Below are 115,343 nucleotides of genomic sequence, written 5' to 3' on the forward strand. Positions count from 1 at the left end.
GTTGGCCCCCCACGGCCGGGGGGTGGGTGGGGGGTGGTGGGGGGGGGGGGGTGGGGGGGGCGCGGGGGGGGGCCGCCCCGGGGGTGGGGGGGGGGGGGCCCCCCCCGGGGGGCCCCCCCCGGCGGGGGGGGGGCCCCGCCTCTCGGGTTACGTGCGGGGTCAGCCGCCGGCGAAGGTCACCTCGGTGCCGCACTTGGCCTTCTGGTTCAGGCAGGACTTCACCAGGGGTCCGATGTGGGCCGGGTCCCAGGCGTTCATGAAGTCACCGTGCATGGAGGACGGCTTGCCGGAGGAGAGGCTCAGGCCGTTGCCACCCAGCGACTGGTAGTTGACCATGAAGGACAGGTTCGGCACCGCCACCGGGTACTTGCCGGTGCAGACGCCGTTGACCGGGTCGCCCATGTGCGACTTGTGGTCGGGTGAGTCGATGTTCTTGCCGTCCCAGCAGTCCTTGAAGACGAGCTGGAAGATGAGGTTGCCGCCGGAGGCGCAGACCGGCCAGTTGCCGTCGGCGCTGCGGCCGGTCTCGGCGCTGCCGGCGCACCAGAACTGGTTGCTACCGGCGTTCTTCGGCGTGTCGACCTGCTTCTTGGCGTCGCCCTCGACCATCCGCAGGCCCGGCGGGAAGGGCTTGACGGTCGACGGGTCCTTCACCCGTGAGCCGTAGTAGACCCGGAAACTCTTCATCGGTACGGGCTTGCCGTCCTTGCGCAGCTCCGGGGTCCAGTAGGCGCTCAGGTCACCGGGGGCGTTGCAGGTGGTCGTCGAGGAGAGCAGCTTGTCGGTCGTGGTGAACGCGTCGATCTTCGGGCCGAAGAAGGTGTGCATGTGCGACGCGCCCGGCAGGCCGGGGACGACGATCGGGTCATCCGGCGCCGAGTTGGCCAGCTCGCAGTCCGTGTGGAACTCGGGAACGCGGGTCGTTCCCGGCGTCACCGGCTTCGGCGTGATCGCGTTGAAGGCAGCCAGTTCCCGGTCCCACCTGGCCTGGTCGACCGGTACCCAGCCAGCCGCGGGCGCGGTGCCCGGCGTGGTGGGCGTGGCGCCCGGGGTGGTCGGGGTGGTGCCCGGGGTGGTCGGCGTCGCCGGGCTGGCGCTCGGCGTGGTCGACGCGCTCGGCGTCGTACCCGTCGCGGAGCCGAACGTGAACCAGTTCAGGTTCACGAAGTCCGACCGGGAGCTGCTCTTCATGACGGCGAAGACGGTCTGCGGGCCGGACGGCACGCTGGCCGCCGTGGCGGTCACCGTCGTCCACTTCTGCCAGCCGCCGGTGTGGGCGATCGGGAAGCTGGCCAGCAGGGCGCCGGTCTGCGTACCGAGGCGCAGCTCGACGGCGCCGCCGTCGGTGTTGTTCGCCGCCACCCGGGCCTTCAGCTCGGCGCCGGTGATCGAGACGCCGTCGTACCGCAGCCAGTCTCCGTTGCCGAGCCAGCCGACGTTCCGGCCGCCGTCGGCGTCGCCGGTGCTCTCGGTCTGCGCGCCGGACTGGGCCGCGAAGGCCTCAGCCTGGATCCGGCCCGACACGGCGACCTCTTCGGCCTGGGCGCCGGCGATGTAGATGCCACTGCCCACCAGGGCGGCGGCGACCCCCGAGGCGAGCGTGATGCGAGCGATGCGGCGGCGCTTGCGCGCCCGGTCCGGCGGTGCGACGTGCGCGGGGGGAGGAGTCCGCATTACCAGTGATTTCCTTCGAGTCGACGATAACGCTCTGTCGGATGAAGTATGTGCACGTCGGAGGCGCGCGGCAATCTGCGGAAAAAGAATTAAGGAGGGCCGTGGAGAACTGTCCTGGTGGCCGTCGAGCCGGCTCCGGATAACAATTTTTTGCCCTCGTACCCTTAAGTTTCTATTAATCCTGATGGCATGTCTTCCCGGACCGGCTTCTCCGGCTCGCGCGTCAGCCGGGGCCGCGCACCGTCCCGACTGAACCCGACCCGACGGCCCGGAGAACGGCTCGGCGTACACCGGCGGCGAGGCCGCCAAAATATCGTGGGTGGGGCTGTCGATCGGGACCGGCTCTGTTCGTAGCCATGGTGAGAGCCCGGCATCGAGACGGGCACCCACCCGCTGGAGGGCATGATGACCACCACCGCGAACACCACCCGCGCCGCCACGTCGACGCGCGGCGCGCTGATCTGGGCCGGTGCCGTCGCCACGGTCGCCGCGAGCGCGGCCACCATGGTCGTCGCCGCCGCCGGCCGCGCGGCGGGAGTCAGCCTCGACGTGAGCGGCGCTCCGATCCCGGTCGCCGGGTTCGGGATGCTGACGGCCGTCTTCTCCCTGGTCGGCGTGGTCCTGGCCGTGCTGCTGTCCCGGTTCGCGCGACGCCCGCGGCACGTGTTCGTCCGTACGACGGTGGCGCTGACGGTCCTGTCCCTGGTGCCGGACGTGATCGCCGACGCCGACACGACCACCAAGGCGCTGCTGATGCTCACCCACCTGGTCGCTGCCGCGATCGTGATCCCCGTCGTCGCGCGCCGCCTGGCCGCCTGAGCCGTCACCACCCCATCCCGCTGTCGAGCTACCGGAAGGATCGTCATGAAGCAGTATCTGCTGTCCGTGCACGCCGTCGAGGGCGCGCCCGCCATGTCCGACGAGGAGACCGAGGTCATGTTCGCCGAGACCGGCCGCATCAACGACGAGATGCGGGCGGCGGGCGTCTGGGTCTTCGGCGGCGGGCTCGTGTCTCCGGAGAGTGCCACCGTCGTGCGGATCGAGAACGGGTCCAGCACCATGAGCGACGGACCCTTCGCCGAAACGAAGGAGCACCTCGTCGGCTTCTGGGTCCTCAAGTGCGCCGACCTGGACCAGGCGCTCGCCTGGGCCGAGAAGTGCGCGGCGGCCTGCGGACCGATCGAGGTACGCCCCTTCGACGACCTGTCCCAGGCCTGACCCGGAGCCGGCCGGCCGACATGGATCTGGCGAGCATCTACCGCGCGGAGTACGGCCGCTGCGTCGCCACCCTGGCCCGTCTCCTTGGCGACATCAACCTCGCCGAGGAGGCGGTCCAGGACGCCTTCGCCACGGCGCTCGAGAAGTGGCGGACGCCGCCACCCAACCCGGGTGGCTGGATCGTGACGACCGCCCGCAACCGGGCGATCGACCGGCTCCGCCGCGAGTCGACCCGCGAGGCCCGGCACGCCCAGGCCCTGCTGCTCCAGCACCAGGACGCGCCCCAGGAGGTGGGACCCGTGCGGGACGACCAGTTACGACTCATCTTCACCTGCTGCCACCCGGCGCTCGCCCTCCAGGCGCGCACAGCCCTCACGCTGCGCCTGCTCGGTGGCCTCGAGGTCCCTGAGATCGCCCGGGCCTACCTGGTCCGGGAGACGACCATCGCCCAGCGGATCGTGCGCGCGAAGAAGAAGATCCGGGAAGCCGCCATTCCCTACCGGGTACCCGCCGACCACGAGCTGCCGGACCGGCTGCCGCCCGTGCTCACCGTGCTCTACCTGATGTTCAACGAGGGCTACACGTCCACCGCCGGACCGTTGATCAGGACCGACCTGTGCGCCGAGGCGATCCGGCTCGCCCGCGAGCTGGCCGCGCTGATGCCCGACGAGCCCGAGGTGCTCGGCCTGCTCGCCCTGCTGCTGCTGATCGAGGCACGTCGCCCGGCCCGGCTCGGCCCGAACGGTGAGCTGGTTCTCCTGGGCGAGCAGGACCGGTCACTGTGGAACGACACGTTGATCGCCGAGGGACACGACCTGGTCCGGCGGTGTCTGCGACGCAACCGGCCCGGCCCGTACCAGATCCAGGCCGCGATCAACGCGGTGCACACCGACGGCGTGGCCACCGACTGGCGGCAGGTCCTGGCGCTGTACGACCAGCTTCTCGTACTCACGCCGAACCCCGTCGTGGCCCTCAACAGGGCGGTCGCGGTGGCCGAGGCGCACGGTCCCGACGCGGCTCTCGCCGCGCTGGAGACGGTCGAGCTTCCCGGGTACCACCGGCTGCCCGCCACCCGGGCCGAGCTGCTGGCTCGGCTCGGACGCGACACGCAGGCCCGCGCCGCCTACGACGAGGCCATCGCGCTGACCGGCAACGATACTGAGCGCGCCTTCCTGAAGGCGCGGCGTAGCGAACTCACCCACAGGAGGAGACCGGCGTGAGCGCCACCTACACCTTCGACGTCTTCACCAGCCTCGACGGCTTCGGAAGCACCACCGGCAACTGGGGAGGCTACTGGGGCAAGCAGGGTCCCGAGCTGCTGGAACGTCGCCTTGCCACGTACACGGATGACCACCGCATGGTCTTCGGCGCCCGCACGTTCGCGCTGTTCCGACAGATGCTGGCCGACAGCGTCGAGGAGTCCGGCGTCCGCGACGCCTGGGTCACCCGCATGATCAGCCTTCCGGCCATCGTCGTGTCGAACACCATCGAGGAACCGCTCGACTGGCCGGACGCCACCCTGGTACGCGGTGACGCCGTCGACGTCGTCGCCCGGCTCAAGGAGGAGTCCGAGGTGCCGCTGCGGTCGCACGGCAGCCTCTCGATGAACCGGGCACTGCTGGCCGCCGGCCTGGTCGACTTCATCCAGGTGACGCTCTTCCCGGTGGTCACCGGTCAGACCGGGACCGAGCCGATCTTCCACGGTGCGGCCGACTTCGACCTGGAGCTGGTCGAGGGCCGCACGCTCGACGGCCGGACTCAGGAACTCGTCTACCGACCCACCCCGCACACCTGAACCCTCCCCGTCGGTCGTTCGGTAGCCTCTGACACGCTCTGACAACGTCTGACAAAGTCGTCTGACATGGGGGACTGATGAAGGACCAGCGTGCCGGGGAGTCTGGTCAGGACGGACGGCCCGCCCAGAGGTTCGCCGAGCAGTTACGGGCGCTGCGCGGCGCCGCGGGAGACCCCTCGTTCCGCAAGATGGCGGGGCGATCAGGACGGATCTCGCACACGACCCTGCACGAGGCCGCCGCCGGCACCCGGTTTCCCTCGTGGGAGACCACGCGGGAGTTCGTCCGAGCCTGCGAGGCGGACGAGGCCCTGTGGCGGCGTCGATGGGAGGAGGCGCAGCGCCCGGTGACGGCCGCCCGGTCCAGCGGGGACGGTGACCCCGCGCCGGTCCTCGCCGCGTCCGCGCCGGCGGAACAGGGCGTGGTGCAGGTCGTGGAGCATCCGGGGGCCGAGGATCGCGTCGTGACGACGCGGCGACGCCGTCTGCCGTGGCTGAACATCGCGGCGGTGGTGCTGGTGGTGGCGGTGGCCGGTGTCCTGGGCGCGACCGTTCGTGGCCGGTCGGGCGCCGACGGCTCCAGCGCACCGACGGCGTCACCGTCACCGTCCGCGTCACCGAACGCGACGGCGTTCTCGGACTCCCTGATCCCCGGAGACTCGAGCAGGTTCGTCGCCGACGTCACCATCCCCGACGGCACCCAGGTGAAGGTGAACGCCCAGTTCGACAAGGTGTGGTCTCTCGCGAACGTGGGAAAGGTCGACTGGCACAACCGGTACCTGGCGCGGATGGACCCCGCCGCAGACGGTGCCGGCTGCCGGACACCGGATCGGGTGCCGATCGGCGACACGCCGCCCGGCGAACAGGTGATGATCCGTGTTCGGGTCACCGCGCCGAGCCGCCCGGGCAGGTGCTGGGTCAGTTGGAAGATGGTCGACGAGGCCGGCCGGGAGTACTTCCCGACCCGGCGGCCGGTGTACTTCATGGTCACCGTGACCGCCTGAGGTCCGGCCGCGATGTCAGGCACGGGCTCCAAGCCAAGCTGACAACACCGCATTCATCGAGGTCGGTGACGGTCTGACGGATCTGACAGGCCGCCGGGGGTACCGAACAGCAGGGCGCTTCTCGCAGGGTGATGTCGAACCGAGAACGACTCACCGGCTACGAGGAGGACCCATCTTGCGACGTCCCTGGTTGACCGTCGGACTCGCCGCGCTCTGCGTGGCCGTCGGCGTCCCGGCCCACGCGGCGGCATCCGGCGCCACACCGCAGCGGACCGCCACCGCGGCCGCGCGGCCGATCGTGGACATGGAGGCCACCGTCCTGGCCGCCCAGATCGACCCCCGTCGGGCGGACAACACACTGACCCCCGGTGCGAAGAGCTCGGTGCTCGCCGTGGAGCAGGCGTTGCAGGCGCGGGGCCTGCTGAACGCGCAGTGGGTCGACGGCTACTTCGGCACGGTCACCGTCTCGGCGTACGCGGCGTACCAACGCTCGCTCGGCTACACCGGGCTCGCCGCGAACGGGCTGCCCGGCACGACGTCGCTGACGAAGCTCGGGCTGGACCGCTACACGGTCGCCAACACGATCGGTCCGGGCGCGAAGGTCCCGCGCGACGGGTACGTCGTCAACGCCCGGACCCAGGCGATGCTGGCCGAGGCGCAGCGTCTGCTGGGCCAGACCCTGGTGCTCGAGCAGGGCTCGTACAACCCCGGGGGTGACCCGACCTCGGCCGGCACGCACGACGGCGGGGGTGTGGTCGACATCGCGGTCACCGGCATGACCGCGACCCGGCGCACCGCCGTCGCCCGGGCCCTGCGCCAGGTGGGCTTCGCCGCCTGGGTCCGCAACCCGAACCAGGGCGACTGGCCGTGGCACATCCACGCCGTGGCGATCAGCGACACGGACCTGTCCAGCCAGGCGCAGCACCAGGTCGGCGACTACTACCTCGGTATGAACGGTCTGGCCAACCAGGGCCCGGACGACGGACCCCAGATCCCGATCAAGACCTGGGAGCAGTACCAGCGCGGGCAGTGACCCGCACCCCCTCACCACCCTCGAAAGGACACCCATGAACATCCGGAAGAGCCTGGCCGCCGTCGGCGTCGCGCTGGCCGCGACCACCTCGATCCTCAGCGTCGCATCGCCCGCCTCGGCGGCGGCCCGGGACGGGATCTGCGACAGCGGCGAGTTCTGCTACTACTACAACAGCGACAACGCGGGATCGATCTCTGACTTCACCGGATCGCTCGACGACTACGGCACCGAGCAGCCCTCCTGCTACGACTTCAAGGGCGCTGGCGCCGGCAAGGGCCTGTGCATCAAGAACGAGGCCGCCTCGGTCTGGAACCGCAGCACCAAGACGGTCCGCGTCTACTACAACAGCGGCTACGCCGGTTCCTACCAGGACTTCGCGGCCGGTGCGAAGACCAACCTCAACGCCACGCTGAAGAACAACAACGCCTCGCACCAGTTCTCGCCGTCGACGCGCACGAACCTGTCGTACGCCCTGTACCAGGCCAGTGGCGGCAGTGTCACGTGCGGCTTCGACGGTTACACCACCACGCCCGGCCGGCACGAGGGCATCGACATCGCCCGCAGCGTCGGTTCGGACGTGCGCGCCCTGGTCTCCGGAACGGTCACCTACGTCGCGCAGGGCAGCACCGGCAGCGGTGGCCTGTCCACGATCTCGGTCTACAACTCCTCGTCCAACAAGACCGTGATCTACCTGCACACCGCGCCGAGGTCCGGGGTGAGCGTGGGTGACGCCATCAGCAAGGGCCAGGTCATCGCCGACGAGTCGTGGCACGGGGTGTCCTCCAGCTCGGGCGCGCACACCCACGTCGAGGTCCGGGCCGGTCGGCAGACCCACGCGGCCGTCAGCGTCGGCGACCCCACCCTGGACAACGCCGACCCGACCGCGTTCTGGAACTCCCAGGGCTACAACGAGAAGTAGGACGTCATGAGAATCCGCAAGGGCCTCGCCATCGTCGGTGCCGTCCTGGCCATGTCCACCTCCGTCCTGAGCGTCGCCTCGCCGGCAGCGGCGGCCGAACGGGACGGGACCTGCGACAGCGGCGAGTTCTGCTACTACTACAACAGCAACCAGGCCGGCTCGGTTTCCGACTTCACCGACTCGCTGGACGACTACGGCACGACCCAGCCGACCTGCTACGACTTCAAGGGCGCGGGCGCCGGCAAGGGCCTGTGCGTCAAGAACAACGCGGCGTCGGTGTGGAACCGGACCGGCAAGACCGTGCGGGTCTACTTCAACAGCAACTTCGCCGGTACGACGCAGGACTTCGCGGCCGGGGCGAAGGGCAACCTCAACGCCACGTTGAAGAACAACAACGCCTCGCACGAACTGCTGAGCGGGCCGACGGGCTGCAGCACCGACGGCACCAACAGCAAGCTGCCGAGCACCATCCTCGTCTACCGGGTCAGTCTCGGGCGCGTCGACCGGGTCGACTTCAAGACGTACGTCAAGAACGTCCTCCCGAACGAGTGGGTGACGAGCTGGCCGGCCGCCTCGCTGGACGCCGGTGCGATGGCCGTGAAGAGCTACGCCTGGTACTGGGCGCTGCACTCGACCCGGAAGACCTCCGGCGGCCAGTGCTATGACGTCCGGGACGACACGGGCGACCAGGTCTACCGGCCGTCGTCGGCGCAGACCTCGACGTCGGCGGCGGTGGACCGGACCTGGTCGAACCGGCTGACCCGCAGCGGCAATATCCTGCGGGCGCACTACTGCGCGACCACCACCGCGTGCGGTGGCTGGGTGGACGGCGACTGGATGTCCCAGTACGGCTCGCGTGATCTCGCCAACTCGGGTAGCAGCTACCAGGCGATCCTGCGCCACTACTACCGTGACGTGGTCATCTCCTGACGTCCCGCGTCAACCGTGCCGCCCGCCGCACATCCGCGGCGGGCGGCACTGTCGTGGGCAGCCCGGACGGGTCGCCGGGCCGTGGGGACGCGCCGACGCCGCTCCCACGGCGACAGGTGGCAGACTCGGCGGAGTGAACGACATGGCCGCACCGACGATGGACGGTGAGCTGGAGAGCGTCAGTCTGGTGGACCTCGCCGTCGCCCGGTTGACCCGGGAGATCCTCAGCGGCAGGAGCGATCCGGGGGAACGCCTCGTCGAGGAGCAGCTCACCCGTCGGCTCGGGATCAGCCGGGCGCCGCTGCGGGAGGCGCTGCGGTTGCTGGCCCAGCAGGGGCTGGTCGAGCACGTGCCCCGGCGCGGCGTACGGGTGGCCACCCTCTCCGATCGTGACGTGCGGGAGCTGTACGAGCTGCGGGACGTCCTCGAACGATTCGCGGTGCGGGCGGGGATCCCGGTCGGCCGCGAGAGCGACCTGGCGGGGTTGCGGGCGACGCTCGACGAGATGCGGGAGGCGACCCGGGCCGGCGACCGGATGGCGGTCGCCGAGTCGCACCGGGCGTTCCACGTCGCGCTCGTCGCGCTCGCCGGCAATCGCCAGCTGTCCGCCGTGTACGGCTCGATCCTGGTGAAGTTGCAGCTCTACATGGCGATCAACCTGCGGCGTGAGGCGGAGGTGGCGCAGCCCTTGGACGGGGTCCACCGGCACGAGCGGTTGTTCGAGGCGGTCGCCGGGGGAGACCCGGAGGAGGTCCTCGCCGTGCTGTCCGGGCACGGCGCGCGCTCCTACCTGGACTAGCTGTACGAGCCATTGCCGCCCCCGACTCGCCCGTGGGAACATGCATCGATGAGGGTAAATCTCTTGCGTCGCAACAGGTCCCGCCTGTTGCTGACCGTGGCCGCGGCGGCCATGTCCATCGCGTCCCTGGGCCTCAGCACGCCGGCCGCCGCCGCGACCCCCGACGGCCACTACTGCTGGTACGTCCTGCCGGACAAGGTGCCGTGGAAGCCGGCCAACAACATCGTCAACTACACCGCGACGGTCACGTGCGACGGCGCGGTGCGGCGCGTCGACCTCGCGGTGGAGTTGCTGTACCACGGGACGAGCGGGGGTGCCGGCACGACCGTGAACGGCCGGACGACGCTGTGGACCGACGGCACCTCGATCCCCGTGGTCGCACTCGGCGTCACCACCCCGAACACGCTCTGCGACTCGGGCTTCTACTCGGGTCGAGCGACCGCCACCGTCCAGTACCGCTCGGGTGAACCGGAGTACATCACCAGATCGATCGCGTCGCAGCAGGTATCGCTGAACTGCTCGTTTCCGGAAATTCCGCCCACCGGCCCGAGTCCCAGCACGGTGACGGTCACTAACCCAGGCACCCAGAGTTCGCTCAAGGGGGACAACGGAGGGCTGCAGATGCAGGCCACCGGCGGCAGTTACTCGTACACCTGGACGGCGGTCAACCTACCGCCCGGGCTGACCATCGAACCCGGGACCGGCCGGATCAGCGGCACGCTCGCCCAGATCGGCTCCTACAACGTCACCGTCACCGCCGACGACGGATTCGGCAGCCTGGGCAGCACCACCTTCACCTGGAGCGTCCGCAAGGAATCTCCCTGCCCGCGCTGCTGATCAACGCCCGCGGCGCCCGTCCGGCCCGGACGGGCGCCACCTGGCCGCGCCGCCGCGCCTTGCCGGATCGCCGCCCCGGCTTCGCCTCGGCTCGGCCGCCCCCATGAAACAGGCCCAGCCGGCGGCCAATCGGCCGTCATGTCCCCGTTACAGAACGCGCCGCCCGCTGTAACAGAACGGTCGACAATCGACTGTATGCCAGAGTCAGTCGGATCCATCTCGGACCTGCGGACGGCGTACCGCGACGGTCGTCTGACGCCGACGGACCAGGTCGAACGCGTCCTCGACGGGCTCGCCGGAGGCGGTGCGGGCCCGGTCTGGATCAGCACCGTGCCGGCCGACGAGCTACGGGCCCGCGCCGAGTCGCTGACCCGCCACGGTGACCCCACCTCCCCGCTGTACGGGATCCCGTTCGCGGTCAAGGACAACATCGACGTGGCCGGCCTGGTCACCACGGCCGGCTGCCCCGACTTCGGATACGAGGCCGCGCAGGACGCGCCGGTCGTGCGGCGGCTCCTCGACGCCGGCGCGCTGCTCGTCGGCAAGACCAATCTGGACCAGTTCGCCACCGGCCTGACCGGCGCCCGCTCGCCGTACGGCAGTTGCGAGAGCGTCTTCGGCGGCGGCCTCATCTCCGGCGGCTCCAGCTCCGGATCCGCCGTCGCGGTGGCCGCCGGCCAGGTCAGCTTCGCTCTCGGTACGGACACCGCGGGCTCCGGCCGGGTGCCGGCGGCGCTCAACGGGATCGTCGGCCTCAAGCCCACCCGTGGCCTGCTCAGCACTGCCGGCGTGGTGCCGGCCTGCCGCTCGCTCGACTGCGTGTCGGTCTTCACGCCCGACGTGGCGGGCGCCGTCGACGTGCTGCACGCCGCCCGTGGTGTCACCACGGCCGACCCGTGGGGCCGTCCGTTACCGGCGGAGCGGGTGGTCGCCCGCATGCCGGGCACGCTACGCCTCGGGGTGCCCTGGGCAGAAGACCTCGAGTTCTTCGGTGACACCGGGCAGGAAGCCCGCTTCGCCGCCGGAGTGCAACTGCTGCGTACCCTCGTCGGATCTCTGCGGTCGGTGCCGCTCGGCGCCTTCTTCGCGGCGGGTGACCTGCTCTACCAGGGTCCCTGGGTGGCCGAGCGGCTCGTCGGCCTGGGCGACTTCCTGCGGTCGAACCCGGAGTCGGTGTTGGCGGTCACCCGGGCCGTGCTGGAGACCGGCTGGCGCTACGACGCGGTCGACGCCTTCCGGGGGCACCACCGGCTGCGTGAGCTGCGCGCCCAGGTCGACACGCTCTGGCAGGACGTCGACGTGCTCGTCGTGCCCACCGTCGGCACCACCTTCACGCTCGACGAGATCGCCGAGGACCCGATCGGGCGGAACGCCATGCTGGGCCGCTACACCCAGTTCGCGAACCTGCTCGACCTGGCCGCGGTGAGCGTGCCCAACGGCTTCACCGCCACCGGCCGGCCGGCGAGTCTCACCCTGCTCGGTCCGGCGTTCAGCGACACCACCCTGGCCCGGCTCGCCGCCACCCTCAGCACGGGCGGCGCGGCCAACCCGGACGTCGAGCCCGTTCCGCCGCCGGCTCCACGGCCGACGGACGTGCTGATCGCCGTGGTCGGCCGGCACCTGAGGGGCGAGTCCCGCAACGGCGAGCTGCTCGGCTACGGCGGGGCCTTCGCGGGCGCCGCCCGTACCGCGCCGCTCTACCGGCTCTACCGGATGGACACCGCCGACGGCGAGGGGCTGCCGGGGCTGGTCCGGGTCGCGCCGGACACCTCGGCCGGTCACCCGATCGAGGTCGAGCTGTGGCGGCTGCCCAGCGCCGCCCTCGGTGAGCTGCTGGCCGGCGTGCCGGCGCCCCTCTCGCTCGGTTGGATCCGGCTGCACGACGGGCGGGACGTGCTCGGCTTCCTCTGCGAGGCGTACGCCGCCAGCCCGCCGGCCGAGGACATCAGCGCCAGTGGTGGGTGGCGGGCCTACCGCCGCTCCGCCGCCACCCGGCGGTGAAGCGGGCCGCACCAGCGATCACGACAGGAGGCGAGAGGATGGGAAGCATCGGGCCGGTACCGGCCAACCCCTACCCGTGGCCGTACGACGGTGTGGTCGACACCGCGCGGACCGCGCTGCTCTGCATCGACTGGCAGACCGATTTCTGCGGGCCGGGCGGTTACGTCGACGCCATGGGCTACGACATCGGCCTCACCCGGGCCGGCCTGCCGGCCACCGCCCGGCTGCTGGAGCACGCCCGGTCGCTCGGGATGCTGATCGTGCACACCCGCGAGGGGCACGACCCCGACCTGTCCGACCTGCCGGCGAACAAGCGCTGGCGTTCGGCCCGCATCGGCGCCGAGATCGGCGGGGCCGGTCCGGCCGGCCGGATCCTGGTCCGGGGCGAGCCCGGGTGGGAGATCGTGCCCGAGGTCGCCGCGCTGCCCGGCGAGGTGATCATCGACAAGCCCGGCAAGGGCGCCTTCTACGCCACCAACCTCGACCTCGTGCTCCGGACCCGGGGCATCACCCACCTGATCCTCACCGGCATCACCACCGACGTCTGCGTGCACACGACGATGCGCGAGGCGAACGACCGGGGTTACGAGTGCCTGATCCTGGCCGACTGCACCGGCGCCACCGACAAGGCCAACCACGAGGCCGCCCTGCACATGGTCACCATGCAGGGCGGCGTCTTCGGCTGCGTCGCCACATCCGACGACGTCATCGCCGCCACGGCGAAGTGAGGTGAGCCATGCCGACCATCGCCACCGCGCGACCCGGCCCCTACTCCTTCGACATCTCGACCACCGCGCTGCTCGTCATCGACATGCAGCGGGACTTCCTGGAGCCCGGCGGATTCGGTGAGAGCCTCGGCAACGACGTGAGCCAGCTCCGCCGTACCATCGCGCCGCTCGCGGCCCTGCTGGCCGACGCCCGCGCCGTCGGCCTGGCCGTCGTGCACACCCGCGAGGGGCACCTGCCCGACCTGTCCGACTGCCCGCCGGCCAAGCTGAACCGGGGCGCCCCGAGCAAGCGGATCGGCGATCCCGGGCCCACCGGCCGGATCCTGGTCCGTGGCGAGTACGGCCACGACATCATCGACGAGCTCGCGCCACTGCCCGGCGAGCCGGTCGTCGACAAGCCCGGCAAGGGCGCGTTCCACGCCACCGACCTGGACGTCCTGCTCGCCGAGCGGGGCATCCGCAGCCTCCTGGTCGCCGGAGTCACCACCGAGGTGTGCGTGCACACCAGCGTCCGGGAGGCCAACGACCGGGGGTACGAGTGCCTCGTACTCGCCGACTGCGTCGGGTCCTACTTTCCCGAGTTCCACCGGGTCGGGCTCGACATGATCGCCGCCCAGGGCGGGATCTTCGGGTGGGTCGCCGACTCGACGCAGGTCCGAGCCGTGCTGCCCACCACGTCCGCGTTGCAACCCTCCTCCTGACCGGGAGCAGCCATGGTCTCCTCGAAGTCCACCGTCGTCCCGCTCCCGTTCTGGGTGCGTGGTGACACCAACGCGTTCTTCGGTTTCGGCGTCAACGTCCTGGTCAACGTGCTCACCCTGACCGGGCTCTGCATCGGGGTGGTGAAGCTGCCCGAGGGGGAGGTGTTCGGCACCATCCTGCCGGCGCTCGGCATCGCCCTGGTCGCCGGCAACATCTACTACACCTACCTGGCCCGCCGCCTGGCCCGTCGGGAGAACCGCACCGACGTGACGGCCCTGCCGTACGGGCCGAGCGTGCCGCACATGTTCATCGTCATCTTCGTCATCATGCTCCCGATCTACCTGCGCACCCAGGACCCGCTCCGGGCCTGGGAGGCCGGGCTGGCGTGGGCCTTCATCATCGGCGTGATCGTGCTGATCGGCGCGTTCGTCGGCCCCTACATCCGTCGGTACGCGCCCCGGGCGGCGCTGCTCGGCACGCTCGCCGGGATCTCGATCACCTTCATCTCGATGAACCCGGCCGGGCAGATGTGGCGGATGGCCTGGGTCGCCCTGCCGGTCTTCGCGCTGCTGCTGATCGGCCTGCTCACCGACACCAAGCTGCCGTTCAACTTCCCGATCGGGCTCGCGGCCCTGCTGGTGGGCACCGCGATCGGCTGGGCCGGCGGGGCGATGTCGGTGCCGGACGTGACGGCGGCCGCCCGGGACATCGCGGTCGCCGTACCCTCGTTCAAGCTGGACCTGTTGTTCACCGGGCTGTCCGACATGGCGCCGCTGCTGGCGACGGCCATCCCCCTCGGCGTCTACAACTTCACCGAGGGCATGACGAACGTGGAAAGCGCGGCGACCGCCGGGGACAACTACAACCTGCGCAGCGTGCTGCTCGCCGACGGCGCGGGCGCGGTGATCGGCGCGGCGCTCGGCTCGCCGTTCCCGCCCGCCGTCTACGTCGGCCACCCGGGCTGGAAGGCCGCGGGTGGCCGCAGCGGTTACTCGATGGCGACCGGCGTGGTGATCGCCGTGCTCTGCTTCCTCGGCATGTTCGGACTGCTCGCGGCGATCTTCCCGACGGCGGCCATCGTGCCGATCCTGCTCTACATCGGCCTGCTGATCGGGGCGCAGGCGTTCCAGGCGACGCCGCGGGCGCACGCCGCGGCCGTGGTCGCCGCACTGGTGCCGAACATCGCGGCCTGGGCGACCGGGCAGATCGACAACGCGCTGGCGGCGGCCGGCACCAGCGCCGCCGCGGTGGGCGACGACGCGCTCAACGGCGCCGGTGTCGTGTACGACGGGCTGCTGGTGCTGGGGCAGGGCGCCATCCTTGCCGGCCTGGTGCTCGGCGCGGTGGTGGTCTTCGTCATCGACAAGCGGTTCGTCCGCGCCGCGATCTTCGCCGGCTCGGGCGCGGTGCTGTCGTTCGTCGGGCTGATCCACGGCGAGCGGGTCGAGTGGAACGCCAACGGCCAGGTGGCGCTCGGCTACCTCTTCGTCGCGGTGATCTGCGCGGTCTTCGCGCTCGGTCGTCCCACGCCACGCGAACCGGACCCGGAGGAGGCCGAGTTGGACGAGGCGTCCGCGCCGGCCGCCGATCGGGCGGCCGACGAGCAGCAGACCGCGGCGGCGCGTGGCTGAGCCGCCGGGCCGACCCGACCGGATGGAGAGGACGGACCGGATGGAGATCGATCGCGCGGACGTGGTCGCCGAGGTGGCGGCGGCCTTCGGCGGATACGAACGGGCGCTCGTCGACGGTGACGCCGAGGCGATCTGCGGGTACTTCTGGGACTCCGACCGGACGGTGCGGTTCGGCCTCGCCGACCATCAGTACGGGCTGGAGGAGCAGCGCAAGTGGCGGGCCGCGCAGCCACCGCTGCCGGCCGGCCGCCGGCTGGTCGAGACGAGGGTCAGCACATTCGGCGCGGACCTCGCGGTGGTGACGACCCGATTCGGGTACGCCGACAGCTCCGCCACGGGACGGCAGACCCAGACCTGGGTACGCCTGCCCGTCGGTTGGCGGATCGTCACCGCCCACGTCTCCGAGCCCGCGCCGAACCTCGACTGACCGGTCGACGGGCCGGCACCGGCCGGACGTGGTCGCAGCCCCGGTGCGGCCCGGCGGTCGACCGTGTACCGGTCGCTGTCCGCCGCGCACGACGAAGCGCCCCGTCCGCCGTGGACGGGGCGCTTCGTGGCGTCAGCCGGACGGCGTGCCGGGCGTCGGACGGTCCTCGTCGCCACGGGGCAGCGGCGTGGCCACCTCGATCCGGGGTGACCGGTCCGGCGGAAGGTGCGCGAGGTCGGCGATGACGACCACGTCCACCTCGCCGTCGACCATCTTCTGCTCGACGGTCTCCCACGGTGCGCGGATGATCCCGTTCAGCCGGTAGTCATGTCGGCGCAGGTGGTTCAGACACGTCGCGATGGCGTGTTCCGACGGCTCCATGTCGGCGGGTACCCAGATGATGGCTAGCTCCATGATCTCTCCTGATCAACGTCGTGGACGTGGATGGGTGATCAGGAGCTGCCGGGGCGGCGGGGGACCCCGCTGGACGGGTCGACTGGTGGCCCGACTGTCGAAGGGACCGACGGCGCCCCCTCGACGCAGCGGCCCGACGGACGGCGGCGTGTCGGTCGCCGACGCTGTCAGGTCGGCGCCCCCGGCACCGGTGCTGGTGGGCGCGGACACGAATGCCAGTGCCAGCGCGGGTTGCGCCGGTAGCGGACGGGGGGTCGGGATCGGCGGTGATGACGGTTCGGCGGTCATCGCCGCCCGCCCGCGCGCCGGCATGCGACGGTCGGCGGCGTCGGCGCGGGATGCCCGCACCGTCACCGGTGCCGACGACGGCGGGGTGGCGCGCGTCGTCGACGAGGTGACCGGCGTCCCCGCCTCCGGTGGCGGGGACGATCGCCGGGTACGGGGTGCCCGGGTGGGCGTGGGAGCGGTAGGTCCGCCCGTCGACGCCGGTGACGTGGTCACCAGCGGCAGCGGCAACGGCAGGGAGCCGGTGGTCGGCAGCGGGACTGCCGTCGGCAGAGGGAGCGCCGTCGGCACCGGGACAGTCGTCGGCAGGGGGAGCGCCGTCGGCAGGGGCAGGTCGAGGTGCGATGGAGTGTCGAGCAGGTCCCGCGCCAGCGATCCGACGATGCCGCCAGCGGTGGCGGTCTCCACCGGTCCGCTGGTCGTCGGCGTCGGCGTCGGGATCGGGATCGGCGTCGGCTCGGCGGAGGCGGGCTCGGCGCCCAGGGCGGCCGCGAGCGCGGCCGCGCCGAGTGCCACCGCGCCGAGGGCCACCGGCGGCGGGCAGTGCTTCGGCGGCGTCACGCGGGTGCCGCCGACCGCCGGGTCGGATCGGCCCCGGCACGTCGCCGCCGCCCGAGCGGTCGCTCGTCGACCCGCGGCGTCCCACCCATGAGCGGATTGTTGCCCCTCGGGAACGCGGGCTACACCTGTCGCCGGCCGATCGACGTCGCGCGCGGTGAGAGGGCGGGGCGGGCTGGCCCTGTGAGCGATAACAAGGATCGCTTCCATCGATACTGCCGCACGGTCCGGCCGCTGTGACCCCGTAGCAGCATCGTCGTGAGTCACTGCGGCCACCGCGGCGTATGTCCGGCTCGTTACATCTTGACGAACAGCATGTTATCGCTCACCCTCGATGCAGAGGTCCGCGGCGTCGGTGGCTCACCGGGCGAGTCCCGTGGTCGCGCCTCGACGCGCGGCGTCCCTCCGGGCAACGGACGCCGTCTCAGGACTCGTGCGGTTCCCGGCGAACGCCGGCCGATTCCGCGTGTGCCGGTGCGAGGTGGCCCAGGATGACCGTCCCGGATTCCTTGGCCCAGCCGGCGCGCGCCGCCGGGAACAGGTCGTCCTGAGCGAAGTGGCACCTCACCACCGCCGATGCACCTACAGAAGGATCGACATGAGACCTAGAAAAGCTCTGCTGGCGACGGCGACCCTCGCGGTCGCGCTGACCGCGGGTATGACGGTCGCGCTGGCACCCATGGCCAGCGCCGGAACGACGTTGAAGGCGTCGGCGGCCGAGAAGGGCCGCTACTTCGGCGCCGCCGTCGCGACGGGCAAGCTCTCCGACAGCCAGTACGTCAGCATCCTGAACGGCGAGTTCAACAGCGTCACCCCCGAGAACGAGATGAAGTGGGACGCCACCGAGCCCCAGCAGGGTCGGTTCAGCTACACGGGTGGTGACCGTCTCGTCAGCCATGCCCAGGCCAACGGCATGAGCGTGCGCGGACACGCGCTGCTGTGGCACGCCCAGCAGCCGAGTTGGGCGCAGGGCATGTCCGGCACCGCGCTGCGTAACGCCGCCATCAACCACGTCACCCAGGTCGCCACCCACTTCCGGGGCAAGATCTACGCGTGGGACGTGGTGAACGAGGCGTTCGCCGACGGCGGCTCCGGCGGGCGACGCGACTCGAACCTGCAGCGCACCGGCAACGACTGGATCGAAGCGGCGTTCCGCGCCGCCCGCGCCGCCGACCCGGGCGCCAAGCTCTGCTACAACGACTACAACACCGACGGCATCAACGCGAAGTCCACCGGCATCTACAACATGGTCCGCGACTTCAAGTCCCGCGGCGTGCCGATCGACTGCGTCGGCTTCCAGTCCCACCTCGGCACCACGCTGGCGAGCGACTACCAGGCCAACCTGCAGCGCTTCGCCGACCTCGGCGTCGACGTGCAGATCACCGAGCTGGACGTGATGACCGGCTCCAACCAGGCCAACATCTACGCCTCCGTGACCCGCGCCTGCCTCGCCGTGGCGCGCTGCACCGGCATCACCACCTGGGGCGTGCGGGACAGCGACTCCTGGCGCGGCTCCGACAACGCCCTGCTGTTCGACCGGTCGGGCAACAAGAAGGCGGCGTACACCTCCGTCCTCAACGCTCTCAACGCGGGCAGCGGCACCCCGACCACCCCGCCGCCGGGCTCCGGGGTCGACACCACCGCCTGGTACGTCCTGATCAACCGCAACAGCGGCAAGGCCCTGGACGTGTACGAGCGGGCGACCACCGACGGCGCCCGGATCGACCAGTGGACCCGCAACGACGGCGCGTGGCAGCAGTGGCAGTTCGTCGACTCGGGTAGCGGCTACTACCGACTGAAGTCCCGTAACTCCGGCAAGGTGCTGGACGTCTACAACCGCTCGACCGCCGACTCCGCAGCGGTCGTGCAGTGGACCGACGGCAACGGCACCAACCAGCAGTTCCGGCTGGCCGATTCCGGGGGCTACGTGCGCCTCATCAACCGCAACAGCGGCAAGGCCGTCGAGGTGCAGGGCGCGTCCACCGCCGACGGCGGCAACGTCGTGCAGTACGCGGACTGGGGCGGCAACAACCAGCAGTGGCAGTTGGTCAAAATCGGCTGACATCCGTCGATCGAGTCGGCGCGGTGGCGCGGACGCTCGTCGTCCGCGCCACCGTTTCCGCTCCCCGCAGCGTCTATTGGTATGCGGCCGTTGCGTCGTGCGCGAGAACACGCCACGCTTCGGACAGCAGATGGACAAGCCCGGCACTATTGGAGAGCATCAATTTCATGATTATCCGGTCCGCCACCCCGCCACCAACCTCGGAAGACGTGCCCCCCGAGGAGATCCCCGAGGATCGGCCGCCGGCCGACTGGGGTCGTTGGAACTGGGCGCGTTCCGAATGGACCGTGGCGGTGGCGGCGAGCCTGCTACTGGCGGTGGTGCTGACCTGGCCGACCCTGCGCCACCCGGCGACCACGATCCCCGGCGACCTGGGTGATCCGCTGTTGCAGGCGTGGCAGGTCGCCTGGTCGGGGCATGCCCTGCTGAACAGCCCGGGTGACCTCTGGAACTCGAACACGTTCTACCCCGAGACGTACACGTACGCCTACAGCGACACCCTGCTCGGGTACGCCCCGATGGGGATGCTGGGCTCCGGTTTCACGGCCGCCGTGATCCACTACAACCTGCTGTACGTGCTGCTGCACGCGCTGGCGTCGTTCGGGGCGTACGCCCTGGCACGGCAGCTCGGCTCGAACCGTTGGGGCGGCGCGGTCGCCGCCGTCGCCTGGGCGTACGCGCCCTGGCGGCTGGCGCACTCGGGGCACCTGAACATCCTGTCCAGCGGGGCGATCGCGCTGTCGCTGGCCATGTTGGCCCGTGGCCACGGCTGGTCGCTGCGCCACGGGTACCGGCCCGAGCTGCGCAAGCCGGGCTGGGCGGTGGCCGGGTGGCTCGTCGCCGCCTGGCAGGTCAGCCTCGGGTTCGGCATCGGCCTGCCGCTTGTCTACTTCCTGCTGGCCACGGTCCTGGTGGCGGCCGGCTGCTACGGCTGGTCCTGGTGGCGCAAGCGGGAACGGCCCCCGTTCGGCCGGCGGCTGCTGATCGCGGATCTCGTCGGCGGCGGGGTGTTCGGCCTGGTGACCCTGCTGCTGGGCATGGTCTACCTGCGCGTCGTCGACCTCAACCCGCAGGCCGAGCGGACGCTGGACTGGACGAAGATGTTCTCGCCCCCGCTGATCGGGTTCGTCACCGCGCCCGCCGACTCGTGGCTGTGGGGGGAGCGGCACGCCGGCGCGCGCGAGCAGCTCTCCTGGCCGCCGGAGATGGCGCTGCTGCCGGGCATGATGGTGATCGGGCTGGCCGCGGCGGGTCTGTTCCTCTCGGCGTACCCGCTGCGGCACCGGGTCGCGCTGGGGCTCGGCGTGGTCGGCACCGTGCTGTTGGGGCTGGGCGCCACCCTCGGCGGTGACGGGGACCCGGGCTACCTGACCCTGTCCACGCTCCTGCCGGGCTGGGACGCGTTGCGGACGCCCGGCCGGATGATGCACTGGACGAGCCTGCTGCTCGCGGTGCTGGCGGCCGGCGCGGTGACCGCACTGGCCGAGTCGCTGCGACAGTCCACGCCCCGCCAGTGGGCGCGGACCCTCACGCCGCTGGTCCTGTTGATTCCCCTGACGGTGGTCACCCTGGAAGGCGTCAACTCCACGCCCCACCTGACCGTGCCGCCGCCGCCGGCCGCGATGCGGACGGTGCAGGACCCGATCCTCGTGCTGCCGGCCGGCGGGGTGGGCGACCTGACGTACATGTTGTGGACGACCGACGGGTTCCCCCGCGTGACGAACGGTCTCGCCGGCTTCGAGCCGGTCAGTCAGGCGCAGACCCGGACGGCGGTGGCGTCGTTCCCCGATCCGGTCAGCGTCGCGCACCTACGGGGGATCGGCGTGCGGTCGGTGGTCGTCGTGCCGAGCCGTGCCGTGGGAACGCCGTGGGAGAGCATCGCGACCCGACCCATCGACGGGTTGGGCATCACCCGGGAGGATCTCGATGGCACGCTGGTCTACCACCTCTGACCGCGTGAACGGCGGATGCCCGGGTACGGGCGGGGTGAGGTGACGAGCATGCGACTGTCCGTCGTGGTGCCCTGCTTCAACGAGGAGGCGTCGGTCGAGCGGCTGCACGAGACCGTGTGCGCCGCCCTCGCCGAGCTGCCCGACGTCGAGGTCGAGGTGGTGTACGTCGACGACGGCAGCGAGGACGGCACTCTCGAGGCGCTGCGTCGGCTCGCCGCCGCCGATCCGACCGTCTGCTACACGTCGCTGAGCCGCAACTTCGGCAAGGAGGCGGCGATGCTCGCCGGGTTGCAGCGCGCCACCGGTGACGCGGTCGTCATCATGGACGCCGACCTGCAGCATCCGCCCCGGCTGCTGCCGGAGATGGTGACGCTGTACCAGCAGGGCTTCGACCAGGTGATCGCCCGGCGGGACCGGCGCGGCGACCGGTTCGTGCGCATGGTCGCCTCCCGGTCCTTCTACCGGGTGATCAACTGGTGGATCGACGTGCGCCTCCAGGACGGCGCGGGCGACTTCCGCCTGCTGTCCCGGCTCGCGGTGGACGCGATACTGGCGATGCCCGAGTACAACCGCTTCTCCAAGGGCCTGTTCTCCTGGATCGGCTTCCGTACGGCCGTCGTCGCCCACCCCAACGAGACCAGGCAGGCCGGGCGGAGCAGGTGGACGCTCAGCAAGCTCTTCAACTACGCGTTCGACGGTCTGTTGTCGTTCAACAACCGGCCCCTGCGCCTGGCCATCTACGGCGGCCTGTTCCTCACCCTCATCGCGCTGGCCTACATGGCGTGGGTGGTCGCCGACGCCGTCGAGAAGGGCATCGACGTCCCCGGGTACACGACGATCATCGTCAGTGTGATCGGGCTCGGCGGCATCCAGATGACCATCCTCGGCGTGATCGGCGAGTACATCGGCCGGATCTACTACGAGACCAAACGTCGACCGCACTACCTGGTGCAGGAGACCGAGTACCTCCTGGCCGAGACCGGCGAGGCGTCGCGGCGGCCGGTGCCGCCCGCGCCGCGCTCTCCGGTACGGGGCCAGCGGGTGACGTTGGCCCGGGAGAATCCCCTCTCCCGGCCGGCGCGGCCCGACGTCGGCGACCGCGACCGGAGCTGAGCTGAGCGGGGCCTGCGGGCGGTCAGCGCCTGCAGGCCCGGCACGCTGTGCGGGTACGGAGGTGGTAGTCGCTGGACGCGGTGAGGAGGCCGAGCCCCAGGAGGCAGTACGCCGACATGGCCACCCAGAGGAACGCGTCGGAGAATTCGCTGGCCGACCCGGACGCCACCTGCGCCATCCCCATGCCGAAGTAGGCGACGATGGCCGCCCCGAGCCCGAATCCCGGCACCAGCAACAGCCGGCGGGGAATCCGACGACCGGCGAGCAGGGGAACCCATCCCGGCCAGACCTCACCCCAGTGGTGCACCAGCGCCAGCGGCAACAGCACACCGGCCAGCACCAGACCGATCTCCAACCCGATGATGGAGGCGTCCTGCGCCACGTTGTCGAAGCCCACCACGGCCTGCGCGGCGAAGCGGGTGACGAGCCCGGCCACCGCCACGTACGCCGCCCAGCGTGCCCACGGCGCGGGCGTCGAGCGTCGGTGGCCGGGTCGGACGGTGCGGCAGCAGGCGGGGCAGTCGCCCCGGGTGCGGCGCTGATAGTCGAAGACGGCCAGGCCGAGGAGCGCCGCTCCGGTGGCGCAGCCGAGCCGGCTGGCGAACGCCACCGGGTCGAACGACGGGCCGGGCGCGAACAGCAGGAGGCTCACCAGCTCCGGCAGTAGGATCGCCGCCGCCGCGACCAGCGCGCCGGCGACGATCCAGGCCAGCCCCGCGAGCGCCGGTCGCCAGGTCGCCGTGCGGTCCAGGGCGACCGTCACCGCGCCCGCGACCAGGCACAACGCCACCGACCGCCAGCCCGTGAAGCCGAGCAGGTCGGACCCGAACGGTGGGAATTCCGGCGGCGGGCCGACCGTCCACACCAGGCGTAGGCCGCCGTAGGCCACGGCCCAGCCGAGCATGGCGTACGTCAGGCCGTGGCCGCTGCCACGGGTGCGGGGTGCCGTCGTCGTCATGCCTGTGATCCTCGCGGCGTCTCCGCCGCCGGGCTTCCCTCCGGCCGGGGATGGCGCTCCCCGGCCGGAGGGATCTGGCTCACGCCCGCCGCCTCCCGGCGGTCAGAGCGTGAACACGAGGGTCGAGATGCTCCGCGCGCCGACGTTGATGGTGGCCTGGCCTCCGTTCACGCTTGTCGGCTGGCTCGCCGCGTTGGCGTTCTGCGAGGTCAGGTAGTACTCCGCTTTGCTGACGTTCTGCGGGGCCTGGATCACGGCGTTGTTGACCGCGCTGTTCGACCGGTTGAGGATGACCAGCGTGATCTTGCCGTCCCCCTGATAGGCCGTCACCTCCAGCGGGGACGCCTTGGAACTCTTGGTCAGGGCCACCCGCTGGTAGCCCGGCCGGACGTACTTGGCGTACTGGGAGAACGCGTACCCGCGCTTGAGCGGGGCGCCGGCCGTGGTGCCGTAGGCCGCCTCGCCGTCACCGATGAAGGAGTAGTAGCGCTTGCCGTACCACCAGATGTAGGCGGCCCAGTTGGCCTCCATCGACCTGTGCACCGTCCGCATGATGTCGTCGAGCGTCTCGTTCCAGACGGCCAGGTTGCTGGGGTTGCCCCAGATGTTCGAGCCGCCGCCGTCCGCCGCGTGCAGGTTCCACTCGGTCATCCACACCGGCTTGTTGTACTGGGCGGCCAGGTTGTACGGCGCCAGCCGTCCTGCGGACTCGGTGCCGTACAGGTGCCCGCCGATGTAACCGATGTTGTTCCGAGCGGTCGCGTCGTTCAGGGTCGGGTCGGTGTAGCCGTAGTTCAGGTTGACCGCCTCGGCGACCATCAGCTTGCTGTTCTGCACCTTCGAACCCTGGTCGCGGACGAAGGTGCGCAGCTCGGTGCCGCTCCAGTCCATCGAGTCGTAGTCGGGGTGCCAGTCCGGCTCGTTCTGCACGGACGTGACGTCGATGGTCACACCCTGACCCCGCATGTACTGCACATAGCTGTTCAGATGGTTCGCGTAGTCGTCGTAGTAGTCGGTCTTCAGCTTGCCGCCGCCGGTGCGGCTGTTGTTGGTCTTCCACGCGGCGGGTGCGGTCCACGGCGAGGCGAGGATCTTCACGTTCGACCCGTACGCCTTCGCCGTCTTCAACGAGTTGACGTGGGTCGCCCATTCGCTGGACTCCGGCGAGAGGCCGGTACGCACGATGGACAGGCCGAGCTGGTTGGCGCCCAGCCCGACCAGCGTCTGGGTGTCGGTGGTCGACCAGGCGCTACCCCAGATGGACTGGGCGGCCCCGAACCCGTCGACGGTCTGGTACCTGGTGTTGCTGTTCACCGTGATGTCGGCCGGGCCGGTGGGCGGTGGGGTGGTCGGTGGCGGTGTGGTCGGCGGTGGCGTGGTTGGGGGCGGCGTGGTCGGTGGCGGCGTCGTCGGGGCCGGTGTCGTCGGCGTCGGCTCGCCGGTGCACGTCACGCCGTTGAGCGCGAAGCTGGACGGATCGGGGTTGCTGCCCGTCCACGAGCCGTTGAAGCCGAACGACGCGGTGCCGTTGGTCCCGATGGCGCCGTTGTAGCTGACGTTCTTGGCGGTGACCGCGGCGCCGCTCTGGGTCAGCGTCGTGTTCCAGGCCTGCGTGACGGTCTGTCCGGCGCTGTAGGACCAGTTCAGCGTCCAACTGCTGACCGGGTCGCCCAGATTGGTGATGGTGACGTTCGCGCCGAAGCCGCCCTGCCACTGCGATGACACGGCGTAGTTCACGGCACAGCCGGCGGCTGCGGCGCCGGCGGGCGCGGCCAGTGCGACCGCCGTCGATGCCAGCAGGACGGCGCCCGCCGACACCAGGGCGGCGTTGGTGACCCTTCGTTTTCTCATCAGACTTCTCCCGAGGTGGTGGTGGTGGCGGCCGACGCGTCCGGGCTGGTCGGTTCGGAGAGCGTCGGTACGCCCGGCGTCGCCGGGAGCGCTCCCAAGCGCGCGAGGCGGGGGCTGTCGGATCTGCTGTCCGGATCAGCCGGGCCGGTCACCCTCGACCTGCCGGTCGCCGAGCCCCACGCCGCGACGATTCGCGGAGGGGGTCACCGGGGGAACGCCGGTGCGGCGGCCGGGAGTCGACGCCGGATCGGCCCTCGCGCCGGCGGTGCTGTGGGGCGCGACGAGTGACGATGCGACGAGCGGGTCCGGCGGGGCTGCGGCACCCTCCTTTGTCGACCGGCTCGTGGGGCGGGCGGCCGCTCTGCTCATTCGCGGCTCGCGGGTGAGTGCCGCACAGCGAGCGCGCGAAACAGTTTCTCGTAGCCAGGAATTTATTTCGTTCAATGCCCCCTTGTCAACGCCACACCACCCCGCCCTCGCTCCTCTCTCCCCGCCCCCCCGGTGATCATGAAGTCGTTGCCGTGGTTGTCGGCGTGTCGTGGCGATAACTTCATGATCACCGGAGCCCGGGGGGTGCGCTGCAACAAACCTGCAAGCGGTAGGTGTTGCTTCACGGAAAACGCTTTCCTACGATCGTGTCACGTCGATGTTTCGTCCCCGGATCGAGTGGGTGCGCCTCGGGCGCTGTCGGTTGTGTGCCGCTTGGCCAGCGGCTCCGCCTCGGACGTCAGGGTGGCGGCATTGCCGACGATCGATGCGTAATTGATTGTCGCCTATTCCGGGTCGGGTGACGGCCGTCCGCTGACGCCTTCCGACATCGACGCGTCACACCGATTCTTCGAAAGTGAGGCGAGATGAGACGAACACTCGTACGCCGTCTTCCGGCGGCACTCGTGACGGTGGCTGTCGGGGTCGCGGCCGGCGTGACTCTTCAGGGTCCCCGGCCGGCGGCGGCGGTGGGCGCCGCCACCGGTTACGCCACCCAGAACGGCGGGACCACCGGTGGCGCGGGAGGACAGACGGTGCGCGCCAGTACGGGCACCGCGATCCACGCGGCCCTGTGCGGACGGGCCAGCAGCAGCACCCCGCTCACCATCGAGGTCACCGGGACGATCAACCACGGCAACACCAGCAAGGTGTCGGGATCGAGCTGCAGCACGGCGGACGGCGTGATCGAGCTGAAGCAGATCAGCAACGTCACCATCATCGGGGTCGGCAGTGGAGCCGTCTTCGACCAGGTGGGCATCCACATCCGCGACTCCCGCAACATCATCATCCAGAACGTCACGGTCCGGAACGTCAAGAAGTCGGGTTCGCCGACCTCCAACGGCGGGGACGCCATCGGCATGGAGAGCGCCGTCCGCAACGTCTGGGTCGACCACGTCACGCTGGAAGCGTCCGGCGGGGAGTCGGAGGGGTACGACGGCCTCTTCGACATGAAGAACGACACCCAGTACGTGACCCTGTCGTACAGCATCCTGCGCAACTCGGGGCGCGGTGGTCTCATCGGGTCCAGTGAGAGCGACCTGTCGAACGGCTTCGTCACGTTCCACCACAACCTGTACCAGAACATCGATTCCCGTACGCCGTTGCTGCGCGGCGGCGTCGCCCACGTCTACAACAACAGCTACGTGAGCCTGAACGAGTCCGGTATCAACTCCCGGGCCGGGGCCCGAGCCAAGGTCGAGAACAACCACTTCCGCGACTCGAAGGATGTCCTGGGCACGTTCTACACCGACGAGCGCGGCTACTGGCAGGTCAGCGGCAACATCTTCGACAACGTCACCTGGTCCAACCCGGGCAGCGACAACTACCCGGCTGGCCCCAATCCGACGTCCATCACCACCGTCAGCATTCCGTACGCCTACCGGCTGGACGGCGCGAGCTGCGTGCCGAACGTCGTCGGCCAGACGGCGGGCGCCAACACGGGCCTGCGGGTGTCCGACGGAAGTTGCTCGCCGCAGACGCCAGCGCCCACCACGCCAGCGCCCACCACGCCAGCGCCGACCACGCCGCCACCCAGCGGGACGAATCTCAGCCTGGGTGCCGGCGCGGACGGTTCCAACAAGGCCAGCGGGACCAGCTACGGCAACGTGCGCGACGGCGACATCGCCACCTACTGGTCGCCGGCCGGCTCGACCGGTTCGATCTCGATCAAGTGGGGATCCGCTACACGGGTGTCCCGCGTGACCATCCGGGAGCCCTCCGGCACCCAGGGCTCCATCGGGTCCTGGCAGCTCGTCAATCACGACACCGGCGCCGTCCTGGCCTCCGGTGCGGGTGCGGGTGCGATCACGTTCGCCGCGACGACGCTGAGCAAGATCACTTTTAAGATCAACAGCTCCAGCGGTACGCCCCGGGTCGGCGAGTTCGAGACGTACGCCAGCTGACCATCCGGTGGCGGGCGCGTCGGGCACGCGGTGAGGAGCGGTATTCCGCAGAGGTATGAAGATGACCCTGAGGAATGCCGCTCTTCAACCCGTCGCCATGGCGCGCCCGGCAACGGCCCGTGGCCGTGGTGAAGAGCGACGACCGGCTCAGGCCGGTGCCGCGATCCGCAATCACGTTCGGTTGTCGCGGCGTCACTGTTAGCATGCGGCAATGTCCGCAGGTCAACGGGGGATCCAGGCAGGCGACGGTGATCCCGCGGTGACCGACGCGGGTCGCCTGGCGGCGTTCAGCGACGGCGTGTTCGCCATCGTCATCACCCTGCTGGTGCTCGACCTGCGGGCACCGGATTTCCACGAGGGCGGGCTGGCCGAGGGGCTTCTCGGTGAAGGGCCGTCATACCTGGCCTTCGTCGTGTCGTTCATCTACGTCGGGGTTCTCTGGATGAACCATCACGCCGTGCTCCAGTTGGTGCGGGGCACCACCCCGGCGTTCAGCTCGATCAATCTCGGCATTCTCTTCGGCGTGGTGATCATTCCCTTTCCCACCGCAGTTCTGGCGTCGGCGCTGGCCGACGGCAACACCGACGACCTCCGGGTCGCCGTCGTCCTGTACGCGTTCGCCGCCTCGCTGATGTCGGCGCCCTGGTGGGTGCTCTTCTCCTATGTCCGCCGCCACCCGGCGCTGCGGGCCGACACCATCGGCCAGGACCAGGTACGGGTGCAGGAGTTCCGCCCGATCGTCGGCCTGGTCCTCTACGGCCTGACCGGTCTGCTTGGCTGGCTGGTGAACCCGTTCCTCGGCCTGATCGGCGTGGTCGTGATGATCATCTTCCACGGCGCCACCAGTCAGGGGCTCCGCTCCGGGCGGTGGTGGCCGGGGCGCGCCACCCACCGACGCTGACCCCGCCGCACCTCGGTTCGCGCAGCTCGCGGCGTTGCGGCTATGTTTGCGCACGCTCGGGGGAGCGTCAGGGGGACAGGGACATGAACATCATCGGTGATCGGATGGCGGCGGCGTACGACGACGCCATCGAGGATCTGTGCGGAGCGACACCGAAGGGCTACTACGCGCGGCGGGGCACCGCCCGTGCGGCGGTGACCCACGCGGGAGCGGCGACGCTGAACGTGGCGTACGACCTGTCGCGCGAGCCGGATCTCGACGCCCTGCACGAGCTGGCCACCGAGGTGTCCGGGCAGGTCGAGGCCTGGTCGATCGTGGTCCGGGACGGTGTCGACGGCGCGGTGGCCGATCTCGCCACCCGGCACAGGCTCGCCGCGCGCAGCGAGCTGCCCCTGCTGGCCTGCGGGGTGGACGAGCTGGTGTTCCGGGCGGACGAGGCGCAGCGCGAGCGCGTACGGCAGGTCGGCGCGGCGGACAGCGATCGGTACACGGACGTCCTGACCAGGGGCTTCGAGGTGCCGGACGGTCTGTTCGGGTCGCTGATGGGGGGCGCGGTGCTCGACGCCGAGCGGATCGACGGATACCTGTACGAGGAGGCCGGCCAGGTCCTCGGCACCGGTCTCGGGATGCGCACCCGCGGTGTGGTCGGCGTGTTCAACATCGCCGTCGTCCCGGACGCGCGTGGTCGCGGCCTGGGCCGCGCGATCACCGAGAAGGTGGTACGTGACGGCGTCGCGGCCGGCGCGGACGCGGCGTACCTGCAGTCCAGCGCGCTCGGCCGGCCGCTGTACGAGTCGATGGGCTTCCGTTTCCAGGAGAACTGGATCGCCTTCCATGCCTGAGGGCCACCGCCAGGGCCGGAGCCGCGACGCACGAGGGGGAAAGTAACCGTGAGCTTCAGTGACGACGTCCGCTCGGCCTTCCGTCGGGGGGAGAGCGACGCGGTGGTACGGATGAGCACGGCCGAGATCGAGCGTGCTCGTGCCGTCGGCGACGCGGCGGGCGAGGTGGAGGCCCGCTACAGCCTGGCCCGGGTGGCGATTCGTGGCGGCGACCTGGCGCTCGGGGAGACCCGGGCGCGCGAGGCCCTCGACGTCGCGGTTCGCTCGGGTGACCGCGCGCTCCAGGAGCGGCCGAGGCACGTGCTGGCGGCGGTGGCGCGGATGGCCGGCGACCTGGACCGGGCGCGGGACCTGTATCGCGAGAGCATCGCGCTGAACGAGTCGCTGGGCCGACCGGAGACGGTGAATTCCGAGACGCACAACCTGGCCTTCTGCGAGCTGGGTCTCGGTAACCTCGCCGAGGCGCGCAAGCTGTTCACCCTCAGCCGTACCCGGGTGTTCCAGCACGGCTGGGACGACTTCGTGCCGTACGTCTGCGTGGCGGGTGCGGCGCTCGCGTCCGCCGAGGGTGACCATTCGCGGGCGGCGCTCATGGTCGGCCTCGCGGACGCGGCGTTCGCGGCGATCGGCCAGGTGCCGGACCCGGACGACGCGGCCGACCTCGCCGCCGTGCGCGACGGCGCGGTCGGGGCGCTCGGCCCCGCCGCCTACGCCGCCGCGCAGGAGCGGGGTCGGCACCTCGATCCTCGTACGGCGTTCGACGACGAGCACTGAGAGGACCAGCGGGTCAGGCCGACCGGGCGGCGGCGACGGCCTGGCCGCGCTCCGACTCGGGAAAGCGCCGGAGCATGGCGCGCACCTCGTCGGCGCTGACGTTGGCGCCGAACAACTCGCTACCCGGTTCGAGGCGTACGCCCTCGGCGAGCGGGCCGGCGACGACCGGGTCGAAGCCGAGGGCGTCCACCAGCGAGGCCACCGGGGCGACGTCCGCCTCGTCGTCGCCGGCGATCGCGATGGCCTTGCGGCCGGCCGTGCCCGTCGGCCGGGCCCCGTCCTCGAGATCGTGGTAGCCCATGTGGTTGAACGCCTTGACGACCCGCGACCCGGCCAGGAACGCCTGGACGATCTCGCTGGACGAGGTGCGCGGATCGGTCAGGTCGTCGCGGATGCCGTCGACCTCCCACCAGTAGTTCATCGCGTCGACGACGAGTTTGCCCCGCAGCGCCTCGGCGGGCAGCGTGCGGTACTTGCCCAGCGGCAGGGCGAGGACGACGATGTCGGCGTCCGCCACGGCGTCGACGGCGGTGGTCGCCACCGCTCCAGGCGTGAGCACCTCGACGGTCAGGGCGATCTTCGCCGGATCCCCGGAGCCGGCGACGAGCACCCGGTAGCCGGCGGCGAGCGCGAGCCGGGCGAGGACGGTGCCCACCTTGCCGGCGCCAAGGATGGCGAGGGTCCGTGGCCGGTCGGATCCGTTGTCGTTCATGTCTTCCTCTCCGAGGGGCAGCCGGCGGGTCAGCTGGCCAGGATGTCGCGGACCATGGGGATCACCCGCGAGCCGTACAGCTCCACGGCGCGCATCCGGGCGCTCACGGGCTGCGCCCCGGCGGTGTAGATGAGGTCGAACCGGCCGACACCGAGACCCTTGATGGCGGCGGCCATCCGGCGGGCGACCGTCTCCGGCGAGCCGATGTAGAGCGAGCCGTGCTCCACCTCCGAGTCGAACTCCTGGCGGCGGATCGGAGGCCAGCCGCGCAGCGCGCCGATCCGGTCGCGCATGACCCGGTAGTACGGCCAGAACAGCTCCTTCGCCTCCTCGTCGGTGTCGGCGACGAAGCCGGGCGAGTGCATCCCGACCGGGTGCGCGGTGGTGCCGAGTTGGTCGGCCGCCCGCCGGTAGAGGTCGATGTAGGGCGCGAAACGCTCCGGAGCGCCGCCGATGATGGCGAGCATGAGCGGCAGGCCGTACCGGGCGGTCCGTACCACCGACTGCGGTGAGCCGCCGACGCCCACCCAGGTGGTGAGGCGTCCCGACTCCGTCTTGGGAAACACGTCGGCGTCGGTGAGCGGGGCGCGGGTGGTGCCGCTCCAGGTGACCGGCTGTTCGTCGAGCAGCTTCGCGAACAGCTCGATCCGCTCCTCGAACAGCACGTCGTAGTCGGCCAGGTCGTAGCCGAACAGCGGGAAGGACTCGGTGAACGAGCCCCGGCCGAGGATGACCTCGGCCCGACCGTGCGACAGCGCGTCGACCGTGGCGAAACGCTGGAAGACGCGGACCGGGTCGTCCGAGCTCAGCACGGTGACGCCGGAGGAGAGCCGGATCCGCGAGGTACGGGTGGCGATGCCCGCCAGCACCGTCTCCGGCGTCGACACCGAGTACTCGGGTCGGTGGTGCTCGCCCAGGGCGATGACGTCGACGCCGAGGTCGTCGGCCAGCACCGCCTCGTCGACGACCTGCCGGATGGCGGTGGCGTGGGAGACGGGCTTGCCGGAGTCGTCCTCCGGCACGTCACCGAAGGTGTCGAGGCCGAACACGAGATCAGACATTGGTGGGCTCCTTCGCCAACAGCTCACGGACCCGTGGCGCGACCTCGCTGCCGAGCAGCTCGATGGTGCGCGCCCGCGCCTCGCGAGGCAGGTGCATGATGTCGTACTTCAGGTCGAACCGACTCAGCCGCAGGTCGCGGGCCATGGTTGCGATCTTGCGGGCCACCGTCTCCGGTGACCCCACGAACAGCGCGCCGTGGTCGATCTCGGTCTCGTAGCGCGCGCGGTCCGGCTTGTAGAAGCCGCGCTCCTCGGCGAGCCGTGCCACGGTGGGCTGCCAGTACCGCCACCACGTCTCGACGGCCTCCTCGTCGGTGTCCGCGACGAGGCCGAGCGAGTGTTGCCCGACCGGTTGCGCGGCCTGCCCGAACTGTTCGAGCGCCCGATGGTAGAGGTCGACGTGGCCGGCGAACCGCTGCGGGCGTCCACCGATGATCGCCAGCATGAGCGGGAGCCCGTGCCGGGCGGCGCGGATCACCGAGTTGGGGCTTCCTCCGACGCCGATCCAGGTGGGGATTCCGCCCGGGCGCATGCGCGGATGGAGTCGTTGCGCGACCAGGGGAGTGCGTACGGTTCCCGACCAGGTGACCGTTTCGTCGCGTTGAAGCTGGAGGAAGAGGTCCAGCTTCTCCTCGAACAACCGCTCGTAGTCCGCCAGGTCGTAGCCGAAGAGGGGGAACGACTCGGTCGCGGATGCCCGTCCGAGGACCAGTTGGGCCCGGCCGTCGCTGACCGCGTCCAGGGTGGCGAACTCGTGGTAGAGCCGTACCGGGTCGTTCGTGCTCAGGACGGTGACCGAGGTGCCGAGCCGGATCCGGTCGGTCGCCGTGGCCATGGCCGCGAGCAGGACGGGGGTGGCCGAGTCGTTGTGCCCCTCCCGGTAGTGCTCGCCCAGGCTGAACACGTCGAGCCCGACCGACTCCGCGAGCCGGGCCTCGTCCACCAGCAGCCGGACGGTCTCGGCGTCACTCAGGGTCCGGTCGCCGTCCGTGGCCACCTCGCCGAACGAGTTGAGCCCCAGTTCGAAGGGTGCGGCGGACATGTCTCCTCCTCGGCGTTCTTCGCCGTCGACACGCGGGAAGTGGTCTTCCCGGTTGACGTGTCAATGATGCTAACCTGCGAATTGACACGTCAATTCCCGGAGGGTTCGATGGTCGACACCACACCCGAACGACGCGGGGGCCGGCAGTTGCCGACGGCGGAGGAGCTGCGGATCTGGCGGGACTTCGTCGAGACGACAGAGGCGCTCACCTCCCGGGTCGGGTCGCGTCTCCAGGTCGACTCTTCCCTCTCGCCGGGTGACTACGCCGTCCTGCTCGCCCTCAGCGAGGCTAAGGAGCGGCGGATGCGCTCCTCCGCCCTGGCCGCGCAGATCGGGTGGGAGCGGAGTCGACTCTCGCACCACCTGGGACGCATGGAACGACGCGGGCTGATCCGTCGCGAGGAGTGCGCGACCGTCCCGCGCGGGGCGGAGGTGATCCTCACCCCGGCCGGGGCCGCGGCGTTCCAGCGGGCCACCTATCCGCACCTGCGCACCATCCGGGAGCTGTTCGTCGACGCTCTCACGCCGGACCAGCTCCGCGCGGCCGGCGACATCGCGCGGGCGCTGCGCGAGCATCTCGGGCCGCGCGCCGACGAGTAGTCGGCGCATGGAGAGCGGCACATCGGGTACGCGCCTGCGGCCGTCGAGTCCGACGAGCGCCGCGCAGCCCGAGGAGCAGGACATGTCGATCGCGGGGCGGGTACGACTCGCGCCGAACGTCTCCCTGGTGCTGCTGGCGTCGATCCTCGTGTCGTTCCTGGCCGCCTCGGCGGCCCCGACCCCGCTCTACGGGATCTACCAGGAGCGCTGGCACTTCTCGTCGGTCACGACCACCGTGGTGTTCGCGGTCTACGCGCTCGCGGTGCTGGCATCGCTGCTCACCTTCGGCAAGCTCTCCGACCACGTCGGCCGGCGTCCGGTCCTGGCCGCCGCGATCGCCGTACAGATCCTGTCGCTGCTGGTGTTCATCCTCGCCAACGGCGTACCCGCGCTGCTGGCCGCCCGCCTCGTGCAGGGGCTCGCGGCGGGCGCGGCGACGGGCGCCGTCGGCGCGGCCATGCTGGACATCGACCGCGCTCGCGGGACGCTCGCCAACTCGATCGCACCCGGCCTCGGCACCGGCAGCGGGGCGCTGCTCTCGGCGCTGTTCATCCGCTACCTGCCCGCGCCGACCCGCCTGGTGTACGTCGTCCTCGTCGCGATCCTGCTGATCCAGGCCGTCGGGGTCGCGCTGATGCCGGAGACCGTCACCCGGATGCCCGGCGCGCGGCGCAGCCTGCGACCGGAGATCAGGCTGCCGCGCCCGGTACGCGGGCCGGTGCTGGTCGTCGCTCCGGTGCTGTTCGCGGTCTGGGCGCTGGCCGGCTTCTTCGGCGCGCTCGGCCCGGCGCTCGTGCGCAGCCTCATGGACACGTCGATCGTGGTCGCCGGTCTGGTGCTCTTCGTCTTCGCGCTCTTCGGGTCGGTCGCCGTCCTGCTGTTGCGCGACACCGCCGCGCGGACGGTCATCCTGACCGGGATCGTCGCCCTCATCCTGGGCATGGTCGTCACGGTGGTCTCGGTCATGGCCGACTCCGTACCCGGGTTCTTCGTCGGTCTCGCGCTCGGCGGCGTCGGCTTCGGCGGCGGGTTCCAGGGCAGCCTCAAGACGATCATGCCGCTGGTCGAGGCGCACGAACGCGCCAGCGTGCTGTCGCTGCTCTACGTCGTCTGCTACGTCGGTTTCGGCCTTCCCACCGTGATCGCCGGCTTCCTCGTGGTGTACGCCGGGGGCCTCCCGCGGACCGCCGACGAGTATTCCGTCGCCGTCATCCTGCTCGCGCTTGTCGCCCTGTTCGGGCTGCGCCGGGCGACGAGGGCGGCGCCGGGCTGATGCCCCGAACGCCGCACCTCACCGGCGCGTAGGACGTAGCGTGGTCGTCGACGGTGGGGCGAGGAACCCAGGAGGTCGCGATGAGTCCGAACGCCGGTGAGGGCGATCTGACGTCGTATCGGTCGGCGACCGACCTGGCGGACGCGCTGCGGCGCGCGGCGGCGGCCCACGACGAGCACGAGAAGCGCACCGGCCAGCGGGACGACAACTGGCCCGACTGGTACGCGAGGTACCTGGTGGCCGAGAAGTCCGGGGCGACGCTGCCCGAGTGAGCGACACCCAGCCGCGCCCGCCGGTCCACTGAGGCCGACGCGGGCGCGGCTGCCGCAATCATCCGATGTATACGCGGCGGGTGGCCTGACCCGCACCGTCGTCATGCGCGCCGATCCGCGCCACGACCACCGGTGATCGACACGACATCGCTGATATGGGGCTGACCGGGCGGCGGGATGCCCCCACATGGCCGCACTGGCGTCGATCATGGTCGGTGCGCAGGGCGGCAGCGATGATCGCGCAAGCAATCGACCGTTGCCTATTGCGTGACACCGGAGTAATCTTCCCGAAACACATCGGACGTTTGGTCGTCCACCGGGTCTGCCTACGACCTGCGCAGCATGGTCGGTGTCACCGCGCGGATCCACCATCGGGGGTCGTCGTTGTCGCGCTTGGGTGGCCACATCGGTCACCGTTTGGAGGATCGATGTCAGACCTGACCCGGCGGCAGGCCCTCAAGATCGGTGCGGCCGGCGCGGGTGGCGCCCTGCTGCCGCTGCCGTGGACGGCGACCGCCAACGCCGACTCCGTCGCGCCGCCGCAGGTGCTCGCGGCCAACGACCTCGCCCTCTGGTACGACGAGGGCGCCGGGACGGACTGGCTGCGGGCCCTACCGATCGGCAACGGCCGGCTCGGCGCCATGGTGTTCGGCAACGTCGACACCGAGCGACTTCAGCTCAACGAGGACACCGTCTGGGCCGGCGGCCCGCACGACCCCAGCAACACCCGGGGCGCGGCGGCCCTGCCGGAGATCCGGCGGCTGGTCAACGCCAACCAGTGGACCCAGGCCCAGGACCTGATCAACCAGACCATGATGGGCAACCCCGGCGGGCAGTTGGCGTACCAGACCGTCGGCAACCTCCGGCTCGCCTTCGGGTCGGCCAGCGGAGCGTCCCAGCACAACCGCACGCTCGACGTCACCACCGCGACGGCCACGACCTCGTACGTCCTGAACGGCATCCGCTACCAGCGTGAGGTCTTCGCCAGCGCGCCGGACCAGGTCATCGCGATGCGGCTGACGGCCGACCGCGCCACCTCGATCAGCTTCACCGCCACCTTCGACAGCCCGCAGCGGACGACGGTGTCCAGTCCGGACGGCACGACGATCGGCCTCGACGGCATCTCCGGGAGCATGGAGGGCGTCACCGGGCAGGTCCGCTTCCTCGCCCTGGCCAACGCCACCGTCACCGGCGGCAGCGTGTCCAGCTCGGGCGGCACCCTGCGGGTCACCAACGCCACCAGCGTCGTCCTGCTGATCTCGATCGGCTCCAGCTACGTCAACTACCGCAACGTCGGTGGCGACTACGGGGGCATCGCCCGGCAGCGCCTCAGCGCGGTGCGCGCCTACAGCTACGACCAGTTGCGCACCCGGCACGTCGCCGACTACCAGGCGCTGTTCGGACGGGTGACCCTCGACCTGGGCCGCACCTCCGCCGCCGACCAGACGACCGACGTGCGCATCGCCCAGCACAACAGCGTCAACGACCCGCAGTTCTCCGCGCTGCTGTTCCAGTTCGGGCGGTACCTGCTGATCTCGTCGTCGCGGCCCGGCACCCAACCGGCGAACCTGCAGGGCATCTGGAACGACTCGCTGACCCCCTCCTGGGACTCGAAGTACACGATCAACGCCAACCTGCCGATGAACTACTGGCCGGCCAACACGACCAACCTGGCCGAGTGCCACAACCCGGTCTTCGACATGGTCCGGGAACTCGCCGTCACCGGCGCGCGCACCGCCCAGGTGCAGTACGGCTCCGCGAGTGGCTGGGTCACCCACCACAACACCGACGCGTGGCGGGCCACCGCGGTCGTCGACGGCGCGTTCTGGGGCATGTGGCAGACCGGCGGCGCGTGGCTGTCCACGTTGATCTGGGACCACTACCAGTTCAACGGCGACATCGAGTTCCTGCGGACGAACTACCCGGCCATGAAGGGCGCGGCGCAGTTCTTCCTCAACACCCTGGTGACCGAGCCGACCCTCGGTTACCTGGTGACCAACCCGTCGAACTCACCGGAACTCAGCCACCACTCGAACGCCAGCGTCTGCGCCGGTCCCACGATGGACAACCAGATCCTGCGGGACCTCTTCGACGGCGTCGCCCGCGCGAGCGAGATCCTCGACGTGGACAGCACCTTCCGGGCGCAGGTACGCGCCACCCGGGACCGCCTTCCACCGATGAAGGTCGGCTCGCGCGGCAACATCATGGAGTGGCTCTACGACTGGGTGGAGACCGAGCCCAACCACCGGCACATCTCGCACCTGTACGGGCTCGCGCCCAGCAACCAGATCACCAAGCGCGGCACCCCACAGTTGTTCGAGGCCGCCCGGCGGACCCTGGCGCTGCGCGGCGACGACGGCACCGGCTGGTCGCTGGCCTGGAAAATCAACTTCTGGGCGCGGATGGAGGAGGGCAAGCGGGCTCACGACCTGATCCGCTACCTCGCCACCACCGCCCGGCTCGCCCCGAACATGTTCGACCTGCACCCGCCCTTCCAGATCGACGGCAACTTCGGCGCCACCGCCGGCATCGCCGAGATGCTGCTCCAGAGCCACATCGGTGAGCTGCACATCCTGCCCGCGCTGCCGCCGGCCTGGCCCAGCGGCCGGGTGACCGGCCTGCGGGGTCGCGGTGGGCACACGGTCAGCATCACCTGGGCCAGCGGCGCCGCCACCGAGGTGCTGGTGCGACCCGACCGCGCCGGCACCGTCCGCCTGCGGTCGCGGTTCCTGACCGGCACCGTCAGCGTCGTCGACACCGCCGACGGCACGTCGCCCCGGGTCACCCGGGTCGAGTCCGACCTGGTCGAGGTCACCGTGCAGGCCGGGCGCACCTACCGGGTCACCAGCACGGGCGCCACCACGCCGACGTTGGAGCAGAGCTTCACCAACGCGGGCATCACCAACGACAGCAACACCAACGTCGGCAACTTCGACGGCAACGGGGCCACCCTGTCGGCGCAGGCCCTGGCGCAGGCCGGCGCGAGCCCGGGCGGCACGGTGAGCCGCAACGGGGTGAACTTCCGCTGGCCCAACGTCAGTCCCGGCACGGCCGACAACGCCATCGCCTCGGGTCAGACCCTCGGTATCAGCGGCACCGGCAGCACGCTCGGCTTCCTGATTACCGGCACCTACGGCGCGGTCTCGGGGACCGGCACGGTGGTGTACGCGGACGGGACCCGCCAGACGTTCACCCTGAGCACGCCCGACTGGTACGGCGGCCCGGCGTCCGGCGCGACCGCCGCCATCGTGTCCGCGTACCAGAACCGGCCCAACAACGGCCGACAGGCCACGGCGGCGTGCGTCTACTACGTGGGCGTCGCGCTGCAGAACAAGGCGGTGACCCAGGTCGTGCTGCCCAACATCAGCGCACGGGCGGCGGCGAACGTGCCGACGATGCACGTCTTCGCCATCGCGATCGGGTCCTGACATCGGCTCGCGTCGCGCCGCCGGTGACGGCACGGTCACCGGCGGCGCGGCGTGACAAGTCCCGACTCGTACGCCCACACGACCAGCTGGGCGCGGTCCCGGCAGTGCAGCTTCGTCATGGCCCGGTTCACGTGCGTCTTGGCGGTCAACGGGCTGATCACCATGCGCTGGGCGATCTCGTCGTTGGTCAGCCCTCGCGCCACCAGCTCGACGATCTCCTGCTCCCGGGCGGTCAGCACATCCCGACCGGCCGTCGGCACGGCCGGCGGTGGCCCGGCCGCGAACTCGCTGATCAGCGTGCGGGTCACGGCCGGCGCGAGCAGCGCGTCGCCACCGGCCACGACGGCGACGGCCTGCAACAGGTCGGCGGGATCGGCGTCCTTGAGGAGGAAACCGCTCGCGCCCGCGCGCAGGGCGGCGAAGACGTACGAGTCGAGCCCGTAGTTGGTGAGGATGAGCACGCGGGTGGCGGCGAGGTCCGGATCGGCGGCGATGCGCCGGGTCGCCTCGATCCCGTCGAGGCCGGGCATCTGCACGTCCATCAACACGACGTCCGGGCGGAGACGTCGGGCGAGCTGCACGGCCGAGGCGCCGTCGGTGGCCTCGCCCACGACCTCCAGGTCGTCCTCGGCGGCCAGCAGGGCCCGGAAGCCGGCCCGCATCAGCGCCTGGTCGTCGGCGAGCAGAACCCGGATCATCGGTGCGACCGTCCGGTCATGCCGGCTCGTCCAGCGGGAACGTGGCCCGCACCGTGAACCCCTGGTCGTCGTTGGCGGCGGCCAGCAGGGTGCCGCCCAGTCCGGTGACCCGCTCACGCATCCCGCGCAGTCCCACCCCCGGCGTCGGGGGACGGGCCGGCGACGCCTGCCCGTCGTCGCTCACCGCGACGGTCAGTCCGGCCGGCGCGTACTCGACGTGCACGCGTGCGGTCGCGGCACCGGCGTGACGGGCCACGTTGGTCAGGGCCTCCTGGACGACCCGGTAACCGGCCTGGTCGACCTCGTCCGGCAGACGCCGTGGCCGGCCGGTGACGGTCACCTGGACCGGCACGCCGACCGCACGGGTCCGTTCGGCGAGTTCGTCGACGCGGGCCAGCCCGACACGGTCGTCGTCGGGCGCGCGCAGGACGTCGAGGGTGGTGCGCAGTTCGCGCATCGCGGCGGCGCTGGCCTCCTGGATCGCCAGTAGCGTGGCCGAGGGCTCGTCGCCCTGCTTGCGGGCCAGGTGAACGGCGATCCCGGCCTGCACCTTGATCACCGAAATGCTGTGCGTCAGGGAGTCGTGCAGGTCGCGGGCGATGCGCAGCCGCTCTTCGCCGGCCCGCCGCAACGCCATCTCCTCGCGGGTGCGTTCGGCCTCGACGGCCCGCTGCTCGACCTGCTCCAGGTAGGCGCGGCGTTGCCGGCCGACCAGCCCGGCCACGTTCGCCGCCACGAACCATCCCAGCAGCAGGGCCGTCCGCTCGGCGATCAACTGGTTGGGACGGTCGACCGGGGCCACCGAGACGTCGCGGGCCAGAAAGCCACCGAGGAAGACGACGCTGGCCACGGCGGCCGCCGCCCGGTGCCCCCGCCAGGCGGTCACGTAGACCACGCCGAGGACGGGGAAGGCGGCCGACACCCCCGAGTGCACCCGGACGTGCAGGGCCAGCATGGCGACGGTCACCACGCCCAGCGCGAGCACCGGATGCCGCCGGCACACCCCGAGCGCCGCGGCCATGACGAGGACCAGAGCGACGTCGAGCGCCCCGACCGTCGCGGCGTCCGGTGCGAGCGCGGCGTTGCCGAGCAGGAGACCGCCGAGGGCGAGGCCGCTGAGGACGTACGGCAGGTCGCGGCGCATGGTCGCACTGTAGAACGGCCGTCGTTGGTGGAGCATCCCGCGCGCGCGGTAGATCCGGCGTACCACGGTCGTGGTATCCCGGCGGCGCGAAGTGTCTGCGCCGGCACGACGTCTTTGGCGGCCGTCGCCACGAGCATCGACCGCATGACATACCGCTTCTTCACCCCCGTACCCACGAGGGCGGCCACCGGCCGCACCGCGGAGGTCTACCAGCAGCTACGCGAGGACTTCCTCGGACCGCTGCCCACCTTCCAGGCGCTCTCGGCCGTGCCCGAGGTGCTGGCCGCGACCTGGTCGCTGATGCGCGAGGCCCTGCTCGCCGGCGACACGTCCCGGGTCGACCGCGAACTCGTCGCGGCGGTGGTGTCCCGGGCCAACGGCTGTCAGTTCTGCCTCGACGCCCACGTGCTGCTGCTGCACGCCCTGGGCGAGCACGGGTTGGCCGAGGTCGTCGCCCGGGGCGAGACACCCGCCGACCCGAGTCACGCCGAACTCGACCGCTGGGCCCGGGCCAGCCGCAGCCCCCGCACCGGCGAGTGGACCAGCCCGTACGGCCCCGAGGTCACCGGCACCCTGCTCGCGTTCCACTTCGTCAACCGGGTCGTCTCGGCGCTGCTCGACCCCGACCTGCTCCCCGGCGGCCTGCAACGCGCCCCGATGGTGCGGTCGGTCGGTGGCCGGCTGTACGCCAGATCCGCCCGGGAACCGAAGGCGCCCGGACGCAGCATCGGGCTGCTGCCCACCGGTACGACCCCGCCGCCGGCCTGGGCGGGGGACAGCCCGGTCGGGGTCGCGTACGCGTTGTTGCGGGACGCCGCCACCCGGGGCGGCGAGCTGCTGGGTGACGTCGCCCGCCAGACCGTGACGGCCACCGTGCGCTGGGAGGACGGGCGGTTCCCGACCCGGCCCGCGGACTGGGCCGTCGACCTGGTCCGGGACGTGCCCGGCCGGGACCGGGTCGGAACGCGGATCGCGTTGCTGGCGGCGTTCTCGCCCAGCGCGGTCAGCCCGGGCGACGTCGCCCTCTGGCGGCTGTCGCACCCCGCCGACGCCGACCTCGTCCGGATCGTCGCGTACGGCGCGATCACCGCCACCGACCACGTCGCCCAGGCGTTGACCTCGGCGCAGCTCTAAGGAGCCCAGCATGCGAAAGGCCTTCGTCATCAGCAGCGGCGTGCTCCTCACCGCGTTCGCCCTCCAGTTCGTCTTCGCCGCCGTCGGCGCGTTCACCAAGCCCGCCGAGGACGGCGCGTACGCCCTGCACAGCGTGAACGGCATGGCGGTCATCCCCGTCCTCACCCTGCTCACCGTCCTGTTCGCGGCGCTGGCCAGGGCGCCCGGTCGGCTCGTCGGGCTGGCGGTCCTGCCGCTGGGCCTGGTCGTCGTGCAGGCGCTGCTCGCCATGCTCGCCAACGCCGGCACCGACGCCGTCGGCGTCAGCACGCCGTTCGGCCTGGTCATCGGCGGGCTGCACGCGGTCAACGGCATCGTCGCGGTACACGTCGTGGTCGGCGTCATGCGGGGAGCGCGCCGGCTGGCCGCCGAGACGCCATCGGGCGACGCGCCGGTGGTCGTACCCCAGGGGGAGCCGGCATGACCACCGCCTCGCTGCTCGCGGCGGACCTCCTGCTGGCAGTCCTGGCCGCCGCCGGCTGGCTGGGTGGCGGGGTCGCGGCGGCCGCCCGGCGGCGGCCGCTGGCGCTCGCGCTGGCCACCGTCGCGCTGCTCGCCACGCTCGCCCGCGCGACGACCGTGCTCGCGCTCGCGCGCGTCGGCTGGTGGTTCGCCGCGGAGAAGGTCGTCGTCGCCGCGCCGCTGTCGCTCGCGGCGGTCGTCGTCGCCGGGCCGCGGCTGCTGCGGGCCGCGGGCGACATCCGGTCCGTCGCGCTGCCGCTCCTCTTCGCGGGGTACGCCCTGAGCGCCGCCCTGCTCGTCACGGTCCTGCACGGCTACCCGGTGTCGGCGTCGGTGGGGCTGCTCGCGGTCGCCGGGGTCGTCGCGGCGACCGCCCTCTCGTGGCGTCTGCTCGACGCGCGCCCGTCCCGGGCGGTGTCCCGGGCGGCGGTGGCGGTGGCGGTGGCGGCGCTGCTGGCCGGCACCGGGTTGGCCGTCACCCCGGGCCCGGCGCCCGCCGCACCGCATGATCACCGGTACCCGCAGGCCCGGATCTCCGACGAGCCCACCCGGCGGTTCACCCTGACGGCCGGTACCGCCACGGTGCGCGTCGGTGGCCACGACGTCGCGGCGTGGGCGTTCGACGGGCAGGTACCCGGGCCGGAGCTGACCGCCACCGTCGGCGACGTCGTGCAGGTGACGCTGCGCAACCGGGACATCGGCCGGGGTGTCACCCTGCACTGGCACGGGTACGACGTGCCGAACAGCCAGGACGGGGTCCCCGGGGTGACGCAGCCGGCGGTGCTGCCGGGCCAGGAGTTCGTCTACCGGTTCCGGGCCGACCAGGCCGGCACGTACTGGTACCACACCCACTCGGTGTCCGACGTCGGTGTGCGGATGGGCCTCTACGGCGTCCTCGTGGTGCGTCCCGGGCCGACGAGCGGCCTCGACGTGACGGTGCCGGTGCACACCCTCGGGGGGCGTCCGCTACCGGACGCGCGGGTGGAGCAGGTCGAGGCCGGCGTTCCGGTCCGGCTGCGGTTGATCAACACGGACAGCACCACGCACCGCTACGCGCTGGCCGGAACCGACTTCCGGGTCGCCGCGATCGACGGCTACGACCTGGGCGGGCCGACGCCGCTGCGGGACACCGCCGTGCTGATCCCGGCCGGAGGTCGCTACGACCTGGTGTTCAGTGCCCCGGCCACACCGGTGGCGCTGTACGTCGACGGACGTCGGGTCTACTCGACCGGCGCGCAGTCGACGGCGACCGACAGGTGGCCCGTACTGGACCCGCTCAGCTACGGCCGGCCGGTCCCGACGCCCTGGTCCCGGTTCGACCGGACGTTCACGCTCGTCCTCGATCGCGGTCTCGACCTGCGTGGACTGCTTCCGCGCTACGCCCACACCGTCAACGGCGCGGCCGATCCGGACATCCCGCCGCAGGTCGTCCACCCCGGCGACGTCGTCCGGTTCACGATCGTCAACCGGTCGCAGACCGTGCACCCGTGGCATCTGCACGGCCATCACGTGCTCGTGCTGTCCCGCGACCGGCGGCCGGCCACCGGAAGCCCACTCTGGTTGGACTCGTTCGACGTCCGGCCCGGTGAGGTGTGGGAGGTGGCGTTCCGGGCCGACAACCCGGGGATGTGGGCCAACCACTGCCACAACCTGGGGCACGCCGACGCCGGGATGATGCTGCACCTCGTGTACTCGTGAGGACCCGGGCAGGGCCCGGCCCCCGTCGCGTGGCGGCGGGGGCCGGTACGTGGTGCGGTGGTGCGGGTCAGCTCGTGCGACAGCTGATCGTCGGCCAGGTCCAGTTGCCGTTGGCCATGATCGTGATCCCGAAGTTGTTGCCGTTGCCGTTCGGTCGGGCGGTCACCGTCCCGCTGGTGCCGCTGACGGACGCGTTCCAACTGTTCTGGATGGACTGACCGCCGTTGAGGTTGAGGCTGACGATCCAGTTGTTGGTGCCGCTGACCGCGACGTTCAGGTTGAACCGGTCACCCCACTGCTGGCCGGCGGAGAGCGTCGCGTTGCAGTTGCCGCCACCCGGGTTGCCGGTGGTGGGCCCGGAGGTCGGCCCCGAGGTCGGGTTGCCGCCGCTGCCCTCGGACACGGTGACGTCGGAGCTGCCGGCGCTCTGGTAGCCCTCGGTCGCCATGATCTGGTACGCGTGGTTGGTGCCGAGGTTCAGGCCGGCGCGGGCCCAGGCGTCGAAGTGGTTGGCCGTGGTGATGGTGCCACTCGAGCGCTTGTTCTGACGGACGCTCCAGTACTGGTAGAACGTCTGGTTGCCGTCGATCGACGGGGCGTTGACCCGCTGGCTGCGCAGGATGTCGTAGGTGCCGCCGTCGGTGGTGACCGTGCCCAGCCGCTGGGCGCCGTTGCTCGGGTTGTAGCTACCGAAGTTCTCCACCACGTAGTACTCGATGAGCGGGTTGCGCGTCCACCCGTACAGGGCGAGGTAGGTGTTGTTGTTCCCCGGGTTGTAGTTGGCCGAGTAGCTGACCGTCCGCCGCGAGCCGGTGGCCCAGCCCTTGCCGCCGACCCAGTTGTTGGTGCTCCGGTCCCAGCTGCTGGAGTACCGGCCGTTCTCGCGCAGCGTCATGCTGGCGTTGCCGCCGTCCTTCCAGAAGGAGAAGTAGTAGCCGTTGTGCGTGCCGGTCAGGCTCGAGGTGAGCGTCCGGTCGGCCTCGGCGTACGCGCTGGTGGCCGTGACCGCGACCGTGCCCGTGACGGCCAGGACGACCGCACAGGCGGCGCCGAGGAGCAGCCGTATCCGGCCGCGCCGCGGTGCTGCGGTGGGAGTGTGGTCGGTGTCGATCATGTAGGTGTTTCCTCCTCGTCACGGCTGGCACAGGGCCAGCGGTGCGGTGCGACCCGGCGGACTGTCGGCCACGGAGTCGTACCGCGTGGTGGTGGTAGACCGGTTGTCCCGCACGACGACCGGAGGCGGCAGTCGCGGCGCGGGTGGTGACGGCAATTGAGTGTCGTCGATGGGGACGGTATTGAGCCGGTCGTCCACTTGTCAACATTTTCCGGAAGGTCTGCGGCGGCGACCAGCGCGTCGCCATGCTCGAAAGGGTGCGCATCTTCCGAGGTCAGTAATCGATCCGGGGTGGCGACGGCGAGGGTGGTGACCGATCGTTCGCCGGACAACATCCGACGAATAGCGGCCGGAACTTCCGGAGACTTTCCGGACCCTCGGGCGGCACGCCGAGGCGCGGGATCGGGGAAAACTTGATTCGTTCCAAAAAAGTGAGCTAGTGTGCAGCGCGTGATGTCCGACCTCGAAGCGCAGCTGAGAGGGGTCTCGTTACGAGTGACGCGACCCCGGCTGGCCGTGCTCGCGGTGCTGCGGGATCACCCCCACGTCGACACCGACACGGTGATCGCGCTGGTCCGGGCGGACCACCCCACCATCTCCCACCAGGCGGTGTACGACGTGCTGCGCGCGCTCACCGACGCGGGTCTGGTGCGGCGCATCCAGCCGGCCCGCGCGACCGCGCGCTACGAGTCACGGGTGGGGGACAACCACCACCACGTCGTGTGCCGCTCCTGCGGCGCCATCGCCGACGTCGAGTGCGCCGTCGGCCACGCACCCTGTCTCACCGCCTCGAACGACCACGGCTTCGTGGTCGACGAGGCGGAGGTCGTCTACTGGGGCACCTGCCCCGGTTGCGCGGCCGACCGCATCTCCCAGCGATCCGCCAGTTCGGAAGGAAGTACATGAGCGACACCCAGGACAACGTCCCCACCAGCGCGCAGGGCGTGGACCAGAAGGCTGCGGCCGGTTGCCCGGTCGCGCACGACTCGGTGACCGCCCAGGGCAGCGAGAGCGAGAACCCGGCGATCGACTCGCCGACCCCGAAGACCGGTGGTCGTCCGCGCACCAACCGGGACTGGTGGCCGAACCAGCTCGACCTCTCGGTGCTGCACGCCCACTCGCACAAGGGCAACCCGCTCGGGCCGGACTTCAGCTACGCCAAGGAGTTCGCCAAGCTCGACGTCGAGGCCCTCAAGCGGGACATCACCGAGGTCCTCACCACCTCGCAGGACTGGTGGCCGGCCGACTTCGGCCACTACGGCGGCCTGATGATCCGCATGAGCTGGCACGCCGCGGGCACCTACCGCATCGAGGACGGCCGTGGCGGCGCCGGTGACGGTGGTCAGCGGTTCGCCCCGCTCAACAGCTGGCCGGACAACGCCAACCTGGACAAGGCCCGCCGCCTGCTGTGGCCGGTCAAGCAGAAGTACGGCCAGCAGATCTCCTGGGCGGACCTGCTGGTGCTCGCCGGTAACGTGGCCCTGGAGTCGATGGGGTTCAAGACCTTCGGCTTCGGCTTCGGTCGTGAGGACGTGTGGGAGCCCGAGGAGATCTTCTGGGGCCCGGAGGACACCTGGCTCGGCGACGAGCGCTACGCCTCCGAGAAGGAGATGGCGGCCGGCGTCGGCTCGACCGAGATGGGCCTCATCTACGTCAACCCGGAGGGCCCCCGCGGCAACGCGGACCCGGCCGCTGCGGCGCACTTCATCCGGGAGACCTTCGGCCGGATGGCGATGAACGACGAGGAGACCGTCGCCCTCATCGCCGGTGGCCACACCTTCGGCAAGACCCACGGCGCCGGTGTCGCGGACAACCACGTGGGCCCGGAGCCCGAGGGCGCCCCGATCGAGGCGCAGGGCCTCGGCTGGCTGAGCACCCACGGCAGCGGCAAGGGCAGCGACACGATCACCAGCGGTCTCGAGGTGACCTGGACCGACGTGCCGACGCAGTGGAGCAATCGCTTCTTCGAGATCCTGTTCGGCTACGAGTGGGAGCTGACCACCAGCCCGGGTGGCGCGAAGCAGTGGGTCGCGAAGGACGCCGAGGAGATCATCCCGGACCCGTTCGACCCGTCGAAGAAGTACCGGCCGACGATGCTCACGACCGACCTGTCGCTGCGCGTCGACCCGGCGTACGAGAAGATCTCGCGCCGTTTCCTGGAGAACCCCGACCAGTTCGCGCTGGCCTTCGCCAAGGCCTGGTACAAGCTGCTGCACCGCGACATGGGTCCGATCGAGCGCTTCCTCGGGCCGTGGGTCGCCGAGCCGCAGCTGTGGCAGGACCCGGTGCCGGCCGTCGACCACGCGCTGGTGGGTGACGCCGACATCGCCGCCCTCAAGGCGAAGGTCCTCGACTCGGGCCTCACGGTCGAGCAGCTCGTCTCCACCGCCTGGGCCTCCGCCGCGAGCTTCCGCAACACCGACAAGCGCGGTGGCGCCAACGGCGCGCGCATCCGCCTGGAGCCGCAGCGCAACTGGGAGGTCAACCAGCCCGAGCAGCTCGCGACGGTGCTGAGCGCGCTGGAGGGCATCCAGCAGGAGTTCAACGCCGCCGGTGGGGCGAAGATCTCGCTCGCCGACCTGATCGTGCTGGCCGGTTCGGCCGCCGTCGAGAAGGCGGCGCGCGACGGGGGCGTCGAGGTGACCGTGCCGTTCCGGCCGGGCCGCACCGACGCCACCCAGGAGCAGACCGACGTCGACTCCTTCCGGGTCCTCGAGCCGCGCGCGGACGGTTTCCGTAACTACCTGCGCGCCGGCGAGAAGACCCAGCCGGAGGTGCTGCTCATCGACCGCGCCTACATGCTGAACCTGAGCGCGCCGGAGATGACCGTCCTCGTCGGCGGCCTGCGCGCCCTCGGGAACAACGTCGGAGGCGCGTCGCACGGCGTCCTCACCGACCGGCCGGGCGTGCTCACCGGTGACTTCTTCGCCAACCTGCTCTCCCCGGGCACCCGGTGGAAGGCGTCGGAGACCGACGAGCACGTGTACGAGATCCGCGACCTGGCCACCGACGAGGTGAAGTGGACCGCCACCGCGGTCGACCTCATCTTCGGCTCGAACTCCCAGCTGCGCGCCCTCGCCGAGGTCTACGCCAGCCAGGACGCGCGCGAGAAGTTTGTGCGTGACTTCGTGGCCGCCTGGACGAAGGTCATGGAGCTCGACCGGTTCGACATCGCCTGATCCCGCTTGACCCGACGAGCCCCGGCCGATCGGCCGGGGCTCGTCCGCGTTCCGCGCCGCAGGGCCTCGCGTGGCGAATCCACCGCCAAGTCCGCAAAACCCACGATCCCCGCAACTCCCTAGAATTCAGGGAGTTGCGGGGATCGCTAGAACCCGCAGCGGACCGGTGGCCTCTGCGTAGTACTGGTCAGGTCGCGGGGTGAGTCTTCGCCATGTCGACGAACGCCCGCCAAGCCGTCGGGCTGAAGACCAGTGCGGGACCTGCCTGGTCCTTCGAGTCCCGGACGCCAACGACGCCGGGCAGGTTGTCGGAGACCTCCACGCAGTTGCCGCCGTTCGTCCCGGACTTCGTCGACTTACGCCAACGGGCGTGGGTCATGTCCATGTCTTCGCCGTTTCCTTGATCACGTCTCGGGAGGATCTGCGCGGGAGGGCGTCGCGGAGGATCGCTTCCCACGTCTTTTGAAGCGTAACAATCTCGGCCGTGCCGCTGACGGTCTGAGACCGCACCTGGTAGTCCGTGTGCCCGACGACAGAGCCATCCGGCATCGTGGCGATGATGAACCCGCCCTGTAGGCCAGGGTAGAGCCCTGCGTCGTCCGGCACGACATGAATGTGGACGTGCGGAAGGTCGGCGACCGCCGCGAGGTGCTCGACCTGTTCCCGCATCAGCGTGCGGTCGTCGTCCACCGTCCGGCGCAGCACCGCGACGTCGAGCACGATCATTACGTGGGGAGGATCGTCGCGGGTGAGGATTGCTTGCCGCTCCATTCGCGACCGTACCCGCTGCGATATCTGCTCGGTGGTCAGCAATCCGCTCGCTTGAAGCGTCGCCCGTGCGTACGCCTCGGTTTGTAACAGGCCCGGCACGAAGGCCGGTTCGTACCAACGCAACGCCCGAGCTTGTTCCTCGAACTTGATCCATTCGCGGAGCCAGACCGGGGCCGTGTCGAGCGCCGCCAGCCGCTCTACCAGCCTCGCGAACATGCCACCGGTCGTCAGCGCCCTGTCGATTGCCGTCGCGTAGTCACTGGTCGGCGGGCGAGTGCCGGTCTCAACGGCGCTCACATGGGTGCCGGAGTAGCTGATGAGTCTGCCGAAGTCGTCTTGATTCAGTCCCCGTGCCATTCGGGCGTGACGCAACTCGTCAAGCAGAATTTCGGCTGCGGTCATGCTCATGTCCCCAACTCCTCCCCACCTCCAGCCCTCGCGCCCCCCAAGTCCCCTCACCAGGGCAATCGTTGGCCGTCGGGGTCTCTCCAACGTGGTCGAACACCTTCCGACACTAGGCGGTCACGGAACAGAGTGTCACCAGACGGCGCGGCCGGTGGAGGACCCGAACCCGGCGGACGCGTTCGTACCCGGGGCCGCCCCTGTCCGGCGAGTAAACACGGGGGCGGCCCCCTCCGACGAAAGCGCGAAGGAGGCACCGTGCGCTTCACGTTCCGGCGCAGCGAACCCGCTCCGAAATTGTCTGTGCGTGGCCCTGCCCCGCGGCCTGCCCCGCGACTTCCGGCCTGGGTCACGTCGCACACCGAGGCGTTCCGCTTGGACGAGATCGGGCGAATAGGTCACCTGACCCCGGCGCAGGAGTTCCGGGCGAGCGGGGGTCGGAAGTGATATCTACGCAGGTTTCCGTCCCTGAGCGGGGACCGGTCGCGGACCGTCCGCGTCAGCACCGCCAGGGCCCGCCGCACACGCCGTTACGGCCGCACTGGGCGTGCCGCGCCGACGGTCAGCCGTGGCCGTGCGCGACGGCGCGGCTCATGTTGAAGGCCGAGTACGAAAACTCAATGCCGAGCCTGTCGATCTACCTGGCCGGGCTGCTGTACGAGGCGATGCGCGACCTGTACCACCTGAACCCGCACGACGGGCCGAGCCCGCGCGCCCTGTTCGACCGGTTCGTCGGCTGGGGCCCGTTCCGTAAGCCCATCGTCGAGGCTCCGTGATAGCCGCACCGCCCGCCCTGGGATCTCCATTCCCCGTGGAGGATGTGACCCGGCGCCGCCTTCTTTGCCCTGACGGCCGGTGAGCCCCGGGGACCGGTGGCTGGGGCTCGTCCGCGTTTTCCGGCCGCAGAGGGCGGTAACCGTCGTACGAGTTTGCGATGCTGTGCCCGTCTATGAGCCCGACAGCACCTCACGTGAAGGAGCACCGCGATGGCGAAGGTCATCTCCACGCTGTTCATCTCGGCCGACGGCGTGGCCGAGATCGACCCGGACTGGCACTTCCCGTACTTCGACGAGAACATGGGTCGCGCCGTCACCGAGGACTACGACACGTCCGACGTGCTGCTGATCGGCCGGGTGACCTACGACAGCTTCGCCGGGGCCTGGCCCGACCGGGAGGCCGCCGGCGGCGAGGACGCCGGGTTCGCCAAGCAGCTCGGTGACGTCCGTAAAGTCGTCGTCTCCCGCCAGCCGGTGGACTTCGCGTGGCGCAACTCGGAGCTCGTCGCCGGCGATCTCCCCGAGGCCGTCGCCGCGCTCAAGGCCGACCCCGGGATCAAGGGCATTCTCATCCCCGGGTCGATCTCGGTCGTCCAGCAGCTCCTCGCCGCCGGGCTGGTCGACGAGCTGCGTCTGCTGGTACACCCGGTGGCGGCCCGCAAGGGGCGCCGGCTCTTCGACGACGGCGACACGCCGTACCACCTGCGGGTCACCGCGACCGAGGTGTTCCCGACGGGCGTGCTCCGCGTGATCTACGCGCCGACGGCGGCGCCCGGCGCGGTCGGCTACGACGAGGTCGTCGACCAGGTGCCGTCCGGGAACTGAATCGGGCCGGCCCCGCCGCCGTGGGCGACGGGGCCCGCTCGATCTGGTCGGAACGGCTCGCTGTCGGTCAGGCGATCGCGCAGGTCGCGCCGTTGAGGGTGAACGCACCTGGCCGGGCGGTGTTGCCGGTGTGCGTGGCCTGGAAGCCGATGGTTAACGATCCGTTCGGCGGGATGCTGGCGTTGTAGGCGGCGTTGCGGGCTGTCACCTGGCCGGACGTGGGCGAGTAGGTCGCGTTCCAGCCCGAGGTGATGCTCTGCCCGCCGGGCAGGGTGAAGACGAGCGACCAGCCGTTGACGGCGCTGGTTCCGGTGTTGGTGATGGTGATGTTCTCGGTCAGCCCGTTGTTCCAGGCGTTGATCGCGACGCCGACCCGGCACGCGCCCGAACTCGGCGGCGGGGTGGTCGGGTTCGGCGGCGGGGTGGTCGGGTTGGGCGGCGGCGTGGTCGGGTTCGGCGGCGGGGTGGTCGGGTTGGGCGGCGGGGTCGTCGGGTTCGGCGGCGGGGTCGTCGGGTTCGGCGGGGCGGTCAGGCCGAAGAACGCGACGGCGGCGGCGGCCATGCCACCGGCCGGCAGGCTGTGCCCCGCGCCCTGGATGCTGTACGCCTCGACCTGGACGGTCCCGCTGGCGTCGGCGTACCGGCGGCGGTTCCAGTTGGTCTGCGGCGTGTCGGTGGAGGTGGGTGTCTGGCTGAGCCCGAACACGTTGGTCCACTGCTCGATCGTCTCCTGCAGCAGCGAGAACGGAACGAGCGTGTCGCTGGTGCCGTGCCACAACTGCACCCGTGGGCGGGGACCGGTATAGCCGGGATACGCCCCGCGCACCGCGTCACCCCACTGCTGCGGGGTCCGGTTCATGTTCCCGCCGGTGCACTGGCTGCTGCCCGGCGGGTAGTCGGCCGCGTTGGCGAAGCAGTTGTAGGGGACACCCATGAACGCCGCGCCGGCCTTGAAGACGTCAGGGTAGAGGGCCAGCATGTGGTTGGTCATCATGCCGCCGGACGAGCTGCCGGTGGCGTACACCCGGTCGGGGTCGCCCCCGTACTGCTGCTGCGCGTAGCGGATCATCGAGATGATCGACACGGGGTCGCTGCCACCGCCACGGCGCTTGGCGGCGTCCGACCAGGTGTCGAAGCAGTTGCCGAAGCCGGCCTGCTGGGTCGCCGACGGGTAGATCACGATGAACCCGTACCGGTCGGCCTGGGCGGCGAACTCGCTCCCGGAGTAGAAGCCGGGGCCCGACCCGCCGCAGCCGTGCATGGCCACGACGATCGCCGGCCTGGTCGGGCGGGTGTCCGGCACGTAGACGTGCATGCGCATCCGGCCCGGGTTGTCGCCGAACGTGGTCACCTCGGTGAGGGAGGCGGCGTACGCGGGTTGGAGCGCGGGGGCCACCAGGCCGGCCGCCACCAGTGACGTGACCAGGCCGAGCAGCAGTTTCCTTCGGATTTTCACGGGGATGGCTCCTTCGATCACCTGTGCGGGGTGGGTGTGGGGTCGCGCGCTGTGCGGTCACGGGTGCGCCCGACTCCCGTGGTGATCGCGCCTCGCCCACTACGTGTGCTCGCCCTGTGCCCGGCTGCGTACGGCGTCGCGTAGCAGATAGTGTTCCTCGCGGTCGCTGAAGTGTCAATCGATGCACCTCGATCGAATGGCGTTGGTGCCGACGCCGCCGCCCGGGTGGCGGCGTCTACAGTCGGTGCACCGTCCCTGAGTCGAGCCGGGAGCGCCTGTGGCAAACCCCTTCCCGATCGAGGAGATCTATCCCGACGACGGGGACGAGCCGCCGCGACTGCCCCGGCGGCAGGCCGGCAGCTCCCCGCAGGACCTCGCGGTGACCCTGCTGGCCGACTACACGCTGCGGACCCGTGCGCGGGTTCCGTCCGCAGCCCTCGTCGCGCTGCTCGCCGAGTCCGGTGTGAGTACGGCCGGCGCGCGTGCCGCGATCAGCCGGTTGGCCCGGCGCGGTGTGCTGGAGGGCAGCCGGGAGGGTCGACGCAGCTCCTACCGGCTCAGCCGGGCCGCCGCCGCGAACCTGTCCAGCGGCGGGAGTTGGATCCTGGCCGCGACCACCGAGGTGGTCGCGTGGGACGGCTGCTGGACCATCGTCGCCTTCTCCCTGCCCCAGGACCGTGGCGCGCAGCGGCGGGCCCTGCGCGGCCAACTCCGCTGGCTCGGGTACGCGCCCCTGTACGACGGGCTGTGGATCTCGCCGTACGAGCTGAGCCCGCAGGGCAGAGCCCAGATCGCCCGGTTCACCCGGGGCGCCGTCACGGTGTTCCGGGGACGGCAGGCCGACCTTGACGCCATCGCCCAGCGCTCTCCGATCGACGCCTGGGACATCGAGGCGATCGGCCGGCACTACGAGGAGTTCCTTCGGCGGTGGACGCCTCTGGTGCCGCAGGCGCGGTCGGAGCGCGTCGACGGCGCGGCGGCCGTGCGAACGCGTACCGAGGTCATGGACACCTTCCGCCGCTTTCCGACCCTCGACCCGCGGCTGCCCCTGGACCTCCTGCCGGCCGGATGGCTCCGGCGGCCGGCGCGGGAACTCTTCGAGGCCATCTACGACGGCCTCGCCGCGCCCGCCGAGCGGCACGTCCGAGCGGTCGTCGCCCGGTTCGCCGAGGAGGCGCAGTCCGGCATCCGGGCGCACACCGCCGCCGACATCCTCGCCGGGGTACGCGGCGTCGAGCCGGCCGAGGCGGGCGAGGGCTGCGCCTCCTGAGCGCGGCGTCGGCGGGCATTCGCCTCGCCGCCGAGGTGTGTACCTTGTGGAGGATGCGCAGCGATGGGGGAGGCCGGATGACATCGCACGGCGGACACCCGGCGGCCACCGACCGGATCGACACCTCGGTCGCGCACCCGGCGCGCAGGTACAACTACCTGCTGGGCGGCAAGGACAACTTCGCTGCCGACCGGGCGTCCGGTGACGCCCTCGCGGCGGCGATGCCCACCATCCGGCTCGCCGCGATCGAGAATCGGATGTTCCTGCAACGCGCGGTGCGCTTCCTGGCCCAGCGCGGTGTCCGGCAGTTCCTGGACATCGGGACCGGCATCCCGACCGCCGACAACACCCACGAGGTCGCGCAGGCCGTCGACCCGTCGGCCCGTGTCGTCTACGTCGACAACGACCCGATCGTCCTCGCCCACGCCCGCGCGCTGTTGTCCAGCACGCCCGAGGGGCGGACGGCGTACCTCGACGCCGACCTGCGCGCGCCGGCCGGGATCCTCGCCCATCCCGACCTGCGCGCGACGTTGGACCTGGCGCAGCCCGTCGCGTTGATGCTGGTGGCCATCCTGCACTTCGTCCGCGACGACGAGGACCCCAAGGGCATCCTGGATCAGCTCGTCGCCGCGCTGCCGTCCGGCAGCTACGTGGTCGCCTCACACGTCACCTGGGAGCATCTGCCGCCTGCGGTCACCGCCGGGTTGGCCGCCAACAATCGCGACGGCCGCTTCCAGGCGCGCAGCACCGAGCAGTTCGCGGCCCTGTTGGACGGGCTGGAACTCGTCGAGCCGGGCATCGTCTCGGTGGCGCGGTGGCACGCCGACGACGCGCCGCAGCCGCGTCCGTCCGCGCAGGACGTGTCGTTCAACGGCGCGGTCGCCCGCGTCCGCTGACGACCAGCGTCACCGTCGCCGACGAGGCGACCGCTCAGCGGGTCTTTTTGGTCGGCCTCTTGCGGGGCGGGGTCAGCAGGTCGGCTATCGCCGCGATCGCCGAGGGCACGATGCGGTAATAGGCCCAGACCCCACGCTTCTCCCGCTCGATCAGCCCGGCCTCGGTGAGAATCCGCAGGTGATGGCTCACGGTCGGCTGAGAGAGGTTGAGCGGCGCGGTGAGGTCGGTGACCGAGGCCTCGCCCTCCGGGGCGGCCTGGATCAGGCTGAGCAGGCGCAGTCGGGCCGGATCGGCGAACGCCTTCAGCACCCCGGCGAGCCGTTCGGCGTCGGCGCGCTTGATCGGCTCACCGGCGAGGGGCGAGATGGCAGGCATGGCGGTATTGGCAGTTCCCACGACAGTCATCGTTCCACCAATTTGTCGGTTCGAGCGGCTGAACCGGACAAATCGCCGAACCGATGATGTGCTTCGCGCGACACCGACGCGTTGGCCGCCGCTGATGCGCTCTCCGGCACGGCCACCGGAGAGCGCATCGCCCCGCTGCGGCGTCCGGGTCGCGGAGCCGTGCCGGCCGCAGCGCGCCGGCGCGACGGCTCAGGCCGCCGCGAGCCGCTCGCGGTGGTCGTGCGCGAACTCGGCGAAGGTTCGCGGCGGTCGGCCGGTCACCCGGGCGACGTGGTCGTTGGTGAAGTCGCCCCAGCCGCTGCCGTAGGCGACCCGGTACTCGGTGAGGACCTCCGCCGACCACTGGTCCAGACCGGCCGCGAGGAGCCCGTCACGCGTCTGCTCGGGGCTCTGCGGGAGGTACCGGACCGGGCGGTCGATCGTCCGGCTGATGTCCTGCGCCGCCTGGTCCAGGGTGATGCTCTCCGGGCCGGTGGGCGTGTAGATCATGCCCTCGTGCGGCCGCGGCGCGGCGAGGATCGCGGCCCCGACGGCGGCGATGTCCCGCGCGTCCACGAGGCCGACCCGCGCCGCGCCGAAGAGTCCGTAGAGCTGCTCGCCGGCCAGCGACCCAAGCAGGTTCTGCATGAAGTAACTCGGTCGCAGGATCGTCCAGGGGATGCCGGACGCCTGTACCTCGGCGTCGGACAGCGCGTGCAGGCGGCCGTTGCGGGTGGGGGCGTCGTGCGCGGCGCCGATCGCGGAGAGCCGGACGATGTGCTGCACGCCGGCCTGCCGCGCGGCCCAGACCGCGTTCATACTCTGACTGGGCGCGATCGGGCCCATCGGAGTGAGCAGCCACAGGGTGCGTACGCCCTCGAACGCCTGCGTCAGCGTCGAGGGGCGGTCCAGGTCGCCGACGACGTACTCGACGCCGTCGAGCGCGGATGCTCGCGACGGGTCCCGCACGAGCGCCCGTACCTGCTCGCTGCCGGCGAGTTCGCGCAGCACCTCCCGCGAGACCGTGCCGGTCGCTCCGGTGATCAGAATGGTCATGGTCGTCCTCCGGATTCGCGCGGACCCGGACGGGCCCGCTGGTCACCGGTGAGACGTTATAGTCCAAAACTTGTACCGTCCAATGATTGGACCAAAATATGAAGCGCAGCACACGTAAGGAGCAGGATCCCGACCTCGGCATCCTGGCCGTGCAGCTCTCCGGGCGTGTCCAGCGGGAGATCTTCACGCGCGCCGCCGATTACGGCTTCGACGACGTGCGACCCCGCCATGGCGCCGTCCTGGCCTACCTGGATCCGGAGGGGACGCGCCCCGGCGAGCTGGCGCGACTGGCCGGGCGGAACAAGCAGACGATGGGCGCGATCCTCGACGAGCTGGAACGGCTCGGCTACGTGCGACGTACGCCAGACCCGGCCGACCGCCGGGCGAAACTGATCGTGCCGACCGAGCGGGGGCTCCGGCTCATGGAGGCGTCCGACGACTTCGTGGCGGCGATCGAACGGCAACTCTCCGACGCGCTCGGCCCCGACCGGTACGCGGAGTTCCGCACCGCCCTGCGCGGCAGCCTGGCGGCCCTTCCGAACGGCGGCGACGACACCGAAGGCTGAAGGCCCCCGGAGGCCGGGGCCGGCCCGACCCACTCGGGTCCGACGGGTCAGCTCCCGGCCGGCGCCGGGGAGACGGGCATGGCGTCGGGACGCCGACGCCGGGACACCACGCCCGCGACGACGTCGACGACTCCGAAGGCGAGCAGGCTGAGGCCGAACAGGGGTAGGGCCCAACCCACCGCCACGGTCGCCGCCGCGCCGAGCAGCACCGCCCACCAGGGCAGCCGGCGTACGCCTCCACGGGCCGGCGGTGCGCCGACGAGCGCGCGACGGTCGGCGCGGGTCGGCCGGCGCTGCCACCACATGCGGTAACCCCAGACGACGACGCAGAGCAGCCCGAGGGCCAGCGCGGCGAGCAGGATCTGGTTGACCGGGCCGAAGAGGACACCCATGTGGGCCTGGGTGCCGAGGCCGCTCAGTTTCGCCAGGAGAGGCCAGTCGGCGAAGTCGCTGCGGGCGGTGATCATCGCGCTGGTGGGGTCGACGGCGACCCGGTCCTTCGCGACCGGCCAGGTGTTGTCGATCTGCGTGACGGTCCACGCGGTGCCCGCCTCTGCCGGGGTCATCTCGACCGGGCCGGAGAGGTCGGCCGTACGAGCAGCCGTCAGGACCCGGTCGAAGGCCGCCGGGTCGACGACCCCTTCCGCCGGGGCGTCCCCGTGGTGGTGGCCGCCGCCGCTCTCGGCGGGGACGGCGGTGAGGCTGGTGGAGATCTCGGGGGAGCGGGCGTCGAGGGCGTCGAGGCCGGCGCCGAAGTTGGCTCCGGCGTAGCGGGACCAGGTCAGGCCGGTCACCGAGAGGAACAGCAGGCCGACGACCAGCCAGACGCCGGTCGTGGCGTGCCATCCCCGGGTACGGCGGACACCCCTGCCGGTGGACAGGTTCGGCACGAACAGGTGCCGGGCGGCGGACCGGGAGGCGCTGCGTCGTCGCCACCACAGGAGCAGGCCGCCGAGGGCCAGCACCCAGAGCCAACTCGCCGCCAGCTCCGAGTAGTGCCGGCCCACCACGCCGAGGTGCAGGTTGCGGTGCAGGTCGTCCAGCCAGGTGGTGGCCGGCGTGGAGCCGAACCAGGTGGTGAGCTGACCTCGGACCTCGGCGGTGTACGGGTCGACGTAGACGGTGTGCACCTTCTCGCCGAGCTCGGGCAGGGAGAACGCCACCCGGGTGGTCCGGTCGCCGTCCCCGGGCTGGACGGTGGCGATGGTGCCGGTGGGGTGCGCGGCGCGGGCGGCGGCGATCTGGTCGGCGAGGGGGAGTGGACGGTCACCCCGCGCGGCCACGGTCAACTGGTCGCCGTAGAGCGCGCCGTCCAGTTGCGGCGCGACCGTGTAGGCGAGCCCGGTCAGCGCGGCGACCACGAGGAACGGCGCGACGAGGATGCCGGCGTAGAAGTGCAGCCGGACCAGCAGCGCACCGAACGGCGAGGTGCGCCGGGTCGGCTGGGTCGGGGGTTCCGCCGGGATGGACTCCTCCGGCGTCGGCGTGCCGGACAGCTCGGTCAGTGACATGTCTGGTAGTCGCGACATCGGCCGGTGTGGTTCCCGCCACTTCCGGATCGGACCGGGGTCGCGGCGGCGGCGTGGGCCGCGGTCAGGGGACGTGTCCCGCGTGGCGCTGCCGTGGCCGCCACGCGGGACGCGTCCGGGGTGTCAGCCGGCGCTACAGGAGCGGATCTGTGGTCGGGCGCTGCTGTTGCCGTTGAACATCGTGGTGAAGCCGAAGGTGTTGCCGCTGCCGTTGGACCGCACGGTCATCACCGTGCCGCTGCTGTCCCAGCTGGCGTTGCCGTTCCAGACGGTGGAGACGCGCTGCGGCGAGGTGAGGGCGATGACCACGGTCCAGGTGTTGCTGCCGCTGACCGTCACCGAGGTGTTGTACCGGTCGCCCCACACGTTGGGGGTCGACGCGGTGGCGGTGCAGGATCCGCCGCTGGGCGGTGGGGTCGTCGCGCTGGGGGGCGGCGTGGTGCCGCTCGGCGGCGGGGTGGCCCCGTCGGGCGCGACCGCCCGGCCGGTGGACGGCGAGATCATGCCCGGGCAGAGGTTGCGGCTGGTCAGGTTGGCCATGATCTGCCCGATGGCGTCCCGGGTGTTCTGGATGCCGTCGTGCATGAGGATGACCTGACCAGCCTGGAGGCGGCTGGCGTTCGACACGATCTGGCTGACGCTGGCGCCGTTCCAGTCCTGGGAGTCGACGTCCCAGATCACCTGCCGCATCCCGAGCGAGGAGGCGACCGACTGAAGGGTGGAGTTGGTCTCCCCGTACGGAGGCCGGAACAACTGGGGTCGGACGCCGGTCGCCGACTGGATGGCCGAACTCGTCTGGGACAGGTCGGACTGCATCTGGGACTGACTCATCGACGTCATGTGGGCGTGGTTCCAGCTGTGGTTACCGACCCACATGCCGGCGGACACCTGCGCCTGCGCCGCCGACCGGTTGTTCTGCACGTTCTGCCCGACGTTGAACATGGTGGCCCGTACGCCGTTGGCCCGCAGCACGTTCAGCAGAGCGCTGGTGCTGCCGGTCGGGCCGTCATCGAAGGTGAGGCCGACGTAGCCGTTGCAGGTGGCGGCGTTCGACGGGGTGGCGGTGGCCGCGACGACGGCGCACGCCGCGGCGGCGGTGACGAGGATGGACAGCGCCGCCCGTAGTGGCCTGGACCGTACGAGCGTGCCAGCGGAGACAGTGCTCATCTGTGCCCCTTCTACCGGCCCGGTCCCGTCCCGGTGTGGAAGGAGAGCACGGTCCGGACGTGGTTGGTGGTGGGTGGGAGATCGACGGCTACCCCACGGACACCGGGTGCATCGATCACGGTGGATCGGAGTATCGCAGCGCAAATTCGAGGCCGTCAATAAGTTCCGGAAGTCCTCCGATAGCGCCGCAGGGCCGTCGCAGCGCGGTCATCCTGGTGCCGAGCAGTGGCGATCCACCTGCGGCGATGCGCGGACCGCAGGCGCGTCGGCTGCCGAAGGCCGAGCGTCGATCACGGTGATCCGGAAATTCATCGGAACTATCGGCGTCAATCAGATCGCCTGACGAGGTTCTGCAACGTCGGTTGTGAGTTCAATCTCCTGGCCAGTGTCAGGGCCAGCGAAGACGGCTATTGGTTGGCACCCGCGTGCCGTCTGACCTTTCGCAAACTTTCCGAGAAACGTTGACATCGCAGTTCCGCCGTACCAATACTTTCGCCACCGACGGACCTCGATGAGCGTCGATCAAGGTCGTCCACGGCGACCCGAGCGCCGGCCGCTGTTGGCGGGGCGGGCCGGCCGACGCCATCGCGGCGCACGACGTCGGTACGCGCAGGGATCCATCCGCCGGGAGGCCCGCCCGGTCGGGTGGAGACTGCGCTGCGGGGCCGCCCGGAGCGGCGGACCGGGCGGTCCGGCTCGGCGCCGACAGGCGCTGGTGGCGCGGCGGTTGCTGGGCCGCCGCGCCACGCCGCGCCGCCATGCCGGCCCACCACACCACGCCGCCGCGAGCGGGCCCCGCCACACCACGCCGCCGCGAGCAGGCCCCACCACGCCGCACCCCGCGCAGGCCCCGCCACGCCGTGTCGCTGCACCATTACGCCGCATGAAGGCCGATCCGTGGAGAGCCGGCTTTGTTGACGCGGTTTGTCCTCGATCGAACGAGATCGTTGACATGTGTCGGGAATCCATCTTTGATGGTCGATGTTGCCTTCTCGTCGGTCTGGTCGGGCGCTGGGTCGCCCGGCGTCGGGTCGGGCCGGTCGATGCCCCGACCTTGGAGGACGGATGAGCATTTTCGCGCGGCTCAGACCACGACGGCTCCTGCCGCCGGTGACCGTGGCGGTGCTGGTGGCCGTGACGCTCGGCGTGCCGGCGTCGGCGGCCGGTCCGTCGACGATCGTCGGCGCGGCGTCCGGCCGATGCCTGGACGTGGTGGGCGGCGGCCGGACCGCCGGCACCGGGATCAATATCTATGACTGCGGCGGACAGGCCAACCAGGCGTGGACCCTCACCGCGGCCGGCGAGTTGCGGGTCTACGACGCGACGATGTGCCTGGACGTCGTCGGGCAGGACACCACCGCGCCGGCCGCCGTGCAGATCTACGGCTGCACCGGCGGGGCGAACCAGCGCTGGCAGATCAACACCAACGGGACCATCGTCGGCGTCCAGTCGGGACTCTGCCTGGACGTGACGGGTGGCGGCACCGCCAACAGCACGACGGTCGGTCTCTGGACCTGTAACGGGCAGGCCAACCAGCGCTGGACGTCGTCGTTCGGCAGCGCCGACAGCCAGCCACCCACGCCGCCCGGCAACGCCCGGGTCAGCGGTCTGACCTGCAACTCGGTGACGTTCGCCTGGAACGCCTCGACGGACAACGTGGCGGTGGCGTACTACGACATCTACCACGACGGCCAGCTGATGACGTCGGTGAGCGCAAGCACCCTGTCCGCCAACCTCACCGTCGTGCCCGGCGCGACCTGGGGCCTCTACGTCAACGCGCGGGACGCCGCCGGCAACGTGTCGCAGGCCAGCTCCACCGTGACGATCACCCCGCCGCAGTGCCAGGCCGACACGGTGCCGCCGAGCACGCCGACGCAGCTCACGGGCAGCGCCTCGGGCACCACCGTCACCCTGCGCTGGACCGCGTCCAGCGACAACGTCGGGGTCCGGGCGTACGACATCTACCGCGGTGGCGTGAAGATCGGCGCCGTGACCGGCGCTCCGCCGGTGACCACCTTCACCGACAGCGGCCTGGCGGCGAACACCACCTACCAGTACCAGGTGGCGGCCCGCGACGGGCAGGACAACGCCTCCTCGCGCAGCGCCTCCGTCGCGGTGAGCACCGGTGCCACCTGCGCCAACCCGGTGTGCACGGTGCGCCAGGTCACGACCGACACCGACGTTCCGTGGGGGCTGGTGACGCTGCCGGACGGGACCGTCCTGTACAACCGCCGCGACGCGCACGACATCATCCAGCTCGACCCGGCCACGGGGGCGAAGACCACCGTCGGCACCGTGCCGAACGTGCAGAGCACCGACGGCGAGGGTGGACTGATGGGCCTCGCGATCTCGTCGAGCTTCGCCAGCGACCGGTGGCTCTACATCATGCACACCTCGCCGAGCGACAACCGGATCGTGCGGATCAAGCTGGAGAACGGCAGGCTCACCACCTCCGGCGAACAGGTCCTGCTGAGCGGGATCCGGCGTAACAAGTACCACAACGGCGGCCGGCTGCGGTTCGGCCCGGACGGCAAGCTCTACGCGAGCACCGGCGACGCGCAGAACGGCGCGTACGCCCAGGATCGTGCCGCTCTGGAGGGCAAGATCCTTCGCCTCAACCCGGACGGCAGCGTCCCGAGTGACAATCCGTTCGGCAACCACGTGTGGAGCTACGGGCACCGCAATCCGCAGGGGCTCGCGTTCGACTCGCAGGGCCGCCTGTGGGAGCAGGAGTTCGGTAACTCGATCATGGACGAGACGAACCTGATCACCAAGGGTGGGAACTACGGCTGGCCGGCCTGCGAGGGCACCAGCGGCACCTGCGGCACCGCCGGTTACCTCGCGCCGGCGCGCACCTACCCGACCGCCGAGGGCTCCTGCTCCGGCATCACGATCGTGCGCGACGCCCTCTACGTCGCCTGCGCTCGTGGCGCGCGGATGTACCGCGCCGTGATCAGCGGCAGCAGCCTGACGAATGTGCAGACGTACTTCAGCGGCACCTACGGTCGGCTGCGCACGGTGGAGCCGGCCCCGGGCGGGGGTCTGTGGCTGACCACCACCAACACCGGTGACAAGGACAGCACCCCGAACAACAGCAACGAGCGCGTCCTGCACGTCACCCTCGGCGGTTAGCCGTGGGGCGTTCGCCGACGGTCACCGCATCGACAGGGCGGCCGTCGGCGAACGGCAGGTGCTTCTGAGGTTCGGCGAGCGTTCACGTTCCGCACGCGGCGAGGTCATCGGGGCCGACCGTCTCCCACCTAGCGTGGCCAGCGCATCTGCACCTGAAGAGCTGAGGTTCTCGTACCATGTCCCTGCGTCACATTCTGGCGGGCCTCGTCGTCCTGCCCGCGCTCGCCGTTCCGGTGGCCGCGCACGCGTCGACCGTCGACAGTGCCAACGCGCTGCTCCCGCAGAAGACTCACTTCGACCTCCAGGCGCACCGCGGTGGCATCGGCATGACCACCGAGGAGTCGCTGGAGGGCTTCGCCAAGGCCCTGCGCCTCGGTGTCACCACCCTGGAGATGGACACCCAGATCACCAAGGACCAGAAGGTCGTGGTCAACCACGACCGCCAGGTCAGCGCGCAGAAGTGCGCCGACACCGCGCCGGTCACGGCCGGCGACCCGATGTACCCGTACGTCGGCAAGTACCTCAAGGACCTCACCCTCGCCCAGGTCAAGACCATGGACTGCGGCTACCAGCAGCTCCCGGGCTTTCCCGAGCAGGAGCAGGTCAAGGGCTTCCGGATGGTCGAGTTGAGGGACGTCCTCGACCTCGTCAAGAGCTACCGGGCGAAGCAGGTCACCCTCAACATCGAGACGAAGGTCGAGGCGGGAGCACCCGAGCAGACCGCGCCCCGAGAGCTGTTCGTCCGGCGCGTCTTCGAGGAGATCCACGCCTCCGGCCTCGAGAAGCAGGTCACCATCCAGTCGTTCGACTGGGGCGCGTTGAAGGAAATGCACCGGCTCGCGCCGAAGTGGCCGCTGGTGGCCCTGACGAACTACGACTTCCTCCAGGTCGGCAAGCCCGGCGCGTCCCCCTGGCTCGGTGGGATCGACGCCGACGACTACGACGGTGACTTCGTCAAGGCGGCCGCCGCCATCCCCGGCGTCACCGCCCTGTCGCCGAACTACGGTTTCCCGCAGAACGGCACCATCGCCGACCCGAACTTCCGCTTCTACCCCGACGCCACCATGATCGCGGAGGCGCACGCCCGTGGCCTGAAGGTCATCCCGTGGACCTGCGACGACCCGGCCACCGTGTCCGCGCTGATGGACATGGGTGTCGACGGGATCATCACCAACTATCCCAACCGGGTGCGGGCGATCATGGCCGAGCGCGGCATGCGCCTGCCCAAGAGCTACCAGCCCCGCCACTGATCGGGTCTGCCCCGATCCGCGAACCGCCACCGGGTCGGGGCATCCCACTCTGTGACAGGTGACATCACGGAGAAGGGACCCCCATACGTGTCATCGCCGGAACCCGCCTGGACCTGCTCGCGGTGAGCCCGCAGGGTCACCCACGAGCGCCGGTCAGGCTGGATGCTCGATGAGCCTCCTCGACGTCCGCTGCGCCGGGACACCGGCCGGACGGCCCGCGTCCACCTCTGCCGTCCACGGGGGCTGCGCGTCGGGAGTCCGCCACCGGGCGACCCGCGCCTCCGGCGCAGCCGCCGAGTCCGCGTGCTGCCCGGTGTCGGCGCCCGTCCCCGGGCAGCCCGCCGGGGCGATGCCCAGCTCCCGCATCCGCTCGACGTACGTGCGGTAGCGGCGTTGCGCCTCGCCGTGCCGCCCGGCCGAGCGCAGCACCTGCACCAACTCCAGGTGGGCGTCCTCGTCGTACGGGTCGCGGTGCACCAGCCGCATCAGGTAGACGAGCTTCTGGTCGGTGTCCGGGGTGTGCTGGGCCAGGGCCCGCAGCACACTGGTGTGGGCGGCCTGCGCCTCCTCCCGCAGCGGCTGGGCCCAGTCCTCGTACGGGTCGTCGGAGAGGAAGTCCCCGCCGTACAACTCGTCGGCGCGCATCAGCGCGCGGGACGTGTCGGGGTGCCCGGCCCGTAGGGCGGCCTGTGCCTCCTCGGCCGCGGTGAGGAACGTCTCGACGTCCACGTCGATCACGTCGAGGTCGATCGCCACCGAACCCCGGTCGGCCAGGACCGCCCCCCGACCGCTGGTGCGATGACCGGTGCTGAGCACCCGACGCAGCGTGGACAGCAGCACCGACAGTCGGTTCGCGGTGCGCGACGGTGACTCGTCCGGCCAGAGCAGCTCCATCAGCCGGGCCCGGGGCACGGCGCGGCCCCGGTGCGCGACGAGGATCTTCAGCAGGTCCCGGGCCTTCTTGGACTGCCACTCGCCGTACGGGACGACGGCGCCGGCCCGGAACACCCGGAAGTCGCCGAGGGTGTGGATGACCACCGCCGGTACGCGCAGTGTGATCGCGCTGAGCCCGTCGGCGACGCCCGGGTCGAGGCGTACCCCGCAGCGGCGCAGTTTCTGTTCGGCGCCCTCGGCGCCGCGACGGGCCTGCCGACCCTGCAGGCGTGCGGCGATCAGCCGGACGGTGGCCTCCTCGGCCGGGTCGCCCAGCTCTCGGCAGAGCGCCGCCGCGTCGTCGAGCAGCCCGGCGGACGCGCGTGGGTCGTCCGCCGCGAGCACGGTGAGCTGAAGCGCCTCGATGAGGGTGGCGCGTCGCCGCCCGACGGTGGCCCCGGTACGGGCTTCGGCGGCGTCGAAGTGGGCGGCGGCGGTGTCGCCCCGCAGCAGCGCCACCCAGCCGCGCGCCAGCAGGGCGTACGGCCGTTCGAGCTCCCGGGCCAGGGTGACCGCCCGGTCGGCGAGGTCCTGCGCGGCGGCCAGGTCGTCGGCGGCGCGGATCCGCGCCAGCTCGGCGAGCACCCAGGCCGGCGAGGTGGGGCGTGACGGAGACGTGGCCATGGCGCTCAGGGCGCCCTCCAACGCCTGCCGGGCCTGGCGTGGCTCGCGCCGTCGGCGGTGCACCATGCCGAGGGCGGCCAGCGAGAACGCCTCGTCGGCGGTGACGCCCGCCAGCTCCCGCAGGCGAAGCCCGGCGGCGCCGTCGGCGAGCGCCTCCTCCAACCGTCCGAGCTGGCACTTCGCCACGGCGGCCAGGGTCAGCGCGTACGGCTCGTAGCCGGAGTCACCCGCCACCTCGGTCAGTCGTACGGCGGCCTCGGCCTGCCGCAGCGCGTCGGCGGCGTCGCCGGCCCGCAGCAGGTGGCCGGCCAGGTCCAGGTGGACCATCAGCCGGAACAGGTTGGCGTCGGCGCGGCGCAGCCCGTCGGTCGCCTCCGCCCGCCCGAGGGTCGCCGTCGGGTCGCCGGTGGCGGCGGCGAGCAGCACGACCACCCGGGCGTACGCCTGGTGGGCGGTCGGTACGCCGCACGCGTGGGCGGCGCGGGCCGCCTCCTCGACGTCGGCGCTGGCCCGCTCGATGTCGTCGTCGAGCAGGTGGTGCACCGCGGCGTGGCAGTACATCTGCACGGCGTGCGGCCCGGTCGCGCCGATCGGCGCGGTCGCCAGGAGGGCTGTCGCCAGGTGTGGTTCCCCGGCGAGGTGGTGCCGCAGCGCCGTGCGCCAGATCTGGGCGACCGGGACGTCGGCGTCTTCAGGGCGTACGGCGAGCAGGTCGGTCTGGGTGGCGAGCCACAGGTGCGCCGCCCTGCGGTCACCGGCGGCGGCGAGGTGGCGCAGCGTCCGCCCCGGATCACCACTCGTGGGTTGTCGTTCTGCTGTCGATGCGTCGCCTCCACCTTCGCTGCGAGCCGGCGGCGACGCGCGCCAGGCATGGTTGACAAGGTCTCCGGACATGCACCGCTCCTGTGTTCTCTCGTGGAGGCTCAGGCGAGCGAAGAGACAACCGGGCCCTGCGAGTCGTCACCCGGCGTGGCTTCCCCCCGGCACGATCATTGCCTTCATCGAGCGGCATCGCCATAACCAAAAGAGTCGGTGTACTTACTGACTGCAATGCGCTATCGGCATAAAGCCGCGCTCAGGTTTCCCTCAGGTCGCCGCAACGGCACCCGAACTGTCCGTACAAGCAACTGGCACGGGCGCGGGCCAGACTCTCGGTCATTGCGTGTCACCCGCCGATCGGAGCTGAGATCCGATGACCGAACAGACAATTCTTCCTGTCCTTTCCGCCTTCTGGGAGCGGCAGCTCGCCGCCCTCCCGGACCCGCCGGACCTGCCCTTCCCGCCGACGGCAGACCCGCCCGGCGACGCCCGAGTTGACCTGGGCGAGGAGGTCGAGCCGCAGGTCAGCGTGTTGGCCGGCCTGTTCGCGCTGCTGCACCGCTGGGTCGGTGGTCGGGATCTGCTCGCCGCGACGCCGGCCGCCCCGACCGACGGTGGACGCTGGCTGCCGGTCCGGGTTCGGCTGCCCGAGGATCCCACCTGGACCGAGCTGCGGGACCTGGTCCGAACGGCGCTACGTGAAGCCCGGGCGCATGACAGGGAATTGCCCGAAACTCCTCTCGGCTATCGGCCGGTGGTATCGATTGGCTCCGATCAACCGCCGCCCGGTAATCGTGGTGTGTTGCGGCTGCTGATCGACGACGCCGACGAACGGCCGACGGCCACGGTGGCCGGACACCCGCACGTCGCGTCGATCGCGGCGGCCCTTGCCGTCCTGCTCGACCGGGCGCGGGAACGCCCCGGGGCGCGGCTGTCCGACCTACCGCTGCTCGACCCGGCGACCGAACGGCGGGTGGTGCGTGACTGGAACGCCACCGACACCGCCTATCCGCGCGAGTCGTCGGTGCCCGCGCTGTTCGCCGAGTGGGCCCGGCGAACCCCGGACGCGCCCGCGCTGCGCGACGACAACCAGAGGCTCGACTACCGCGAGGTGGACCGGCGCGCCAACCACCTGGCCGGGCGTCTGCTCCGGCGCGGCATCGGCGCCGAGACGATCGTCGGGATCTGCCTCGCCGACACCACGACCTGGGTGGTCGCCGCCCTGGCGACGCTCAAGGTGGGCGCCGCGTACCTGCCGCTGGACCCGGGTTACCCGCCGGAGCGGCTGGCGCTGATGTGCCAGGACGCCGCGCCGGGCGTCATCCTGCACGCCGCCGCGCTGGCCGACCGGCTTCCCGACGACGGCACGCCCCGGATCGCTGTGGACCGCCTGCCGACCGACGACGGCCCGGCCCAGCCCCCGGCGGTGACGGTTCACCCCGACCAACTCGCGTACGTCATGTACACGTCGGGATCCACCGGCCGCCCCAAGGGCACCGGCGTCAGCCACCGCAACATCGTCCGGCTGGTCCGCGACACCACCTTCATCGACGTGCGCCCCGACGACGTGATGGGGCAGGCCGCCACGATGTCGTTCGACGCGGCCACGCTGGAGGTCTGGGGCGCGCTGCTCAACGGCGCCTGCCTCGCGGACCTGGACATCAACGACGTGATCGTGCCGGACCGGCTCCGCGCCCGGCTGCGCGACACCGGCGTGACGATGATGTTCCTGGCCACCTCCGTGGCCCGGCAGGTGGCGACCGAGGCGCCGGACGCCCTGGCCGCGCTGCGCTACCTGACCTTCGGTGGCGAACAGGCCGACCGGACCGCCGTGGAGCGGCTGCGGGCGGCGTGCCCGGACACGACGCTCGTCAACGGGTACGGCCCGACCGAGGCGACCACCTACAGCACCACGTACGACTGCGCCCGGCTCACCGCCGCGGACCCGGTCGTGCCGATCGGCGGTCCGATCGCCAACACCCGGGTGTACGTGCTGGACCGTCTCCTGCGACCGGTACCGCCCGGCGTGCTGGGCGAGCTGTGCATCGGCGGCGACGGGGTGGCCCGAGGCTACCTCGGCCGCCCCGACGCGACGGCCGAGACGTTCGTGCCCGACCCGTTCGGCCCCCGCGCCGGTGGCCGGCTCTACCGCACCGGGGACGTGGTCCGGCAGCGCCCGGACGGGTTGATCGAGTTCGTCGGCCGGTCCGACCACCAGGTGAAGATTCGTGGGTACCGGGTCGAGCCGGGGGAGGTGACCGAGGCGCTGCGCCGCGGCGGGCTGGTTCGCGACGCGATCGTGCGCGCCGATCGCGACGCCGCCGGTGACGCCCGGCTGGTCGCGTACGTCGTGCCCGACGAGGAAGTGGGCGTCGAGGCGATCCGGGAACGGGCCCGCGAGCAACTGCCCGACCACCTGGTGCCGGCCGTGTTCGTGGTGCTGCCCCGGCTGCCGCTCAACCGCAACGGCAAGGTGGACGTCGCGGCGCTGCCCGCCCCCGACGCCACCCCGGCAGCCGACGACGACGCTCCCCGTACGCCCACCGAGCGGGCGGTGACCGAGATCTGGCAGGAGGTCCTCGGCGTGCCGGTGCGCCGCCGCGCCGACGACTTCTTCGACCTGGGTGGACGGTCCCTCAAGGCGACCCGGGTCCGCTCCCGGCTCGCCGCCGCGATCGGCGCGGAGGTGCCGTTGCGGCTGATCTTCGACCACCCGACGGTTGCCGCGCTGGCCGCCGCGTTGGACGAGATCGGTGGCACGCCCGCCGAGTCCGCCGATCCGGTCGCGCCGGTCGTGCTGGACGGGCCGCCCCCCGCCGATCTCGCGGGCCTGCTCGACCAGCTCGAACAGGACGCCGCCCGATGATCGGCGCGCTCACCCCCGCCCAGTTGCGCCAGCGCGTGGAGGCCCTGCCACCCGAGCGGCGGCGGACGTTCCTCGCGGCGATCCGCGCGGACGGCGACCGGTACGGCATCCACCCGCTCACCGCCGCCCAGGAGTGGATGCTCCTGCTGGCCCAGCTCCGACCGGACAGCCCCGCCTACCACGTGCCGTACCGGGTGGACCTGCGCGGTGACCTGGACGTGGCCGCGTTACGCGGCGCGCTCGACGAGATCGTGGCGCGGCACGAGGCGCTGCGCACGGTCTTCGTGCCGCTGGACGGCCAGTCGTACCAGCTGGTCCTGCCGGCGACCGGTCTGCCGCTCACGGTGGTGGACGTCGCGCCGGAGCGGATCGACGGGTACGCCGCCGCCGAGGCGGTACGCCCGTTCGACCTGTCCCGGGGGCCACTGGTGCGCGCCACCCTGTGCCGCACCGGCCCGGATGACTTCTCGCTGCTGCTCAGCCTGCACCACGTGGTCTGCGACGGCTGGAGCATGGGTCTGCTCTTCGAGGAGTTGTCGGCGGCGTACGCGGCCCTGCGGGAGGGCCGTGCCGTGGCGTTGCCGACGGTCCCCCGGGACGTGCCGGCGGCGCTGGCCCAGGACCGGCTGCTCGGCCCGACCGAGCTGGCCCGGCGGCTCGACTGGTGGCGTGACGCGCTGGCCGGCGCGCCGCCCGGCCTCGACCTGCCCACCGACCGGCCCCGTCCGGTGGAGCTGGAGGACGCCGGCCACGAGATCGAATTCTCCTGGCCTCCCGCGTTGGCCGACCGGGTGGCCGAGGCGCAACGACGCACCGGCGCGACCCCGTACATGATCTTCGCGGCGGCCTGGGCGGCGTTGCTGCACCGGCGCAGCCAGCAGTCGGACCTGCTCATCGCCACGCCGGTGGCCAACCGTCAGACGATCGACAGCGAGACCGCCGTCGGTTTCTTCGTCAACACGCTGGTGCTGCGCAGTCGGGTCGACGGTGGACTGACGTTCGCCGCGCTGCTGGACCGGCTCCGCGACTCGGCGCTGACCGCGCTGACCGATCCGGTGCCCTTCGACGCCCTGGTGCAGGAGCTGCGCCCGGTCCGCGATCCCGGCCGTCATCCCCTCGCTCAGGTCATGTTCGCCGTCGAGGACGGCTGGGAACAGCGGCTGACGTTGCCCGGGGTGACCGTGCTGACCAGCGGCGAGACGCACACCGGTACGTCCATGTTCGACCTGACGTTGACCGTCGTCGCACACGAGGGGCGAATCGACGGGCGGATCGAGTACCGGATGAGACTCTTCGACGAGTCCACCGCCCGCGCGCTCGCCGACCAGCTCGACACCCTGCTCATGGCCGCGCTCGCCGCCCCGGACACCCCGGTCGACCGGCTGCCGCTGCTCGACCCGGCCGCCGGTCGGGACCTGGTCGACCGCTGGGCCGCCGCCGCGCCCGCGTCACCCGAGCAGCCGAGCCTGGGCGAACTGGTCGCCCGCCAGGCGAGGACCAACCCGGACGCGGTGGCGGTGGCGTACCGCGATCAGGCTGTCACCTACCGGGACCTGGACGCCCGGGCCGACCGCCTGGCCCGGACCTTCGCCGCCCGGGGTGTGCGGGACGAGACGACCGTCGGCGTCTGCCTGCCCGCCGGCCCCGACTGGGTGGTCACCTTCTTGGCCGTACTCCGATCGGGTGGGATGTACCTGCCCCTGGACCCGCAGCTACCGGCGGCCCGGCTGGCGCACCTGCTCGCCGACTCGGCCGCCGCGCTGGTGGTCACCACCGCCGACGCGCAGTTGGCGCTGCCGACCACCGACGTGCCGCTGCTGCGCCTCGACGAGCAACCGCCGGCCGTCGACGCCACGCTCCCGGCGCCCGTCCACCCCGACGCCGCCGCCTACCTGATCTACACGTCCGGCTCGACCGGGCTGCCGAAGGGCGTCATCGGCACCCACCGGGGGCTGGCCAACCTCGCCGAGGCGCAGGCCCGGCTGGTCGGCGTCCAGGCCGGCGACCGGGTCCTGCAGTTCCACTCGATCGGGTTCGACGTCGCGCTGTCCGACGTGGTCACCACGCTCACCGTCGGCGCGACCCTGCGCCTGCTCGGCCCGGACGAGCGCACACCCGGCCCCGACCTGGCCGCCGCGCTCGTCCGGCACCGCGTCACGGTCGCCGACCTGCCGCCGGTGGTCCTCGACGCGTTGGACCCCACCGCCCTGCCCGACCTGCGGGTACTCACCGTGGGTGGGGAACCCTGCGCGCCGGACGTCGCCGCCGCCTGGTCGCGCGGCCGGCTCTTGATCAACGGGTACGGCCCCACCGAGGCCACCGTCACCGCCACGGCCGCCCACTGCGCGCCCACCGACAGCGAGCTGCCGATCGGTCGCCCGCTGACCGGGGTACGCGCCTACGTCCTCGACACCGAGCTGCGGCCGGTACCGCCCGGGGTGCCCGGCGAGCTGCATCTCGGCGGCCTCGGCGTGGCCCGCGGCTACCACGGCGACGCCGCGCTCACGGCCGGACGCTTCCTGCCCGACCCGTACGCGCCGACGCCGGGGGCGCGCATGTACGCCACCGGTGACCTGGTCCGCTGGCGTGCCGACGGACAACTCGTCTTCCTCGGCCGGGCGGACAACCAAGTCAAGATCAACGGTTTCCGGATCGAGCTGGGTGAGGTGGAAGCCCACCTGCGGCAGCACCCGGGCGTACGCCGCGCCGCCGCCGTGGTGCGGACCGACTCGCCCGGTGGCCGACGACTCGTCGGCTACCTCGTGGGCGACGGGTTGGCGGTGGACGAGCTACGCCAGAGCCTGCTCCGGCGGCTGCCCCGCTACCTCGTGCCGAGCGCGTTCGTGGTGGTGCCCGACCTGCCGTTCACGTCCAGCGGCAAACTCGACGCGTCGCGTCTGCCGGCCCCCGCCGTGGCCCGCGCCGATCTCGGCGCCAGGTACGTGGCGCCCGACGGGGCCGTCGAACGGACCATCGCCGACACCTGGCGACAGGTGCTCGGGCTGGACGACGTCGGTGCGGACGACAACTTCTTCGACCTCGGGGGCACGTCCCTGCTGCTTGCACGGGTGCAGACCCGACTCGCCGACCGGCTGGGCCGACCGGTTCCGGCGGTGGAGCTGTTCCGCTACCCGACCGTCGCGCAGCTGGCCCGCTTCCTCGACGGCGGGTCCGCGCCCACGGCGACGCCGACCGGCGGCCGCCGACGAGACGAACGCAAGCAGGCGCTGGCCGACCGGGCCCGCCGGGCCCGCCCGGTGCCGGCGGGGGAGGGACGAGCGTGAGCGAGCAGGAGACCGGACTGGAGATCGCCATCGTCGGGATGGCCGGCCGCTTTCCGGGCGCGGCCGACGTCGACGAACTGTGGCGTCGGGTCCTCGCCGGACAGGAGACCATCACCCGGTTCACGGACGCGGAGTTGGCCGCCAACGGGCTGAGCGAACAGGAGCGGCGGCACCCCGACCACGTGCCGGCGCACGGCGCGCTGCCGGACGTCGACCGCTTCGACGCCGGCTTCTTCGGCTACTCGCCCCGCGACGCACGGCTGCTCGACCCGCAACAGCGGCTCTTCCTCCAAACGGCCTGGACCGCCCTGGAACGCGCCGGTCACCTCGCCGGTGACCCCGACCGGCTGGTCGGCGTGTACGCCGCCGCGGCGGCCAGCGGCTACCTCCTGCACCACCTGTTCCGCAATCCACGGCTCGACTCGGTCTCCGAGTACGAGCTGATGCTCGCCAACGACAAGGACTCGCTGCCCACCCGGGTGGCGTACCACCTGGACCTGCGGGGACCCGCCGTGGCCGTGCAGACGGCCTGCTCGTCGTCGCTCGTCGCCGTACACCTCGCCGCGCAGGCGCTGCTCGCCCGCGAATGCGACGTCGCGCTCGCCGGCGCGGCGCACATCCTGCTGCCCACCGGCACCGGCTACCGCCACGAGGTCGGCGGCATCATGTCCCGCGACGGGCACTGCCGGCCCTTCGACGTACGCGCCACCGGAACGGTGGGAGGCGACGGCGCCGCCGTGGTCGTCCTGCGCCGGCTGGCGGACGCCCGCGACGACGGCGACACGGTGTACGCCGTCATCCGGGGCTCCGCCATCAACAACGACGGCCGGGTGAAGGTCGGGTTCACCGCGCCCGGGGTGGACGGTCAGGTGGCCGCGATCCGGGCCGCCCAGGAGGTGGCCGAGGTCGACCCCGCCACCATCGGCTACGTCGAGGCGCACGGCACCGGCACCGAGCTGGGCGACCAGATCGAGCTACGCGCCCTGACCGAGGCGTTCCAGCACGCGGTCGGGGGTCGGGGCGCTGAGGGTCGGGGCGCTGGCGGGGGTCGGTGTGCGCTCGGCTCGGTCAAGTCGATCGTCGGTCACCTCGACGTCGCCGCCGGCGTCACCGGGCTGATCAAGGCCGCGTTGGCGCTGCACCACCGGGTGGTACCACCCAGCCCGTACTGCACCGAGCCGCACCCCGAGCTGGCCGGCGGCCCGTTCCGGGTGCCCACCGCGCCGCAGCCCTGGCCCGACCTGGGCGGACCGCCCCGCGCGGCGGTCAGCTCCTTCGGCATCGGGGGCACCAACGCCCACGTCGTGCTCCAGGCCGCCGAACCGGCGCGGCAACTCCCCGACGACGAGCGGTCCGCGCACGTGCTGGTGCTCTCCGCCCGGGACGCCGACGGGCTCGCTGAGGCCCGTAGCCAGCTCGCCACCCACCTGGAGGGGAACCCGGACGTGCCGCTGGCCGACGCCGCGTACACCCTGGCCCACACGCGACGGGCGTTCGGTCACCGCCTGGTCGCCGTCGCCCCGGACGCCCGCACCGCCGCCGCCCGGCTCGCCGACCGCGGCTCGTCGCTGGTCCGCACCGGCGTCGCCACCGGTACGCCGGCCGGTGTGGCGCTGCTCTTCCCCGGCCAGGGCGCGCAGTACGCGGGGATGGGCCGCACCCTGTACCGCGCCGAGCCGGTCTACCGGGCGGCCTTCGACCGCTGCGCCGAACTGCTGCGCCCGCACCTCGACGTGGACCTGCGCACGCTGCTCTGCCCACCCGGCGAACCGGTCCCGCCCGTACCGGAGCTGGATGAGACCCGACTCACCCAGCCGGCCCTGTTCGCCGTCGAGTACGCCCTCGCCGAGCTGCTGCGGCACCGTGGCGTACGTCCGGTCGCGATGGCGGGACACAGCCTCGGCGAGTACGTGGCCGCCTGCCTGGCCGGCGTTTTCACGCTGCCCGACGCGCTCGCCACCGTCGCCGTACGCGGTCGGCTCATGCAGGCGCAGAGCCCCGGCTCGATGCTGTCGGTGGCGCTCGGCGTCGACGAGGTGACGGCGCTGCTGCCCGACGGCGTGGAGGTGGCCGCCGCCAACGCGCCGCGCCTCGTCACCGTCTCCGGCGCGACGGCCGCCGTCGCCGCGTTCGCCGCCGACCTGCGGGGGCGCGGAGTGGCCTGCCGCGAGGTGCGTACCTCGCACGCGTTCCACTCGGCCATGATGGAGCCCGCCCTGGCCGGCTTCGCCGCGCACCTGCGCGAGGTTCCGCTCAGCCCGCCCGCCGTGCCGATCGTGTCGAACGTGACCGGACGCTGGCTCACCGACGACGAGGCCACCGACCCCGCCTACTGGGTGCGGCAGCTCCGCCGCCCGGTCAACTTCGCCGCCACCGCCGAACTGCTGCTGGGCGAGCGGTACGCGCTGCTGGAGGCCGGACCGGGCCGCACCCTGGCCACCCTCGTCCGTCAGCACGGGGCGGCCCGCGGTACGACGGTGCTGACCAGCCTGCCCGCCGACCGCACCCCGGCCGGGGAGGACGAGACGGTCGCGCTGGCCGTCGGTCGGCTCTGGCTCGCCGGGGCGCCCGTCGACTGGCCCACCGGACGACGGCGGGTGCCCCTGCCCACGTACCCGTTCGCCCGCGAGCGGCACTGGGTCGACGCGTACCGGCCCGGTCCGGTCACTCTCGGCGAGAGCGCGCCGGTCACCGCCGCCCCACCACCGACCACCCCGGACACTGCCGTCGCGCCAACCGACGATCCGTACGAGGTGGTGCGGCGGATCTGGGTGGACCTGCTCGGGGTGGACGAGGTCGGTCCCGACGACGACTTCTTCGAGCTGGGCGGCCACTCGCTGCTCGGCACCCGGGTGGTGGCGCGGCTGCGCGACGCGTTCGGCGTCGACCTGCCGCCCGCCGCGATCTTCGAGTCACCCACCCCCGCCGCGCTGGCGCGTACCGTCGCCGACCTGGCCCGGCCGGCTCCCGCCGTACCGGACGGGGACCTCACCGACCTGCTCGCGGAGATCCGGGCGCTCTCGCCCGAGAGTCTCGCCCGTGAGCTGCACCTGGCCCGACACGAGGAAGGCAACCCTGATGGCTGACGAACACCGCGTGGTGGTCAACGACGAGGAGCAGTACGCCCTGTGGCCCCGGCACCGGGAGGCGCCGGACGGATGGCGGGACGCGGGCTGCGCCGGCAGCCGCCAGGAGTGCCTGGACTTCGTCACGCGCACCTGGACCGACATGCGCCCCCGCAGCGTCCGCGAACACCTCGCCGCGAGCTGACGGCCGGTCACCGCCTCGCCGCGCGAAGCCGTCCGCCAGCCCGACGCTGGCCCGGCCTCAGCGCTGGCTCAGTCTCGGCGTTGGTCTGGGCCCGGCCTGGGCGGTGAGCCCGGTCGACGGAGGTAAGTGTCCGTGCTGCCTGTCGAGCTGCCCCAGAAGTGGGGCAGCCCCACAGCCCCATGTGGTACCAGAAGTAGGGCAGCCGGCCAGCGTTCGGTCGTCCTGTGGGTGGGGCAGCTCGCCAGCGTTGGGTCGTCCTGAGACAGAGCCGCTTACTTGACAGACCCCGACCTCGGTGGAGCGTTTCGAGCCGCCGTCCGAATCGTTGCCCACTGCCACCTAGCGGCGTCGGAGTCTGGGGGTGCCCTGGTCAGGAGCCGGTGCCCTCCTTGCGGTGACGTTGTCCTGGTCCTGGTAGTGGTGTGTTGGGGCTCCTGATGAGGGAATGCCTGCCACTTCGGCTCGCGACGAGGGGTCGCCGATGCTCATGGACTCGAAGCGTGAAGTCATGTCGCTGATGGAGGGGGAGGAGGCGGGGCCCGCGCTGTTGGCGTACTGGCCGTGGGAGGCCCACTGAGCCGCGACCGAATAGGGATTGGGATCCTGATACATCGTGCTCGATCCGGTGATGGCTAGACCAGCGGTGTTGCCGTCTCGGGTCACGGTGTATGGATTTTGTCTGGATTCGCTGGCAGTAATAAAATCATTCAGCATCCTCGGCAGGTCTGCTGAGCGGCTGCTTTCGGCGAGTTGGCCGGAGGGTCGAGCCCAGTCCGTGAAGTCCTGATAGGTCGCCCGAGCCGATGTCTGCGATGACCAGCCAGCGGGCGGGGCAATCCGCACATTTGCCGCACGATTCCGATTGGCGCCGTGGGGGGCAAGATCGGTATTCTTCCTGAGGACAAAATTCCTGCCCTCCCGCTCAAGCGTGTAGTAGCGGCGGCGGATTCCGTGCGCGTCAGCAAGGTCATCCAAGACTTCCTCGCTCAACGCGCTGAATCTTCTGACGCTAGGTGGAAGTCGGCCTGTGGCATGTCCCCAGGCGAGTGCGATCTGGGGATCGGCGAGGCTCGGGTCTGCGATGATTTCCTCGTAGGCCATTGGCGTATAACCGCGGTCGCGTCGTTCGCGGGGGGCATGCTTGTGGTCCTCCCGTGTGGGTGATTGCTGTCTGGCTCTCAACGGCGTGTCCATGACAACGGTTCAACACGACGGGTGAATTTTCCTCAGGGCAGCTCGCCAGCGTTGGGTCGTCCCGGAAGCGGTGCGGCTCGACGGCGGCTGGTCGTCCCGCAAGAGGGGTCAGCTCGCCAGCGTTCGGCCGTCCCAGAGATGGGGCAGCTCGACAGCGTCGTCGGATAGTGGGGGCCACCCCGCCCGTCGGGAAACCGTGGCAACAGGCAGCTGTCCGGCCGGGACCGCAGATCGCAGACCGCGACTCGCCTGAGCCCTGCACTGCCGCACCCTCGCGACGTCGAGCTGTCAATGTAATGTTGACACGGTGACGACGCCGCTGGCCGGTCTGGCTGAGGTCCGTGCCGCTCGTACCCGTCTGGATGAGCGCGAGGCCGAGCTGATCGACCGGGCCCGCCACGATGGCGTCACCTGGGCGCAGATCGCGACGGCCCTGGGCCTCGGCAGCCGGCAGGCGGCCGAGCAGCGCCGGCAGCGCCTGGCCGTGGCACGGCGTGCGCGGCGGCAGGACCTGGACCGGGGCTACTCGCCGCGGATTGTGGCGTTGCGGGCCGCGGTGGCCGAGTTGGGGCGGTGGATCGCGACGGACCGGCGGTGGGACTCCCGCTTCCGTCGGGCGACACTGGTGCGGAGCACGGTCGACGCGGCTCTGGACGCCGACCCGGGGTCGCTCTACGCGCTGGCCCTGCATCTGCGCGCCGACCTCGACCAGGCGGGCGACCGACTGCCGCAGCCGGTGCACACGGTGGCGGACGCCCTCGACACCGCCTTGTCAATGTTGCATTGACACCGCACTGCCAGCATTGCCTGATCGAGGCTCAACCCAACAGGATGTGAGTGAACTCGGCTCAACCTGGAGGGTTGAATGCGGCGCAACGCCTACCTGTTCGTGGCGATCTCCATGCTGTCCGGCTTCGGCAGCAGCGCCATGTCGCTGGTGGCCGGCCTCTGGGTCCTCGACCTCACCGGCTCGACCGCCGTCGCCGCGCTCACCGGGCTCTGCGTGTACGCCCCGGTCCTCGCCGGCCCGTGGCTCGGCGGCCTACTCGACCGGGCGTCCCGGCGACCACTGGTGATCGCCGTCAACCTCGCGCTGGCCGCCGCCCTGTTCTCGCTCCTCGCCGTCCGTGGGCCGGGGCAGACCTGGCTCGTCTTCGCCGTCTCGTGCGCCTACGGTGTCAGCTACGTACTCATCGACGCGGGCGAGACGGCGCTGCTGCCGTCCGCGCTGTCGGCAGCGGAACTCGGCGACGTCAACGGGTGGCGCTCCAGCGCCCAGGAGGGCATGAAGCTCGTCGCGCCGCTGGTCGGCGCGGGCCTCTACGCCTGGCAGGGCGGGCACGCGGTGGCCGCGCTGAGCGCGGTGATGCCGATTCTGGTCGCCCTCCTCTACCTGGTGGTCCGCCTGAACCGGCCGCCATCCGGGCGACCGACGAGGCGGGCTCACAGCCTCCGTACCGGACTGGCAGTCCTGGCCGGACAGCGGACCATCCGCGTTCCGGTCCTGCTCGCCGGAGTGTCGATCGCCATGTCCGGCTTCGTGACCGCCGCTCTCTACGCGATCGTCGTCACGGAACTGCGCCTGCCAACGAGCTTTCTGGGGGTGCTTGCCAGCGCCCAGGGCGCCGGCTCCATCCTGGGCGGACTCGTCGTCGGTCGGCTCCTCACCCGACGGGGTCCCGTGGCCGTCGGGGTCGCTGGAACGGTGCTGTTCGCGACGGGTTGTCTGGCCCGGTGTCTGCCCTGGTGGCCGGTCACGGTGGCGGGCGCGGTGACCGTCGGCGTCGGACTGCCGTGGACCGTGGTCGCGGCGGTGACCGCCGTGCAGACGCACACCCCTGCGGCACTGCTCGGCCGGGTCGCCGCGACGGCCAACACCGCGATGTTCGGGCCGCTCGTTTTGACGATCCCGCTCGGCTCGGCGGCCGTCCACCTGGGCGGACGTCCACCCCTGCTCGGCGCCGCCGCGCTGTGCGTGCTTGCCACCACCGCCGCCGCTCGTAATCGTTGGCGGCTCAGCATCACGACACGCCGTCCACGCCGCTGCTCGGCGGCCAACGATCACGACCGGCAGACCTGCGTGACCGGCTGACCGGCGGGCTCCACGGACAGCGAGATCGATTCGTGGCCGTACCGTCGTCGGTCAGGTACCCGCCGGAATTAGCCTTTCGCCATGCGCCCAGCCCTGTCACCGCACCCCCCGTCGGTTGACCCACCGCCCAGGGCCTCGCGTACGGGATGGATCGTCGCGGGCGCCATCATCTTCGGGTGCCTGGCGGCGCTCGCCGTGCCGGTCGGCGGCTTTCTCCTGTGGATGTACGCCGGACCGGACGTGGACGAGCCGCGCGCGGCGGCCGACCAGTTCGTCCATCGGCTGGAGCGCAACGACGACGCCGCCGCCCACGAATCCCTGTGCCAGGAGATCAGGGAGCGGACCGACCTGGCGGCGTTCACCTCGGCGGTGCAGCGCCTCGGCCGGCCCGTGTCGCACACCATGGGCCGGGCCGCCTTCACCAACGAGGCCGGCAACAGCGCCTCGGTGACCGTCGAACTGACCGGCCGGAACGGTCAGACCTTGCGGCTCGACCTGCGGCTGGAGTCGGAGGTCGGCTGGCAGGTGTGCGACGAGAAGCTCTTCGGCTGACCGGCGCGTCACTCCTCGGCGAGGTGGTCGGGGGACTCCAGGGCGGCCTTCACCGCCTGCAGGAAGGCGACCGCCTCCCGGCCGTTGACGACCCGGTGGTCGTAGACGGCGCTCAGGTTGACGAACCGGCGGGTCACCACCTGACCGTCCGCGTCCAGCGCCAGCTCGTCCTGGGTCCCGCCGATCGCCACCACGCAGGTCTGACCGGGAAAGACGATCGGCCCGGCGAGCACCACGTCGGGATCGGTGTGCAGGGACACGACGATGGTCCCGCCGGCCAGCTCGCCGGCCCGGAAGCCCTCGCCGCCGGCCCGGCTGCGGAAGTCCATCAGCGTCTCGGCGATCTCCGCGCAGGTCAGCTCCTCGACGTCGCGGACCACCGGGATGAACAGGCCCGTCCCGACGTCGATGGTGACGCCGACGTGGGCCGCCTCGGCCAGCCGTACGCTGCTGCCGTCGCCGGGGGAGGCGAACAGCAACGGGTGGTCCTCGCGCAGCCCGCCGATCACCTTGACCAGCAGTTCCGGCAGACCGACCAGGGTGCGGGTGGCGCGGGTGAGCTGCCGGGCGACCGCGAGGGCGGCGTCGGCCCGTACCTTGATCACCGCGAGCGCCGCCGGCACCTCGCGGTGCGACTCGGTGACCACGGCAGCCACCGCGCGCTGGGCGCGGGAGAGCGTGTGCACCGGGCGCGGGTCGTCCGGCTCCGGGCCGTCGCCGGCCGCCAGCGCGGCGGCCGCGGCCACCACCACCGGCTCGGTCGCGGCCGTGGGCGCCGCCGACCGGTCGGCCAGCAGGCGTTCCACGTCGGTACGCCGCACGACCGCCTTGCCGAGCCCGCGCAACTCGTCGTCGCCCAGGCCGTGCGCGGTGGCGAGTTCCCGGGCCGAGTCGGTGAGTACGGGCCCACCCGGTCGGGTGTCGGGCGTCGGGGCGGCCGCGGTGACCGCTGCGGCGAGGAACCGCTGCCGCGCCTCCTCGTCGTCGAAGACGTGCCCGATGACGTCGCCCGGGGCGCACTCCTGGTTGACCTCGACGAGCCGGTGCAGCACGCCGTCGCCGTCGCTGAGCAGCTCCTCGGCCGCCTTGGACGTCTCCACCTCGGCGATCGGCTCGCCGGCGCGGATCCGCTCGCCGTCCTCGGCCAGCCAGTCGAGCAGGACGTACGTCGTGTCGTTGTTGTTGAGCTTGGGGACGACCAGGTCAGTCACCACTGACGACCTCCTTCACGGCCTGGTGGATGTCGGCGTCCTGCACCAGCACGGTGCGTTCGAGGTGCGCGGCGGTCGGGATGACGCTGTCCGCGGAGTGCACGAGACGTACCGGCGCGCGCAGCGATCCCCAGAGCCGCCGGTGCACGACCTGCGCCAGCTCCGCGCCCCAGGTGCCGCCGGCGGTGCTCTCCTCGGCCACCACGACCCGTCCGGCCCGCGCGATCGGCGGCAGCAGGGCGTCGGTGTCCAGCGGCCAGAGCCGCGAGGGCACCAGCACCTGGCAGACGACGTCGTCGCGCAGCAGCAGCTCCCGGGCCACCGACACGGCCCGGGCGGCCAACCCGCCGGGTACGACAAGCACGCAGTCGGCCTGCTCCTCCTCGTCCACCCGAACCCGGGCGACGTCGGCGTCCGGGCCGATCAGGTCGTAGCGGAACAGCTCGTCCACGACGCCGTCGGCGTACATCCGTGTGGTGTAGAGGACCTTGTCCTCGAAGAGCAGTCCCGGCCGGCCGGTGGCGAGCATGCCCGCGAGCACCGCCCGGTTGTCGTGGAACGGCGACACCTCGTGCACGCTCAGGCCGGGAATGCCGACGAAGTGCTTCAGCGGGCTCTGACTGTGCGTCGGGCCGTACCCCCGGTTGCCGCCGGTGGGGCAGCGCACCACGAGCCGCATCGGCACCCGCCGGCCGTACATGGCGGTGGACTTGCTGGCGAAGTTGAGGATCTGGTCGAACGCCAGCGCCACGAAGTCACTGAACATGATCTCGACGATCGCGCTCTGCCCGGCCAGGGCCAGCCCACCGGCCACGCCGACGATCCCGCCCTCGCTCAGCGGGGTGGACAGCACCCGATCCGGCCAGCGCGCCGACAGTCCCCGGGTCACCTTGAACGCCCCGCCGTACGGGTCGACGAGGTCCTCGCCGAGCACGCTCAGCGTGGGGTCGTCGGCCAGCAGCGCGTGCAGGGCCTGGTTGAGGTTCTCCACCACCCGCTCAGCCACGGTTCTCCTCCGTCCAGCGGCTCGCCGGGCGGCCGGCGACGTCGGCGACGACCTGGGCCACGTACGCCCGTTGGCGTTCGTCGCGCGCGTCGAACTGCTCCGGGTACGCCCGCGCGTAACGCGCGTACCAGTCGTGCGCCCGCGCGTGCGCGATCTCCTCGGGGCGACGGCTGTCGTCCCCCTTGCTGTGCGGCCCCACCCGGTGGGTGAGCAGCTCCACCACGTACGGCGTGGACCGCTCGCGGACCCGGCGCAGCGCCGGTGTCAGCGCGGCGCGGACGACCTCGGTGTCGGTGGAGGTGATCCGGAGGTGGTCCACCCCGAAGGCCCGCGCCCGGCCGCCGATGCTGCCGGCGAGCTGCGCGGTCGTCGGCGTGGACTGGGCGATGCCGTTGTTCTCTACGACCAGCACCAGCGGCAGGCCCCACAGCGCGGCCATGTTCAGCGCCTCGTAGACGGCGCCCTCGCCCCACGTGCCGTCGCCCAGGTAGACCAGCGCCAGGCGGCCGGGTTCGGTGCGCTTGAGGTGCAGCGCGACCCCGGCGGCCACCGGCGCGCTCTCGCCCTGCACCCCGGTCGACAGGTAGCGCTCGCGCAGGATGTGCTGGCTGCCGCCGACACCGTGGCACACCGCGCCGTCGCGGCCCATCACCTCGGCGAGCAGGCCGTGCGGGTCGTCGAACCGGGCCAGGTAGTGGCCGTGGCCCCGGTGGTTGCTGAACACGAAGTCGTCGTCGTCGAGCAGCGGGCGCAGCGCCACCGGCACGTACTCCTGGCCCAGGCAGGTGTGCGTGGTGCCGTGCAGCTCGCCCCGGCCGAACATGTCCAGCAGCGCCAGCTCGAAGTGCCGGATGAGCAGCAGCAGGTCCAGGTCGGCGTCGGTGAGCCGGGTCGGCGCGGTGGGCGCCACCTCGGTGCGGGTGGCGGTCACCGGACGACCCCGTCCCGCTCGGCGGCGACCAGGTCGACCAGCTCGCCGACGGCGGTCACCGCCAGGTACGCCCGCAGGTCCAGGCGTACGCCGAGGTCGTCCTCCAGCGCCGAGAGCAGCCGCAGCGCCTCCAGGCTGGTCCAGTGGGCCAACGACGCGAACCGGACGTCGGGCGTGATCTCCTCGGCCGGTACGTCCGCGACCTGCTCGATGAGGCCCGCGACGGTGGTGAACAGGTCAGGCACGGATGTCTCCCTCCTCCAGGGCGATCCACGCCGGCAGCAGCCGGGGCGGGGGGTGCAGTGGCAGCACGTGCCGGGTGGTGCCGTCCTCGACGGAGGCCACGGTGAAGCCGGCGGACGGCCAGACGGCCCCGCCGGGCTTGTTGCGGGCGGTGGGCCGGAACAGCGCCTCCAGCCGGGTCGCGCCGGCCGAGCGGGCCAGCTCCGTCACCCGGTGCAGGGCCGCCTGCTCAACGCCCCGGGAGAACACCCGGCAGCTCAGCACGAAGTTCTCGATCACCCAGGCGTCCGGATCGGTCCGGTCCAGCCACAGGCCGCCGACCAGCCCCTCCGCGCCGAACCGGTCGGCCACCTCGACGGTGAGCACCAGGTGGTCGGGGGAGTCGGCGCGGGCCCGGGTCTGCGCCTCGGTGTGCGCCCGTTCGGCCATCGTGAACTGGTTGGTGCGTAGCCCGAGCTGCGCGACCCGGGGCAGGCTGTGCGCGTCGACGTCCCGGACGCTGACCCGCAACTTCAGCTCGTGCAGGTAGTCGGCCGCGGAGTCGAACGTGGCGGCGAACCGCTCCCGCCCGGCGCGGGCCCGGTACAGCTCGGTGCGTTCCCGGTCGGTTGCGCCGGTGGACAGTACGGTGAAGTGCCCCTCGGTGAGCAGCCGCGTGGAGAAGCCGGCCGGGTCGCCGGCCAGCTCCACCACCCGTACGCTCGGCAGCTCGTGGCGTACCAGCTCGCACTCGAACGGGCTGTCGTCGGCGAACACGACGGCGTCCAGGCCCAGGTTGAGGCTGGTGGCGAGCTGGCGCAGGTTCTCGTCCTTGCGCCCCCAGTTGACCGCCTGCGCGACGAAGTCGTCGGCGCGCAGCAGCAGGTCCGGATGTTGCGCGAACGCCTCGGTCACCAGGTCCGGGTCGTTCTTGCTGCACACCGCGAGCAGCACGCCCTGCCGGCGCAGCGCCAGGGCGCGACGTTGCACGTCCCGGTGGCAGTTGCCCGGGTAGTCGGCGCCGAGTCGGATGCCGGTGAGCCCGTCGTCGCCGAGCACGCCCGCCCAGAGCGTGTTGTCCAGGTCCAGCACGAGCACCTTGGCCGTCCGGCCGAGGGCCGCCCGGCAGAAGGTGGCCGCCTCGTGGGCGTACCGGCGTTCCACGGTGGGCGTCCACGCCATGCTGGCGAACCGGTACAGGCGCTCGTCGCGCACCGGACCGTCGTGGTCCACCAGCAGCGCTTCCAGGTCCAGGGTGTACGTCGTGTCCCGTCCACCCAGCTCCAGGAGCTGGGCGTTCAGCTCCCGCCAGAGGAGGCCCAGCTCGGCCCGCCCCCGGAAGCTGACCAGACTGCGGTGTTCCAACGGCGACAGCGGCACGGTGTGCAGCAGCACCGCGCCGTCGGTGCGGGTGGCGTACCCGCGCAGCGCGGCGGTGAGCACGCCGGCCCGTTCGCGCAGCACGTCGGCGAGGCCGGCCAGGTCGCCGGGGTCCCACTCGGCGGGCAGGAACCAGCCGTCGTGCAGCAGGCAGAGCGTGACGTCCGGCCGGAACTCGGCGAGTGCCGAGCCGGGGTCGCTGAGGTCGAGCACGAGCTGGTCGAAGCCGGAGACGTGGATCTCGGCGGCGATGCCGATCCGCAGCAGCGCCACCCGCAGCAGCGGTTCCAGCGTGCCGGGCGTGAACGTGCCGGTGACCGCGACCCGCAGCGGGCGCAGCGGGAAGTCGGGGCTGGCCAGCTTCTCGACGGGTACGTCGGCGAGCAGCCGACCGGCGGACGCGACGGCGGTGACCGCCGCGTCGTCCAGGTGGACCAGGCCGGGCGCCAGCTCCGGGTCGGCGGCCGCGCCTGGTCGGCGCAGCCGGCGGATCCGGTGCAGGACCTCCTCGACTCTCATGTTCGGTGTTCCTTCCCGTGGGTGGGTGCGGCGGCCGGTCAGACCCGCAGCAGGGTGCAGACCCAGTGCATGCCGCTGCCGGTGCTGGTCAGGGCGACCAGGTCGCCGGTGGCCACCTCGCCGCTGTCGAGGTGGCGCTCCAGGCTGATGAGTTGGTCGGCGCAGCCGATGTGACCGTGCGCGAGGGCCAGCTCGACGTTCGTGCGTTCCAGCTCCACGCCGAGGTCCTTGGCCAGCTCGGCGAACTGCCGGGCGTTGTCGTGGAAGTGCACGAAGCGGCGGACGTCGGCGAGCGTGACGCCGGCCCGGTCGCAGGCCGCCTGGACCACCTGCCGGTTGCGCTCCCGGATGGTCGCGACGAACCGGAACATCCGCCGTACGTCCCCGGCGAAGAACTCGTTGAGCCGGTCCGCCGGGTCACCGACGCGGGGGGTGCCGGCGTCCGGGGTGAACGGCTGGGCGGCGCCGCCGACGGGCATCCGCATGAAGCCCGCGTACCGGCCGTCGGTGATGGTCTCGGTGGCCAGCCAGCGGCACCGGTCGTGGTCACGGACCAGCACGGCCGCCGCCGCGCCGTCGGAGAAGACGCTGGTGTTCACCTCCATCCGGTTCCAGTAGGGCTCGCACACCCGGTTCGCGCCGATCACCAGCGCCGTCCGGTAGTCGGGATGGGTGGCGAACCGCCCGGCCACCGTGTCGAACGCGGCCACCCCGCCGCCGCACGCCTGGTTGAGCAGCACCGCCTCGGCCCGGTGCGCGCCGAGGCGGGCCTGGGTGTGCGCGGCCGGGTCCCAGTAGAGGTATTCGGCCAGGTCGGGGATGGCCAGCACCACGAGGTCCACGTCGGCGGCGGACAGCCCGGCCCGGTCCAGGGCCGTGCCGCCGGCCACCACCGCCAGGTCGGTCACCCCGACGGTGGGACCGGCCCGGTGGAAGGTCCGGTACTCCCAGGACCGCAGACGATCAAGATCCTTGGTGTACGCGGCCGCGGCCGCCGCCACGTCGACCGGCTCGCCGAGGACGTGGGCCAGGGCGGCCACCCCGACGCCGACCGGCGGCGCGCTCATGGCCGTACCCCCGTGGTCCGGTCGTCGCTCGCGTGGATGGCGCGTAGCCGGACCCGAGGATCGGCGGGCGCGAGATTGTCCACCTCGGACAGGAAGCGCCGGGCGGTGCCGTTGCGGCCCGTGTCGGTCCACCGGACGACCACCTCGTCCGCGCCGGCCGCGCCGGCCCGGCGGGTCACCTCCCGCAGCACGGCCGCCTCGACGCCCTTGCCCAGCACGGGACAGGAGAGCGAGAAGACGTCGACGGTCCAGCGGTCGGCGCCGCGGTCCAGCGCGACGAGGCCCGAGGTGCCGTAGTCGCCCAGCCGGTCGCGGACCCGGATGGCCAGGAGGTCGGCGGCCCGCGCGGCCAGCGCGGCGGCCGGTGGGGCCGACGTCAGCGCGAAGTCGTGCGCGCGGGCTACTACCTCGGCGACCTCGGCGACGCCGTCCGCGACGACGGGCAGATAGTCGACCTGGACGTCCAGGCCGGCCACGAAGTCGTCCAGGGACAGTTCGGCGGGCGCGGCGAGGGGTCCGGTCCCGCCGCCCATCCACCGTCGCTCCGGTAGCCGGTCGGTCAACCGCGCCGCCCGCAGCTCGTCCGGCCACGCCGTCGGGTCGGCCCCGAGCAGCACGCGCCGCGGCGGCCCCTCGACCGCCGGCCCGTCGCCGGTCGGCTCATCGCCGGTCGGCCTTTCGCTGGTCGGCCTTTCGCTGGTCGGCCCTTCGCTGGGCGGCCCTGCACTGGGCGGCCCAGCACTGGGCGGCTTGAGCTGGGCCGCGTCGACGCCGGCGAGGACGAGCTGCGCCGGTGCCACGTCCAGCGCCTCGGCGATCTCCGCGAGCTGTGCGCCGATCGGCCGGTCGTCGGTGACCCAGCCGTCGAGCACGCCCAGCAGGTCGACGGCGTCGCCGTCCGACCAGCACCCGTCGCCGGTGGCCCGCAGCGCCATCCGTACGCCGGCGGCGCGCAGTTCGCGCAGCGCCGGCAGCAGGTGCGCCGCGCCGGTCAGCCCGTCGCCGTCGACGACCAGCGCCCGGCAGCCCGTGCCGAACCAGGACGCCACCAGCGTGGCGGCGGTCGCCCCGAGCCGGGCGAAGACCTCCTCGGTGTACGGCACCTTGGCGAGGCGGAACAGCACCGGGTGGTGCGCCCGCTCGTCGCCGACGGCGCGTACCGCCTCGTCGGCGTCGACGAGCAGCACCCACGGGTCGCCGGCCAGCCGGTCGCGCAGGCGTTGCCGGACGACGGTGGCGCTGGCGGCCACCCCGTCGGCGTGCATCGCGTCGGCCGGCCCGGACGGGCGGGCCGCGGGGATCGCCGGCAGCACGTACACCAGCAGGGCGCCGTGCCGACGTGCGGCGGTGACGGCCGCCTCGGCCCCGGCCAGCAGCTCCGTCGCCCAGGCGTCGCCGCCCGCGCCGGGTTCGCCCGCTTCCTCAAGGCGTTGCGCCACCACCAGCACGTCCGGCCGGACCTCGGCGAGGAAGCCGTCGGTGGCCAGGCACTGCTGCACGACCTGCTGGAACGGGCCGACGGTGAGCGTGGCGGAAAGGCCGCGCTCGTGCAGGTCCAGGCCCAGGTACGGCACCAGCGGGTCCGCCGTGTAGCTGGCCAGCAGGGCGACGCGCAGCGTCGGGGCCGGCCGCCGGCGGCTGAGCGCCTGCCAGCGGGCGCGTCGGGTGAACAGGACGGTGCTCATCGCGTCTCCGTGCCCTTGGCGCGCAGCACCGTCCGCAGTTCGCCGACGCTGCGCACGTCGCGGATCTCGTCGAAGGCGAAGGAGAGCCCGTAGACCTCCTCCAGGGTCACCACCAGTTGCAGGTGGCGCAGGCTGGTCCAGGTGCCGATGGTCTCCGGCCCGGACTCGTCGGTCACCTCGGCCGGGTCGACCTCCAGGACCCCGGCCACCACCTCGGTCAGCGTCACTTCGCCACCACCGCGCGGTCGTCGGTCAGCTCGTCGGTGCCGGTCGGCGAGGGCAGCGGGGCCGGCGGGTCGGTCGGCTCGTCGTAGTCGGGCAGGTCGGTCTCCATCCGGCGGATGCTCGGCGAGGCGAACCCGGCGGCTGCCACACCGATGCCGAACAGGCCGACGATCACGAAGATCAGGCCCATTCCGGCGCCCGGTCCGCTGCCGACCAGCCACCCGAAGTACGGCACGCCGGGGCCACCCTCGCGCATCATCGGCTCAAACCAGCGGTCCGCGGCGATACCGGCCAGGGCGGTGCCGCCGGGGTACGCCAGGTCCTCGATGAACTGGCGGGCGGCGAAGACCCGGCCCTGGTGGGACGGCTCGACCTTCTCCTGCCACACCGACTGGGCGTACCCGTCGATGAAGGGGATGGACAGGTGCAGGAAGAGCAGGGCGACGGACCAGACGATGATGCTGTCCCCGACGCCGTAGACGATCCGGCCGAGGACGCTGAAGACCAGGATGGCGACGAGCATCCGGCGGATCTTGTGGCGGGTGTTGGGCAAAAGCCCGAGCAGGAGCGCGCCGGCCACGCCGCCCACCGCGCCGATGGTTTGCACCAGACCGACCGCGTTGGTGCTGCTGTCGGTGCGGGCCAGGATCTGCGGCACCAGCAGGGCGAAGCCGACGGCCGCGAGCACGTTGATGGCGAACATGATCGCCTCCAGCCCGGTGAACGCCCGGCTGGCCAGGATGTAGCGGAAGCCGTAGATCGTGTCGTACCAGAAGCCGCCCTCGTCCGGCTGGGTCGAGCGGGGCCGGGGTGGGAGCTGCACCAGCAGCACCGCCCCGATCGCCACCACGTAGGAGAGCGCGTCGACGAGCAGGATGACCTTGATGTCCATGAAGCCCAGCAGGGCGGCGGCGAAGCCGGGAGCGAAGATCACCGGAATGGTCCGGACCGCGAACATCATCGCGTTGGCCCTCGGGTACTGGCCCTTCTCCATCATCACCGTGATGGTCGCCTGGTACGCGGGGAGCTGGAACGCGAGGAACGCCCCGGTCACCAGGTTGACCAGGTAGAGGTGCCACACCTCGACCGAGCCGCTGAGGAACAACAGCAGCACGACGGCGGTGGTGAGCGCCGAGCCGATGTCACTGAGCACGATGGTCAGTCGTCGGCCCCACCGGTCGACCAGCGCGCCGGCGATCGGGCTGAAGATGACTGTCGCGCCGAACGCGAACGCCATCAGCATGGTCAGGTCGAAGGCCCGGCCGGTGGCGTCCCACACCCAGATGCTCAGGGCGAAGTTCGTCATCCGGGTGCCGAGCGCCGACAGCAGCTGGCCGAACCAGATCGTGGTGAACCCGGCGAACCGGGACGGGCGTCGGAACGCCATGGGGGTCTCCTCCTACTGCCGTGGCGGTTGCCCGGGGCGTCCGGCCAGGCGCAACAGGCCTTGTCGGATGCCGTCGAGCAGGTTCTGGGCGGTCTCCGGCCGGAAGGCCGGAGTGGCATAGCTCAGATCGACGCGCAGCGTGGGGCCGGTGAGCGACCCCGTCACGTCGAAGGGGAAGGGCCAGTGCCCGTCGGGGTCCTCGGTCGGTCCGAACGGCGCCGCGCAGACGTCGAGGAGCTGGTTGGCCGGGGCGACGTCGTCGAAGCCGTACCCGCCCATGTAGTTGACCGCCACCATCGGCGCGGCGGTGGCGGCCAGCCGGGCGCGCACCTCGTCGTCCGGGCAGAGGTGACGCAGCAGCGCGTAGCCGATGCCGTTGTCCGGAACCCGGCCGAGCTGGCGGATCACCGAGCGGACCGAGCGGGTCGCGTCGGCGGTCGCGGGCAGCTCCAGGCGCAACGGGTAGAGCACCTGGAACCAGCCCGTCGTACGGCTCACGTCGACGTCGTCGAAGAGCGGTTCCCGGCCGTGGCCGGTCGTGGCGACGGTGACCGCGCCGCCGGTACGCCCCGCGACGGTGTCCACCACCGCCCACACGAGCAGGTCCCGCACGCTGGCGCGCAGTCGACGGGCGGCGGCGTGCAGTCCCCGGGTCGCGGCCTCGTCCAGGGTCACGGTGGCCAGGCCCAGGTCACCGAGGCGGAACGGCGTGGCGGACGGCTCGTCGGCCAACCGGGACAGCACCCCCTCGTCGGCCTGGGCCAGCCAGAACGGCACCTGCTCGCGCAGTTCCGGCGAACCCGCGTACCCGGCCAGTCGCCGCGCCCAGTCCCGGTACGACGTGGTCTTGGCCGGCAGCGTCGGCTCGACACCACGTTCGAGCTGGTCGCAGAGCGTCTCCAGATCAGCCAGCAGGACCCCCCGGGAGACCGCGTCGACGACGAGATGGTGGTTGACGAGCAGCAGCCGGTCGGGCAGTTCCGGGCCGAGCCGGAAGTGCGCCACCCGGGCCAGCGGGCCGGATTCGAGGTCCAACGCGGTCTGCGCCTCGGCGCAGTGGGCCTCGACCGCCGCCTTCCGCTCGTCGACGGCGAGCCCGGTCAGGTCGTGGCTGACGAACGGCACGGCGTCGGCCGGGTCGCCGTGGCGCTGACGCCAGCTCCCGTCCGCCTGCCGGGTCAGGCGCAGCCGCAGCGCGTCGTGCTGGGCCACCAGCCGACGTACCGCCTCGCGGACCAGGCCGACCGGGAGCGGCCGGGCCAGCTCGAGGTAGTAGGGGTGGTTGAACAGGGCGGGCCGACCCATGCAGGGGGCGATGACGTCGGTGAACCAGCGCTGCGCGCCGGTCAGCGGGGCGTCGCCGTGCACCTCGCCCTGCTCGGCGTTCGGCGTCGCGGTGGCCTCCCCGAGGCTGGCGGCCAGCTCGGCCACCGTGGGGTGGCGGACGAGCTGTCGCGGGGTGAGGTGGATGTCGGCGGCCGCGCAGCGGGCCACGAGCTGCATCGCGAGCAGCGAGTCGCCGCCGGAGGCGAAGAAGTCGTCGGTGATGCCGAGCTGGTTGGTCCGCAGCAGCTCCGACCAGATCGCCACGAGCTGGCGTTCCCGGTCGGTGCGCGGCGCGGCGGCGGCCCGGTCGGCCGAGCGCCGGTACCCGTCGGCGACCGCGCCGCGCACCGCCGCCGCATCGGCCAACTCGGAGGCGACCTCGGCCAGCAGGCCGGCGGGGATCCGGTCGACGGGCGCGTTCCCGTCCACGGTGGTCCCGGCGTCGAGCGACCAGAGACCCCGTAGCAGCTCCACCGGCCCGACCCGCTCGTCGACGGGCAGCGCCGGGACGTCCGGCGGCGCGGGTGTGCTGGCCGGATGCAGGAGCAGGGTGGCCGCGTCGGTGGGAGGCGTCGGGGCGTACCCGATGATCCCGGCGGTGACCAGCGCGGACAGCTCGGCGCGCTGCGGCGTCGTGGTGAGCAGCACCTCGCGCCCGGCGCGGGCCTGGGCGGCGAGCAGCCGTGCCAGCTCCGCCTGCCGGTGCGCCGGGCCGGCCGGCACGACCAGCCGGCGCAGCGCGGGATGCCGCACCGCCCGCCGCACCAGCAGCGTCGCGGTGACCGCCGCCAGCTCCGGCGACCAGGCGTCGCCGGGCAGCTCCGGCACCCGGTAGCGCCGCGCCCACGCCGCCACGGAGACGACGTCGACGTCCGGCCGGGCCTGGGCCAGCCGCGCGGTCAGCTCCGCGAAGACGGCGGTGTACGGCGACGTCCGGTACGGCGGCGACGGCGGGCAGATGGCGATCGTCAGCGCCGCCACGCTGTGCGCCCGGTGCACGTCCAGCGCCGCCAGCAGCTCGGCGAGGAAGTCGCGCAGCCCGACGATGCCCGCCGCGAGCGGGCCGGGTGTGAGCCGGTCCTCCCAGCGCAGGACCAGCGCGTTGCGGTCGCGCCGGCCGGTCGCCAGGCCGGCGGCCGGGTCGCGCAGCAGCCGCAGCAGCGCGCCGGGCGCGAGCTGTTCGAGGGTGTGCGGCAGGTTGAGCAGCCCGGCCCAGAAGCGGACGGCCTGGGCAAGCCGCGGAACCTCGACGGTGCCGCCGACCACCAGCCGGGGCGCGGGCGGTGTCGACCGCCGCGAGACGGGCGCACGTCGACCCGCGCCGATCGGCGTGTCCGGTCGACGCACCCCGTCGTCGAGCACCTTCGCCAGCCCGGTCAACAGCCGGACCATCCGCTCCGGGGTGAACAGGTCGGCCCGGTACGCCAGGTCGGCGTGCAGGTCGTCGCCCTGCCAGGTGACGCTGAGGAAGAGGTCGAAGTCGACACCGACGCTCGGCACCTCGACCGGCGTGGCGGTCAGCCCGGCGAACTCCGGCAGCTCGTCGGCGCCGTCGAGGACGTTGAGCACGCACTGGAACAGCGGGTGGTACGCGGCCTGCCGGGGTAGCCGCAGCGCCTCCACGATGGTCGCGAACGGCAGCCCCTGGTGCCGGTACGCCTCCCGGGCCGTGCGGTGGGCCCGGGTCACGAGCTGCCGGAACGTGGGCCGTCCCGCCACGTCCATCCGCAACGGCAGCAGGTCGGCGAAGCACCCGATCAGCGGTGCGAGTTCGGCGCGTTCCCGGCCGGCGGTGGGCGTGCCGAGCACCAGGTCCGGTTGCCCGCTCTCGGTGTGCAGCAGGGCCGCGAAACCGGCCAGCAGGACGGCGAACGGGGTGACCCCCTCGGCCCGGGCCAGCTCCCGCACGGCCGCGCCGAGCCCGACGCCCAGCCGCTGGGCCTGGTACCCGGCGACGTCCGAGCGCTCGTCGGGGCGGGGCTGGTCGGTGGGCAGGTCCAGCAGCGGCGGCGCGTCGGCCAGCCGCTTGCGCCAGTACGTCAGGTGCGGCTCGACGGCGGCCGACGCCAGCCAGTCGCGCTGGTGTCGGGCGTGGTCGGTGAACTGCACGGGCAGCGGCGGCAGTGGCCGGTCGACGCCGGTGGCGTGGTGGGCGTACCGGGCGGCGAGCTCGTCGAGCAGGATGCTCCACGAGGTGTTGTCACAGACGATGTGGTGCATGCCGAGCAGCAGGTGCCAGCGCTGGTCGGGCAGCCGCAGCAGGCGGGCCCGCACCAGCGGGCCGGTCCCCAGGTCGTACCGGTGCGCGGCCAGCTCGGCGGCCGCCCGGCGCAGCGCACGGGCGTGCTTCGCCGCCGGCAGCGCGGTCAGATCCAGCGTCTCCAGCCACGGGTCGACGTGCGGGTGCACGACGGGTTCGGGTTCGCCGTCACGGCCCCGGAAGGTGGTCCGCAGCACCTCGTGTCGGGCCAGCACGTCCTCGAACGCCCGGCGCAGCGAGGTCGTGTCGAGGTCGCCGCGCAGCTCGACGGCGGCCGTGGTGTTGTGCCGTACCACGTCGTCGCCGAGCTGGTCGAGCGCCCAGAGCCGTTCCTGCGCCGACGACGCCACGGCCGGCGTACCCGCCGGGGCGGGGGTGAGCGGGGCGAGCGCGGTGGCGTCCTCATCGGCGTCCAGCACGGCGGCGAGCCCGGCCACCGTCGGGTTGGTGAACAGGGTGTAGAGCGACACCTCCCGGCCGAACTCGGCCTGTACCTGCGACAGCAGCCCGGTGGCGAGCAGCGAGTGTCCACCGAGGCCGAAGAAGTCGCTCGTCACGCCGACCTGTTCGACGCCGAGCGCGGCGGCCCAGAGGCCGGCGAGCCGCTCCTCGGTGGCGGTGCGCGGCGCGACCACCTCGCCGTCGTCCGTCGTGGCGGCGCGCGCCGGACGGCTCCGCTCGGCGACCGCCGCGGCGGTGCTCAGCTCCTCGACGACGTACGCGGCCCGCTCCGATCCGATCGTCGTGCACAGCTCATTCGGGCCGGCGCTCGCCAGCGGCGGGTCCAGCGCCCAGACGTGGGCGAGCTGCCGGCGCAGGTCCGCTGCGCCGGTGGGCACGGCCAACGCCAGCACGCCCGGGTATGCGCCGCGCAGCGCCGCCACGGCCTGCGGGTCGGTGTCCAGGACCATCGTGGTGGCCGGATCGGCGGCGGCCAGCGCCTCCGCCGTGTACGCCCGCACCTCGTGACCGGGCAGCGCGTCGGCGAGCCGGTCGAGCGGCAACCGCTCGTCGTCGACGAGCACGAGGCGGCGTGGCTGGCCGGCGAGCCGCCGCAGCTCACGCAGCACGATCGTGCCCAGCGCCGCGAAGTACTCGCCCGTGTACGGCACATGGCCCAACTCGTCCGCGCGCTCGTCGCTGATCTCGCTCACCGGGTAGGCGCTGACGTGGTCGGCGGCCCAGGCCGCGTGGACCCCCGGCGTACGGGCGGCCAACGCGGCCAGCCGGTCGTCGAGGCGGCCGGACCGCTCGCCGAGCCGGTCGGCGGCGCGCGGCGACGCGGGGGACACCACAAGCAGCAGTGGTGCGTCGGTCCGCCGTCGGTACGCCGCCACCGCCGCGTCGAGGTCGTCCATCGCCGCGTCGAGGGCCGCGTCCCCGGCCGTGTGGTCCTGGCGGCGCAACCAGTCCTCGAAGCGCAGCAGGCAGACCGTGGCGTCGGCCGTCGGCCCGGCCAGCAGGTGGGCCACCTGCTGGCCGTACCCGACCAGCTCCACCGACGCGGGTACGCGCAGGAAGCGCAGCCAGAACTCCACCGGGTCGCGCAGCGGGTCCACGGTGAAGGTGGCCGCCAGGGCGATCCGGTGCCGGCGCAGGCCGGGCACCTGCGACAACGGGCGGTCCGGGTCGTCCGCCATGGCGCGGAGCAGCTCCGGCAGCCGGCCCACGGTCGCGGCGATCGTCTCGTCGAGGTACAGGTCGGCGTTGAAGTCGACCGCGCCGTCGATCCGGTCACCCTCGACGGTCAGGCTGACGAAAAGGTCGAAGTCGGTGAGCCCGCTCTCCGCCGGCACCGGACGGAACGTCGCACCGGCCGCCTGCCGCTGCCGTACGCCGCCGTCGGTCATGGTCGCCAGCACCTGGAAGAGCGGGTTCACGCTGGGATCGCGGACCGGGCGGACCTCCTCCACCACCCGCGCGTACGGGGCCTCCTGGTGGGCGTACGCCTCGCTCACCGTCCGGTGCACCCGGCGGACGAGGTCGCGGACGCTCGGGTCACCGGTGGTGTCCACGCGCAGCACCAGCATGGTGGCGAAGCAGCCGATCAGCGGCTCCAGATCGGTGCTCGCCCGGCCGGCGGCGGGCATCCCGAGCAGCAGGTCGTCCTGGCCGGTGGCCTGGCGCAGCAGGGCGGTCAGCCCGGCGAGGACCACCGCGTTGACGGTGGCTCCGGCGCGGCGGGCCAACCCGCCGAGGGCGTCGGTCAGCTCGGCGTCGACGGTGAACGGCAGGCTCCGGCCCCGGTGGGTCTGCACCGGCGGCCGGGGCCGGTCCGGCGGCAGCGTGGACCGGGCCGGCGCCGAGGCGAGTCGTTCCCGCCAGTGCGCCAGGTGACCCGCCAGCTCCCGCTCGGCCTCCGGCCGGCGGCGGGCGGCGACGTGCGCGACGAACCGGGTGGGCAGCGTGGGCAACCCGGCCGGGGCGTCCCCGGCGAACTCGCCGTACCAGCGCACCAGCTCCTCGACGAACACACCCGCCGACCAGGCGTCGAAGACGATGTGGTGCGCGGTCACCAGCAACAGGTGCTCGTGGTCCGCGAGGGCGACCAGCCGGGCCGCGAGCAGGGGCCCGCTGGTCAGGTCGAAGCGGACCGCCGCGTGCGCCGCGATCTCCCGCTCGGCCGCCGCCTCCCGCTCCCACGCGGGGAGCCCGGTCAGGTCGAGCAGCGGCAACGGCAGCTCCAGCGCGTCCGACACCCGCTGGGTGACGACGCCGTCGACGGTCGCGAAGACGACCCGCAGCGCGTCGTGCCGGGCCACCACCGCGTTGACCGCCCGGTGCAGCGCCGCGACGTCGAGCGGACCGGTGATCCGCTCGGCGAAGGGCACGTTGTAGACCGGCGTGCCGGGCTCCAACCGGTCCAGGAACCAGAGCTGCTCCTGGGTGAAGGAGAGCGGGTAGGCCGCCGTCGCGGGCGTCGGTGTCGGATCGGCGCGACCGGCGCGGGCCTGGCCGGCTTGGCTCTGGCCGGCGCGGCTCTGGCGCAGCCGCAGGGCCAGCAGCTCCCGCTGCTCGGGGGTGAGGTCGGCGAGGTCCGGGTGCAGGTCCTGGGTCATCGGGTGGCCCCTTCGACGTACGCGCGGTCGGCGGCCAGCCCGCCGTCGAGCAGGCGGGACAGCGGGGGAGGCGTGTCGTGCAGGTAGAGGTGGCCTCCGGGGACGACGGTCAGCGAGAAACCGGCCGCGGTGCAGGCCGCCCAGCCGGCCACCTCGTCCGGGGCGACCAGGGGATCGTCGGCGGCCGCCACCGCGTCCACGGGCAGCGGCAGCGGCGGCACGGTCGTCGGGCGGTAGGACGCGACCACGCTCAGGTCGGCCCGCACGGTCGGCAGGATCAGTTCCAGCAGACCGGGGTCGGTGAGCACCTCGTCGGGTATCCCGCCGAGGTCGTGCAGCCAGCGGGTCAGCGCCGCGTCGTCGAGGCGGTGTGCCGTGCCGAGCGGCGCGGCGTCGCGCGGCGGACGGGCCGCCGAGACCACCAGCCGCTGTGGTACCGGGCCGCCCCGGGCGACCAGGCGGGCCGCCACCTCGTACCCGATCAGGCCACCCATGCTGTGCCCGAAGATCGCGAACGGCGTCGGCACCCGCGCGACGATCGCGTCGACAAGCGGCGTCGCCACCTCGTCCATCGTGCTCAGCGGCGGGTCGGCCAGCCGACGCTCACGGCCGGGCAACTGCGCGGCCCACACCTCCACGTCGTCGCCCAGCAGCGCGGCCCACGGCCGGTACGCGCCGCCGCCGGCACCGGCGTACGGGAGGCACACGAGCCGCAGCCGGGCGGCCGGGCGGGGCGCGACGCAGGTCAGCCAGGCGGTGAGGTCGGCCGCGCGGGCGGCGGTCGTCGGCGGGGATACGGGTGGTGTCGCCATGCCCGCACACGTTAGGAACGGGCCGTGAGAGCGGTCTTAGCGTCGGCTGAGGGTTCCTGGCGGTGTCCGCTGCGCGCGACGCGTGAGGTGGATTTGAACGTCAACGAATACGGCGGCAACGAGAAGCGGGCAGGGCTTCAGAACCTCGCTCGCGGCCTGGCCGTCAACTGCGCCGACCGCAACAACCCCCCCGATCCAAGAGGCGGCAAGAACAGCCGAGCGACTACGACTCAGCGTCCAATCTGGTCGGCTGTGCGCCCTCGACCCTCCGCCACAGCCTACGAAGGCTGACCTGACGGGTACCTGGTGCGGATCCTCCGGCGACCGGATCGATCTGCGCGAGGACGGGTCGGCGCGGCTGGACGCGATCTCGGACGCCTACCTCTTTCACGTCGTCAGGGCCTCCGGGTGACGTGGACCGACGAATACATCTGGCGCACCTACTTCGACGGCCGCCGGCCCGCTTCCGGTCAGCCACGATGGCAACGTGTTCGAGCTGTTGGCCCTCGACGGGATGCCGGACGAGGGATGGTCGAGCCGCTTCGCCCCCTGCGCCGAGCCGCCAGTGGAACGAGAAATCCGCCGTTCGGTACTGGTCAGCTGACGTCGAGGGTGGTCAGGGGTTCCGTGGGTGGGGATGCTCGGTGAAGGCGGTGGCGTGGTCCGTGACCCACTGGCGGAACGTTCGCGGTGGTGTTCCGAGGATGTCGAATATCGTGGACGTGATGTATGCCGGGTGTCCCGTCGTGGCGTCCCACGCGGCGAGGAGCATGTCCACTGCCGCGCGCGCGGCTTCCGGAGTCTCGCGCCGGAAGTCGTCGGGCGACAGTTCCTCGAACGCGATCGGGCGCCCCAGCGTGTCACCGATGATGCTTACCTGTTGAGCTTGACTGAGTGATTCGGGGCCGGTCAGGACGTAGTCACCGCCAGCGTGCCCGTCCTCGTACAGGGTGCGCGCGACGACCTCGGCCACATCTCGGTCGTCAACGGGGGCTGTCTCGGCCGCGCCGTACGGCCACCGGACCACGCCGTTGCCACGGATGGCGGCGGCCCACCAGAGGAGGGCGTTCGACGCGAACATCCCTGGTCGGATGATCGTCGAGTCGAGCCCGGCGGCCGAGATGAGCCGCTCGATCTCCGCGTGCAACGCCGCCATCGGGTTCGGTTGCTGGAAGAACGGGTGCGGGGTCTGGTGTGGTGCGGACAGGTAGACGACCCGCTGCGCCTGGGCGGCCAGCCGGTCCACGACCGCCGCCGCGGTCTGCGCCGGAGCGGTCCAGACCAGGAAGACCGTGCTGACGGCGTGCAGTGCGTCGTCGAGCGATTCGGGCACGGTGAGATCGCCGGTGACGATCTCGACGTTGGCGGGCAGTGTCGCCGCCGTCTCGGAGCGGCGCACGAGGGCACGGACCGGCACACCCGCATCGGTCAGCAGATCGACGACGCTGCGCCCGATGCGGCCGGTCGCCCCAGTGACAAGTACCGGAGGTCCTCCTAGTGGTGTCGCGGCGACCTCGCCCTGGTTGACGGAGTGCTTCGGGGTGTCTACCTGTTCCATGGCTTCCATGAAACCGTTACCGAGTTAAAAAAGCAACTCGGTAACGAATGTTAGTCTGACACGGTGATGGAGCCTGTCGGGCTACGCGCCCGCAAGAAGCTGCGTACGCGGGACGCGATCGCCGACGCGGCGATCTCGCTGTTCCTGGCGCGCGGGTTCGAGCAGGTATCGGTCTCCGACATCGCCGTCGCGGCCGAGGTGTCGAAACCGACCCTCTTCCGCTACTTCGCCACCAAGGAAGACCTGGTCCTGCACCGTTTCGCGGACCACAACGGCGAGGCCGCACGTGTGGTGCGCGACCGTCGGCCCGACATCGCGCCGATGACAGCCCTGCACCGGCATTTCCGAGCCGGTCTCGATCGCTTCGAGCCGGTCACCGGCCTCAATGATCATCCCGAGGTGGTGGCGTTTCATCGGCTGGTGTTCACCACCCCGAGCCTGGCGGGACGGCTCACGCAGTACCTGCTCGACGATGAGGAGGCGCTGGCTGCGGCCCTCGGCCCGGGCATCGACGCCCTACTGCAGGCCGCCCAGGTGATCGCGGTTCACCGCGTCCTGGCCCGGACCAACTGGCAGAGGATCGCCGATGGGCGAACCGCACACGACGTGCAACCCGAGGCGATCGCCGACGCAGACCGAGCCTTCGCCCAACTGCGCCATGGAACGGGCGTCTCCTAGCCCGCCGCGCAGCGGCACACAGAACAGCCCCGCAATGCGTCCAGGCGGCTGGCCGACCGGCGATCCGGTCGCCTCGCCGCATTTCCCGACACGGCTGAGGAGGCGCCGTACGCTCACCCGTCGATGGTGACCGCCGCGATGGCGAAGTGCGGCCGATGGGCGCCACCGTCGGGGCGCTCCAAACGCTCGACCTCGGTGAAGCCGGCGCGCGCCAGCCGCGCGGCGATCTCGTCGACCGGCCAACGGTAGGCGGTCATGACCTTGTGGTCGAAGGCGTCGACCTCGTCGCCGGAGAAGAGGCCCAGCACCAACCTCCCGGACGGGGCCAGGGCACGCCGGAACGTGGTCAGCACGCCGTCGAGGCGCTCCGGCGGCAGGTGGATCAGTGAGTACCAGGCCAGGATGCCGGCGACGGAGTGGTCGGCCACGTCGAGGTCGCCCAACGACCCGAGGCGGTAGTTGCCGCTCGGATACGTCGCACGGGCGTGGGCGACGAACTCGGGGACCACGTCGATGCCCGTGGCGTCGACGCCCCACGACCGCAGGTAGTCGGTGAGGTGGCCGGGGCCGCAACCCAGGTCGAGCACCTTCCCGGGTCGACCCGCCAGGTGCCGGCAGATGAGGGCGAGGTCGTCGGGGTCGACCTGCTCACGCGTGCCGAACAGTTCGATGTAGAGATCCGCGACCGAGGCGTACGCCTGCCGTACCCGTTCCATGCTCACCGCGCGACTATAGAGACCACCGGGATCAGGGTTGCTCGGTGGAAGACCTGAGGCGGAAACCGGGGCCGTACCGGGGCTGCGCCCGGAGGCTGGACGGGTGTGGACGGCCAGATGATGGTGATCATGAGACGCGCCGCATTCTTCGTGATCACCGGTCCGGCCTGCATCGTGGGCTACGGGCTCGTCCGCCTGTGGGGTAGGTCCGACGGGACGTATGGTCCCGGGTTCGACTGGCAGGCCGCGCACCTGGTCGGCCTCGCCGGCATGGTGTTGTTCGTGCCGGTGGTGCTGGCGCTGGCCGGCCTGCTACGCCCCGGTCCGTGGCGTACGTCGGTCGTGGCCGTCACGCTGGTCGGGCTCGCCGCCACGATGGTGCAGTTCGGCGCCGACATCGTCGAGGGTCTGCTGGCCGCCGACCGGGCGGAGATGTCGGCGCTCGGCGCGGACTTCAAGGACGTGCCCGGCGTCGAGGTGCTGTTCTACGACGTCGTACCGCAGTTGTTCTTCCTCGGTCTGCTCGTCCTCGCGGGCATGCTCGCGGCGCACCGGCGGCTGCCCTGGTGGAGCGTGGCCCTGCTGCTCGTCGGCATCGTCCTACCGGCCGTCACGCTCGACCTGCTGCCGCTCGGCGGCCTGTGCATGGCGGTGGCGCTCGCGCCGACGCTGCCGGCCCTGCGCCGGGACGACGCGCGGGACCGCGCGGAAACCGTAATCTGATCTTTCTTGCCGCAGTCGCCCTGACCTGCCGAGATAACGCTCTCTCGGATAGTGCGGAAGTCCTTGACGAGGTGGTAATCGACCCGTAACGATGCATGCACACCACCACCGGCGTGATCGGCGCACGTCGTCCCGCGAAAGGACCAATCCGTGCGCAGATCCCCGAGAGCATGGCTCGGCGCTGTGTTGAGCGCGATCCTCGTCTTGGGCGGCGTCGTCGCCACGCCACCCGCGGCCAGCGCCGCCCCGTTCACCGTCCTGGTCTTCAGCAAGACCGCCGGATTCCGGCACGGCTCGATCACCCCCGGCATCACGGCGATCCAGCAACTCGGCGCGGCCAACGGCTTCACCGTCGAGGCCACCGAGGACGCCGGCCAGTTCACCGACGCCAACCTGGCCCGGTTCGCGGCGGTGATCTGGCTGTCCACCACCGGTGACGTGCTCAACGCCACCCAGCAGGCGGCCTTCGAGCGCTACATCACGGCCGGCGGCGGGTACGTGGGCGTGCACTCCGCCTCCGACACCGAGTACGACTGGCCCTGGTACGGCGGGCTCGTCGGCGCGTACTTCGCCTCGCACCCGGCCGAGCAGACCGCCACCGTGACGGTCGCCGACCAGGTGCACCCGTCCACCAAGGGGCTGCCGCAGCGGTGGAGCCGCTTCGACGAGCTGTACAACTACCGCGCCAACCCCCGGGGCGCCGTGCACGTGCTGGCCACCCTCGACGAGAGCACCTACACCGGCGGCAGCATGGGGTACGACCACCCGATCTCCTGGTGCCAGAACTACTCCGGCGGCCGGGCCTGGTACACCGGCCTCGGCCACACCGACGCCTCGTACACCGACGCGGCCTTCCGGCAGCACCTGCTCGGCGGCATCCAGACCGCCGCCGGGGCGGTCACCGCCGACTGCGGCCCGACGGTCACCACGGGATTCCAGCAGGTTGCGCTGGCCAAGGGCGCGGCCGAGACCGGCGAGCCGATGAGCCTGACCGTCCTGCCCGACCGGGGTGTGCTGCACACCTCCCGCGACGGCGTCATCCGGCACACCGACGCCGCCGGCAACACCAAGGTCGCCGGCACCCTCGCCGTCTACAGCGGCGACGAGGAGGGGCTCCAGGGCATCAAGGCCGACCCCAACTTCGCCACCAACCGCTGGGTGTACGCGTACTACGCGCCCCCGTTGAGCACCCCCGGGGGCGGGGCGCCGGCCACCGGCACGCCGGCCGACTTCGCCGTCTGGGACGGGGTCAACCGGTTGTCCCGCTTCACCGTGAACGCCGACAACACCATCAACCTGGCCAGCGAGACCCTGATCCTCAACGTGCCCACCAGCCGGGGCATGTGCTGCCACGTCGGCGGCGACATGGACTTCGACGCGGCCGGCAACCTCTACCTGTCCACCGGGGACGACACCAACCCGTTCGACTCGGCCGGCTTCACCCCGATCGACGAGCGGTCCGGCCGCAACCCGGCCTTCGACGCGCAGCGCACGGCCGGCAACAGCAACGACCTGCGCGGCAAGGTGCTGCGCATCAAGCCGAGCGCGGCGGGCGGCTACACCATCCCGGCCGGGAACATGTTCGCGCCCGGCACGGCCCGGACCCGCCCGGAGATCTACGCCATGGGCTTCCGCAACCCGTTCCGGATGAGCGTGGACAAGGCCACCGGCATCGTCTACCTCGGTGACTACGGACCCGACGCGGGCACCGCCGACCCGAACCGGGGTCCGGCGGGCAACGTCGAGTTCGCCCGGATCGACCGGCCCGGCTTCTACGGCTGGCCGTACTGCACCGCCCGCAACGACGCCTACAACGACTACACCTTCCCGTCCGGGCCGTCCGGGGCGAAGTTCAACTGCGCCGGCGGGCCCGTCAACAACTCGCCCAACAACACCGGCATCACCCAGCTCCCGCCGGCGATCCCGGCCTGGCTGCCGTACGGCGGTTCCGGCTCGCCGCCCGAGTTCACCGGCGGTGGCCTGTCGCCGATGGCCGGCCCGGTCTACCGGTACGACCCGAACAACACCTCGCCCGTGGCGTTCCCCCAGTACTACGACGGCACCTTCTTCGCAGGCGAGTTCGGCCGCCGCTGGATCAAGAACGTCAAGCTCGACTCCAGCGGTCAGCCACTGAAGATCAACCCGTTCCCGTGGACCGGCACCCAGGTCATGGACATGGAGTTCGGCCCGGACGGCGCGCTCTACGTGCTCGACTACGGCACCGGCTGGTTCAACGGCGACGCCAACTCGGCGCTCTACCGCATCGAATACGCCCGCGGCGGCCGCGCGCCCGTGCCGAAGGTCACCGCCACCCCCACCAGCGGCACCGCGCCGCTGACCGTGGCCTTCTCCTCGGCCGGCACCCTCGACCCGGACGGTGACCCGTTCACCTACGCCTGGGACTTCGACAACAACGGCACCACCGACTCGACCGCCGCGAACCCCAGCTTCACGTACACCACCAACGGCACCCGCAGCCCGACGCTGACCGTGCGGGACACCACCGGCAAGACCGCCACCGCGAGCGTGGTCGTCACCGTCGGCAACAGCGCCCCGGTGGTCACCGTGAACACCCCGTTGAACGGGCAGACCTTCACCTTCGGAGACGCGATCCCGTTCTCCGTCACGGTCACCGACGCCCAGGACGGCACCATCAACTGCGCCCGGGTCAAGGTGAACTACGTCCTCGGGCACGACTCGCACGGCCACCAGCTCGCCAGCGCGCAGGGCTGCACCGGGGTCATCCAGACCTCGGCCGACGGCGAGCACGACACCGCGGCGAACATCTTCGGCATCATCGACGCCGAGTACACCGACCTGGGCGGAGGCGGCCAGCCGGCGCTGACCACGCACACCCAGGCGGTGCTGCAACCCCGCATCCGCCAGGCCGAGCACTTCGGTGACTCGTCCGGCGTCCAGATCGTCGCCGGGGCGGCCGGGCACGGCGGTGCCGCCGTCGGCTACATCGACAACAACGACTGGATCTCGTTCCGTCCGTACAACCTGACCGGCATCCAGTCGTTCAGCGCCCGGGTCGGCGCGCCGGCCGGCGGCGACGGGACGCTGGAGCTGCGCGTCGACTCACCCACCGGGCAGTTGGTCGGCTCGGCGACCGTCACCTCCACCGGCGGGTACGCCAACTTCGCCACGGTCACCGGCGGGGTCACCGCGCCGACCGGCACCCGCACCCTGTACCTGGTCTTCAAGGGTGCCGGGCCGTGGTTCGACATCGACGAGTTCACCCTCTCCACCAGCCCCGGCGGTCCCGGCCCGGACCCGGACCCGGATCCCGGCACGGGCACCAACCTGGCCAGGGGCAAGCCGGCGCGGGCCTCCAGCTTCGAGGGCGCCTTCGTCGCGGCCAACGCGTTCGACGGTGTGGCCGGCACCCGCTGGGGCAGCGCCTTCGGTGACCCACAGTGGATCGACGTGGACCTGGGCGCGACGTACGCCCTCAGCCGGGTCAAGCTGACCTGGGAGGCCGCGTACGGCAGCGCGTACCAGATCCAGACCTCGACCGACGGCGTCACCTTCACCACGATCCGCACGGTGACCGGCGGCGACGGAGGGGTGGACGACCTGACCGGGCTCACCGGCTCCGGCCGGTACGTCCGGCTCCTCGGCACCGGCCGCGGCACGGCCTGGGGCTACTCGCTCTACGAGTTCGAGGTGTACGGCGGCACCGGCACCCCGACCGGCGGCAACCTGCTGCTGAACAAGCCGACGACGACGTCCAGCAGCGAGGGGGCCGACGTGACCGGCGCGCAGGCCGTCGACGGCAACCTCGCCACCCGCTGGTCGAGCGCGTTCTCCGACCCGCAGTGGATCCGCGTCGACCTGGGCAGCCCGACCGCGATCGGACGGGTCAAGCTGGCCTGGGAGGCGGCGTACAGCAGCGCGTACCAGATCCAGACCTCCAACGACGGCACCACCTGGACCACCGTGAAGACGGTGACCGGCGCCGACGAGCACAGCGGCCTCGGCGCGAACGGCCGCTACCTGCGCATCTACGGCACGGCCCGGGGGACCGGCTACGGCCATTCCCTCTGGGAGGTGGAGGCGTACACGAGCTGAACCACCACCACGACGTGGCCGGCACGGTTCTCCGTGCCGGCCACGCCGCTGGCTCCGTCAGTCGTCGGCGACGGCCACCGGTTCGGTGCCGATGCAGCGGACCTTCAACTCGTGCCGTCCGGCCGAACCCTCGAACGTGACCTCGACGTCGTCGTCCGGGCCCCGGTCCACCTCGTGCACCCGGTAACCCTGCGCGGGCGCCCACGACACCAGGCGTACCCCGTCGGGGCCGCACTCGGCCACGGCCGTGCCGCCGCCGGTGGCGAAACTCCGGCGGACCCCGGCGCTCGCGCTCGGTGCGGCGCTCGCCGTGGACGGCCCGCCCGGCGCGGCGCCCACGGTGCCACTCGGCCCCGGCTCCGGCGCGGCGAGCGCCCGCTCGATCTCCGCCTCGCTGCGCACCCCGCCCGGCGTGCCGGTGATGCTCTCACCCACCAGCCGGATCGCGCCCAACCCGATCAGGGTCGCCACGGCGACGGTGGCCACCCACCCGGCGGCGACGAGGACCGAACGACGGCTCATGCCACCGACTATCCCCGATCCACGGTTGTCGCCGGCACATCCGGAGACTAAGGCACGGTTAACGTGGGCCCCGCCGGCAGTGACAGCGGCTAGCCTGCCTGCTGTGGCCCGCCTGCTGCTCATCGAGGACGACCTGACGATCCGTACCCCGCTGATCCGTGCCCTGCGGGAACGCGGCCACGCGGTCGCCGCGGCCTCGACCGCGATGGCGGGCCTGCGCGACGCCCTCGACGACCGGCCCGACCTGGTGGTGCTCGACCTGGGCCTGCCCGACCTGGACGGACGCGAGCTGCTGCGGATGCTGCGCGCGGTCAGCTCGGTGCCGGTCATCGTGGCCACGGCGCGTGACGACGAGACCGAGATCGTCCGGGTCCTCGACGCGGGCGCCGACGACTACGTGGTCAAGCCGTTCACCGCCGCGCAGCTCGACGCCCGCGCCCGCGCGGTGCTGCGGCGGGGCCCCGCCGGTGTCGACGCGCCGGACCCGGCCCTCGTCGTCGGCGGTCTGCGCGTCGATCCCCGGTCCCGGCAGGTCACCCTGGACGACACGCCGGTGGAGCTGACGCCGCGCGAGTTCGACCTGCTGCACCACCTGGCCGGGCGACCCGGTCAGGTGGTCACCAAACGCGAGCTGCTCACCGAGGTCTGGCAGATCCCGTACGGCGGGGCCGACAAGACCGTCGACGTGCACCTGTCCTGGTTGCGCCGCAAGCTGGGGGAGACCGCCCAGCAACCCCGCTACCTGCACACCGTGCGCGGCGTCGGCGTACGTCTCGAAGCGCCCTCGGCCCGCCCGTGAGGGCGCGTCTGGCGCTGCTGGTAGCCGCGGTCAGCGTCCTCACGCTCGTCGCGTTCCTGGTGCCGCTGGCGTTGCTGGTGCGCACCGTCGCGCAGGACCGGGCGACCGTACGGGCCACCGCCGACGCGCAGAGCCTCGTGCCGGTGGTCGGTACCGCCGACGCGCCCACCATCCGGCTCACCGTCGAGCAGTTGGCGGCGGAGTCCGGCCGTCCGGTGAGTGTGTTTCTGCCCGACGGCACGGTGCTCGGCGCCCAGGCGCCCCGTACGCCCGCGGTGGCCCTGGCCGCACGAGGGCAGAGCCTCACCGGCGAGTCGGCGGCCGGACGGGAGGTGGTCATCGCCGTGCAGGGCCGGGCGGACGGCACGGGCGTCATCCGGATCGTGGTGCCCCGCCAGGAGTTGACCGCCGGGGTGACCCGGGCCTGGCTGGTGCTGGCGCTGCTCGGTGTGGTGCTGGTGCTGATCGGGTTGGCGGTCGCCGACCGGCTGGCGCGCACGCTGGTCCGGCCGATCAGCGACCTGTCCGCCGTGTCGCACCGCCTGGCGAACGCCGAGCTGGACGCCCGGGTCGTACCCGCCGGCCCGGCCGAGCTGCGGGAGGTCGCCGGGGCGCTCAACCACCTGGCCGGCCGGATCCAGGTCCTCCTGCTCCAGGAGCGCGAGCAGGTCGCGGACCTGTCCCACCGGCTGCGGACACCCCTGACGGCGCTGCGGCTGGAGGCGGAGTCACTGCGCGACCCGGACGACGCGGTCCGGATCGCGGCCGCCGCCGACGGGCTCGAACGGGCGGTCACCGGGCTGATCGAGCAGGCCCGCTGGCGTCGCGCTCCGGTGCCGGGCGCGGTCACCTCCGACGCCGCGGCGATCGTCGCCGACCGGGTCGCGTTCTGGTCGGTGCTCGCCGAGGACACCGGCCGGGCCGTCCACCTCGACCTGGCCCCCGGCCCGCTGACCGTCGGGGTGGCCGCCGACGACCTGACGGCCGCCGTGGACGCCCTGCTCGGCAATGTCTTCGCGCACACCCCCGACGGCACGCCGTTCACGGTCCGCCTCGTGTCCGACGCCGGCGAGGTGCTGCTCACCGTCGCCGACGAGGGCCCCGGAATGCCGCCGGGCGCCGTGAAGCGAGGGGCCAGCGCGGCCGGCTCGACCGGGCTCGGCCTGGACATCGCCCGGCGGGCCGCCCAGGCCGGCGGCGGCCGGCTGGAGTTGCGCTCCGGCCCGCATGGTGGGGCGCAGGTGCTGCTGCGGCTCGGCCCGCCACCGCAGCGCCAGGCATAGCCGCTGCGCTGCCGGGTAGCTGCCACCCATGGCGCGGTATACGAAACCCGAGCTCAGAGAGCAGATCAAGGAAGAGATCAAGGCGTCCGACAAGGGCGGAAAACCCGGTCAGTGGTCGGCGCGCAAGTCGCAGCTGGTGACGCAGGAGTACAAGCGGCGCGGCGGCGCATTCCTGGGCGAAAAGGACGATCGGCAGAAGGCGTTGCAGCGCTGGGGCAACGAGAAGTGGCAGACGAAGGAGGGCGACGCCCGGGCCCGCAAAGACGGCACGACGAGCCGTTACCTGCCCAAGAAGGCCTGGGACGAGATGTCCGAGAGCCAGAAACGCGCGACCGACACCAAGAAGCGGGAGGCGTCCCGGACCGGCCGGCAGTACGTCGCCAACACCGGCCCCGCCAAGAAGGCACGACGCGACGCCACCACCTCCGGCCGGATGTCGGAGATGTCGGTGGCCGAGGCCAGCAAACTCGTCCGTGGCCTCGACACGCGACAGCTCCGGACCGCCCTGCGCAACGAGCACGCCGGCAAGGACCGCAAGACCCTCGTCCAGCGGCTGGAGGCGGAACTCAACCGGCGTGGCTAGCCGCCAGCAGGCCCGGAGAGCGGCCTACGGTCCCGAAGCCGGTCGCGGTGACCCGCTCGTCATCCCGGCGACGCAGGATCCGCACCTCGGTGGTGGCCCCGGTGCCGGTCAACGGCAGCACCGCCACCGGAGGAGGCGTCACGGCGGTGATGCTCGCCGGTGCGATCGTCACCCCGAGGCCGGCCGCGACCAGGTGCACCACCGTGGTCCAATTGCCGGCGTCCTGGACGATGCTCGGCGTGTAGCCGGCTTCCAGGCACGGCCGGAGATTGCGCTGGTAGGCCCGCTCGCCGGCCATTCGCGGGATGAAGACGAACGGGTCGTCCCGCAGCACCGCCGCGTTGATCGCGCGGCTTCGGGCGTGCGGGTGGTCGGCCGGCAGGACGGCGACGAAGGACTCGGTGGCGAAGGTGACGCCGACCAGGTCGTCGTGGTCGTCCGCGTCCCGAACCACGCCGAGATCGACCTCGCCGCTCAACAGCCGGTCGACGATCTGCGCCGTGTACGCCTCGTGCAGGCGTAGGTGGACGGCCGGATGGCGCTCACGGAAACGACGGATCGGCCCGGCCAGCCCGAGCTGGATGGCCGAACTGACGAAGCCGATGTCGAAGCGTCCCTGCTCCCCGCGCCCGATGCGGCTCGCCTCGTGCACGTCGTCGGACACGGCGGCCAGCACCCGCCGGCACCGGACGAGATACGCCTCACCGGCGGGCGTCAGCGCCACCGACCGGGAGGTGCGGACGAACAGCGGCGTACCGATCATCGCCTCGAGCTGTCGGATCTGCTGCGACAGCGGCGGCTGGGCCATCCGCAGTCGCACCGCGGCCCGACCGAAGTGCAGCTCCTCGGCGACCGCGACGAAGTACCGCAGGTGGCGCAACTCGGGATCCATACGTCGAGGATACGAATCAGTCCAAACAAGATATTGGACGTTCGAATGAGGGCGGCCGGAGAATCGGGGTCATGAATCCGAGCACGCTGACCGTCACGTCCATGACGACCCCCGAGGAGGCCGATGCCTTCCGGACGCTGAACGAAGAGTGGATCTCCCACCGCTTCACCATCGAGGAGTCGGACCGTAAGACGCTCGGTGACCCGTTCGCTGCCATCGTCGCACCGGGCGGCGACGTGCTCGTCCTGCGCGACGGCGGGGAGATCGTCGGTTGTGTCGCCCTGGTACGCAGCTCGGCGGACGTCTTCGAGTTGTCGAAGATGGCGGTGACCCCGGCGCTGCGCGGCAGGGGCCTGGGCCGGCAACTCATCGAGGCGGCGATCGGGCGCGCCCGCGAGCTCGGCGCGGCCACCCTGTTCCTCGGCAGCAGCACCAAGCTCCCGAACGCCGTACACCTCTACGAAACGGCCGGCTTCCAGCACGTCGCCGCGGAACAGATCCCGCTGGCGCCGTACGACCGTGCCGACGTCTTCATGCGGATGGCGCTCTGACCGCCGGCTTAACCCGGCCTTAGCGTTGGGACAGCGCGCTGCTATCCCGGTTCCGCCGATCCTCGTAGTCGACAACCGAGGAAAGGTGGACACCACGATGAAGCGGACCAATCTGCTCCTGGCGTCGGCCGGCGGGGTGGCGGTGCTGGCAGTGGCCGGGGCCGCGCTCGGCGTCACCGCCGCGAAGGACTCGCGCACCGACACGACGCTCGCCGCCGCGACCGTCGCGCCGACGGCCGAGAGCACGACCGCCGCGCCGGCGACCGGCGGTCCGTCGTCGACCGGCACACCATCGGGTACGCCGACGAGCGGTGCCCCGTCGCCAAGTGGAGCCCCGTCTGCGGGCGGGGCGCCGGCCGGCGCCGCTGTCGACGAGAAGCGGGCCGGGGAGATCGCGCTCGCCAAGGCTGGCGGCGGTCAGATCGTCGAGATCGAGGCCGAGCAGGAGCACGGCCGTGCGGTCTGGAGCGTCGAGGTCGTCGTCGGCGACACCGAGCACGAGGTGGACGTTGACCGTGCGGACGGCTCGGTGGTCAAGGCCGAGCAGGAGCCGGTCGATGTCGATGACGACGCCGATGACAAGAACGACGACGCGGACGACGACGGCGACGACAGCGACGACGGCGACGACAGCGACGACGGCGACGACGACTGATCGTCGAATCTCGCCGCCCGCCCCGGGGGCGACCCGAGGCGGGCGGCGACGTCGTGGAGCAGATGCCCCGGCGCGGTGGTCTAGATCGGCACGCGTTGTTCCTGGACCGTCGGTTGCTCCTGGGCCGTCGGTTGCTCCTGGGCGAACTGGGTGCGGTACAGCTCGTGGTAGCGACCGCCCGCCGCGAGCAGGTCGCCGTGTCGTCCGCGTTCGACGATCCGGCCGGCCTCCACGACGAGGATCTGGTCGGCCGCCCGGATGGTGGACAGCCGGTGCGCGATGACCACGCTCGTGCGACCGGTCAGGGCCTCGGCGAGGGCGTCCTGGACCGCGGCCTCCGACGTGGAGTCGAGGTGCGCGGTGGCCTCGTCGAGGATGACCACGCGCGGCCGGGCCAGCAACAGTCGCGCGATGGTCAACCGTTGCCGCTCGCCGCCGGACAGGCGGTATCCGCGTTCGCCGACGATGGTGTCGAGACCATCGGGAAGCGTACGGATCAGGTCGTCGAGTCGGGCCCGCCGCAGCACGTCCCACATCTCGTCCTCGCTGGCGTCGGGCCGGGCGAACGCCAGGTTGGCGCGGATGCTCTCGTGGAAGAGGTGCCCGTCCTGGGTGACCACGCCCAGCGCCGTCCGGATCGACTCGGCGGACAGGTCGCGTACGTCGACGTCGCCGAGCTTCACGGTCCCGTCATCGACGTCGTACAGGCGGGGCACCAACTGCGCGATCGTCGACTTGCCCGCCCCGGAGGAGCCCACGAGCGCGACCATCTGACCCGCCTCGGCGCGGAACGACACCTCGTGCAGCACGTCCTCGCCGCCGCGCGTGTCGAGCTTCACCACGTCCTCGAGGGAGGCGAGGGACACCCGGTCCGCGGACGGATAGCCGAACCGTACCCCGTCGAACTCGACCGCGACCGGTCCGTCGGGGAGGGGGCGGGCGTCGGGCTTGTCGAGGATCAGCGGCCTGAGGTCGAGGACCTCGAAGACCCGCTCGAAGCTCACCAGCGCGCTCATCACCTCGACCCGGGCGCTGGCCAGCGACGTCAGCGGCGCGTAGAGGCGTGACAGCAGCAGCGCGAGGGCGACCACGGTCCCGGCGTCGAGGCTGCCGCGCAGGGCGTACAGGCCGCCCAGCCCGTAGACCAGGGCCAGCGCCAGCGAGCCGACCACGGTGAGCGCGGTGATGAAGACCCACTGCAGCATCGCCGTACGGACGCCGATGTCCCGTACCCGCCGTGCCCGGGCGGCGAACTCGGCGGACTCCTCGGCCGGTCGCCCGTACAGCTTGACCAGGGTGGCGCCGGGCGCGGAGAACCGTTCCGTCATGCGGGTGCTCATGGCCGCGTTGTGCTCGGCGGCCTCACGCTGCAAGCGGGCGAGCCGTGAGCCCATGCGGCGGGCCGGTAGCACGAAGATCGGCAGCAGGACGAGCGCCAACAGCGTGATCTGCCACGAGAAGCTGAGCATCACGGCCAACGTCAGCATCAGCGTGACCGCGTTGCCGACCACACTGGACAGAGTGTCGCTGAACGCGCGCTGCGCGCCGATCACGTCGTTGTTCAGGCGGCTGACCAGCGCACCTGTGCGGGTCCGCGTGAAGAACGCCACCGGCATCTGTTGGACGTGGTCGAAGACAGCCGTCCGCAGTTGAACGATCAGCCCCTCACCGATGCTGGCGGAGAGGAATCGGGTCACCAGCCCGAGGCCGGCCTCGGCGAGGGCGATCACCGCGATCAGTACGGCCAACCGGACCACGACGCCGCCGTCGGCGCCGTCGACGATCGCCTCGACCACCCGACCGGCGAGAATCGGCGACGCCACCGTGAGGACTGCCGTCACCACACTCAACAGCAGGAATCTGACGATCAGTGCGCGGTGCGGCCGGGCGAACCGCGCGATCCGCTTCAGGGTGGCGCGGGACAGCGGTCGCTCGTCCCGCGCGTTCATCGCGTGGCGCAGAGACGTCCACGCGGTAACTTCCATGCTCATGCGTACCTCCGATACCGGAGGCTAGGACCTCATCCAAGCTTCAGGTCAAGCCGCGCGATAAGGTTCCCGCGTGCCATTGACCAATCCATGGCTGGCCGGGCCCACGCCGGTTGGGCGGCTCGATCGTGAACGGCTCGACGAGCGCATTCTCAACCTGCTGTCGTCGCAGAACATGTGCGTACTCGCGACCACGGGTCCGGACGGCCCGCTGGCCACCCCGGTGCGGTACTACCCGCTCGGCTTCACGGTGCTGTTCACGGCCTCGCCGCGCTCGCCCAAGATGCGCAACATCGCCGCCGATCCGCGAGTGTCCGTCGGGATCTTCGCGCCGCTGGTCGGGCTGGCCAGCAGCCGTGGGGCGCAGGTGTTCGGTACCGCCCGGGTGCTCGATCCGGCGCATCCGGACCGTACGCACTACTGGGAGGCGTTCCGATGGGAGAACGAGCACGCCGAGCGGGGACGCTCGGTGTCCGAGCCGCCCGAAGACACCCTTGTGGTCGTTGAGCCCGAGCGGATTGTCTATACCGAGCACTGGCTGCGACGTGAAGGGTTCGCACCCCGCCAGGTCTGGCGCCGCACGCCACCCGCGCGGCAGTGCACCTAGGCCCTGACAAATGGCCCAGCGCACTAGGGCCTGTTTCATAAGAGCTGGCCGGCCTGCGGCGGGCCCGGACGACGACCGGCGGCGTTGCGGTTTCGTCCGGATACAACACCGGTATCCGGACGAAACCGCGCCTTGCCGGATCGCCGCCCGGACTCCGCCTCGGCTCGACCGCCCTTATGAAACTGGCCCTAGGCGATCGTCAGTCGGGGCCGGGCCGTTCTCCGGTCCGGCCCCGACTACTTCTGGTAGCCGTAGTTGTCGCAGGTCCTGCGCCCCAGGACGCAGTTCTTGGTGCGCTTGTTCATGGTGTTGACGTCCCACACCACGAACGCGTCGCCGTGCATCGACGAGGCGCTCTTGCCCGCCTTGTCGGAGGAGAGGTAGTAGCCCGCCGGGGTGCCCTTGGCCGGGTACTGGATGTCGAAGGTGATCGCCGGGATCCGAACCGGGTGGCCGGGCGGGCAGGTACCGCCGCTGCCGTACGCCACATGGTCCTTGTGGTTGGGGCTGTCCAGGTGCTTGCCGTCCCAGCAGTCCGGGAACTGCAGCATGAAGTGCAGCGTGGCGGTCCCGCCGCAGATCGGCCAGTTGCCGTTGGTGCTGCGGGCGACGCCGTCGAGGTCGCCGGGACCGTAGAAGGCGCAGTAGAACTGGCCGGTCGCGCCGCGCGGTGTCGGCTGCTTCTTCTTGGCATCCCCGGAGATCATGCGCAGGCCGTTGGGCATGGGCATCTGGCCGGTCGAGTTCTTCGCGAGCGAGCGGTAGTAGACCCGGAAGCCGGTGGTCTCGACCGGCTTACCGGTCGCGTTGTCGTAGAGCGTGGGCACCCAGTACGCGGAGTGATCCTGGATCGGCTTGCAGGACGTGGCCGTGAACTTCGTCAGGTCTCCGGCGACGGTGTTCGCGTCGACGGCCTTGTTGCCGACGAAGGAGTGCATGTGTGAGGCGCCCGGGAGGCCGGGGGCGACGATCGGGTCGTCCGGCAGTCGGTGGCTGTACTGGCAGTCCGCCCGGAACTCCGGCAGGTCGCCGACACCGGCCGGGGCGGGGTCGATCTTCAACGCCTGGTACGCGTCGGCCTGCGCCTTCCAGGCCGCCCGGTCGATCGGAACCCAGCCGGTGGTGGGAACCTTCGGTGCGGCAGCGGCCGACGGCGTCGCGCCGGTCGACGGAGTCGCGGAGACCGAAGGTGTCGCCGAGGCCGACACCGCCGTTCCGGACGACTCCGGCTGCCCGGCCGACGGCGACGGGTACTCGGCGGCGTTGGCCGCGTTTGACGGCTCGGACTGCGCGGCGCCGTTGCCCAGGTACACGGCGCCGGCCGCGACGACGAGCACGACGGCCGCGCCCGCGGCGACGCTCAGTCTCTTGTGGGTGGCCCACCCCGGGGGACGATGACGGGACGGCGGCGGGCCTTCGTACGACACGGGTCACTCCCAACGAACACACGACAAGCTGACCCGAACGGTCACGGCCGCCGTATGGTAGGCACTCGCCGCGCGTGCCGGACAGGGTCTTTAAACACCCTTAATCAAGCCGGTCCGGGCGTACGTCTGGACGAAAAATGGGTAATGGTGGGCGATGAAGTCGACCTGGAAGCCCCACGAGAAGCACGGCGGCCTGACCGACAAGGACAAGCGCGAGCTGCCGGAGACCGTCTTCGCCTTCCCCGGCAAGCGCAAGGAGCCGATGACCGACGCCAGCCACGTCCGCAACGCCATCGCCCGCTTCGACCAGGTGCAGGGCGTCACCGACGCGGACCGCGACCTGGCCTTCCAGAACATCCTCGCCGCCGCCAAGCACTACGGCGTGGACGTCGCCGAGACGAACTGGAAGCAACTCGGCAAACTGCCGCACACGCCCAACCCGGCGCACTGAACGCGGGCCGGGGAGGGGTTCCGAGGTCGGTTCGCGCACGTGTTAGCGTGCTCGTCGTTGTCAGCGAGCGCCGCTAGCTCAACTGGCAGAGCAGCGGACTCTTAATCCGCGGGTTCGGGGTTCGAGTCCCTGGCGGCGCACCAACGAGATAGGCCCTGACCTGGTGGTTCACACTGGGTCGGGGCCTTTTTCGTGTCCGGCCGTCGCCGGTGGTCAGGAGCATCGGGGGCGGTAACGGTGGGATGCGGCGGGCTGCTCTAGGACACCGCTCCGTGGCTGCTGCGCACGATGGTCGGGTGGTCGAGGGCTGCGGCAGTCGGCGGTTCTTGATCGGTTCGGGGGGGGGGGGGGGCGAATCCCGAATGGGCTCGGAGCCGAGGTCCGGCGATCTAGGGCAGAACGCGGTAGCCGGGCCGCAGTAAGGGGTGTAGGAGCCGCAATGCATTCGGCACCCTGAGGGGCAACGTCGGCCATATGAAGCAACTGCCCCTGCCCGAATTGAGTCCGTTCGCTGGGGCGACAAACGTGGCCGACGAGCGCTCGGGCGATTAACGCAACAGGCTGCTCAGCTACCGAGCACCGCCGACTAGAAACGGCAGGAACGCGATGTGCATCTCGCGGGCAGGGTCACCGTTCGCGTGGACCACGAAGTCGTACCGCTCGTCCGAGGCGGTCGAGCCACGCCGCTTGAAGTTCGGATGCGCCTCGAACGCCGCGACGGCCTTGCCGATCACGCTGGTGACGTCGCGGTCCCGGATGAACAGCAACAACGCGGCCTTGGTGTCGCGCCAGGTCAGGTAGCCCAAGAGTTGATCGATCGTGTCCGTAATCTTGGTGGCGCCGTCCTTGGGTCCGAAGATCTTGCACTCCCCGATGAACACGTTGGCGTCCTTCTCGCGGATAAGGATGTCGGTCTTGCCGCCGCAGTTAAATAGTTCGCCGCCAGCTCTGCCCTCGAATTGAGCGTTCAAGAGGATCAGCAGCAGATCACGGATGAGTTCTTCGCCGAGCTTTTCGGTCAGCGATGGACTGCGCTCGAACGCGTTACGCGCGTTACGCAGGACCGCGAGTGCATCTTCGTAGCTTGCTTTTTCAAGGGCCGGCTCGGGCTCAAAGGGATTAGCCTGGGCCCGGCTCGACTGCGTCGTGCGGGTGACGAGGCGACGCCGCTGTACCGGCAGTGCGTAGACGTTGGCGTCAGCCCGCCGCCGGATCGGAATGCCGATACTGGCATGGACTTGCCGCGCCGCGAGCAGTCGTGCGCGGCGTTGGGCCACCCATTGCGGCATCTGGTTAAGTAGGTTGCTGATATGGGTGTTGATGTCAGTGCGAGCGAAGCCCAGACCCTTCTCGATGCGATCGATTCGTGTGCGAAACCACTGTCTGACTGCCTCCGGATCGGGGCGGGTTCCCTCCCAGACGATCACCAGCTCGCTGGCCTTCTCGTCGACCTTAGCCTCTATCGGCGCAATGAAGTACTGACTTGCTTTCATCGTGAACGGAGCCGGGTGGCCGCTGAAGGGGATCCGGACTGTGTACTGAACGACTCGTTCGCGTACGCGCTCTCCGAACATATTGACCACCGAGCGCTCAGCCTCGGTGGGCCTCTCGTCCATGTACCACTCGTCCGGATGCAGCGCCGGGCATTCGACGGCGCCGACGGCGACGAGCTCGGTGATGAGGTCGGCGTCGGTGCGCGCCAGGAAGTCGTCATCGTTCCAGGCGTTCAGGGCGTCCATGACCTGCTTGAGGTTGGTGCCCAGGTCTGCCGCTAATTCGCGGCCGTTGAATAGATGGTTGCTCGCCACCCGGCTACTTTACGGGGCAGGTCTGACATCTTCTCTGGTCGACTGCTGCAAGCTCGTGCGGCTGGCATTTTTTTGCGTGCAGTTGTTCGCATACGTCCCATCTGATGCTGCGCGAGGCTGGGGTTCTGACGAACTCTCCTATCGTAGTCAGTCGCTACGATGTTGGTCATGC

94 protein-coding genes and 1 tRNA gene (1 of these 95 running past the window's edge) are annotated in these 115,343 nt (G+C 71.7%); 57 read left to right on the forward strand and 38 right to left on the reverse strand.

The window, feature by feature from the left end; translation table 11 throughout:
* Nucleotides 1–159: 159 nt before the first annotated feature.
* Nucleotides 160–1,674 carry a DUF1996 domain-containing protein gene (locus ACIBTX_RS24950; RefSeq protein WP_357169145.1) on the reverse strand — a complete coding sequence of 505 codons (1,515 nt, stop codon included), beginning with the start codon at nt 1,672–1,674 and terminating at the stop codon, nt 160–162.
* Nucleotides 1,675–2,079: 405 nt separating this feature from the next.
* Here ACIBTX_RS24950 and ACIBTX_RS24955 point away from each other — a divergent pair, with 405 nt between their 5' ends.
* From ACIBTX_RS24955 to ACIBTX_RS25025, 15 genes are all read left to right on the forward strand, one after another.
* Nucleotides 2,080–2,493 (forward strand): DUF6069 family protein, encoded by a 414-nt coding sequence (locus ACIBTX_RS24955; protein ID WP_357125437.1) that lies wholly within the window; start codon nt 2,080–2,082, stop codon nt 2,491–2,493.
* 45 nt (nt 2,494–2,538) lie between these two features.
* Complete coding sequence (locus tag ACIBTX_RS24960) at nt 2,539–2,892, forward strand: YciI family protein (RefSeq protein ID WP_363660865.1); 354 nt, start codon at nt 2,539–2,541, stop codon at nt 2,890–2,892.
* Between the two features lie 20 nt (nt 2,893–2,912).
* Entirely contained in the window at nt 2,913–4,112 is a 1,200-nt protein-coding gene (locus ACIBTX_RS24965) for an RNA polymerase sigma factor (RefSeq protein WP_357125444.1), read from the forward strand.
* Complete coding sequence (locus tag ACIBTX_RS24970; RefSeq protein WP_357125447.1) at nt 4,109–4,687, forward strand: dihydrofolate reductase family protein; 579 nt, start codon at nt 4,109–4,111, stop codon at nt 4,685–4,687. The genes ACIBTX_RS24965 and ACIBTX_RS24970 overlap by 4 nt, the downstream gene beginning before the upstream one ends.
* A 77-nt stretch (nt 4,688–4,764) precedes the next feature.
* Nucleotides 4,765–5,688 (forward strand): NBR1-Ig-like domain-containing protein, encoded by a 924-nt coding sequence (locus ACIBTX_RS24975; protein ID WP_363660866.1) that lies wholly within the window; start codon nt 4,765–4,767, stop codon nt 5,686–5,688.
* Nucleotides 5,689–5,863: 175 nt separating this feature from the next.
* Nucleotides 5,864–6,721, forward strand: coding sequence for a peptidoglycan-binding domain-containing protein (locus ACIBTX_RS24980; protein ID WP_357125452.1), 858 nt, complete (start codon nt 5,864–5,866; stop codon nt 6,719–6,721).
* A gap of 34 nt (nt 6,722–6,755) precedes the next feature.
* Complete coding sequence (locus ACIBTX_RS24985) at nt 6,756–7,640, forward strand: peptidase inhibitor family I36 protein (RefSeq protein ID WP_355048036.1); 885 nt, start codon at nt 6,756–6,758, stop codon at nt 7,638–7,640.
* Between the two features lie 6 nt (nt 7,641–7,646).
* Nucleotides 7,647–8,570, forward strand: a complete 924-nt coding sequence (locus ACIBTX_RS24990; RefSeq protein WP_357125457.1) for a SpoIID/LytB domain-containing protein — start codon at nt 7,647–7,649, stop codon at nt 8,568–8,570.
* 142 nt (nt 8,571–8,712) lie between these two features.
* Nucleotides 8,713–9,369, forward strand: a complete 657-nt coding sequence (locus ACIBTX_RS24995) for a GntR family transcriptional regulator (protein ID WP_357170544.1) — start codon at nt 8,713–8,715, stop codon at nt 9,367–9,369.
* Nucleotides 9,370–9,417: 48 nt separating this feature from the next.
* Nucleotides 9,418–10,206, forward strand: coding sequence for an Ig domain-containing protein (locus ACIBTX_RS25000; protein WP_357169154.1), 789 nt, complete (start codon nt 9,418–9,420; stop codon nt 10,204–10,206).
* Nucleotides 10,207–10,401: 195 nt separating this feature from the next.
* Entirely contained in the window at nt 10,402–12,207 is a 1,806-nt protein-coding gene (gene atzF / locus ACIBTX_RS25005; RefSeq protein ID WP_363660867.1) for an allophanate hydrolase, read from the forward strand.
* A gap of 38 nt (nt 12,208–12,245) precedes the next feature.
* Nucleotides 12,246–12,935 (forward strand): isochorismatase family cysteine hydrolase, encoded by a 690-nt coding sequence (locus tag ACIBTX_RS25010; RefSeq protein WP_357169160.1) that lies wholly within the window; start codon nt 12,246–12,248, stop codon nt 12,933–12,935.
* A gap of 8 nt (nt 12,936–12,943) precedes the next feature.
* Nucleotides 12,944–13,636 (forward strand): isochorismatase family cysteine hydrolase, encoded by a 693-nt coding sequence (locus ACIBTX_RS25015; RefSeq protein WP_357125469.1) that lies wholly within the window; start codon nt 12,944–12,946, stop codon nt 13,634–13,636.
* Nucleotides 13,637–13,648: 12 nt separating this feature from the next.
* The gene (locus tag ACIBTX_RS25020; RefSeq protein WP_357169162.1) at nt 13,649–15,268 is read left to right on the forward strand and encodes a regulator; all 1,620 of its coding nucleotides are present in this window, start codon (nt 13,649–13,651) and stop codon (nt 15,266–15,268) included.
* 40 nt (nt 15,269–15,308) lie between these two features.
* Nucleotides 15,309–15,695, forward strand: a complete 387-nt coding sequence (locus ACIBTX_RS25025; RefSeq protein WP_357169165.1) for an AtzH-like domain-containing protein — start codon at nt 15,309–15,311, stop codon at nt 15,693–15,695.
* A gap of 132 nt (nt 15,696–15,827) precedes the next feature.
* Here the strand turns inward: ACIBTX_RS25025 and ACIBTX_RS25030 are convergent, their stop codons facing one another.
* The gene (locus ACIBTX_RS25030) at nt 15,828–16,109 is read right to left on the reverse strand and encodes a hypothetical protein (protein WP_357169168.1); all 282 of its coding nucleotides are present in this window, start codon (nt 16,107–16,109) and stop codon (nt 15,828–15,830) included.
* A gap of 12 nt (nt 16,110–16,121) precedes the next feature.
* Nucleotides 16,122–16,955 carry a hypothetical protein gene (locus tag ACIBTX_RS25035; protein ID WP_357169171.1) on the reverse strand — a complete coding sequence of 278 codons (834 nt, stop codon included), beginning with the start codon at nt 16,953–16,955 and terminating at the stop codon, nt 16,122–16,124.
* 595 nt (nt 16,956–17,550) lie between these two features.
* Between ACIBTX_RS25035 and ACIBTX_RS25040 the strand changes: the two genes are divergently transcribed.
* From ACIBTX_RS25040 to ACIBTX_RS25050, 3 genes are all read left to right on the forward strand, one after another.
* Complete coding sequence (locus tag ACIBTX_RS25040; protein WP_357125488.1) at nt 17,551–19,014, forward strand: endo-1,4-beta-xylanase; 1,464 nt, start codon at nt 17,551–17,553, stop codon at nt 19,012–19,014.
* Between the two features lie 167 nt (nt 19,015–19,181).
* Entirely contained in the window at nt 19,182–20,966 is a 1,785-nt protein-coding gene (locus tag ACIBTX_RS25045) for a hypothetical protein (protein ID WP_357169174.1), read from the forward strand.
* Between the two features lie 39 nt (nt 20,967–21,005).
* Nucleotides 21,006–22,079: a glycosyltransferase family 2 protein gene (locus tag ACIBTX_RS25050; RefSeq protein WP_357169177.1), complete on the forward strand. Its 1,074-nt coding sequence runs from the start codon at nt 21,006–21,008 to the stop codon at nt 22,077–22,079.
* A 22-nt stretch (nt 22,080–22,101) separates the two neighbouring features.
* On the opposite strand, the gene ACIBTX_RS25055 is transcribed toward ACIBTX_RS25050, so the two are convergent.
* Both ACIBTX_RS25055 and ACIBTX_RS25060 read right to left on the reverse strand, forming a co-directional pair.
* Entirely contained in the window at nt 22,102–23,037 is a 936-nt protein-coding gene (locus ACIBTX_RS25055; RefSeq protein ID WP_363660868.1) for a hypothetical protein, read from the reverse strand.
* Between the two features lie 102 nt (nt 23,038–23,139).
* Nucleotides 23,140–24,888 (reverse strand): cellulose binding domain-containing protein, encoded by a 1,749-nt coding sequence (locus ACIBTX_RS25060; RefSeq protein ID WP_357169183.1) that lies wholly within the window; start codon nt 24,886–24,888, stop codon nt 23,140–23,142.
* A gap of 854 nt (nt 24,889–25,742) precedes the next feature.
* Between ACIBTX_RS25060 and ACIBTX_RS25065 the strand changes: the two genes are divergently transcribed.
* The 4 genes from ACIBTX_RS25065 to ACIBTX_RS25080 all read left to right on the forward strand — a co-directional run bounded on the left by ACIBTX_RS25065 (nt 25,743) and on the right by ACIBTX_RS25080 (nt 29,795).
* On the forward strand, nt 25,743–27,278 hold the full coding sequence (locus tag ACIBTX_RS25065; protein WP_357169186.1) for a pectate lyase: 1,536 nt from the start codon (nt 25,743–25,745) through the stop codon (nt 27,276–27,278).
* Nucleotides 27,279–27,489: 211 nt separating this feature from the next.
* Nucleotides 27,490–28,179, forward strand: a complete 690-nt coding sequence (locus ACIBTX_RS25070; RefSeq protein ID WP_357169188.1) for a TMEM175 family protein — start codon at nt 27,490–27,492, stop codon at nt 28,177–28,179.
* 83 nt (nt 28,180–28,262) lie between these two features.
* Entirely contained in the window at nt 28,263–29,021 is a 759-nt protein-coding gene (locus tag ACIBTX_RS25075) for a GNAT family N-acetyltransferase (RefSeq protein WP_357125509.1), read from the forward strand.
* Nucleotides 29,022–29,069: 48 nt separating this feature from the next.
* Nucleotides 29,070–29,795, forward strand: coding sequence for a tetratricopeptide repeat protein (locus ACIBTX_RS25080; protein WP_357169191.1), 726 nt, complete (start codon nt 29,070–29,072; stop codon nt 29,793–29,795).
* A gap of 13 nt (nt 29,796–29,808) precedes the next feature.
* On the opposite strand, the gene ACIBTX_RS25085 is transcribed toward ACIBTX_RS25080, so the two are convergent.
* From ACIBTX_RS25085 to ACIBTX_RS25095, 3 genes are read right to left on the reverse strand one after another with little or no spacing between them, the layout of a single operon-like run.
* Complete coding sequence (locus ACIBTX_RS25085) at nt 29,809–30,507, reverse strand: NADPH-dependent F420 reductase (protein WP_357169194.1); 699 nt, start codon at nt 30,505–30,507, stop codon at nt 29,809–29,811.
* Between the two features lie 29 nt (nt 30,508–30,536).
* Complete coding sequence (locus tag ACIBTX_RS25090) at nt 30,537–31,568, reverse strand: LLM class flavin-dependent oxidoreductase (protein ID WP_357125519.1); 1,032 nt, start codon at nt 31,566–31,568, stop codon at nt 30,537–30,539.
* Nucleotides 31,561–32,610 carry an LLM class flavin-dependent oxidoreductase gene (locus tag ACIBTX_RS25095; protein ID WP_357125522.1) on the reverse strand — a complete coding sequence of 350 codons (1,050 nt, stop codon included), beginning with the start codon at nt 32,608–32,610 and terminating at the stop codon, nt 31,561–31,563. The genes ACIBTX_RS25090 and ACIBTX_RS25095 overlap by 8 nt, the downstream gene beginning before the upstream one ends.
* Nucleotides 32,611–32,718: 108 nt before the next feature.
* Between ACIBTX_RS25095 and ACIBTX_RS25100 the strand changes: the two genes are divergently transcribed.
* The 4 genes from ACIBTX_RS25100 to ACIBTX_RS25115 all read left to right on the forward strand — a co-directional run bounded on the left by ACIBTX_RS25100 (nt 32,719) and on the right by ACIBTX_RS25115 (nt 38,183).
* On the forward strand, nt 32,719–33,210 hold the full coding sequence (locus ACIBTX_RS25100) for a MarR family transcriptional regulator (RefSeq protein ID WP_357125525.1): 492 nt from the start codon (nt 32,719–32,721) through the stop codon (nt 33,208–33,210).
* Between the two features lie 82 nt (nt 33,211–33,292).
* Entirely contained in the window at nt 33,293–34,483 is a 1,191-nt protein-coding gene (locus ACIBTX_RS25105; RefSeq protein ID WP_357169197.1) for an MFS transporter, read from the forward strand.
* Between the two features lie 80 nt (nt 34,484–34,563).
* Nucleotides 34,564–34,755 (forward strand): hypothetical protein, encoded by a 192-nt coding sequence (locus ACIBTX_RS25110; RefSeq protein WP_357125532.1) that lies wholly within the window; start codon nt 34,564–34,566, stop codon nt 34,753–34,755.
* A gap of 428 nt (nt 34,756–35,183) precedes the next feature.
* On the forward strand, nt 35,184–38,183 hold the full coding sequence (locus tag ACIBTX_RS25115; protein WP_363660877.1) for a glycoside hydrolase family 95 protein: 3,000 nt from the start codon (nt 35,184–35,186) through the stop codon (nt 38,181–38,183).
* A 35-nt stretch (nt 38,184–38,218) separates the two neighbouring features.
* Here ACIBTX_RS25115 and ACIBTX_RS25120 read toward each other — a convergent pair whose 3' ends face one another.
* Nucleotides 38,219–38,881 carry a response regulator transcription factor gene (locus tag ACIBTX_RS25120; RefSeq protein WP_357125538.1) on the reverse strand — a complete coding sequence of 221 codons (663 nt, stop codon included), beginning with the start codon at nt 38,879–38,881 and terminating at the stop codon, nt 38,219–38,221.
* 16 nt (nt 38,882–38,897) lie between these two features.
* On the reverse strand, nt 38,898–40,025 hold the full coding sequence (locus ACIBTX_RS25125) for a sensor histidine kinase (RefSeq protein WP_357394489.1): 1,128 nt from the start codon (nt 40,023–40,025) through the stop codon (nt 38,898–38,900).
* A gap of 144 nt (nt 40,026–40,169) precedes the next feature.
* Here ACIBTX_RS25125 and ACIBTX_RS25130 point away from each other — a divergent pair, with 144 nt between their 5' ends.
* The 3 genes from ACIBTX_RS25130 to ACIBTX_RS25140 are packed head-to-tail and all read left to right on the forward strand — an operon-like array spanning nt 40,170 to nt 43,358.
* Complete coding sequence (locus tag ACIBTX_RS25130) at nt 40,170–41,159, forward strand: carboxymuconolactone decarboxylase family protein (RefSeq protein ID WP_396833080.1); 990 nt, start codon at nt 40,170–40,172, stop codon at nt 41,157–41,159.
* Between the two features lie 10 nt (nt 41,160–41,169).
* Entirely contained in the window at nt 41,170–41,622 is a 453-nt protein-coding gene (locus ACIBTX_RS25135; protein WP_396833081.1) for a DUF6220 domain-containing protein, read from the forward strand.
* Nucleotides 41,619–43,358, forward strand: coding sequence for a multicopper oxidase family protein (locus ACIBTX_RS25140; protein WP_357394492.1), 1,740 nt, complete (start codon nt 41,619–41,621; stop codon nt 43,356–43,358). The genes ACIBTX_RS25135 and ACIBTX_RS25140 overlap by 4 nt, the downstream gene beginning before the upstream one ends.
* Nucleotides 43,359–43,425: 67 nt before the next feature.
* On the opposite strand, the gene ACIBTX_RS25145 is transcribed toward ACIBTX_RS25140, so the two are convergent.
* Nucleotides 43,426–44,472, reverse strand: coding sequence for a glycoside hydrolase family 11 protein (locus ACIBTX_RS25145; protein WP_357125553.1), 1,047 nt, complete (start codon nt 44,470–44,472; stop codon nt 43,426–43,428).
* A gap of 453 nt (nt 44,473–44,925) precedes the next feature.
* Here ACIBTX_RS25145 and ACIBTX_RS25150 point away from each other — a divergent pair, with 453 nt between their 5' ends.
* Both ACIBTX_RS25150 and katG read left to right on the forward strand, forming a co-directional pair.
* Nucleotides 44,926–45,378 carry a Fur family transcriptional regulator gene (locus tag ACIBTX_RS25150; protein ID WP_396833082.1) on the forward strand — a complete coding sequence of 151 codons (453 nt, stop codon included), beginning with the start codon at nt 44,926–44,928 and terminating at the stop codon, nt 45,376–45,378.
* Nucleotides 45,375–47,651 (forward strand): catalase/peroxidase HPI, encoded by a 2,277-nt coding sequence (katG, locus tag ACIBTX_RS25155; RefSeq protein WP_357125559.1) that lies wholly within the window; start codon nt 45,375–45,377, stop codon nt 47,649–47,651. Before ACIBTX_RS25150 ends, katG begins: the two co-directional genes overlap by 4 nt.
* A gap of 187 nt (nt 47,652–47,838) precedes the next feature.
* Here katG and ACIBTX_RS25160 read toward each other — a convergent pair whose 3' ends face one another.
* Together ACIBTX_RS25160 and ACIBTX_RS25165 are read right to left on the reverse strand one after the other, a co-directional pair.
* Nucleotides 47,839–48,036, reverse strand: coding sequence for a DUF397 domain-containing protein (locus ACIBTX_RS25160; protein ID WP_357125562.1), 198 nt, complete (start codon nt 48,034–48,036; stop codon nt 47,839–47,841).
* On the reverse strand, nt 48,027–48,830 hold the full coding sequence (locus ACIBTX_RS25165) for a helix-turn-helix transcriptional regulator (RefSeq protein WP_357125565.1): 804 nt from the start codon (nt 48,828–48,830) through the stop codon (nt 48,027–48,029). Before ACIBTX_RS25165 ends, ACIBTX_RS25160 begins: the two co-directional genes overlap by 10 nt.
* A gap of 440 nt (nt 48,831–49,270) precedes the next feature.
* Between ACIBTX_RS25165 and ACIBTX_RS25170 the strand changes: the two genes are divergently transcribed.
* A complete protein-coding gene (locus tag ACIBTX_RS25170) occupies nt 49,271–49,600 on the forward strand; it encodes a hypothetical protein (RefSeq protein ID WP_357125717.1) in 330 nt (109 codons plus the stop codon).
* Between the two features lie 210 nt (nt 49,601–49,810).
* Nucleotides 49,811–50,425 (forward strand): dihydrofolate reductase family protein, encoded by a 615-nt coding sequence (locus ACIBTX_RS25175; RefSeq protein WP_357125568.1) that lies wholly within the window; start codon nt 49,811–49,813, stop codon nt 50,423–50,425.
* 67 nt (nt 50,426–50,492) lie between these two features.
* Here ACIBTX_RS25175 and ACIBTX_RS25180 read toward each other — a convergent pair whose 3' ends face one another.
* Nucleotides 50,493–51,881, reverse strand: a complete 1,389-nt coding sequence (locus ACIBTX_RS25180; protein WP_357169215.1) for a PHB depolymerase family esterase — start codon at nt 51,879–51,881, stop codon at nt 50,493–50,495.
* A 277-nt stretch (nt 51,882–52,158) separates the two neighbouring features.
* Here ACIBTX_RS25180 and ACIBTX_RS25185 point away from each other — a divergent pair, with 277 nt between their 5' ends.
* The gene (locus tag ACIBTX_RS25185; RefSeq protein ID WP_357169218.1) at nt 52,159–53,151 is read left to right on the forward strand and encodes a PaaX family transcriptional regulator C-terminal domain-containing protein; all 993 of its coding nucleotides are present in this window, start codon (nt 52,159–52,161) and stop codon (nt 53,149–53,151) included.
* A 77-nt stretch (nt 53,152–53,228) separates the two neighbouring features.
* Nucleotides 53,229–54,047, forward strand: coding sequence for an SAM-dependent methyltransferase (locus ACIBTX_RS25190; protein WP_357125577.1), 819 nt, complete (start codon nt 53,229–53,231; stop codon nt 54,045–54,047).
* 34 nt (nt 54,048–54,081) lie between these two features.
* Here the strand turns inward: ACIBTX_RS25190 and ACIBTX_RS25195 are convergent, their stop codons facing one another.
* Together ACIBTX_RS25195 and ACIBTX_RS25200 are read right to left on the reverse strand one after the other, a co-directional pair.
* Entirely contained in the window at nt 54,082–54,453 is a 372-nt protein-coding gene (locus tag ACIBTX_RS25195) for an ArsR/SmtB family transcription factor (protein ID WP_393220682.1), read from the reverse strand.
* Nucleotides 54,454–54,642: 189 nt separating this feature from the next.
* Entirely contained in the window at nt 54,643–55,488 is an 846-nt protein-coding gene (locus ACIBTX_RS25200; RefSeq protein ID WP_357125580.1) for an SDR family oxidoreductase, read from the reverse strand.
* 98 nt (nt 55,489–55,586) lie between these two features.
* On the opposite strand from ACIBTX_RS25200, the gene ACIBTX_RS25205 reads away from it, so the two are divergent.
* On the forward strand, nt 55,587–56,054 hold the full coding sequence (locus tag ACIBTX_RS25205) for a MarR family transcriptional regulator (RefSeq protein ID WP_357125583.1): 468 nt from the start codon (nt 55,587–55,589) through the stop codon (nt 56,052–56,054).
* Nucleotides 56,055–56,101: 47 nt separating this feature from the next.
* Here ACIBTX_RS25205 and ACIBTX_RS25210 read toward each other — a convergent pair whose 3' ends face one another.
* Nucleotides 56,102–57,565, reverse strand: coding sequence for a PepSY domain-containing protein (locus tag ACIBTX_RS25210; protein WP_357125586.1), 1,464 nt, complete (start codon nt 57,563–57,565; stop codon nt 56,102–56,104).
* Between the two features lie 141 nt (nt 57,566–57,706).
* Nucleotides 57,707–58,750 carry a polysaccharide deacetylase family protein gene (locus tag ACIBTX_RS25215; RefSeq protein WP_357125589.1) on the reverse strand — a complete coding sequence of 348 codons (1,044 nt, stop codon included), beginning with the start codon at nt 58,748–58,750 and terminating at the stop codon, nt 57,707–57,709.
* A gap of 1,065 nt (nt 58,751–59,815) precedes the next feature.
* Between ACIBTX_RS25215 and ACIBTX_RS25220 the strand changes: the two genes are divergently transcribed.
* The gene (locus tag ACIBTX_RS25220) at nt 59,816–61,882 is read left to right on the forward strand and encodes a PQQ-dependent sugar dehydrogenase (protein WP_357125592.1); all 2,067 of its coding nucleotides are present in this window, start codon (nt 59,816–59,818) and stop codon (nt 61,880–61,882) included.
* A gap of 176 nt (nt 61,883–62,058) precedes the next feature.
* Nucleotides 62,059–63,132 (forward strand): glycerophosphodiester phosphodiesterase family protein, encoded by a 1,074-nt coding sequence (locus ACIBTX_RS25225; RefSeq protein ID WP_357125595.1) that lies wholly within the window; start codon nt 62,059–62,061, stop codon nt 63,130–63,132.
* 153 nt (nt 63,133–63,285) lie between these two features.
* Here ACIBTX_RS25225 and ACIBTX_RS25230 read toward each other — a convergent pair whose 3' ends face one another.
* Nucleotides 63,286–65,583 (reverse strand): BTAD domain-containing putative transcriptional regulator, encoded by a 2,298-nt coding sequence (locus ACIBTX_RS25230; protein ID WP_357394509.1) that lies wholly within the window; start codon nt 65,581–65,583, stop codon nt 63,286–63,288.
* 298 nt (nt 65,584–65,881) lie between these two features.
* Here ACIBTX_RS25230 and ACIBTX_RS25235 point away from each other — a divergent pair, with 298 nt between their 5' ends.
* From ACIBTX_RS25235 to ACIBTX_RS25250, 4 genes are read left to right on the forward strand one after another with little or no spacing between them, the layout of a single operon-like run.
* Nucleotides 65,882–68,374 (forward strand): amino acid adenylation domain-containing protein, encoded by a 2,493-nt coding sequence (locus ACIBTX_RS25235; protein WP_396833083.1) that lies wholly within the window; start codon nt 65,882–65,884, stop codon nt 68,372–68,374.
* The gene (locus ACIBTX_RS25240) at nt 68,371–71,658 is read left to right on the forward strand and encodes an amino acid adenylation domain-containing protein (RefSeq protein WP_396833084.1); all 3,288 of its coding nucleotides are present in this window, start codon (nt 68,371–68,373) and stop codon (nt 71,656–71,658) included. Before ACIBTX_RS25235 ends, ACIBTX_RS25240 begins: the two co-directional genes overlap by 4 nt.
* Nucleotides 71,655–74,744, forward strand: a complete 3,090-nt coding sequence (locus tag ACIBTX_RS25245; RefSeq protein ID WP_357169232.1) for a type I polyketide synthase — start codon at nt 71,655–71,657, stop codon at nt 74,742–74,744. The genes ACIBTX_RS25240 and ACIBTX_RS25245 overlap by 4 nt, the downstream gene beginning before the upstream one ends.
* Nucleotides 74,737–74,928 (forward strand): MbtH family protein, encoded by a 192-nt coding sequence (locus ACIBTX_RS25250; protein WP_355048249.1) that lies wholly within the window; start codon nt 74,737–74,739, stop codon nt 74,926–74,928. The genes ACIBTX_RS25245 and ACIBTX_RS25250 overlap by 8 nt, the downstream gene beginning before the upstream one ends.
* Nucleotides 74,929–75,267: 339 nt before the next feature.
* Here the strand turns inward: ACIBTX_RS25250 and ACIBTX_RS25255 are convergent, their stop codons facing one another.
* Nucleotides 75,268–76,029, reverse strand: a complete 762-nt coding sequence (locus ACIBTX_RS25255) for a hypothetical protein (RefSeq protein WP_396833085.1) — start codon at nt 76,027–76,029, stop codon at nt 75,268–75,270.
* A gap of 400 nt (nt 76,030–76,429) precedes the next feature.
* On the opposite strand from ACIBTX_RS25255, the gene ACIBTX_RS25260 reads away from it, so the two are divergent.
* The 3 genes from ACIBTX_RS25260 (at nt 76,430) to ACIBTX_RS25270 (ending at nt 78,766) form a co-directional block, all read left to right on the forward strand.
* Nucleotides 76,430–76,909 (forward strand): hypothetical protein, encoded by a 480-nt coding sequence (locus ACIBTX_RS25260; RefSeq protein WP_357169235.1) that lies wholly within the window; start codon nt 76,430–76,432, stop codon nt 76,907–76,909.
* 78 nt (nt 76,910–76,987) lie between these two features.
* Nucleotides 76,988–78,214 carry an MFS transporter gene (locus ACIBTX_RS25265; RefSeq protein ID WP_357125616.1) on the forward strand — a complete coding sequence of 409 codons (1,227 nt, stop codon included), beginning with the start codon at nt 76,988–76,990 and terminating at the stop codon, nt 78,212–78,214.
* Nucleotides 78,215–78,295: 81 nt separating this feature from the next.
* Complete coding sequence (locus ACIBTX_RS25270; protein WP_357125619.1) at nt 78,296–78,766, forward strand: hypothetical protein; 471 nt, start codon at nt 78,296–78,298, stop codon at nt 78,764–78,766.
* 8 nt (nt 78,767–78,774) lie between these two features.
* Here ACIBTX_RS25270 and ACIBTX_RS25275 read toward each other — a convergent pair whose 3' ends face one another.
* The 12 genes from ACIBTX_RS25275 to ACIBTX_RS25330 form a co-directional block, all read right to left on the reverse strand.
* Nucleotides 78,775–79,977, reverse strand: a complete 1,203-nt coding sequence (locus ACIBTX_RS25275) for a 2-oxo acid dehydrogenase subunit E2 (RefSeq protein WP_357169244.1) — start codon at nt 79,975–79,977, stop codon at nt 78,775–78,777.
* Complete coding sequence (locus ACIBTX_RS25280) at nt 79,970–80,983, reverse strand: alpha-ketoacid dehydrogenase subunit beta (RefSeq protein WP_396833086.1); 1,014 nt, start codon at nt 80,981–80,983, stop codon at nt 79,970–79,972. Before ACIBTX_RS25280 ends, ACIBTX_RS25275 begins: the two co-directional genes overlap by 8 nt.
* Entirely contained in the window at nt 80,976–81,914 is a 939-nt protein-coding gene (locus ACIBTX_RS25285; RefSeq protein ID WP_357125628.1) for a thiamine pyrophosphate-dependent dehydrogenase E1 component subunit alpha, read from the reverse strand. Before ACIBTX_RS25285 ends, ACIBTX_RS25280 begins: the two co-directional genes overlap by 8 nt.
* Nucleotides 81,911–82,159 (reverse strand): acyl carrier protein, encoded by a 249-nt coding sequence (locus tag ACIBTX_RS25290; RefSeq protein WP_357125631.1) that lies wholly within the window; start codon nt 82,157–82,159, stop codon nt 81,911–81,913. Before ACIBTX_RS25290 ends, ACIBTX_RS25285 begins: the two co-directional genes overlap by 4 nt.
* Nucleotides 82,152–84,035 carry an HAD-IIIC family phosphatase gene (locus ACIBTX_RS25295; RefSeq protein ID WP_357169250.1) on the reverse strand — a complete coding sequence of 628 codons (1,884 nt, stop codon included), beginning with the start codon at nt 84,033–84,035 and terminating at the stop codon, nt 82,152–82,154. The genes ACIBTX_RS25290 and ACIBTX_RS25295 overlap by 8 nt, the downstream gene beginning before the upstream one ends.
* A gap of 38 nt (nt 84,036–84,073) precedes the next feature.
* Entirely contained in the window at nt 84,074–85,102 is a 1,029-nt protein-coding gene (locus ACIBTX_RS25300) for a 3-oxoacyl-[acyl-carrier-protein] synthase III C-terminal domain-containing protein (protein WP_357125637.1), read from the reverse strand.
* Entirely contained in the window at nt 85,099–86,787 is a 1,689-nt protein-coding gene (locus tag ACIBTX_RS25305) for a hypothetical protein (RefSeq protein WP_396833087.1), read from the reverse strand. The genes ACIBTX_RS25300 and ACIBTX_RS25305 overlap by 4 nt, the downstream gene beginning before the upstream one ends.
* Nucleotides 86,784–87,014, reverse strand: coding sequence for an acyl carrier protein (locus tag ACIBTX_RS25310; protein WP_355048096.1), 231 nt, complete (start codon nt 87,012–87,014; stop codon nt 86,784–86,786). Before ACIBTX_RS25310 ends, ACIBTX_RS25305 begins: the two co-directional genes overlap by 4 nt.
* Complete coding sequence (locus ACIBTX_RS25315; RefSeq protein WP_357125645.1) at nt 87,011–88,399, reverse strand: MFS transporter; 1,389 nt, start codon at nt 88,397–88,399, stop codon at nt 87,011–87,013. The genes ACIBTX_RS25310 and ACIBTX_RS25315 overlap by 4 nt, the downstream gene beginning before the upstream one ends.
* Nucleotides 88,400–88,411: 12 nt before the next feature.
* The gene (locus ACIBTX_RS25320) at nt 88,412–95,044 is read right to left on the reverse strand and encodes a condensation domain-containing protein (RefSeq protein WP_396833088.1); all 6,633 of its coding nucleotides are present in this window, start codon (nt 95,042–95,044) and stop codon (nt 88,412–88,414) included.
* A complete protein-coding gene (locus ACIBTX_RS25325; protein ID WP_396833089.1) occupies nt 95,041–95,856 on the reverse strand; it encodes a thioesterase II family protein in 816 nt (271 codons plus the stop codon). Before ACIBTX_RS25325 ends, ACIBTX_RS25320 begins: the two co-directional genes overlap by 4 nt.
* Before the next feature lie 616 nt (nt 95,857–96,472).
* Nucleotides 96,473–97,414 (reverse strand): NmrA family NAD(P)-binding protein, encoded by a 942-nt coding sequence (locus ACIBTX_RS25330; protein ID WP_357125654.1) that lies wholly within the window; start codon nt 97,412–97,414, stop codon nt 96,473–96,475.
* Between the two features lie 66 nt (nt 97,415–97,480).
* Here ACIBTX_RS25330 and ACIBTX_RS25335 point away from each other — a divergent pair, with 66 nt between their 5' ends.
* Complete coding sequence (locus ACIBTX_RS25335; RefSeq protein WP_357125721.1) at nt 97,481–98,092, forward strand: TetR family transcriptional regulator; 612 nt, start codon at nt 97,481–97,483, stop codon at nt 98,090–98,092.
* Nucleotides 98,093–98,205: 113 nt separating this feature from the next.
* Here ACIBTX_RS25335 and ACIBTX_RS25340 read toward each other — a convergent pair whose 3' ends face one another.
* Complete coding sequence (locus ACIBTX_RS25340; protein ID WP_396833090.1) at nt 98,206–98,814, reverse strand: class I SAM-dependent methyltransferase; 609 nt, start codon at nt 98,812–98,814, stop codon at nt 98,206–98,208.
* 123 nt (nt 98,815–98,937) lie between these two features.
* Between ACIBTX_RS25340 and ACIBTX_RS25345 the strand changes: the two genes are divergently transcribed.
* Together ACIBTX_RS25345 and ACIBTX_RS25350 are read left to right on the forward strand one after the other, a co-directional pair.
* Nucleotides 98,938–99,531 (forward strand): hypothetical protein, encoded by a 594-nt coding sequence (locus ACIBTX_RS25345; protein ID WP_357169266.1) that lies wholly within the window; start codon nt 98,938–98,940, stop codon nt 99,529–99,531.
* Between the two features lie 150 nt (nt 99,532–99,681).
* Nucleotides 99,682–103,605, forward strand: coding sequence for a ThuA domain-containing protein (locus ACIBTX_RS25350; RefSeq protein ID WP_396833091.1), 3,924 nt, complete (start codon nt 99,682–99,684; stop codon nt 103,603–103,605).
* Between the two features lie 57 nt (nt 103,606–103,662).
* Here the strand turns inward: ACIBTX_RS25350 and ACIBTX_RS25355 are convergent, their stop codons facing one another.
* Nucleotides 103,663–104,127, reverse strand: coding sequence for a septum formation initiator (locus ACIBTX_RS25355; RefSeq protein WP_357125666.1), 465 nt, complete (start codon nt 104,125–104,127; stop codon nt 103,663–103,665).
* Between the two features lie 103 nt (nt 104,128–104,230).
* Between ACIBTX_RS25355 and ACIBTX_RS25360 the strand changes: the two genes are divergently transcribed.
* The 3 genes from ACIBTX_RS25360 to ACIBTX_RS25370 are packed head-to-tail and all read left to right on the forward strand — an operon-like array spanning nt 104,231 to nt 106,792.
* Nucleotides 104,231–104,926, forward strand: coding sequence for a response regulator transcription factor (locus ACIBTX_RS25360; protein WP_357125669.1), 696 nt, complete (start codon nt 104,231–104,233; stop codon nt 104,924–104,926).
* Nucleotides 104,923–106,209, forward strand: coding sequence for an ATP-binding protein (locus ACIBTX_RS25365; RefSeq protein WP_396833092.1), 1,287 nt, complete (start codon nt 104,923–104,925; stop codon nt 106,207–106,209). Before ACIBTX_RS25360 ends, ACIBTX_RS25365 begins: the two co-directional genes overlap by 4 nt.
* A gap of 28 nt (nt 106,210–106,237) precedes the next feature.
* Nucleotides 106,238–106,792, forward strand: coding sequence for a DUF5872 domain-containing protein (locus ACIBTX_RS25370; protein WP_357125675.1), 555 nt, complete (start codon nt 106,238–106,240; stop codon nt 106,790–106,792).
* Here the strand turns inward: ACIBTX_RS25370 and ACIBTX_RS25375 are convergent.
* On the reverse strand, nt 106,776–107,684 hold the full coding sequence (locus tag ACIBTX_RS25375) for a LysR substrate-binding domain-containing protein (RefSeq protein ID WP_396833093.1): 909 nt from the start codon (nt 107,682–107,684) through the stop codon (nt 106,776–106,778). The genes ACIBTX_RS25370 and ACIBTX_RS25375 overlap by 17 nt on opposite strands.
* Nucleotides 107,685–107,755: 71 nt before the next feature.
* Here ACIBTX_RS25375 and ACIBTX_RS25380 point away from each other — a divergent pair, with 71 nt between their 5' ends.
* On the forward strand, nt 107,756–108,235 hold the full coding sequence (locus ACIBTX_RS25380) for a GNAT family N-acetyltransferase (RefSeq protein WP_357169279.1): 480 nt from the start codon (nt 107,756–107,758) through the stop codon (nt 108,233–108,235).
* A 97-nt stretch (nt 108,236–108,332) separates the two neighbouring features.
* Complete coding sequence (locus ACIBTX_RS25385) at nt 108,333–108,890, forward strand: PepSY domain-containing protein (protein WP_357169282.1); 558 nt, start codon at nt 108,333–108,335, stop codon at nt 108,888–108,890.
* Between the two features lie 80 nt (nt 108,891–108,970).
* On the opposite strand, the gene ACIBTX_RS25390 is transcribed toward ACIBTX_RS25385, so the two are convergent.
* Nucleotides 108,971–110,881 carry an ABC transporter ATP-binding protein gene (locus ACIBTX_RS25390; protein WP_357125687.1) on the reverse strand — a complete coding sequence of 637 codons (1,911 nt, stop codon included), beginning with the start codon at nt 110,879–110,881 and terminating at the stop codon, nt 108,971–108,973.
* Nucleotides 110,882–110,951: 70 nt separating this feature from the next.
* Between ACIBTX_RS25390 and ACIBTX_RS25395 the strand changes: the two genes are divergently transcribed.
* The gene (locus tag ACIBTX_RS25395; protein ID WP_357125690.1) at nt 110,952–111,485 is read left to right on the forward strand and encodes a pyridoxamine 5'-phosphate oxidase family protein; all 534 of its coding nucleotides are present in this window, start codon (nt 110,952–110,954) and stop codon (nt 111,483–111,485) included.
* Nucleotides 111,486–111,721: 236 nt separating this feature from the next.
* On the opposite strand, the gene ACIBTX_RS25400 is transcribed toward ACIBTX_RS25395, so the two are convergent.
* Nucleotides 111,722–112,912 carry a DUF1996 domain-containing protein gene (locus tag ACIBTX_RS25400; protein WP_357173112.1) on the reverse strand — a complete coding sequence of 397 codons (1,191 nt, stop codon included), beginning with the start codon at nt 112,910–112,912 and terminating at the stop codon, nt 111,722–111,724.
* Nucleotides 112,913–113,066: 154 nt separating this feature from the next.
* On the opposite strand from ACIBTX_RS25400, the gene ACIBTX_RS25405 reads away from it, so the two are divergent.
* Nucleotides 113,067–113,363 (forward strand): DUF6582 domain-containing protein, encoded by a 297-nt coding sequence (locus ACIBTX_RS25405; protein ID WP_357173115.1) that lies wholly within the window; start codon nt 113,067–113,069, stop codon nt 113,361–113,363.
* A gap of 67 nt (nt 113,364–113,430) precedes the next feature.
* A tRNA-Lys gene (locus ACIBTX_RS25410) sits at nt 113,431–113,506 on the forward strand.
* Nucleotides 113,507–113,932: 426 nt separating this feature from the next.
* On the opposite strand, the gene ACIBTX_RS25415 is transcribed toward ACIBTX_RS25410, so the two are convergent.
* Nucleotides 113,933–115,171 (reverse strand): hypothetical protein, encoded by a 1,239-nt coding sequence (locus ACIBTX_RS25415; RefSeq protein ID WP_396833094.1) that lies wholly within the window; start codon nt 115,169–115,171, stop codon nt 113,933–113,935.
* Nucleotides 115,172–115,339: 168 nt separating this feature from the next.
* Here ACIBTX_RS25415 and ACIBTX_RS25420 point away from each other — a divergent pair, with 168 nt between their 5' ends.
* Nucleotides 115,340–115,343 carry the start of a hypothetical protein gene (locus ACIBTX_RS25420; protein ID WP_357173121.1) on the forward strand. The gene runs 563 nt beyond the window's last position, so 4 of the gene's 567 nt are visible here — the first part of the coding sequence; the start codon lies at nt 115,340–115,342; its stop codon lies off the right edge, out of view.

Source organism: Micromonospora sp. NPDC049359, from assembly GCF_044466585.1.
Classification (GTDB): domain Bacteria; phylum Actinomycetota; class Actinomycetes; order Mycobacteriales; family Micromonosporaceae; genus Micromonospora.

Excerpts from the sequence above, each read along its gene's own strand:
- ACIBTX_RS24950 (WP_357169145.1), bottom strand. The coding sequence starts at position 1,674 with ATGCGGACTCCTCCCCCCGCGCACGTCGCACCGCCGGACCGGGCGCGC.
- ACIBTX_RS24955 (WP_357125437.1), top strand. The coding sequence starts at position 2,080 with ATGACCACCACCGCGAACACCACCCGCGCCGCCACGTCGACGCGCGGC.
- ACIBTX_RS24960 (WP_363660865.1), top strand. The coding sequence starts at position 2,539 with ATGAAGCAGTATCTGCTGTCCGTGCACGCCGTCGAGGGCGCGCCCGCC.
- ACIBTX_RS24965 (WP_357125444.1), top strand. The coding sequence starts at position 2,913 with ATGGATCTGGCGAGCATCTACCGCGCGGAGTACGGCCGCTGCGTCGCC.
- ACIBTX_RS24975 (WP_363660866.1), top strand. The coding sequence starts at position 4,765 with ATGAAGGACCAGCGTGCCGGGGAGTCTGGTCAGGACGGACGGCCCGCC.
- ACIBTX_RS24985 (WP_355048036.1), top strand. The coding sequence starts at position 6,756 with ATGAACATCCGGAAGAGCCTGGCCGCCGTCGGCGTCGCGCTGGCCGCG.
- ACIBTX_RS24990 (WP_357125457.1), top strand. The coding sequence starts at position 7,647 with ATGAGAATCCGCAAGGGCCTCGCCATCGTCGGTGCCGTCCTGGCCATG.
- ACIBTX_RS24995 (WP_357170544.1), top strand. The coding sequence starts at position 8,713 with ATGGCCGCACCGACGATGGACGGTGAGCTGGAGAGCGTCAGTCTGGTG.
- ACIBTX_RS25000 (WP_357169154.1), top strand. The coding sequence starts at position 9,418 with ATGAGGGTAAATCTCTTGCGTCGCAACAGGTCCCGCCTGTTGCTGACC.
- atzF (WP_363660867.1), top strand. The coding sequence starts at position 10,402 with ATGCCAGAGTCAGTCGGATCCATCTCGGACCTGCGGACGGCGTACCGC.
- ACIBTX_RS25010 (WP_357169160.1), top strand. The coding sequence starts at position 12,246 with ATGGGAAGCATCGGGCCGGTACCGGCCAACCCCTACCCGTGGCCGTAC.
- ACIBTX_RS25015 (WP_357125469.1), top strand. The coding sequence starts at position 12,944 with ATGCCGACCATCGCCACCGCGCGACCCGGCCCCTACTCCTTCGACATC.
- ACIBTX_RS25020 (WP_357169162.1), top strand. The coding sequence starts at position 13,649 with ATGGTCTCCTCGAAGTCCACCGTCGTCCCGCTCCCGTTCTGGGTGCGT.
- ACIBTX_RS25025 (WP_357169165.1), top strand. The coding sequence starts at position 15,309 with ATGGAGATCGATCGCGCGGACGTGGTCGCCGAGGTGGCGGCGGCCTTC.
- ACIBTX_RS25030 (WP_357169168.1), bottom strand. The coding sequence starts at position 16,109 with ATGGAGCTAGCCATCATCTGGGTACCCGCCGACATGGAGCCGTCGGAA.
- ACIBTX_RS25040 (WP_357125488.1), top strand. The coding sequence starts at position 17,551 with ATGAGACCTAGAAAAGCTCTGCTGGCGACGGCGACCCTCGCGGTCGCG.
- ACIBTX_RS25045 (WP_357169174.1), top strand. The coding sequence starts at position 19,182 with ATGATTATCCGGTCCGCCACCCCGCCACCAACCTCGGAAGACGTGCCC.
- ACIBTX_RS25055 (WP_363660868.1), bottom strand. The coding sequence starts at position 23,037 with ATGACGACGACGGCACCCCGCACCCGTGGCAGCGGCCACGGCCTGACG.
- ACIBTX_RS25060 (WP_357169183.1), bottom strand. The coding sequence starts at position 24,888 with ATGAGAAAACGAAGGGTCACCAACGCCGCCCTGGTGTCGGCGGGCGCC.
- ACIBTX_RS25065 (WP_357169186.1), top strand. The coding sequence starts at position 25,743 with ATGAGACGAACACTCGTACGCCGTCTTCCGGCGGCACTCGTGACGGTG.
- ACIBTX_RS25070 (WP_357169188.1), top strand. The coding sequence starts at position 27,490 with ATGTCCGCAGGTCAACGGGGGATCCAGGCAGGCGACGGTGATCCCGCG.
- ACIBTX_RS25075 (WP_357125509.1), top strand. The coding sequence starts at position 28,263 with ATGAACATCATCGGTGATCGGATGGCGGCGGCGTACGACGACGCCATC.
- ACIBTX_RS25085 (WP_357169194.1), bottom strand. The coding sequence starts at position 30,507 with ATGAACGACAACGGATCCGACCGGCCACGGACCCTCGCCATCCTTGGC.
- ACIBTX_RS25090 (WP_357125519.1), bottom strand. The coding sequence starts at position 31,568 with ATGTCTGATCTCGTGTTCGGCCTCGACACCTTCGGTGACGTGCCGGAG.
- ACIBTX_RS25095 (WP_357125522.1), bottom strand. The coding sequence starts at position 32,610 with ATGTCCGCCGCACCCTTCGAACTGGGGCTCAACTCGTTCGGCGAGGTG.
- ACIBTX_RS25100 (WP_357125525.1), top strand. The coding sequence starts at position 32,719 with ATGGTCGACACCACACCCGAACGACGCGGGGGCCGGCAGTTGCCGACG.
- ACIBTX_RS25105 (WP_357169197.1), top strand. The coding sequence starts at position 33,293 with ATGTCGATCGCGGGGCGGGTACGACTCGCGCCGAACGTCTCCCTGGTG.
- ACIBTX_RS25110 (WP_357125532.1), top strand. The coding sequence starts at position 34,564 with ATGAGTCCGAACGCCGGTGAGGGCGATCTGACGTCGTATCGGTCGGCG.
- ACIBTX_RS25115 (WP_363660877.1), top strand. The coding sequence starts at position 35,184 with ATGTCAGACCTGACCCGGCGGCAGGCCCTCAAGATCGGTGCGGCCGGC.
- ACIBTX_RS25120 (WP_357125538.1), bottom strand. The coding sequence starts at position 38,881 with ATGATCCGGGTTCTGCTCGCCGACGACCAGGCGCTGATGCGGGCCGGC.
- ACIBTX_RS25125 (WP_357394489.1), bottom strand. The coding sequence starts at position 40,025 with ATGCGCCGCGACCTGCCGTACGTCCTCAGCGGCCTCGCCCTCGGCGGT.
- ACIBTX_RS25130 (WP_396833080.1), top strand. The coding sequence starts at position 40,170 with ATGACATACCGCTTCTTCACCCCCGTACCCACGAGGGCGGCCACCGGC.
- ACIBTX_RS25135 (WP_396833081.1), top strand. The coding sequence starts at position 41,170 with ATGCGAAAGGCCTTCGTCATCAGCAGCGGCGTGCTCCTCACCGCGTTC.
- ACIBTX_RS25140 (WP_357394492.1), top strand. The coding sequence starts at position 41,619 with ATGACCACCGCCTCGCTGCTCGCGGCGGACCTCCTGCTGGCAGTCCTG.
- ACIBTX_RS25145 (WP_357125553.1), bottom strand. The coding sequence starts at position 44,472 with ATGATCGACACCGACCACACTCCCACCGCAGCACCGCGGCGCGGCCGG.
- ACIBTX_RS25150 (WP_396833082.1), top strand. The coding sequence starts at position 44,926 with ATGTCCGACCTCGAAGCGCAGCTGAGAGGGGTCTCGTTACGAGTGACG.
- katG (WP_357125559.1), top strand. The coding sequence starts at position 45,375 with ATGAGCGACACCCAGGACAACGTCCCCACCAGCGCGCAGGGCGTGGAC.
- ACIBTX_RS25160 (WP_357125562.1), bottom strand. The coding sequence starts at position 48,036 with ATGGACATGACCCACGCCCGTTGGCGTAAGTCGACGAAGTCCGGGACG.
- ACIBTX_RS25165 (WP_357125565.1), bottom strand. The coding sequence starts at position 48,830 with ATGAGCATGACCGCAGCCGAAATTCTGCTTGACGAGTTGCGTCACGCC.
- ACIBTX_RS25175 (WP_357125568.1), top strand. The coding sequence starts at position 49,811 with ATGGCGAAGGTCATCTCCACGCTGTTCATCTCGGCCGACGGCGTGGCC.
- ACIBTX_RS25190 (WP_357125577.1), top strand. The coding sequence starts at position 53,229 with ATGACATCGCACGGCGGACACCCGGCGGCCACCGACCGGATCGACACC.
- ACIBTX_RS25195 (WP_393220682.1), bottom strand. The coding sequence starts at position 54,453 with ATGACTGTCGTGGGAACTGCCAATACCGCCATGCCTGCCATCTCGCCC.
- ACIBTX_RS25200 (WP_357125580.1), bottom strand. The coding sequence starts at position 55,488 with ATGACCATTCTGATCACCGGAGCGACCGGCACGGTCTCGCGGGAGGTG.
- ACIBTX_RS25205 (WP_357125583.1), top strand. The coding sequence starts at position 55,587 with ATGAAGCGCAGCACACGTAAGGAGCAGGATCCCGACCTCGGCATCCTG.
- ACIBTX_RS25210 (WP_357125586.1), bottom strand. The coding sequence starts at position 57,565 with ATGTCACTGACCGAGCTGTCCGGCACGCCGACGCCGGAGGAGTCCATC.
- ACIBTX_RS25215 (WP_357125589.1), bottom strand. The coding sequence starts at position 58,750 with ATGAGCACTGTCTCCGCTGGCACGCTCGTACGGTCCAGGCCACTACGG.
- ACIBTX_RS25220 (WP_357125592.1), top strand. The coding sequence starts at position 59,816 with ATGAGCATTTTCGCGCGGCTCAGACCACGACGGCTCCTGCCGCCGGTG.
- ACIBTX_RS25225 (WP_357125595.1), top strand. The coding sequence starts at position 62,059 with ATGTCCCTGCGTCACATTCTGGCGGGCCTCGTCGTCCTGCCCGCGCTC.
- ACIBTX_RS25230 (WP_357394509.1), bottom strand. The coding sequence starts at position 65,583 with ATGTCCGGAGACCTTGTCAACCATGCCTGGCGCGCGTCGCCGCCGGCT.
- ACIBTX_RS25235 (WP_396833083.1), top strand. The coding sequence starts at position 65,882 with ATGACCGAACAGACAATTCTTCCTGTCCTTTCCGCCTTCTGGGAGCGG.
- ACIBTX_RS25240 (WP_396833084.1), top strand. The coding sequence starts at position 68,371 with ATGATCGGCGCGCTCACCCCCGCCCAGTTGCGCCAGCGCGTGGAGGCC.
- ACIBTX_RS25250 (WP_355048249.1), top strand. The coding sequence starts at position 74,737 with ATGGCTGACGAACACCGCGTGGTGGTCAACGACGAGGAGCAGTACGCC.
- ACIBTX_RS25255 (WP_396833085.1), bottom strand. The coding sequence starts at position 76,029 with ATGGCCTACGAGGAAATCATCGCAGACCCGAGCCTCGCCGATCCCCAG.
- ACIBTX_RS25265 (WP_357125616.1), top strand. The coding sequence starts at position 76,988 with ATGCGGCGCAACGCCTACCTGTTCGTGGCGATCTCCATGCTGTCCGGC.
- ACIBTX_RS25270 (WP_357125619.1), top strand. The coding sequence starts at position 78,296 with ATGCGCCCAGCCCTGTCACCGCACCCCCCGTCGGTTGACCCACCGCCC.
- ACIBTX_RS25295 (WP_357169250.1), bottom strand. The coding sequence starts at position 84,035 with ATGAGAGTCGAGGAGGTCCTGCACCGGATCCGCCGGCTGCGCCGACCA.
- ACIBTX_RS25300 (WP_357125637.1), bottom strand. The coding sequence starts at position 85,102 with ATGAGCGCGCCGCCGGTCGGCGTCGGGGTGGCCGCCCTGGCCCACGTC.
- ACIBTX_RS25305 (WP_396833087.1), bottom strand. The coding sequence starts at position 86,787 with ATGAGCACCGTCCTGTTCACCCGACGCGCCCGCTGGCAGGCGCTCAGC.
- ACIBTX_RS25315 (WP_357125645.1), bottom strand. The coding sequence starts at position 88,399 with ATGGCGTTCCGACGCCCGTCCCGGTTCGCCGGGTTCACCACGATCTGG.
- ACIBTX_RS25320 (WP_396833088.1), bottom strand. The coding sequence starts at position 95,044 with ATGACCCAGGACCTGCACCCGGACCTCGCCGACCTCACCCCCGAGCAG.
- ACIBTX_RS25325 (WP_396833089.1), bottom strand. The coding sequence starts at position 95,856 with ATGGCGACACCACCCGTATCCCCGCCGACGACCGCCGCCCGCGCGGCC.
- ACIBTX_RS25330 (WP_357125654.1), bottom strand. The coding sequence starts at position 97,414 with ATGGAACAGGTAGACACCCCGAAGCACTCCGTCAACCAGGGCGAGGTC.
- ACIBTX_RS25335 (WP_357125721.1), top strand. The coding sequence starts at position 97,481 with ATGGAGCCTGTCGGGCTACGCGCCCGCAAGAAGCTGCGTACGCGGGAC.
- ACIBTX_RS25345 (WP_357169266.1), top strand. The coding sequence starts at position 98,938 with ATGAGACGCGCCGCATTCTTCGTGATCACCGGTCCGGCCTGCATCGTG.
- ACIBTX_RS25355 (WP_357125666.1), bottom strand. The coding sequence starts at position 104,127 with ATGAGCCGTCGTTCGGTCCTCGTCGCCGCCGGGTGGGTGGCCACCGTC.
- ACIBTX_RS25370 (WP_357125675.1), top strand. The coding sequence starts at position 106,238 with ATGGCGCGGTATACGAAACCCGAGCTCAGAGAGCAGATCAAGGAAGAG.
- ACIBTX_RS25375 (WP_396833093.1), bottom strand. The coding sequence starts at position 107,684 with ATGGATCCCGAGTTGCGCCACCTGCGGTACTTCGTCGCGGTCGCCGAG.
- ACIBTX_RS25380 (WP_357169279.1), top strand. The coding sequence starts at position 107,756 with ATGAATCCGAGCACGCTGACCGTCACGTCCATGACGACCCCCGAGGAG.
- ACIBTX_RS25385 (WP_357169282.1), top strand. The coding sequence starts at position 108,333 with ATGAAGCGGACCAATCTGCTCCTGGCGTCGGCCGGCGGGGTGGCGGTG.
- ACIBTX_RS25390 (WP_357125687.1), bottom strand. The coding sequence starts at position 110,881 with ATGAGCATGGAAGTTACCGCGTGGACGTCTCTGCGCCACGCGATGAAC.
- ACIBTX_RS25405 (WP_357173115.1), top strand. The coding sequence starts at position 113,067 with ATGAAGTCGACCTGGAAGCCCCACGAGAAGCACGGCGGCCTGACCGAC.